Annotated in this window: 113 protein-coding genes and 3 pseudogenes (2 of these 116 cut by a window edge); 58 read left to right on the plus strand and 58 right to left on the minus strand. The window is 64.3% G+C overall.

What is annotated here, in order from left to right; genetic code table 11:
• Positions 1-226: the beginning of a pyrroline-5-carboxylate reductase family protein gene (locus AC4FWB_RS13725; protein ID WP_491026622.1), read on the minus strand. 566 nt of this gene lie to the left of the window's left edge; 226 of the gene's 792 nt are visible here — the first part of the coding sequence; the start codon lies at positions 224-226; the stop codon falls past the left edge of the window.
• Between the two features lie 125 nt (positions 227-351).
• Positions 352-855, minus strand: a complete 504-nt coding sequence (locus tag AC4FWB_RS13730) for a hypothetical protein (protein WP_491026623.1) — start codon at positions 853-855, stop codon at positions 352-354.
• Positions 856-1139: 284 nt separating this feature from the next.
• On the opposite strand from AC4FWB_RS13730, the gene AC4FWB_RS13735 reads away from it, so the two are divergent.
• Both AC4FWB_RS13735 and AC4FWB_RS13740 read left to right on the plus strand, forming a co-directional pair.
• Positions 1140-1577, plus strand: coding sequence for a hypothetical protein (locus tag AC4FWB_RS13735; RefSeq protein WP_491026625.1), 438 nt, complete (start codon positions 1140-1142; stop codon positions 1575-1577).
• Between the two features lie 186 nt (positions 1578-1763).
• Complete coding sequence (locus tag AC4FWB_RS13740) at positions 1764-1916, plus strand: hypothetical protein (RefSeq protein ID WP_491026626.1); 153 nt, start codon at positions 1764-1766, stop codon at positions 1914-1916.
• A 90-nt stretch (positions 1917-2006) separates the two neighbouring features.
• Here the strand turns inward: AC4FWB_RS13740 and AC4FWB_RS13745 are convergent, their stop codons facing one another.
• The 3 genes from AC4FWB_RS13745 to AC4FWB_RS13755 form a co-directional block, all read right to left on the minus strand.
• Positions 2007-2708, minus strand: coding sequence for an SDR family oxidoreductase (locus AC4FWB_RS13745; protein WP_491026627.1), 702 nt, complete (start codon positions 2706-2708; stop codon positions 2007-2009).
• 272 nt (positions 2709-2980) lie between these two features.
• The gene (locus AC4FWB_RS13750; RefSeq protein WP_491026629.1) at positions 2981-4204 is read right to left on the minus strand and encodes a patatin-like phospholipase family protein; all 1224 of its coding nucleotides are present in this window, start codon (positions 4202-4204) and stop codon (positions 2981-2983) included.
• 180 nt (positions 4205-4384) lie between these two features.
• Positions 4385-4678: a DUF1330 domain-containing protein gene (locus AC4FWB_RS13755; RefSeq protein WP_491026630.1), complete on the minus strand. Its 294-nt coding sequence runs from the start codon at positions 4676-4678 to the stop codon at positions 4385-4387.
• Between the two features lie 199 nt (positions 4679-4877).
• Here AC4FWB_RS13755 and AC4FWB_RS13760 point away from each other — a divergent pair, with 199 nt between their 5' ends.
• Positions 4878-5081, plus strand: a complete 204-nt coding sequence (locus AC4FWB_RS13760; protein ID WP_491026631.1) for a hypothetical protein — start codon at positions 4878-4880, stop codon at positions 5079-5081.
• Between the two features lie 216 nt (positions 5082-5297).
• Here the strand turns inward: AC4FWB_RS13760 and AC4FWB_RS13765 are convergent, their stop codons facing one another.
• On the minus strand, positions 5298-5741 hold the full coding sequence (locus AC4FWB_RS13765; protein WP_491026632.1) for an SRPBCC family protein: 444 nt from the start codon (positions 5739-5741) through the stop codon (positions 5298-5300).
• 163 nt (positions 5742-5904) lie between these two features.
• On the opposite strand from AC4FWB_RS13765, the gene AC4FWB_RS13770 reads away from it, so the two are divergent.
• The gene (locus AC4FWB_RS13770) at positions 5905-6768 is read left to right on the plus strand and encodes an aldose 1-epimerase (RefSeq protein WP_491026633.1); all 864 of its coding nucleotides are present in this window, start codon (positions 5905-5907) and stop codon (positions 6766-6768) included.
• A gap of 172 nt (positions 6769-6940) precedes the next feature.
• Here AC4FWB_RS13770 and dinB read toward each other — a convergent pair whose 3' ends face one another.
• The gene (gene dinB, locus AC4FWB_RS13775) at positions 6941-8203 is read right to left on the minus strand and encodes a DNA polymerase IV (protein ID WP_491026634.1); all 1263 of its coding nucleotides are present in this window, start codon (positions 8201-8203) and stop codon (positions 6941-6943) included.
• Between the two features lie 209 nt (positions 8204-8412).
• Positions 8413-8793 carry a cupin domain-containing protein gene (locus tag AC4FWB_RS13780; RefSeq protein WP_491026635.1) on the minus strand — a complete coding sequence of 127 codons (381 nt, stop codon included), beginning with the start codon at positions 8791-8793 and terminating at the stop codon, positions 8413-8415.
• Between the two features lie 409 nt (positions 8794-9202).
• Here AC4FWB_RS13780 and AC4FWB_RS13785 point away from each other — a divergent pair, with 409 nt between their 5' ends.
• The 3 genes from AC4FWB_RS13785 to AC4FWB_RS13795 all read left to right on the plus strand — a co-directional run bounded on the left by AC4FWB_RS13785 (position 9203) and on the right by AC4FWB_RS13795 (position 10329).
• Entirely contained in the window at positions 9203-9394 is a 192-nt protein-coding gene (locus AC4FWB_RS13785; RefSeq protein ID WP_491026637.1) for a hypothetical protein, read from the plus strand.
• A 382-nt stretch (positions 9395-9776) separates the two neighbouring features.
• Positions 9777-10028: a polymerase gene (locus tag AC4FWB_RS13790; RefSeq protein ID WP_491026639.1), complete on the plus strand. Its 252-nt coding sequence runs from the start codon at positions 9777-9779 to the stop codon at positions 10026-10028.
• A gap of 64 nt (positions 10029-10092) precedes the next feature.
• Entirely contained in the window at positions 10093-10329 is a 237-nt protein-coding gene (locus tag AC4FWB_RS13795; RefSeq protein ID WP_491026640.1) for a hypothetical protein, read from the plus strand.
• A gap of 162 nt (positions 10330-10491) precedes the next feature.
• Here the strand turns inward: AC4FWB_RS13795 and AC4FWB_RS13800 are convergent, their stop codons facing one another.
• Entirely contained in the window at positions 10492-11709 is a 1218-nt protein-coding gene (locus tag AC4FWB_RS13800) for a TadE/TadG family type IV pilus assembly protein (RefSeq protein WP_491026642.1), read from the minus strand.
• Between the two features lie 280 nt (positions 11710-11989).
• Between AC4FWB_RS13800 and AC4FWB_RS13805 the strand changes: the two genes are divergently transcribed.
• The 8 genes from AC4FWB_RS13805 to AC4FWB_RS13840 all read left to right on the plus strand — a co-directional run bounded on the left by AC4FWB_RS13805 (position 11990) and on the right by AC4FWB_RS13840 (position 19055).
• Positions 11990-13216 carry a pilus assembly protein TadG-related protein gene (locus AC4FWB_RS13805; protein ID WP_491026644.1) on the plus strand — a complete coding sequence of 409 codons (1227 nt, stop codon included), beginning with the start codon at positions 11990-11992 and terminating at the stop codon, positions 13214-13216.
• A 4-nt stretch (positions 13217-13220) separates the two neighbouring features.
• The gene (locus AC4FWB_RS13810) at positions 13221-13664 is read left to right on the plus strand and encodes a TadE/TadG family type IV pilus assembly protein (protein ID WP_491026645.1); all 444 of its coding nucleotides are present in this window, start codon (positions 13221-13223) and stop codon (positions 13662-13664) included.
• A complete protein-coding gene (locus tag AC4FWB_RS13815) occupies positions 13654-14085 on the plus strand; it encodes a TadE/TadG family type IV pilus assembly protein (protein ID WP_491026646.1) in 432 nt (143 codons plus the stop codon). Before AC4FWB_RS13810 ends, AC4FWB_RS13815 begins: the two co-directional genes overlap by 11 nt.
• 543 nt (positions 14086-14628) lie before the next feature.
• Entirely contained in the window at positions 14629-15369 is a 741-nt protein-coding gene (locus tag AC4FWB_RS13820) for a hypothetical protein (RefSeq protein WP_491026647.1), read from the plus strand.
• A 262-nt stretch (positions 15370-15631) separates the two neighbouring features.
• Complete coding sequence (locus AC4FWB_RS13825; protein ID WP_491026649.1) at positions 15632-16366, plus strand: class I SAM-dependent methyltransferase; 735 nt, start codon at positions 15632-15634, stop codon at positions 16364-16366.
• 84 nt (positions 16367-16450) lie between these two features.
• The gene (locus tag AC4FWB_RS13830; RefSeq protein WP_491026650.1) at positions 16451-17992 is read left to right on the plus strand and encodes a winged helix-turn-helix domain-containing protein; all 1542 of its coding nucleotides are present in this window, start codon (positions 16451-16453) and stop codon (positions 17990-17992) included.
• A gap of 153 nt (positions 17993-18145) precedes the next feature.
• Positions 18146-18439, plus strand: coding sequence for a hypothetical protein (locus tag AC4FWB_RS13835; RefSeq protein ID WP_491026652.1), 294 nt, complete (start codon positions 18146-18148; stop codon positions 18437-18439).
• A 208-nt stretch (positions 18440-18647) separates the two neighbouring features.
• Positions 18648-19055, plus strand: a complete 408-nt coding sequence (locus tag AC4FWB_RS13840) for a hypothetical protein (RefSeq protein WP_491026653.1) — start codon at positions 18648-18650, stop codon at positions 19053-19055.
• 618 nt (positions 19056-19673) lie between these two features.
• Here the strand turns inward: AC4FWB_RS13840 and AC4FWB_RS13845 are convergent.
• Complete coding sequence (locus AC4FWB_RS13845; RefSeq protein WP_491026654.1) at positions 19674-19940, minus strand: exopolysaccharide production repressor protein; 267 nt, start codon at positions 19938-19940, stop codon at positions 19674-19676.
• Between the two features lie 926 nt (positions 19941-20866).
• A complete protein-coding gene (locus AC4FWB_RS13850; protein ID WP_491026788.1) occupies positions 20867-21289 on the minus strand; it encodes a DUF1236 domain-containing protein in 423 nt (140 codons plus the stop codon).
• Positions 21290-21295: 6 nt separating this feature from the next.
• Between AC4FWB_RS13850 and AC4FWB_RS13855 the strand changes: the two are divergent.
• Positions 21296-21573: pseudogene (locus tag AC4FWB_RS13855) on the plus strand (DUF1236 domain-containing protein).
• 229 nt (positions 21574-21802) lie between these two features.
• Positions 21803-22024 carry a hypothetical protein gene (locus tag AC4FWB_RS13860; protein WP_491026655.1) on the plus strand — a complete coding sequence of 74 codons (222 nt, stop codon included), beginning with the start codon at positions 21803-21805 and terminating at the stop codon, positions 22022-22024.
• Positions 22025-22203: 179 nt separating this feature from the next.
• Here AC4FWB_RS13860 and AC4FWB_RS13865 read toward each other — a convergent pair whose 3' ends face one another.
• Entirely contained in the window at positions 22204-22542 is a 339-nt protein-coding gene (locus AC4FWB_RS13865; RefSeq protein WP_491026657.1) for a DUF982 domain-containing protein, read from the minus strand.
• 216 nt (positions 22543-22758) lie between these two features.
• Between AC4FWB_RS13865 and AC4FWB_RS13870 the strand changes: the two genes are divergently transcribed.
• From AC4FWB_RS13870 to AC4FWB_RS13890, 5 genes are all read left to right on the plus strand, one after another.
• The gene (locus tag AC4FWB_RS13870) at positions 22759-23058 is read left to right on the plus strand and encodes a DUF1236 domain-containing protein (RefSeq protein WP_491026658.1); all 300 of its coding nucleotides are present in this window, start codon (positions 22759-22761) and stop codon (positions 23056-23058) included.
• A gap of 77 nt (positions 23059-23135) precedes the next feature.
• Positions 23136-23345 carry a hypothetical protein gene (locus AC4FWB_RS13875; protein WP_491026660.1) on the plus strand — a complete coding sequence of 70 codons (210 nt, stop codon included), beginning with the start codon at positions 23136-23138 and terminating at the stop codon, positions 23343-23345.
• Positions 23346-23453: 108 nt separating this feature from the next.
• Positions 23454-23702, plus strand: a complete 249-nt coding sequence (locus AC4FWB_RS13880) for a DUF2934 domain-containing protein (protein ID WP_491026661.1) — start codon at positions 23454-23456, stop codon at positions 23700-23702.
• Between the two features lie 349 nt (positions 23703-24051).
• Positions 24052-24552: a porin gene (locus AC4FWB_RS13885; RefSeq protein ID WP_491026662.1), complete on the plus strand. Its 501-nt coding sequence runs from the start codon at positions 24052-24054 to the stop codon at positions 24550-24552.
• Between the two features lie 19 nt (positions 24553-24571).
• Positions 24572-25072, plus strand: coding sequence for a porin (locus tag AC4FWB_RS13890; RefSeq protein WP_491026663.1), 501 nt, complete (start codon positions 24572-24574; stop codon positions 25070-25072).
• A 47-nt stretch (positions 25073-25119) separates the two neighbouring features.
• Here the strand turns inward: AC4FWB_RS13890 and AC4FWB_RS13895 are convergent, their stop codons facing one another.
• The 5 genes from AC4FWB_RS13895 to AC4FWB_RS13915 form a co-directional block, all read right to left on the minus strand.
• Positions 25120-25329 carry a hypothetical protein gene (locus tag AC4FWB_RS13895; protein ID WP_491026664.1) on the minus strand — a complete coding sequence of 70 codons (210 nt, stop codon included), beginning with the start codon at positions 25327-25329 and terminating at the stop codon, positions 25120-25122.
• A gap of 259 nt (positions 25330-25588) precedes the next feature.
• A complete protein-coding gene (locus AC4FWB_RS13900; protein WP_491026665.1) occupies positions 25589-25933 on the minus strand; it encodes a hypothetical protein in 345 nt (114 codons plus the stop codon).
• 102 nt (positions 25934-26035) lie between these two features.
• A complete protein-coding gene (locus AC4FWB_RS13905; protein WP_491026666.1) occupies positions 26036-27124 on the minus strand; it encodes a nucleotidyltransferase family protein in 1089 nt (362 codons plus the stop codon).
• 140 nt (positions 27125-27264) lie between these two features.
• Positions 27265-28044 (minus strand): hypothetical protein, encoded by a 780-nt coding sequence (locus tag AC4FWB_RS13910; RefSeq protein ID WP_491026667.1) that lies wholly within the window; start codon positions 28042-28044, stop codon positions 27265-27267.
• Positions 28045-28066: 22 nt separating this feature from the next.
• A complete protein-coding gene (locus tag AC4FWB_RS13915; RefSeq protein ID WP_491026668.1) occupies positions 28067-32356 on the minus strand; it encodes a tetratricopeptide repeat protein in 4290 nt (1429 codons plus the stop codon).
• A gap of 192 nt (positions 32357-32548) precedes the next feature.
• Here AC4FWB_RS13915 and AC4FWB_RS13920 point away from each other — a divergent pair, with 192 nt between their 5' ends.
• Entirely contained in the window at positions 32549-33133 is a 585-nt protein-coding gene (locus AC4FWB_RS13920) for a hypothetical protein (protein WP_491026670.1), read from the plus strand.
• Positions 33134-33136: 3 nt separating this feature from the next.
• Here the strand turns inward: AC4FWB_RS13920 and AC4FWB_RS13925 are convergent, their stop codons facing one another.
• Positions 33137-33769, minus strand: a complete 633-nt coding sequence (locus tag AC4FWB_RS13925) for a LexA family protein (protein ID WP_491026671.1) — start codon at positions 33767-33769, stop codon at positions 33137-33139.
• A 155-nt stretch (positions 33770-33924) separates the two neighbouring features.
• On the opposite strand from AC4FWB_RS13925, the gene AC4FWB_RS13930 reads away from it, so the two are divergent.
• From AC4FWB_RS13930 to AC4FWB_RS13945, 4 genes are all read left to right on the plus strand, one after another.
• Positions 33925-34143: a hypothetical protein gene (locus AC4FWB_RS13930; protein WP_491026672.1), complete on the plus strand. Its 219-nt coding sequence runs from the start codon at positions 33925-33927 to the stop codon at positions 34141-34143.
• Positions 34140-34718, plus strand: a complete 579-nt coding sequence (locus tag AC4FWB_RS13935) for a hypothetical protein (RefSeq protein WP_491026673.1) — start codon at positions 34140-34142, stop codon at positions 34716-34718. The genes AC4FWB_RS13930 and AC4FWB_RS13935 overlap by 4 nt, the downstream gene beginning before the upstream one ends.
• Before the next feature lie 111 nt (positions 34719-34829).
• A complete protein-coding gene (locus tag AC4FWB_RS13940) occupies positions 34830-35639 on the plus strand; it encodes a GcrA cell cycle regulator (protein WP_491026674.1) in 810 nt (269 codons plus the stop codon).
• Between the two features lie 285 nt (positions 35640-35924).
• Entirely contained in the window at positions 35925-36524 is a 600-nt protein-coding gene (locus AC4FWB_RS13945) for a DUF6456 domain-containing protein (RefSeq protein ID WP_491026675.1), read from the plus strand.
• A gap of 137 nt (positions 36525-36661) precedes the next feature.
• Here the strand turns inward: AC4FWB_RS13945 and AC4FWB_RS13950 are convergent, their stop codons facing one another.
• The 7 genes from AC4FWB_RS13950 to AC4FWB_RS13980 all read right to left on the minus strand — a co-directional run bounded on the left by AC4FWB_RS13950 (position 36662) and on the right by AC4FWB_RS13980 (position 44569).
• Positions 36662-39520 carry a hypothetical protein gene (locus AC4FWB_RS13950; RefSeq protein WP_491026676.1) on the minus strand — a complete coding sequence of 953 codons (2859 nt, stop codon included), beginning with the start codon at positions 39518-39520 and terminating at the stop codon, positions 36662-36664.
• Entirely contained in the window at positions 39517-40977 is a 1461-nt protein-coding gene (locus AC4FWB_RS13955) for a patatin-like phospholipase family protein (RefSeq protein WP_491026677.1), read from the minus strand. Before AC4FWB_RS13955 ends, AC4FWB_RS13950 begins: the two co-directional genes overlap by 4 nt.
• 393 nt (positions 40978-41370) lie before the next feature.
• Positions 41371-42648 carry a DUF763 domain-containing protein gene (locus AC4FWB_RS13960; protein ID WP_491026678.1) on the minus strand — a complete coding sequence of 426 codons (1278 nt, stop codon included), beginning with the start codon at positions 42646-42648 and terminating at the stop codon, positions 41371-41373.
• A 124-nt stretch (positions 42649-42772) separates the two neighbouring features.
• Positions 42773-43117 carry a hypothetical protein gene (locus AC4FWB_RS13965; RefSeq protein WP_491026680.1) on the minus strand — a complete coding sequence of 115 codons (345 nt, stop codon included), beginning with the start codon at positions 43115-43117 and terminating at the stop codon, positions 42773-42775.
• A gap of 147 nt (positions 43118-43264) precedes the next feature.
• Positions 43265-43612 (minus strand): hypothetical protein, encoded by a 348-nt coding sequence (locus AC4FWB_RS13970; RefSeq protein ID WP_491026681.1) that lies wholly within the window; start codon positions 43610-43612, stop codon positions 43265-43267.
• A gap of 156 nt (positions 43613-43768) precedes the next feature.
• A complete protein-coding gene (locus AC4FWB_RS13975) occupies positions 43769-44101 on the minus strand; it encodes a hypothetical protein (RefSeq protein ID WP_491026682.1) in 333 nt (110 codons plus the stop codon).
• 153 nt (positions 44102-44254) lie between these two features.
• A complete protein-coding gene (locus tag AC4FWB_RS13980) occupies positions 44255-44569 on the minus strand; it encodes a hypothetical protein (RefSeq protein WP_491026683.1) in 315 nt (104 codons plus the stop codon).
• Between the two features lie 392 nt (positions 44570-44961).
• Between AC4FWB_RS13980 and AC4FWB_RS13985 the strand changes: the two genes are divergently transcribed.
• The 3 genes from AC4FWB_RS13985 (at position 44962) to AC4FWB_RS13995 (ending at position 47898) form a co-directional block, all read left to right on the plus strand.
• Entirely contained in the window at positions 44962-45315 is a 354-nt protein-coding gene (locus AC4FWB_RS13985) for a cupin domain-containing protein (RefSeq protein ID WP_491026684.1), read from the plus strand.
• 492 nt (positions 45316-45807) lie between these two features.
• Positions 45808-47208: a selenium-binding protein SBP56-related protein gene (locus AC4FWB_RS13990; protein ID WP_491026685.1), complete on the plus strand. Its 1401-nt coding sequence runs from the start codon at positions 45808-45810 to the stop codon at positions 47206-47208.
• 24 nt (positions 47209-47232) lie between these two features.
• Positions 47233-47898 (plus strand): hypothetical protein, encoded by a 666-nt coding sequence (locus AC4FWB_RS13995; protein WP_491026686.1) that lies wholly within the window; start codon positions 47233-47235, stop codon positions 47896-47898.
• 6 nt (positions 47899-47904) lie between these two features.
• On the opposite strand, the gene AC4FWB_RS14000 is transcribed toward AC4FWB_RS13995, so the two are convergent.
• From AC4FWB_RS14000 to AC4FWB_RS14015, 4 genes are all read right to left on the minus strand, one after another.
• Positions 47905-49863 carry an acyltransferase family protein gene (locus AC4FWB_RS14000; protein WP_491026687.1) on the minus strand — a complete coding sequence of 653 codons (1959 nt, stop codon included), beginning with the start codon at positions 49861-49863 and terminating at the stop codon, positions 47905-47907.
• Between the two features lie 342 nt (positions 49864-50205).
• Positions 50206-50427: an alkylphosphonate utilization protein gene (locus AC4FWB_RS14005; RefSeq protein WP_491026688.1), complete on the minus strand. Its 222-nt coding sequence runs from the start codon at positions 50425-50427 to the stop codon at positions 50206-50208.
• A 37-nt stretch (positions 50428-50464) separates the two neighbouring features.
• Positions 50465-50974: a RidA family protein gene (locus AC4FWB_RS14010; RefSeq protein WP_491026689.1), complete on the minus strand. Its 510-nt coding sequence runs from the start codon at positions 50972-50974 to the stop codon at positions 50465-50467.
• Positions 50975-51293: 319 nt separating this feature from the next.
• Positions 51294-51518: a hypothetical protein gene (locus AC4FWB_RS14015; protein ID WP_491026690.1), complete on the minus strand. Its 225-nt coding sequence runs from the start codon at positions 51516-51518 to the stop codon at positions 51294-51296.
• A gap of 239 nt (positions 51519-51757) precedes the next feature.
• Between AC4FWB_RS14015 and AC4FWB_RS14020 the strand changes: the two genes are divergently transcribed.
• From AC4FWB_RS14020 to AC4FWB_RS14030, 3 genes are all read left to right on the plus strand, one after another.
• Entirely contained in the window at positions 51758-52690 is a 933-nt protein-coding gene (locus AC4FWB_RS14020; RefSeq protein WP_491026691.1) for a hypothetical protein, read from the plus strand.
• 111 nt (positions 52691-52801) lie between these two features.
• A complete protein-coding gene (locus tag AC4FWB_RS14025; RefSeq protein WP_491026692.1) occupies positions 52802-52894 on the plus strand; it encodes a putative RiPP precursor in 93 nt (30 codons plus the stop codon).
• Between the two features lie 674 nt (positions 52895-53568).
• A complete protein-coding gene (locus tag AC4FWB_RS14030; RefSeq protein WP_491026693.1) occupies positions 53569-53853 on the plus strand; it encodes a hypothetical protein in 285 nt (94 codons plus the stop codon).
• 166 nt (positions 53854-54019) lie between these two features.
• On the opposite strand, the gene AC4FWB_RS14035 is transcribed toward AC4FWB_RS14030, so the two are convergent.
• The gene (locus tag AC4FWB_RS14035) at positions 54020-54946 is read right to left on the minus strand and encodes a LysR family transcriptional regulator (protein ID WP_491026694.1); all 927 of its coding nucleotides are present in this window, start codon (positions 54944-54946) and stop codon (positions 54020-54022) included.
• A gap of 134 nt (positions 54947-55080) precedes the next feature.
• Between AC4FWB_RS14035 and AC4FWB_RS14040 the strand changes: the two genes are divergently transcribed.
• The 4 genes from AC4FWB_RS14040 to AC4FWB_RS14055 all read left to right on the plus strand — a co-directional run bounded on the left by AC4FWB_RS14040 (position 55081) and on the right by AC4FWB_RS14055 (position 59576).
• Positions 55081-56565, plus strand: coding sequence for an MFS transporter (locus AC4FWB_RS14040; RefSeq protein WP_491026695.1), 1485 nt, complete (start codon positions 55081-55083; stop codon positions 56563-56565).
• Between the two features lie 286 nt (positions 56566-56851).
• Positions 56852-58423 (plus strand): bifunctional AfsR/SARP family transcriptional regulator/alpha/beta hydrolase, encoded by a 1572-nt coding sequence (locus AC4FWB_RS14045; RefSeq protein ID WP_491026696.1) that lies wholly within the window; start codon positions 56852-56854, stop codon positions 58421-58423.
• A 135-nt stretch (positions 58424-58558) separates the two neighbouring features.
• Positions 58559-59002 carry a helix-turn-helix domain-containing protein gene (locus AC4FWB_RS14050; protein ID WP_491026698.1) on the plus strand — a complete coding sequence of 148 codons (444 nt, stop codon included), beginning with the start codon at positions 58559-58561 and terminating at the stop codon, positions 59000-59002.
• Positions 59003-59147: 145 nt separating this feature from the next.
• Positions 59148-59576 (plus strand): VapC50 family PIN domain-containing toxin, encoded by a 429-nt coding sequence (locus AC4FWB_RS14055; RefSeq protein ID WP_491026699.1) that lies wholly within the window; start codon positions 59148-59150, stop codon positions 59574-59576.
• A 37-nt stretch (positions 59577-59613) separates the two neighbouring features.
• Here the strand turns inward: AC4FWB_RS14055 and AC4FWB_RS14060 are convergent, their stop codons facing one another.
• The 6 genes from AC4FWB_RS14060 to AC4FWB_RS14085 form a co-directional block, all read right to left on the minus strand.
• Positions 59614-59829 (minus strand): GDCCVxC domain-containing (seleno)protein, encoded by a 216-nt coding sequence (locus AC4FWB_RS14060; RefSeq protein WP_491026789.1) that lies wholly within the window; start codon positions 59827-59829, stop codon positions 59614-59616.
• Between the two features lie 68 nt (positions 59830-59897).
• Positions 59898-60284 carry a MaoC/PaaZ C-terminal domain-containing protein gene (locus AC4FWB_RS14065; protein ID WP_491026701.1) on the minus strand — a complete coding sequence of 129 codons (387 nt, stop codon included), beginning with the start codon at positions 60282-60284 and terminating at the stop codon, positions 59898-59900.
• Positions 60281-61576, minus strand: a complete 1296-nt coding sequence (locus AC4FWB_RS14070) for an NAD(P)/FAD-dependent oxidoreductase (protein WP_491026702.1) — start codon at positions 61574-61576, stop codon at positions 60281-60283. Before AC4FWB_RS14070 ends, AC4FWB_RS14065 begins: the two co-directional genes overlap by 4 nt.
• Before the next feature lie 26 nt (positions 61577-61602).
• Positions 61603-62847 carry a flavin-containing monooxygenase gene (locus AC4FWB_RS14075; protein WP_491026703.1) on the minus strand — a complete coding sequence of 415 codons (1245 nt, stop codon included), beginning with the start codon at positions 62845-62847 and terminating at the stop codon, positions 61603-61605.
• A gap of 65 nt (positions 62848-62912) precedes the next feature.
• Entirely contained in the window at positions 62913-63506 is a 594-nt protein-coding gene (locus AC4FWB_RS14080) for an OsmC family protein (RefSeq protein WP_491026704.1), read from the minus strand.
• Between the two features lie 288 nt (positions 63507-63794).
• Positions 63795-64031, minus strand: a complete 237-nt coding sequence (locus AC4FWB_RS14085) for a DUF1127 domain-containing protein (protein WP_491026705.1) — start codon at positions 64029-64031, stop codon at positions 63795-63797.
• A gap of 381 nt (positions 64032-64412) precedes the next feature.
• On the opposite strand from AC4FWB_RS14085, the gene AC4FWB_RS14090 reads away from it, so the two are divergent.
• Together AC4FWB_RS14090 and AC4FWB_RS14095 are read left to right on the plus strand one after the other, a co-directional pair.
• Positions 64413-65831, plus strand: coding sequence for an NfeD family protein (locus AC4FWB_RS14090; protein WP_491026706.1), 1419 nt, complete (start codon positions 64413-64415; stop codon positions 65829-65831).
• The gene (locus tag AC4FWB_RS14095; RefSeq protein ID WP_491026707.1) at positions 65828-66598 is read left to right on the plus strand and encodes a slipin family protein; all 771 of its coding nucleotides are present in this window, start codon (positions 65828-65830) and stop codon (positions 66596-66598) included. Before AC4FWB_RS14090 ends, AC4FWB_RS14095 begins: the two co-directional genes overlap by 4 nt.
• A 95-nt stretch (positions 66599-66693) precedes the next feature.
• Here the strand turns inward: AC4FWB_RS14095 and AC4FWB_RS14100 are convergent, their stop codons facing one another.
• Both AC4FWB_RS14100 and AC4FWB_RS14105 read right to left on the minus strand, forming a co-directional pair.
• Positions 66694-70869: an autotransporter outer membrane beta-barrel domain-containing protein gene (locus AC4FWB_RS14100; protein WP_491026708.1), complete on the minus strand. Its 4176-nt coding sequence runs from the start codon at positions 70867-70869 to the stop codon at positions 66694-66696.
• Between the two features lie 223 nt (positions 70870-71092).
• The gene (locus AC4FWB_RS14105) at positions 71093-72052 is read right to left on the minus strand and encodes an AraC family transcriptional regulator (RefSeq protein ID WP_491026710.1); all 960 of its coding nucleotides are present in this window, start codon (positions 72050-72052) and stop codon (positions 71093-71095) included.
• A 325-nt stretch (positions 72053-72377) separates the two neighbouring features.
• Between AC4FWB_RS14105 and AC4FWB_RS14110 the strand changes: the two genes are divergently transcribed.
• Together AC4FWB_RS14110 and AC4FWB_RS14115 are read left to right on the plus strand one after the other, a co-directional pair.
• A complete protein-coding gene (locus AC4FWB_RS14110; RefSeq protein WP_491026711.1) occupies positions 72378-73523 on the plus strand; it encodes a helix-turn-helix transcriptional regulator in 1146 nt (381 codons plus the stop codon).
• A 60-nt stretch (positions 73524-73583) separates the two neighbouring features.
• Positions 73584-73757 (plus strand): annotated as a pseudogene (locus AC4FWB_RS14115) (slipin family protein); the annotation flags it as partial.
• Between the two features lie 64 nt (positions 73758-73821).
• Here AC4FWB_RS14115 and AC4FWB_RS14120 read toward each other — a convergent pair.
• Positions 73822-74751 carry a LysR family transcriptional regulator gene (locus AC4FWB_RS14120; RefSeq protein WP_491026712.1) on the minus strand — a complete coding sequence of 310 codons (930 nt, stop codon included), beginning with the start codon at positions 74749-74751 and terminating at the stop codon, positions 73822-73824.
• Between the two features lie 99 nt (positions 74752-74850).
• Between AC4FWB_RS14120 and AC4FWB_RS14125 the strand changes: the two genes are divergently transcribed.
• On the plus strand, positions 74851-75861 hold the full coding sequence (locus tag AC4FWB_RS14125) for a zinc-dependent alcohol dehydrogenase family protein (RefSeq protein WP_491026713.1): 1011 nt from the start codon (positions 74851-74853) through the stop codon (positions 75859-75861).
• Between the two features lie 47 nt (positions 75862-75908).
• On the opposite strand, the gene AC4FWB_RS14130 is transcribed toward AC4FWB_RS14125, so the two are convergent.
• The 4 genes from AC4FWB_RS14130 to AC4FWB_RS14145 form a co-directional block, all read right to left on the minus strand.
• Positions 75909-76385: a hypothetical protein gene (locus AC4FWB_RS14130; RefSeq protein ID WP_491026714.1), complete on the minus strand. Its 477-nt coding sequence runs from the start codon at positions 76383-76385 to the stop codon at positions 75909-75911.
• A gap of 262 nt (positions 76386-76647) precedes the next feature.
• Complete coding sequence (locus AC4FWB_RS14135) at positions 76648-78942, minus strand: xanthine dehydrogenase family protein molybdopterin-binding subunit (protein WP_491026715.1); 2295 nt, start codon at positions 78940-78942, stop codon at positions 76648-76650.
• On the minus strand, positions 78939-79922 hold the full coding sequence (locus AC4FWB_RS14140; protein ID WP_491026716.1) for an FAD binding domain-containing protein: 984 nt from the start codon (positions 79920-79922) through the stop codon (positions 78939-78941). The genes AC4FWB_RS14135 and AC4FWB_RS14140 overlap by 4 nt, the downstream gene beginning before the upstream one ends.
• On the minus strand, positions 79919-80368 hold the full coding sequence (locus AC4FWB_RS14145) for a (2Fe-2S)-binding protein (protein ID WP_491026790.1): 450 nt from the start codon (positions 80366-80368) through the stop codon (positions 79919-79921). The genes AC4FWB_RS14140 and AC4FWB_RS14145 overlap by 4 nt, the downstream gene beginning before the upstream one ends.
• A gap of 491 nt (positions 80369-80859) precedes the next feature.
• On the opposite strand from AC4FWB_RS14145, the gene AC4FWB_RS14150 reads away from it, so the two are divergent.
• Positions 80860-81483, plus strand: coding sequence for a TetR/AcrR family transcriptional regulator (locus AC4FWB_RS14150; RefSeq protein WP_491026718.1), 624 nt, complete (start codon positions 80860-80862; stop codon positions 81481-81483).
• Between the two features lie 116 nt (positions 81484-81599).
• Entirely contained in the window at positions 81600-82430 is an 831-nt protein-coding gene (locus tag AC4FWB_RS14155; protein WP_491026720.1) for an aldo/keto reductase, read from the plus strand.
• A gap of 114 nt (positions 82431-82544) precedes the next feature.
• On the opposite strand, the pseudogene AC4FWB_RS14160 reads toward AC4FWB_RS14155, so the two are convergent.
• Positions 82545-82915: pseudogene (locus tag AC4FWB_RS14160) on the minus strand (endonuclease domain-containing protein).
• Positions 82916-83115: 200 nt separating this feature from the next.
• On the opposite strand from AC4FWB_RS14160, the gene AC4FWB_RS14165 reads away from it, so the two are divergent.
• From AC4FWB_RS14165 to AC4FWB_RS14185, 5 genes are all read left to right on the plus strand, one after another.
• Positions 83116-84120, plus strand: coding sequence for a LacI family DNA-binding transcriptional regulator (locus AC4FWB_RS14165; RefSeq protein ID WP_491026791.1), 1005 nt, complete (start codon positions 83116-83118; stop codon positions 84118-84120).
• A gap of 270 nt (positions 84121-84390) precedes the next feature.
• The gene (locus tag AC4FWB_RS14170) at positions 84391-85182 is read left to right on the plus strand and encodes a 3-methyl-2-oxobutanoate hydroxymethyltransferase (protein ID WP_491026722.1); all 792 of its coding nucleotides are present in this window, start codon (positions 84391-84393) and stop codon (positions 85180-85182) included.
• Positions 85183-85190: 8 nt separating this feature from the next.
• The gene (locus AC4FWB_RS14175) at positions 85191-86198 is read left to right on the plus strand and encodes a sterol desaturase family protein (RefSeq protein WP_491026723.1); all 1008 of its coding nucleotides are present in this window, start codon (positions 85191-85193) and stop codon (positions 86196-86198) included.
• Positions 86199-86327: 129 nt separating this feature from the next.
• Entirely contained in the window at positions 86328-87299 is a 972-nt protein-coding gene (locus tag AC4FWB_RS14180) for a substrate-binding domain-containing protein (protein WP_491026724.1), read from the plus strand.
• Between the two features lie 140 nt (positions 87300-87439).
• A complete protein-coding gene (locus AC4FWB_RS14185; RefSeq protein WP_491026726.1) occupies positions 87440-87754 on the plus strand; it encodes a MocE family 2Fe-2S type ferredoxin in 315 nt (104 codons plus the stop codon).
• Between the two features lie 144 nt (positions 87755-87898).
• Here AC4FWB_RS14185 and AC4FWB_RS14190 read toward each other — a convergent pair whose 3' ends face one another.
• Positions 87899-88270, minus strand: a complete 372-nt coding sequence (locus tag AC4FWB_RS14190) for an endonuclease domain-containing protein (protein ID WP_491026728.1) — start codon at positions 88268-88270, stop codon at positions 87899-87901.
• On the opposite strand from AC4FWB_RS14190, the gene AC4FWB_RS14195 reads away from it, so the two are divergent.
• Positions 88209-88409, plus strand: a complete 201-nt coding sequence (locus AC4FWB_RS14195; RefSeq protein ID WP_491026795.1) for a hypothetical protein — start codon at positions 88209-88211, stop codon at positions 88407-88409. The two genes, AC4FWB_RS14190 and AC4FWB_RS14195, sit on opposite strands and share 62 nt — an antisense overlap.
• Positions 88410-88425: 16 nt before the next feature.
• Here the strand turns inward: AC4FWB_RS14195 and AC4FWB_RS14200 are convergent, their stop codons facing one another.
• Positions 88426-88725 (minus strand): hypothetical protein, encoded by a 300-nt coding sequence (locus AC4FWB_RS14200; protein WP_491026729.1) that lies wholly within the window; start codon positions 88723-88725, stop codon positions 88426-88428.
• A 128-nt stretch (positions 88726-88853) separates the two neighbouring features.
• On the opposite strand from AC4FWB_RS14200, the gene AC4FWB_RS14205 reads away from it, so the two are divergent.
• The 3 genes from AC4FWB_RS14205 to AC4FWB_RS14215 all read left to right on the plus strand — a co-directional run bounded on the left by AC4FWB_RS14205 (position 88854) and on the right by AC4FWB_RS14215 (position 91882).
• A complete protein-coding gene (locus tag AC4FWB_RS14205; RefSeq protein WP_491026730.1) occupies positions 88854-89753 on the plus strand; it encodes a VOC family protein in 900 nt (299 codons plus the stop codon).
• A gap of 37 nt (positions 89754-89790) precedes the next feature.
• Positions 89791-90393 carry a sulfotransferase family protein gene (locus AC4FWB_RS14210; protein ID WP_491026731.1) on the plus strand — a complete coding sequence of 201 codons (603 nt, stop codon included), beginning with the start codon at positions 89791-89793 and terminating at the stop codon, positions 90391-90393.
• Between the two features lie 112 nt (positions 90394-90505).
• A complete protein-coding gene (locus tag AC4FWB_RS14215; protein ID WP_491026732.1) occupies positions 90506-91882 on the plus strand; it encodes an amidase in 1377 nt (458 codons plus the stop codon).
• A gap of 28 nt (positions 91883-91910) precedes the next feature.
• Here AC4FWB_RS14215 and AC4FWB_RS14220 read toward each other — a convergent pair whose 3' ends face one another.
• Both AC4FWB_RS14220 and AC4FWB_RS14225 read right to left on the minus strand, forming a co-directional pair.
• Entirely contained in the window at positions 91911-92642 is a 732-nt protein-coding gene (locus tag AC4FWB_RS14220; RefSeq protein WP_491026733.1) for a DUF2270 domain-containing protein, read from the minus strand.
• Between the two features lie 107 nt (positions 92643-92749).
• On the minus strand, positions 92750-92956 hold the full coding sequence (locus tag AC4FWB_RS14225) for a hypothetical protein (protein WP_491026734.1): 207 nt from the start codon (positions 92954-92956) through the stop codon (positions 92750-92752).
• Between the two features lie 430 nt (positions 92957-93386).
• On the opposite strand from AC4FWB_RS14225, the gene AC4FWB_RS14230 reads away from it, so the two are divergent.
• Both AC4FWB_RS14230 and AC4FWB_RS14235 read left to right on the plus strand, forming a co-directional pair.
• Positions 93387-95615 carry a cation:proton antiporter domain-containing protein gene (locus AC4FWB_RS14230; RefSeq protein ID WP_491026792.1) on the plus strand — a complete coding sequence of 743 codons (2229 nt, stop codon included), beginning with the start codon at positions 93387-93389 and terminating at the stop codon, positions 95613-95615.
• 236 nt (positions 95616-95851) lie between these two features.
• The gene (locus AC4FWB_RS14235; protein ID WP_491026735.1) at positions 95852-96418 is read left to right on the plus strand and encodes a hypothetical protein; all 567 of its coding nucleotides are present in this window, start codon (positions 95852-95854) and stop codon (positions 96416-96418) included.
• Positions 96419-96504: 86 nt separating this feature from the next.
• On the opposite strand, the gene AC4FWB_RS14240 is transcribed toward AC4FWB_RS14235, so the two are convergent.
• A complete protein-coding gene (locus AC4FWB_RS14240) occupies positions 96505-97629 on the minus strand; it encodes a helix-turn-helix transcriptional regulator (RefSeq protein WP_491026737.1) in 1125 nt (374 codons plus the stop codon).
• A gap of 185 nt (positions 97630-97814) precedes the next feature.
• Here AC4FWB_RS14240 and AC4FWB_RS14245 point away from each other — a divergent pair, with 185 nt between their 5' ends.
• The gene (locus AC4FWB_RS14245) at positions 97815-98258 is read left to right on the plus strand and encodes a cupin domain-containing protein (protein WP_491026738.1); all 444 of its coding nucleotides are present in this window, start codon (positions 97815-97817) and stop codon (positions 98256-98258) included.
• 125 nt (positions 98259-98383) lie between these two features.
• On the opposite strand, the gene AC4FWB_RS14250 is transcribed toward AC4FWB_RS14245, so the two are convergent.
• Entirely contained in the window at positions 98384-99019 is a 636-nt protein-coding gene (locus AC4FWB_RS14250) for an ankyrin repeat domain-containing protein (protein ID WP_491026739.1), read from the minus strand.
• 161 nt (positions 99020-99180) lie between these two features.
• Complete coding sequence (locus tag AC4FWB_RS14255; protein ID WP_491026740.1) at positions 99181-100392, minus strand: MFS transporter; 1212 nt, start codon at positions 100390-100392, stop codon at positions 99181-99183.
• Between the two features lie 443 nt (positions 100393-100835).
• Here AC4FWB_RS14255 and AC4FWB_RS14260 point away from each other — a divergent pair, with 443 nt between their 5' ends.
• Entirely contained in the window at positions 100836-101255 is a 420-nt protein-coding gene (locus AC4FWB_RS14260; RefSeq protein WP_491026742.1) for a VOC family protein, read from the plus strand.
• A gap of 15 nt (positions 101256-101270) precedes the next feature.
• Here AC4FWB_RS14260 and AC4FWB_RS14265 read toward each other — a convergent pair whose 3' ends face one another.
• The 7 genes from AC4FWB_RS14265 to AC4FWB_RS14295 form a co-directional block, all read right to left on the minus strand.
• Positions 101271-102788 carry a winged helix-turn-helix domain-containing protein gene (locus tag AC4FWB_RS14265; RefSeq protein WP_491026743.1) on the minus strand — a complete coding sequence of 506 codons (1518 nt, stop codon included), beginning with the start codon at positions 102786-102788 and terminating at the stop codon, positions 101271-101273.
• 63 nt (positions 102789-102851) lie between these two features.
• Positions 102852-103085: a hypothetical protein gene (locus tag AC4FWB_RS14270; protein ID WP_491026744.1), complete on the minus strand. Its 234-nt coding sequence runs from the start codon at positions 103083-103085 to the stop codon at positions 102852-102854.
• 282 nt (positions 103086-103367) lie between these two features.
• Positions 103368-104261, minus strand: a complete 894-nt coding sequence (locus AC4FWB_RS14275; RefSeq protein WP_292040664.1) for a carbohydrate ABC transporter permease — start codon at positions 104259-104261, stop codon at positions 103368-103370.
• Position 104262: 1 nt separating this feature from the next.
• Positions 104263-105201: a carbohydrate ABC transporter permease gene (locus AC4FWB_RS14280; RefSeq protein ID WP_491026745.1), complete on the minus strand. Its 939-nt coding sequence runs from the start codon at positions 105199-105201 to the stop codon at positions 104263-104265.
• An 81-nt stretch (positions 105202-105282) separates the two neighbouring features.
• Positions 105283-106608 (minus strand): ABC transporter substrate-binding protein, encoded by a 1326-nt coding sequence (locus AC4FWB_RS14285; RefSeq protein WP_491026746.1) that lies wholly within the window; start codon positions 106606-106608, stop codon positions 105283-105285.
• A gap of 35 nt (positions 106609-106643) precedes the next feature.
• Complete coding sequence (locus AC4FWB_RS14290; RefSeq protein WP_491026747.1) at positions 106644-107720, minus strand: ABC transporter ATP-binding protein; 1077 nt, start codon at positions 107718-107720, stop codon at positions 106644-106646.
• A gap of 476 nt (positions 107721-108196) precedes the next feature.
• Entirely contained in the window at positions 108197-108796 is a 600-nt protein-coding gene (locus AC4FWB_RS14295) for a DUF922 domain-containing Zn-dependent protease (protein ID WP_491026748.1), read from the minus strand.
• A 164-nt stretch (positions 108797-108960) separates the two neighbouring features.
• Between AC4FWB_RS14295 and AC4FWB_RS14300 the strand changes: the two genes are divergently transcribed.
• Positions 108961-109042: the 5' end (the start) of a hypothetical protein gene (locus AC4FWB_RS14300; protein ID WP_491026749.1), read on the plus strand. Its footprint extends 134 nt past the window's final position; only the first 82 of its 216 coding nucleotides appear in the window; it begins with the start codon at positions 108961-108963; its stop codon lies off the right edge, out of view.

The raw sequence follows: 109042 nt of genomic DNA on the forward strand, positions 1-109042 counted from the left end.
GCCAGTCCTGCGGCCGCACCGACAGCATGATGATGTCGGAGCGGTCGGCGAGCGCCTGGTTGTCGTCGGTCCAAAACGCGCCGCGGAAGCGGTCGGGCTTCGCCCTCCGATACGACAGCGCAAGGTCCTCCGCCCGCACCACGCCGGCCGAGAGCGCCGCACCCGCAATGGCGCCGCCCAGCCAGCCCGCGCCGCCGACAATGCCGAGCCTGAAAGATGCGCTCATTATCTGCCTCCTTTCCCAAAAATCTCAGGGTAACGGAGGCAAGGCTCTATTCAAGCGCTCAATAACCCCGCATCAGGCCGCCATCAACGCGGATGTTCCGGCCGCGTGAGGCCCAGGGCACCTTCTCAGTTGTCCCAGCCATCCCAGCTATCGTCATCCTGCCGCGGATAGCTGGGTATGATCCGGATAATCGGTCGCCGACTCTGGTAGCGCCAGTAATACTCGTCCGGCGGCTGTGGCTCGTAGGTGCGGTAGACCTGCCGGTAATGATGCCGGTATTTCCAATGCTGGTGCTTCTTGTGCGGCCGCACGCAGTAGCCGTCCTCGGTCAGATACGCGCATCTCACATCTGCCTCATGTATCAAGCTTTCCGTTGCCGGCGCGGCGAGCATCGGCGCGGCTCGGACTGCTGGCAGGGGCAACACCATGATACCGGCAAGGGCCAGAACGGGCAGCTTCATCGACTTCTCCATCAACTCGATTCGGGCCGCAACAAACCCGACGCCTTGCGCGATTTGAAGTCGGCCAAGGATCACTTTGTCTTTCGGCCGCAAACAATGCGGCGACGCTTGATGGCGAGGGAGGCCAAATGCGCGACGGCCGGTCTTGGCCGCGCGGGGTTCCATCAAGGCCTTATCGATAAAAATCCCAAGAATTCCAAACGCTTGGTTAAGGCGGCGTAAAGCTTTCGCCTGGGAATTGCGGCGGGTTCATCCAAAGCTGAGCCAGCCTCTGCGACCTTGGTCCCCAAACGGCGCAAAAAAGGTCCGGCAGCGCATCGCAGGGGTCGTGGGCCGCTTCCGGTCCGACGGCAAGATGCGGATTCTTCCACCGTCAACTGTCGGTTCCGCGTTGATTCAGAAGCGGACCTTCGGCCGAAACGAAGCGGCCGGAACCACGAGGAGAGGATTGGATGACTAAAGTTCCCTTCAACCGGATCGCCTGGCTTACGTTGCGCGCCTCGACGGCGTTGGTGCTCACCATCGCGCCCTATCATCTGACGCTGGACGGTTCGGCCAAGCTCGTTCCGGCCACGGCCCACGCCGAGTCCGAGGGCGGTGGTGGCGGCGAGGGTGGCGACGGCGGTCACGATGGCGGCGATGGCGGCGGTCACGACGGCGGCGATGGCGGCGACCACGACGGCGGCGACAATGACGGCGGCGATGGCCACAGCGGCGGCGGAACTGACGGCAGCCATGACGGCGAAAAGGAATCCGGTGACGACCAGGGCGACGACAACGACGATCAGGGTGAGGACAACGCAGACGCCACCGATACCGACACGACTGGCACGGGCTCCGACATCGAGATCGAGGAGACCGACGATTCGTCGGCGGAGACGGACGAGTAGAGCAGTTCAGCGTTTGATGGCGCATCCCGCATGAGCAGCGCCGTCGCCGGGGATATGCTGACTCGCCCTGCGAGCCTCGGCGGCGCTCGCGCTCACCCTTGCCCCGTGACGCCTTGCCTGTTGGCGTGATCGCGGAGCCTCTCGCCTTGTGATACGATGCGAGGCGCTCGCTGGTCGGAGGCCGCCGTGAAAAAGATCATTTTCGGGGTCGCCGCGTTGCTGTTCCTGGTGGCCGCCGGGGCCACCGTCTACTCTTTGCTTTTCGGTTGCCCGCATGGCGGTTCCTACCATTGCGTGCAGGGCTTCAACCGGGAAGTCTGCGGCTGCCCGCAATCGTAGCGCGGCGCTCCTTGCGCGACAGCTTCACGGTTGAAGCCGTCGCCTCAACGCCGCGACGGCTGAGCGACGGATGCTTCCCAGCGGTTCGGCTCACACGCTCCGCATCAGGCCGCCATCGACGCGGATATTCTGGCCGGTGATGTAGGCCGCACCCTCCGAAGCGAGGAAGGCAATCGTCGCGGCAATCTCTTCCGAGGTGCCGTAGCGCTTCATGGGTACGGCCTCGCGCCGCTCCTCTGTGGCCGGCAGGCTGTCGATCCACCCGGGCAGCACATTGTTCATGCGGATGTTGTCGCCCGCATAGGTGTTGGCGAAGATCTTGGTGAAGGCGGCAAGGCCGGCGCGCGCCACCGCCGAGGTCGGGAACATCGCGCTCGGCTCGGTCACCCATGCGGCCGAGATGTTGATGATCGCGCCCGACTTTTGTTTTTGCATGACCGGCGTCACCAGCCGGGTCGGACGCACCACGTTGAGGAAATAGGTGTCGATGCCCTTGTGCCAGTCCTCGTCGCTGACCTCGATGATCTGCGCGCGCGGGCCGTGGCCGGCGCTGTTGACCAAGACGTCGATGCGGCCCCAGCGTTCCAGGGCGCCGTCGGTGAGGCGCTTCAGGTCCTCGTTCGACTGGTTGGAGCCGGTGACGCCGAAGCCGCCGAGTTCCTTGCCCAGCGCCTCGCCCTTGCCGGAGGAGGAAAGCACGCCGACCTTGAAGCCGTCCGCCGCCAGCCGCTTCGCCGCCGCCGCGCCCATGCCGCTGCCGCCCGCCGTCACCAGAGCTACTTTGTTTGCCATGTCCTGATCCATTCGTTGCTGAAAGTGTTCTGTTAGCATGAAGCGGTGCAGGGCACGAACCGGATTGGATTGCGCCACGATGGTGGTTTGCGAAAGCGCCGGGGCGCATAATCTCCCCCCTCGAGGGGGAGATGCCCGGCAGGGCAGAGGGGGTCGTCTCACATAGAACGCCGACGCCCTGTGAACGCGCAGAACACGTTGGCGCTCCACGCGCGGCGACCCCCTCTGTCGCCTTTGGCGACATCTCCCCCTCAAGGGGGGAGATTACCCGCTCACACCTTGAAAGCGCTCATCAGCGTCTTCGACACAACCACGCAGCGCCCCGGCTTCACCGCGCCGGCCTGCAGCGGAACGCCTTTACCGGGCGGCACCGCCGGCTCGTACCAGGCGCGCAGCGCCTGGTCGCTGGCGCAGTAGCCCCAATTGACGAGGTCGATCGTTTCCTTGGCCCCCAGGAAATGCAGCGAGGTGCCGATATCGGCGGGCGCGGTGGCGGCACTCTGCACGAAGGTCGGCTCGGTCGCGTCCGGCTTGCTGGCGATCGACCAGTAGACGCCGTGGGTGGCGGCATAGTCGGGGCGGGGCGCGTCATTGGGCAGATGCTCGGCATCCTTGGCCGCCTGGAAGCGGGCGACGAGGTCGCGCCGCCTGAGCGACCGCACCTGGTTGTCGGTGGTGTCGAGCACGCGCGTCAATTGCGAGAACCAGTTCCAGTAGCCGGAGCCCGACGCCCGCCATGGCGCGCCGGCGTCGCTGACCAGCAGCCAGCGGCAGCGCTTCAGCGCCGGCTCGATGCCGTGGTTATCGTAGACGCCGCCATCGGTCAGCACGGCGCGGCCGGCCGGAATCGCAGGACCGACACTCGGGTCGAGCTTGTCGTTCCGCCACTCGAATTGCGTGAGGTCGAGCCTGAGCGGCGACAGGAACGGCGGGAAGGCAGAGGACGCCGCGACCGCTGTCGCAATCGGCAGGTCGGCGTGATAGGCGACGCCGATGCGATAATCGGCAATATAGCGGTTGGACATGCGAAACAGCGAGCCGGTGCTAAGATTGCTGGAGCAGAACACGAACCAGGGCCGCCTGGTCAGGCTCTTCAGCATCGGTCTCGATCCGTCGAACAGATGCCGCTCGTAGCAGGCCGCGACTTCCTTGGCCGCGCTCGAAAACGGATTGAGCAGGCCCTTGAGGATCGAGGGCGCGTCGAGGAAGACCTGCGAGAAGGCGAGGATTTTCGTGAGGTAAAGCTCGCGGAAATTGCTGGCGACGCCATTGGCGAAGGTCAGGCGCGGCCAGAGAACCGCGAGCAGTCCGGCGGCGATCGAGCCGCCCGAGACCGAGCTCACCATGTCGATTTTTTGAAGCAGGCCCGCCTCGTTCAGCCGGCAGAGCACGCCGGCATGGAACAGCATGGCGCGGTAGCCGCCACCCGACAGGCAGAGGCCGAGATCGTAGTGCTCGACCGTCTCGTCAGCCTGCGACGATGCCTGCAACTCCATCGCGGTCCCCTCCGCCTTTGTACCCGGTGCATTCAAGCTTGGCCCAATCCAGCCCAGCGCAGCCATTCTGGCAAGCGGGGGAAACGCGTAACTTCACAAGCTCGTTCTCGGCTCGCGGCACGCCTTCGGCGGGGCCTTCACCCCACCATGGGCAACCATTTGTTCGACAGACCTCGTCTCTTACCCGAGGTCCCCTTCGAAGATGACGAGCACGCGTTTTGACGCTTGGAGCGCAAACCGCATCGCTTCGCCGTAGGCCGGATCGCTGTAGCAGGCTTTGGCGATCTCCAATGAACGGAATTCGACAACGATCAAGCGCTGTGCATCACGCGCTTCCATCAGCAGGGGCGGTTCTTTCGATGGGTTGATGCGCGCCTGATATTTTTCGCCGATCGGCTTCCACAACCGGCCATATTCGACCTGCGCTTCCTGGTCCGAAATCTCGGTCCCGATGATTAGCCAATAGCCCTTCACCGATTTGCTCTCCCGCTGATTGGTGGCCGTACGGAGAGCTAAGTCAGCGACCAGGCACCTGTCCAGATCCAAGCGCTGTGATGCCTTGATCGGCCTGTCTGGTGGGATCGGGTGGAACAGGATCGGACCGACACAACCTGAGCCCGCTTGAATGCGCGGCTGAATTGGGCGATTGTCGCCCAATCAACATAGGTGAACGATGAAGCGTACGGACAAGGCGCGGCCTTTTGTGCCGACCGAAATCCACGTTGGCACGGTCACGGATGAAAAGGGCGCCATCGGCATCCTCTCGATCCGGACGACGGAAGGTCTATTGGATATCGCTCTGGACCGACATGCCGCTGAGGCCATCGTGAACGCCATCGGCACTATCCGGTCCAAGCTGGAAGCCGCTGAAGCCTAGAGCAGTTCGCCGTTTCACGGAAACGCCGAACTGCTCTAGCTATTTGTTTTTTACGCAATTCCGGACGGAAAACCGTCACACACTTTTCCTGGAATGCTCCAGAAAAAGAAAGCCCGGTCGCAAGCCGGGCGAGGAGCCGCCGAACGAAGAATCCTCGTTCGGCAAATCCCATCACCTACCAATTTGCATCATCATTGTGACAGACGGATGAAGCCTTTACTGATTGATCTCCGGCTCGACGAGCCTCGCCAGGTTCTTCAGCGACTCCTGCCAGCCGAGATAGCAGGCCTCGGCCGGAATGGCGTCCGGGATGCCGGCCTGGGTGATCTCCATCTCCGTGCCGACCGAGACCTTCTTCAAGGATACGGTCACCTGCATCTCGCCGGGCAGGTTGGGATCGTCGAACTTGTCCGTGTAGCGCACGAGCTCACCCGGAACGAGCTCGACATAGTCGCCGCCGAACGAATGGCTGTCGCCCGTGGTGAAGTTGCGGAAGGACATCTTGAAGGTGCCGCCGACCTTTGCTTCCAGGTGATGGACGGTGCAGGTGAAGCCGTTCGGCGGCAGCCACTTCGCCAGCGCGTCCGCCTCGATGAAGGCGCGATAGACTTTCTCGGGCTTGGTTGCGAGCACGCGGTGCAGGCGGACAGTGCTGGGCATATCTTTCTCCTTTGATTGCCGGTCTATGCTCCTATGACGAACGGCGTTTGGCCAGCCCGACATCGATGCACAACTTTTTTGAGCCGCGACCGCGGACTTCACATCTCCTTTCCGCCAATTCGCGTAAAGATGAACGGCAACATCGTCATCGTTGAGGGCCTGCATGGTGGAGCTTTGCGACGGCCGTGCTCGGCTCGTTTTGGCGCCGGAGCAGGGCGCGGCGATCGCCCGCTACGACGCGCTGGTGATCGGCAGCGCGCCGGTTCCGCTGCTGAAGCCGGGGGACGGCACCGGCACGTCCGGCTGCCAGCTCCTGGTGCCATGGTCGAACCGCATTTCCGGCGGCGGCTTCACCTTCGACGGCCGCTTTCATGCCGTCGCGCCGAATGTGCCGGGCCAGGCCTTTCCGATCCATGGCGACGGTTTCCAAAAACCGTGGCGACTTGTCGATCGCACCGATACCGAGGCCGAACTGGTGCTCGAGGACGGCGCCATCGGGCCTTACCGCTACGCGGCCTCCGTCACCTATTCGCTGGAGAACGGCGCGCTGGAGGCGCACCTCGCGGTGGAGAACCGCACCGGCATGCGCCTGCCTTACGGCCTTGGTTTCCACCCCTGGTTCCCGCGCGGCGACACGACCCTGCTGAAGGCGAGGGCGAAGCGCGTCTGGCTGGAGGACGAGCGCCATTTGCCGGTCGGCGTCGTGCCGGTGAGCGAGTGTCCGGGTTGGGACTTCGAGCGTCCCATCCCGCTGCCGCTAGAGTGGGTGAACAACGCCTTCGACGGCTGGAACGGCCGCGCCTCGATCACGCAGCTCGAGGATGGGATCAAGATCGCGCTGAGCGCCTCGACGGAGCTCGACGTCTACATCCTCTATTCGCCGTCGCCCGATGCCGGCTTCTTCTGCTTCGAGCCGGTCTCGCACTTGGTCGATGCGCATCACGGCGAGGGGCTGACGCCGCTGGAAGACGGGGAAACGATGAGCGCCGAAATGCGGCTGGATTGGGAGATTGCGGACGCGGGTTGAGGATGCGCGAACGGCGGAGCGCGTGAGATGGCCGGCAGGCCAGAGGGGTCGTCTCACGTAGAACGCCGATGCTAGTTCTTGTCGCAGACAGCGCCGGCGCTTCACGCGCAACGACCCCCTCTGTCGCCTCCGGCGACATCTCCCCCGCAAGGGGGAGATTGGCAGCTCCAGCCTACAACTCCTTCTCCGCCAGCTCCCTGAATTCATCCGGCACCGAGCGCGCCGCTTCCAGCGCCACCGTGCCGTAGCCCACCGCCTCTTTGCCGAACCGCTGGCGGATCTTGTCCACCGCCCGGTCGGCGCCGAAGCGGGCCAGCCCCCGGCGGCTGCCGGGCTTCAGCTTCTCGTCCGCAAGGCCGAGCGGCAGTTCGAGCTGCAGCTCGGCATGCTCCTCAAGATGCGAGACCGAAATCGCCAGCAGCGAAATTTCCCGCTCGCCCGGATGGGCGGTGAGCACGCCGCGCACCAGCTCCCGGGCGATCTCGGCCAGCATCGTGGTGGCCGAGATCGGCTGCTCCAGCGTCACCGAGCGGGTGACGGCGCGCATGTCGGCGAAACGCACGCGCACCGTCACGGTGCGGCCGGGCCGGTCCTTGGCGCGCAGGCGGCTGGCGACGCGGTCGGCCAGGTGCAGAAGCGTGGGCACGAAGACGCGCGGCAGCGCGGGCTTGCGGCCGAGCGCCGACTGCGCGCCGGCGGAAATCGCGCGGCGATGCGTCTGGAGTTTTCGCGGGTCGCGGTTCCAGGCAAGGGCGGCCAGCTTCTGACCGGCGGCGTGGCCGATCAGCCGCTCCAGCGCGCCGCTATGCGTGCGCGCCAATTGCCCGATGGTCTCGACGCCGATCTCGGCGAGCCTAGCCTTGGTCGCCGGACCGACGCCCCACATCAGCGATACCGGCAGGTCGTGCAGGAAGGCGAGCTCGGTGTCGGGCTCGACCACCACCAGCCCGTCGGGCTTGGCCACCTGCGAGGCGATCTTGGCGAGATGCTTTGTCCGCGCCACCCCGATCGAGATCGGCAGGCCAAGTTCCGTCTTGACGCGGTGGCGGATGGTTTTGGCGATCTCCTCCGGCGGCCCGAACAGATGCGTGCAGCCGGCGACATCGGCGAAGGCCTCGTCGATCGAGATGCGCTCGACCAGCGGCGTGAAATCGTCGAGCACCTTGATCGCGGCGTCGCCGAGGCGCTGGTATTCGCTGAAGCGTCCGCCGACAAAGATCAGCTGCGGGCAGATCTCGCGCGCCTTGCGGCCAGGCATGCCGCCGCGCACGCCGAAGACCTTGGCCTCATAGGAGGCGGCAAGCACCACGCCGCCGCCAACCGCGATCGGCTTGCCGCGCAGCGATGGGTCGAGAAGCTGCTCGACGGACGCATAGAAAGCGTCGAGATCGGCATGCAGGATGGTGGCGACTGAAGCGGTGTTCGTGGCGAGCATCGCGCTCCCGGCTCCATCCCGTCCGCTATGCGGCGTCGCAGCATTAGCAGCGACTGTTGTAGTGGTGTTTTACCGGAACATAAGAAGAACAAAACAGGTTTGGTGTCAAGCCCCTGCGCCGCACAAGAGAACGTTTGCAGCCTGATGCAACCAAGACGTTCGGAGCTGGTTGCGCGGATAATCTCCCCCTCGAGGGGAGATTCACTGCCTTACGCCGGCTTGGCGTATTGCTCGGCGCTGAGCACCTCGATGCATTGGAACGGCTGATTGCCTACCACCCAGGCGTCATGGCCGGGCGGGATCGTATAAGACGTGCCCTCGGTGAAGGTTTTCTCGGTCCCGTCGTTCATGCGCACAGTGATCGTCCCGGACACGACATAGCCGACATGCGAGACCTGGCAGCTGTCGGTCTTGACCACAGGCTTCACGCATTCGGACCATTTCCAGCCCGGCTCCATGTTGAGCCGCCCAAGCGTGTAGCCCGGCAGCCGAACGATTTCGACACGTGTCTTGGCGGGCGAGCGGACTTCGTCGGGGTCGTTGTGCGACTTGGATTCGAGCTTGGTGACGTTCATTGCAGCTTCGGCCATGGCATCCTCCCATATTCCATGAGTCCAAGCGGAGCCTGACGCCGCGATCGCCGGTGACCGCTGCCCGATTCATATGCCTTTCAATGAGTGATTGCTAATGTAATTGCGGATGCCGATTCTTTACCTCCCATGTCGAAAGTTAATGCGCGCTCTTTTGAACCGTGCTTTGCTACAGCCAGCGTCGGCACGACGATGGTTGAGGGACCATCCGTTCTCACCCCAAAGGGAGAATTCGATGACCCTTGGCAACCAATCCGGACGATCCCGTCGTTGCTGTCGCAATCCCAGACCAGGACAATCTCGATCCGGGCCGAGCACGCTGCCTGCTCGCCGGGCGGCAGGGATATAGCCGTGGTGGGGAGGACCATCGAGCGGAGGCAATCAAACTAAAAAAACAGGGAGGAAACCGATGCTTCATCAGGCTCCGAAAACGCAAACCCATCCGCGGGTCCTCGGCACCCGTCGTGACCCGCCGGCGCTCCGCCAGTGTTGTGACAGCTACATCTGTCCGGTCTGCGACCAGGTTGTCGAACTGACGGATTTCCGTCAGGTCGTCTGGCATCAAAGGCCCGGGCATGCGCCGATGGAAATGGACGGCTAAAAAAGGCCCGCGTCTACCGGAGGGAATGCGCGGGCCAGAGCTGGAGTAGCCATTCGATCAACGCGCTCCCGGCCAACTGGTTGCGCCTGGCCGGAGCGGTTGGCCGCCGCTGGCGGGCAGCGCCGGCAAGCGAATGTCTGGACACCGGGGCTACGGTCCGCAATCCCGGTGCGACTGAAGTCTCACCTTCCACTGCAGAGGCCCGAGTGGCCGGATTTTTGGAAACAAGTGCGCCGGCAATTCATTGCCTGACAGGTCGTCGAACAAAGTCCCTTCATCGGCGGCTCAGAGTGGAGTGCCCGCCATTTCCTGCGATGTGGCGGGCAGCTCCTAAAAGCAAATGGTTGGAGCGGTTCACCGAACTGCTCCAGGGAGATGTCCCATGCAGCCGGGCGAGTTTATCGCGAACCTGTTCGCCGCCCTTTTGCTGGCAACTGTGATCACCGGCATCTTCCTGGTCTTCGGCAAACCGCTCTGGCCGGAACGGCGGGCGCAGATGGTCATTCTGCTTCCGGTCGATCCGGCCACGACCGGATCCGCGCGCAAGGTCTGCTTCGAGCCTTGCCTGCCGCCGCGCTTCGATCTCAAGCTCGCGCCCCAGAGGCCGGCATCGAGGCCGCCGTCCAATTCGTGAGTGGAACCTCGCCGCATACCGCGCCGTTGACTCCCGCGAAGGGATGCTGTCGGCGGAGGCCGCCATGGATAGCTTCGAACTCATCGATCTTCTCTGCGTCGTCGATGCCTGCGCGAGCGATCGCACGGCCGGGCGCTTCATCTCAATGTCGAAAGCCGTCGAGGAACTGCGCGTCCTGACCGGCGACTTCGTCTCGTCGGACGAGGCGGCGGCGAATGCCTTGAGCCAGGTTGCGTTGGAACGCGGCTGCGCGGTGCTGTTCGACGAGCAGCCGGGCGCTGATATCGTGGGCGAGTTGTGATCTCCCCCCTTGAGGGGGAGACGTCGCCGAAGGCCACAGAGGGGGTCGCCGCGCGTGGAGCGCCAACGTCTTCTTCGTTTCGAGAGGGCGCTGCAGCTCTATGCGAGACGACCCCCTCTGACCGCTTCGCGGCCGTCTCCCCCCTCGAGGGGGAGACTGGCGCTACTTCACCAGCGTGATCGTCCTGCCGGCATACATCTCGCGGTTGCCGAGCTCGGTCGTGCAGTCCGACTTCACCGCCGAGTTCCCCGTCATGGCGACGGTTTTGCCGACCAGTCGCAGGCAACTGCCTTCAGCACTCATGTCCGAATTGCCGGCATAGGTGATCGCCGCGTCGGGGGCGTAGATGAAGCCGCTCACCACCGAGCCGGATCCGCCGTTGATCGTCAGCGCTTGCGTGTTGCCGTGGGCCTGGAAGATGGTGATACCGGCGTAGGGACCGCTCGTCATCGGCGAGAGGTCCACCGTCTCGTTGGCGTTGATGGTGATCTGCGATCCTTCCATCAGGAAAATCGTCACGCCGTGCCCCGTCAGGCTGCCATTGCCGCCGGGCTTTATGGCGACGTTTCGCAGGATGTAGACGCCCGGATTGAGCGTGATCTGTCCCGACCAGGTCTTGTCGCAATAGGTGCCGGGCGAGAGAGTGATCGTCTTGCCGTTGGGCATCGTGGTGCAGAGCCCGTAGGGGGGAGGCATGACATTGGCCAGCGGATCGAAGGACGCATACTGGTTTTCCAGCGGCGCGCCGCAGGAAAGGGTGGCGTTAGGCGGCGTCAGGCCGGAGGTCGTGCCGACCGTCGAGACGCATCCGGCGCTGACGATCGCCGAGCCGCCCCGGCTGACGGCGCCCGCCGCGTCCGAGTTGGCGGCGATCACGCAGCCGTTCATCGCGACATTGGTCGAGCCCTGCAGACTTACGGCGGAACTCACATGCGGATCGAGCGCCAGCACACATGCCTGCGCTCCGGGCTTGACCTCGACGGCAGCCGAGCGCGTCGCCTGCCAGGCGGGCGCGCCGCTGACGAAGGCCGGCCGGCTGATGCTCGACGACAGAGAAATATAGTAGGCGCTCGGATCGCCGCTGGCGGTCGCCTGGAAGGCGTCCACGCTGCCCGAATATTCCCCGGCGTCGGCGGCGCTCATATTGGCGGCGAAGAAAGTCTGGCCGAGCTGCCGTACATCGTTCGCCGACATGCTCGGCTGGTATTTCGTGCCCACCGCGAGCCCGGCCGCGTCCAGCGAGTTCTGCAGTTGCGCAGCGTCGTCGCTGGTTCCCACCAGGTCGACGGCGCCGGCCACGACCAGCATCAGCGGCACCATGGCGATCGCGGTCGCCAGCGCGAAATTGCCGCGCTTCGAAGCCCAGAACTGTCCAATCATCGGAGCCGCCCTCGCCGGATATGGAAGAGCGATACGCCATCCTGTCTCTACGAGGGATTTCCGAAAAAGATAAAATGCAGAAAATGCTAAAATAGCAGCCTTTTCTAATAGTTACACCTTAGTCTGATGCAGACTGGGACCTAAGTCCGATGTCCTGCGACGTAAGGTGGCAAATACGCCCTCAGGGGTCCAAAAGCCGCAAGTCGAGGAAAAAAATTATCCATTCGTTTATCGGCGAATGCTGAACGTGTTAGCCGGGATAGCTTGGGTGAGCTCGGCCATGGCCTCATTGAGTCGAATTTTTAAACAGTTCGTCTCCCGTCGCCTGCGCGGCGGCGAGGGCGGCAATGTTGCAACCATCTTCGCGCTTGCCTTGCCGGTCGTGGTCGGCGGGGCGGGGCTCGGCGTCGAGACGTCCTACTGGTACTATTCGAGCCTGAAGCTGCAGGCGACGGCGGACGCCGCCGCCTATGCGGGCGCGCTGGAAAAGGTCGCGGGATCCGACACCGCGGCGATCACGGCGGCCGCCACGCAGTCGGCGACCGACAACGGTCTCGGCACCGGCACCATTGTCGTCCACACGCCACCCACCTCGGGGCCGAATACGGCCAAGAAGGCAGTCGAGGTGATCCTCAACCAGAACCTCGACCGGATGTTCACCGCCATCTTTACCCAGAGCAAGGTATCGGAGAAGGCGAGGGCGGTGGCGCTGATCACCGATGGCGCCTATGCCTGCAACATAGCGACGAGCCCGTCGGCCTCGCAGGCGGTGCTCTTTTCCGGCAACACCAGCCCCAAGCAGACCGGCTGCGTTACCATGGCGAATTCGATCGCCGCCGATGCCATCAAGCTTCAGGGCTCGGCGACCCTCCAGACCGACTGCCTGATAGCGGTTGGCGGCGTTTCGCTCAGCAGCACACCCACGATGGTCTGCAAGGCCCCGATCACCCACGCCCTGCCGGCCGCCGATCCGTTCTCAAGCCTGCCGGCGCCGTCGGCCTCGAACCAATGCCAGAACGACAACAAAACGACGCTGAGCCCCGGGACCTATTGCAACGGCATGAACCTCAAGGGCACCGTCACGCTCTCTCCCGGCGTCTATGTCGTCCAGGGCGATTTCAAGATCAACGCCAATGCCGTCATCGCCGGCGCCGGCGTGACTATCTACATGGCCGGCAGCAGCACCGTCAGCATGAACGGCAACGCCACGGTGATGCTCAGCGCGCCGACCTCGGGCACCTATTCCGGCGTGCTGTTCTACGGCGACAGGGCCGGGACCGCGGCGCAGAGCACCTTCAACGGCACCGCGAACTCGCTTTTGACCGGGGCTATCTACTTCCCCAGGCAGCAGGTCAACTATCTCGGCAATTTCTCGGGCATTAATGGTTGTACTCAGGTGGTTGCGGACACGATCCAGTGGTCCGGCAATACGACCATCAAGCAGGACTGCACGAGCCTCGGCATGAAGAATCTACCGGCGGCGCAGTCGGTCGCGATCGTCGAGTAGCGGTATGGGGCAGGCTGCAATCCGCTTCCGCAAGAACCGCTCCGGCGCGGCCGCGGTGGAATTCGCGCTCGTGCTGCCGGTGCTGTGCGCCGCGCTCTTCGGCATCGCCGACGGCTGGTCCTATGTCACCAGCTCGCTGGCGATGCGATCCGGCGTGAAGACAGCGGCGAACCTGCTGTTGGCTGGCGCTACCGATGACAACGCCATCCAGGCCGCCGCGCTCGCTAGCTGGCAAAAGAAGCCCGACGATGCGGCGGTCGCGATTACCCGAACCTACAAATGCGGAACGATCGTGGTCGCGTCGGAATCGACAATCTGCGCGGGATCCAAGCTTCCCTCGATCTACGTCCAGATCCAGGCGTCGGGCACCTGGGTGCCGCCTTTCAGCTTCGGCGTTTTCCCGCATAACACGGCGCTCTCCCACCTGCAGGTGGTCCGTGTCCGCTGACAAAAGAGCAAAGGCGTTTGCCGGCGACAGCTCCGGCGGAGCCGCGATTGAATTCGCGCTTGTCGTGCCCTTCTTGATCATGCTCTTGTTCGGCATCTTCGCCTTCGGCTGGTCCATGAACAACGCCTCCAGCGTGCGTTACGCACTGGAGGCCTCCGCGCGCTCCCTGCAGCTCAACAACACGCTGACCCAGTCCCAGATCCAGGCCATCGCGACGCAGAAGCTGCAGGCGCTTGGCTTGCAGAACGTCAACGTCACGATCACTACCGACCCGCCGAGCGGCGGCTTCTGCATAGCGCATGTGAACGCCAGCTATGCCTTCGTCATCGATTTCCCGCTTTTCAGCGCCTTCCCGATCAGCCAATCGACCACGGTGAACGTGCCGTTGCTCAACAGCGTGAAAGGAGCGTGCCCGTCATAGCCGGAACTGAAACGGTCGATATCGAGCTGATCAGCGGCTGAGGTACGTCCAGGAAAGTGCGCAGCGGTTTCCGCCCGGAATGCGCCAAGCAAGATCGCAATTCCAGGAAAACTATATAAAAGTATATGTCGATATTCATCCGGGATCGCGTAAGACAAACCGCCGACGCGCTTGAGCGGCCAAATGCCGACGGCTCCCATGCGCGGCGCCCATGGCTGGCGCGGCGTTTTTTTGCGAAAACCTATACATAAACAAGGACCTGGAACCCTTCCGCCGACCCCGGCCGCATGACCTTGGGCCCATGGTCCCATGCCGCATGGGCCTTCATTGTTCCAGAGGGCGGATACGAGCTTGGGCCATTTATTTATGAAATGATTTCAATAGGTTAATATAGGAATGTGGTTGGTTCGAGGGGCGCTTCCCCGGCTTGCTCTCTTGTCGCGACGGTATTTGCCTAAAAGTTACTCCAAGCCATTAGGAAATTCTCATAAGACGCAGCCTAGCGGTTGGGCAGTGGTGGCGATTCACCTGCGGAGAAACACGATGACGATCCGAAAGACACTTCTGGCTTCACTGGCCATCCTCGCGCTCGCGGCTGCTCCGGCGCTTGCCGGGGCCGGCGGCAATGGCGGCGGCCACGGCAATAGCGGCGACCATGGCGGCGGCAACGGCAACGGCGGCGGCAACGGCAACGGCGGCGGCAAGGGCAACAGCGGCACGCATGGCAAGGCGTCGGCTCCCGGGCAGGTGGCGAAGTCGCAGGACGACACCACGGATGACACGGCCACGGCCGCGACGCCCAAGGAAAAGAACATCCACGCCAAGCTCGGCCGGCTGAACTCGCTGCAGCGCAACATCAACGCCTATTTGAACTCTAAGAGCCCGAAATTCGCGGCCATCCAGTCCTACGTGACGCAGGCGGCCGCAGCCCAGAAGGCGCAGGCCGCGGTAACGGCGGCGGAGCAGGGCGTAGTTGATGCCCAGGCCGCGCTCGACGCGCTCAACGAGAAAATGACCGCGCTGCAGAGCGCGAATCCGCCGGCCACGCAAGAAGAGATCGACGCTTTGCAGGCGCAGATCGATGACGCGACCACCGCGCTGAATGACGCCAATCAGGCGCTCACCGACGCCCAGACCGAGGCTGCCAATACGCCCGCCCCCGACGACGCAACGTTGGACGCGGCCCTACAGGACATGGCCAACAAGCCGGTCGACCAGGAGGTGACGGACTGGGCCAAGGGCGTGCTGGCCGACAAGATCGACGAGGCAGCGGCGTTGCCGTAAGGCGCGATCGCGGCGAACCTGCCAGAGGGTGGACTGCCATGCCGCCGGGCCTCGCCCGGCGGCATCTTAGTTTTGTGAGTGCGCACCCGCGGGCATTATGGCGTTCCTTCGCGTCCTCTGTCCCGCCGGCTTCGTCCCGCCGCACCGGCCGCGAGGGTTGGCGGTCCCTTCCTCACGCCGATTTCAGCCGAATTTCAGCCGCGCATCACGACGGCCGGCCGAGCCTCGGGCAGGGTCAGGCGAAAATGGAAGGGCATGCATCATGGTGGACATGCAAGGCGCGCAGCACTGGAACGAGAACAATTCCCGCAGCTTTCTCGACTACGGGCGCTACTTCGTCCCCGAGCGCGAACGCCAGATCGACATGATCACCGATCTGATCTCTGCCGCGTCGGATAGCCTGCTGGTCGAGCTTTGCTCAGGCGAGGGGTTGCTCAGCCGCGCCTTGCTAGAGCGATTTCCGGACTGCCGGGTGCTGGCGCTCGACGGTTCGGAGCCGATGCTAGAGCAGACGCAAAAGACCTGCCGCGATCATGCCGGCCGCCTGACCACGGCCGCCTTTGAGCTGGCGGATCGCAATTGGCGACGCTTTTCCGAGCCGCCGCACGCGATCGTCTCCTCTTTAGCCATCCACCATCTCGACGGCCGGCAGAAGCAGACGCTGTTCGCGGACGTGGCGGCCGCGCTCCGCCCCGGCGGCGTCTTCGTGGTGGCCGACATCGTGCGTCCGCCGAGCGCGGGCGCTCTCGCCATCGCCGCGCGCCAATGGGACGAGGCCGTGCGTTCGCGGGCGTTGGCCATCGACGGCGACCTGGCGGCCTTCGCCGAGTTCAATCGGCTCGGCTGGAACTATTTCCGCAATCCCGACGGCGAGCCGATCGACAAGCCGTCCTCGCTGGCCGAACAGTTGTGCTGGCTGTCCGAAGCCGGCTTCACCGCGGTCGACTGCGTCTGGCTCTTCGCCGGCCATGCAATCTTCAGCGGGCGGAAGCCTTGATGTCGAAGCACAGTCGTGATGTCTTCGAGCGAGCGAGGATGTTGATCAAGGCCGAATTTGTTTGACGTCTCCTCGAGGGGCGACATGACGACGTTCGAATTCTCAGGCCACAGGCTCGATCTGCGCAGGGGCAGGCTGCAGAGGGGCGGGCACGACGTCGACCTGCGCGCCAAATCGCTGTCGCTGCTGACCTATCTGCTGGAGAACGCCGGCCGCGTCATCGGCAAGGACGAGCTGGTCAACGCCGTCTGGCCCAACATCGCCGTCTCCGACGATTCCCTCACCCAATGCATGAAGGATATCCGCAAGGCGCTTGGGCCGGATGCCGACGGCCTGATCCGCACGGTGCTGCGGCGCGGCTATGTGATCGACGAGGATCGTGTCCGTCGCGTCGAGGATCGCGCGGCGACCGACGCCGGGGCCGCGCAGGGCGCCGGCGACGCGCCGTCGATCGCGGTGCTGCCCTTCGAGAATCTCAGCAGCGACCCTGCTCAGGACTATTTCGCCGACGGCATGGTCGGCGAGATCACCACGGCGCTGTCGCGCATGCGCTGGCTGTTCGTCATCGCCCGCAATTCGAGCTTCGCCTACAAGGGGCAGGCCGACGGTGTAAGGCGGGCAGGAGCCGAGCTCGGCGTTCGCTACGTGCTGACCGGCAGCGTTCGCAAGGCCGGCGACCACATCCGCCTCACCGGGCAGCTCATCGACCAGTCTTCCGGCAAGACCATCTGGGCCGACCGCTACGACGGAACCATGGCCGACGTCTTCGACCTGCAGGATCGGTTTGCGGAGAGTGTCGTCGGCGCCATCCAGCCCTCCATCCTGTCGGCCGAGATCGAGCGGTCGCGGCGCAAGCGGCCGGAAAGCCTCGCCGCGTATGACTACGTGCTGCGCGCCTTTCCGCTCACCTGGTCGCTCGAGCGGGCGCAGAACGACGAGGCCCGGACGCTGCTCGATCGAGCGATCGCGATCGAGCCGGATTATCCGCTGGCGCTTTCGCTGCTCGCCTGGTGCCATCTGCAGCGCGTCGCCTACCACTGGACCGAAACGCCGGCGGCTTCCCGGGAGGAGGGCCTGCGCCTGGCGCAAAAAGGGGCGGCGCTCTCCGGCGACGACCCGATGGTGCTTGCCGTGCTCGGCGCCGCGCATTCCTTTGCCCGCGACTACGATGTCGCCGACATGCATCTGGCGCGGGCGCGCGCGCTCGATCCGAATTCCGCATGGGCCTGGCTGCGCAGCGCCTGGCTGGATGTCTATCGCGAGCGGCCCGAGGCTGCGATCGAAAAATTCGCGCATTTCGAACGGCTCAGTCCGGTCGACCCGATGGGCTATATTGCCGAGGTCGGCATCGGCGCTGCCCATTTCCTCGCCTCGCGCTACGAAGAAGCGTTGGTCATGACGCAGCGCGGCCTCAGCCGGCAGCCCGCCGCGACCTGGGGGCTGCGCCAACTGGCCACGACGCTGGTCTATGCCGGCCGCAAGGACGAAGCGCAGAGCGTTTGCGGCAAGATGCTGGAAATTCATCCCGGGCTGACGATCGCCAAGATCTGCGACCAGCTGCCTTTCGAGGCGGCCACGCGAGAGCGCATCGCCTCCGGCCTGCGCGAGGCCGGCCTGCCGGACTGACCTGATTGCCGGCCGACCCGGCCCCAGTGTCCGCCTGCCGGTTTCATCGCAATTTCCTCGCAGTTTCGCTGGGGCATCACGATCTCCGGCCGGCCGCCGACTACCCTCATCCTTGCTGTCGCTCAATGACAGTTCGAGGATGGAGACAACGCCATGACAACGATGGTTCCTTTCATCGGTCTCGCTGCCGATCGCGCGTCGCATGCTTCCCCCTCCCGGCCTTTCCGGCTGCTGGCCGGCGCGACGTCGGCGCTGCTGTGGCTGCCGCGCTTCTGGAAGGCACGCGGCGACCTCGCAGCCCTTGCCGCCATGAACGAATGCGAGCGCCGCGACATCGGCGTCACCGCCTTCGACATCGAAAACGCGCTCGCGATGCCCGTCGACCGTGACCCGACCGAGGTGCTCGCGCGCATCGTTGACGACCGCCGTCACCGCCGCGAATGCTGAGCGCCGAGGCTGCCAACGCAAGGTCGCGTACCTTCGCGCCCCCGCTGTCCCGCCAGGGTCTGAAACATTGTAGAGTTTCTTGCCTCGCTTCCACCCTACAATCCACACCAAAACGCGCCGCCGCTCTCAGTGCGTCGTGGCTAATATGCTTTGCAGTGTGTAGACTTGGGGCGCTGAGGGTTTCACAGGGCATTGGGAGGACAACAAAATGCCGCGGGTTTCGGAGCTTTTCTTTAAAACTGCCATCGTCTTTCTCATCCTGGGCGTAGCCGCCGGGCTGCAGATGGCGATTTCGGGCGATCACGGCGCCTTCCCGGCGCATGCCCACATCAACCTTCTCGGCTGGGTCACCAGCGCCATCTTCGGCGGCTACTACGCGCTCAACCCGGCCAAGGCCGAGCGCCGTATCGCCGTGATCCATTACGGCCTCTATACGGTCGGCCTCGTCATCATGCTGCCGGCGCTCTACTGGATGCTGGCTGCGGGCCATCCGGAGGTCGAGCCGGTCGTGGCGATCGGCTCGCTGATCGTCGCCGCCGCGGTTCTGGTCTTTGCCTTCGTGGTCTTCTCGTCTTCGGAAACGGTGCGCTCGGCCACTGCCGCCACCGCGCGCTGACGCCGCACCGGCAAAGCGCGTCGCTTGAACCCGCTTCAATGCGACGTGCTTTGGTTCGTCGGCACGGTTGCCATCGCCGTGTACGCTGTTGGCCGCAGCGACGCGAAGCGGAGCCTAGACCCAAGGATGGTGCGGGAAGGCCTCGGCTAATCTCCAAGGCTACGCCGAGTTGCTCAGGCAGCAGCTTCGGGAACAGCCGCGAAATTAGTGCATGTCGCGCAAAAGTGTGCAGCGGTTTTGCGAAAACGACATGCATAAAACAAAGACCTAAAGCGCGTCGCCTGGATCCGTTTCAGCGCGACGCGCTTTAGCGCGTGGACGATGCCGTCCCACTCGAACGGGCCAGGCATCTCGGTGGCTGCAATCTCGCCGACCTGTTCCGCACCCGCACGGCGAGCTACCCCCGCTCTTCTCCTTATGGATGCATTTCGATCATATTAGCAATGGCATATATTCCTTTACCAGCCGGTGCGCCCAACTAGAGAAGTCCCGTAAGCGGTCCCCGCCGGTCAGGCCCGGTGCTCTTGCTCCGTGAGACTAAGGGTGCCGGGCCGCTCCCGGGAGTCCAAGACGAGTGTCGGGGAGCTCCGCGCCTTCCGCAGGCGCCGAACCGCCAAATTACGGCAGCAGCCTTGGGAACAGCCGCGAGATCAGCGCGTGGATGATGCCGTCCCGCTCGAACGGGCCGGGCAGCTTGGCGGCGCTGGCGTCGGTCGCCTTGGTCTCGTCCATCACCCGGCTTTCGGCATGCACGAGCCACAGCACGGCCACGAAGTAGCCTGCCTGCAGCACAACGCCCGCCAGGAACGTCCAGCCCAGCGATGCCCAGATCGATCCCGTGGATGTGTACGTCCAACCCAGGACCACCAGGAGCGTTGCCGTCATTCCCACAAGAAACTGCGGAAAATACATTTGCCCAACCGAGCGCCGTAACCGCTTCCGGTTCCGTCGATCTCGCCCATTTTCTACCCGTCCCGACCCTTGCACCTTTTCCGGCAGGATCGCAAGACTTCAGGCAGCCTCCGCACCATAGGTCTTAGGGCCGATGCTGTCAGGACCTGCGGTCCGGGACTTCTGCTTCAGGAACCAAGCCAGGACCGATCCGTTCCCTTCATCACATGGATCAGGAGGAACTAAAGCATGTCTCCCGAAAGTGGGGCCGGTTTCGGGACAAAGACATGCTTAAAATCAAAAACTTAAAGCAGGTCGCGTGAATCCTTTTTCACGCGACCTGCTTTAATGGATCGCAGCGTCTATGAGGCGCGCGGGCTTCTAGCGCTACTGCTTGGCTTGTGCGTCGCCTTCGCGACCGCCGCAATCCTGTTCAGCTAGAACCTGCCCCTACGATTCCGCACCCCCCCCCCTACGACCGCCGAGAACGTCCCTTCATCGGCGGAAGGGCCGACCCCGCTGCTTTCATGCTAAGGCGGCGGGGGCCGGTTGTCTGCTTCTCAGGATGCCGCCGGTGCTTCTCAGGATGCCGGCCGGCGATATGGGGTCACCATTGCAAGGCAGACCAGATTTCAGCCTCTCGCATACCGTGAGTTGCGTATCCGGCTTCACAAATGCACAATCTTCATGCCTGGCATTCAACTGTCGGACACGGCCCGGCCTGCGAAGTCCTGTGTCATCACGATAAGCAGGCCGGGCTGTCAGGGTTCCCGCTTCCCGAATATGACCTTGCCTCGGCCTCGCCGGGATCGATGATGTGCCGGGAGGCAGCGTGGTTTCGAAAGCGTGCTGGCATAGGTACAAAAAGACCCGCCATGCCTTGAGGCGCGGCGGGTTCGTTTGTCGCGATGACGTCCGGATCAAGCCTCGAGGATCGCGACGATCGTGTAGGTGTTCGGATCGACGATGACGATGCGTCCGTCGGCCAGCAGGAAGTACTCGAAGTCCTCGTAAGCCGGGATGATATTGACGATGCGGGCGGGCACATGGTGCAGGCGGATCTTGTGCCGCGGGATCTCGACGCCGACCGAGATGTCGAAGCTGACATCGCGAACCGGCTGGACATTGGTCTCGTGGATGATCTGCGTGATCTGCGTCTTCTGTTCGACGGTCACATTGGTGATCGAGGCCGTCTTGTTCTGGTCGGTCTGGACGTTGGTGCCCTGTGCGTTCCGTTCAGTGGTTGTACCGGCGTTGCCCTGAGCGTTCTGCTCAGTGGTCTTCATCTTGGTCTTGCCCTGAGCCTGTTCGTTCGTCTTCGAGCCCTTCGGGCAGTTGGCCATGCCGGTCTGGCACTTGGCCGTACCTTGAGCCTGCTCCTCGGTGCTGGTGCCGCTCAGGACGTTATCATCGCGCCTGAGCCGGAGACGGTCATCCGCGAATATGTGCACAAGCAGCCGTTGGCCTCGGTGAAGGTCCTCGGCGTCGAGCTCAGTATCCGCAGCACGCTTCCCGGTACGGTCGAACTGCACGAAGTGCCGACGTCAAATACCGCTATGTCGTTGTCGATGACCAGACCGTCATCGTCGACCCCGGCACCCGCAAGATCGTCAAGGTGCTGCAGTAGGCGGCCGTTGATACAGGCCAACAGACCGAATGACCCGTCGCCCATTGCGGTCGGCGGGCCGTTTACCCGGTATTATTTTGTTACCATCCGCTAATGGAACCTTCCGCGCGAGAGAGCGTTGCCGCCTCTGGTTCGCCTTGTCTCATAGACAACACAAAGCACGGGCAGGATGCGGACTCGGGCGGCGGCGAAAACAGGCACGGGCTGGGGGCGAGGAGGACTAGTCAACATGTCGAAACGAGAAATCGGAACATCCCGCTCGCTCGGGATGCGCGTCGCCGATCTGAAAGCCCGGATGCAGGACGCCAGGATCACCGAACACGAGATGAAGACCTTCCAGAAGGTCGCGGCCATCATGGGGGGCGGCGAGGGCTCCCTACGCATCGATGCGGATGACCTGATCGCCGCATCCTTCGTCACCGAGGCGCTCAGCGAATCGTCGCCGAACTGACGCCGCCTTCCCCCGCCATCCGATGTCGACCGACTGCCGTCCGGAACGGGCGGCAGTGCGCAGTGTTGCGCGTGCGCCACATAGCGTCACCAGGCGTAGGACTGATCCCTAAGGCGGACTGTCCGCCGCGGGCGATCGAAAGCCCTTCGCGACGCGAAGGGCTTTTTTCTTCCCAGAATTCAATGGCGCGCCTCGTTCTCGCGCCTGGCCCTGACGCGCCTGATCTTGGCTTCACGCAACGCCGTCACCGGATCGACGCCCGTCCACAGGATGCCGGCCTTCTCAGCGAATGAGAGAAAGGCCCGCCGTGCCTGTTCGAGTTTCACGTCTCCGGACCGCGTCGCCTCGCAGGCCTGCATCGCCGCGCAATAGCAGTCGCCGCGCATCGTCGGCGGCCATTCCTTGAGGAAATTCTGCATCGCTGCCAGCGAAGCGATCTCGCGCTTGAAGCCGGCGCCGACGGCGATCGCCACCGGGCGGCGAAACGGCATGTCGCTTCTGACGAAAGCTTCCTTCATGGCGGGCCTTCAGCATGTCAAATCATCCAATGCAAACAATGCGAAAGCCGCCGCGTCGGTTCCCGTCGACCGCCGCGGAGAAAACCAATTAGCCGCCGCTGACGGAACAAGAGCCTTCCGCAGGCGTTTGCTCCGCGAGCTCCCATGTTCGATCTGCCGATGTTTCCGCTCAGGCGGAGGCATCGCGGAGCTCGCCAACGCAACAGGAGATTTATGATGAAAACCACCCTCATTCCTGCTGTCGCCGGCCTGGCTCTGATAGCCGGCATCGGCTTTGCGGCTGCGGACGAGGTGATCGTCACCCCTGAGCAGCAGACCGTCGTCAAGGAATATGTCCACAAGCACCCTGTCGCCTCGGTCAATATTCTGGGCCTCGAGCTCGGCATAGGCTCGACGGTGCCGGATACCGTTGAATTGCAGACGGTGCCGGACGTTCAGTATAGGTATACAGTCGTCAACGATCACATGGTTCTGGTTGATCCGAGCACGCGCAGGGTTGTGGAGGTCATTCAGTAACCTTTAGTGCTCAACGAGCCCCGATCCTCCCGCCATGCCGGCGGGGGGATGCCGGCTCCTAGAAAGGAGTCGCAGCCATGCACCATCCCCACGTCGAATCCCCCGACATTGCCAGGAACGTCGACAAGCTTCTGGCTGAACACTGCACGGGCCTGCTGTCGATGAAGGACGCAATCGAAATTCTGCGCAAGCGCACCGGGACCGAGCGTTCTGATGCTGATCTGGCCGGATTGATTACAAAAAAGGCAGCCTATCTGGGCGTCGCCGTCATCTCCGACGCGCACTGAAGAAAATCGCCGCCGAAGCTCAGGCATCCATGCGTCGAGTGCAAGACGCCACCGGAAAATTCGGCTAATGTTTCCGTCGGGGAACGGCCCCAGCTAAAGGAGGCGACAGTGACGGACGACAGGCAGGAACGCATTCGCCGGCGGGCGCACGAGATCTGGGAGCAGGCCGGCCGGCCGGAAGGCGCGCATATGGAGCACTGGGACCAGGCGACCGCCGAGATCGACGGAGCCGCGAAGCCGAAAGCCAAGGTCGCGCCGAAGAAAGCCGCCGCCAAGCCAAAGGTGGTGAAGGCCGAAAAGCCTGCCAAGGCCCCAGCCACGGCAAAGGCTCCCGCCAAGCCGAAAGCCAAGGCCTGATTTCCGGCGGCCGAGCCGCCACTGGCCCCTCTCACAACTGGTGGATGAAGGCCCGGGGAGCACGCGCCCCGAAGGTCGAGGCGCGCGTGGATACGCGGAATACTCGCGCTTGCAGACGAAGATTAGATAAGTTTAAATTAGCTATCTTTAATAAGTAAGCTTCGCACGATCGCGGGTTGCTGAGCGGATCGAGCAATCCACTGTGACCTTGCGGCAACAGTCGCGCTTTCAGTGAAATACTCCCAGTAAAAGTCAGGTATTGAGTCCGAGGCTCCCATTGACGCGGTTCGCGCCCAAATGGTGCCTTTCGCGCGAGGGCGTTTCTCAATCCAACTTCGGGGACCAGGGTATGCGGGGCATCAACCGTCTTATTTCATGTGCGTTTCTATCCGCGGCAAGCGGCTTTTCGGCATCGGCGCTGGCGGCACCGGTCGAGTACGTCAAGGTATGCTCGCTCTATGGCGCGCAATACTATTACAGCCCCGGCACCGACACCTGCATCAACGCTAACACCGGCGAGACGCGTCGCCTGACCGAAGACGGCGTGGTTATCGGCAAGACCGCGCTGGCGAGCAAGGTCGACGACATCGACGCCCGAGTCCAGCGCGCCTTCGAGGGGGCCTCGGTGGCCTCGGCGCTGACCAGCCCGGATCTGGTGCAGGGCGAACATTTCGGCGTGCGCGTCAACTGGGGTAATGCCGGCCAGTCCAACGCTATGGGCGTCACCGGCGCTGCCGTGCTGGGCGAGGGTCTCTTCTCCGGCGGCAATGGACGGCTGACCGGCGCTGCCGGTGTCGCCTTCTCCGGCAAGACCGTCGGCGGCAATGCCGGCCTGCAGCTCACCTGGTAAGAGCGGCCGGGGGGCGATCATGGTCAGATATTTTCTTGCGCCGGCGATCCTCGGTGCGGCAACGCTCCTTGCGGCGCCGTCCCAGGCCGCGGTCCAATATGTCAGGTACTGCCAGGCCTATGGTATCAACTACTATTACAGCCCGGGCACCAATACCTGCATCAATGCCCAGACCGGCGAGACCAGGATGGAAATCGATGACGGGGAGGGTGGCACCACCACCGCCACCGGCAAGACGGCGCTGGCCAGCCAGGTCGACGACATCGACAACCGCGTCACCCGCGCCTTCGAGAACGCCTCGATCTCGGCGGCTCTTGCAGCACCGGATCTCGTCCAGGGCGAGCATTTCGGCCTGCGCCTCAACTGGGGCAATGCCGGCGACGCCAATGCCTTCGGCATCACCGGCGCCGCTGTGCTGAGCGAAGGCTTCGCCCATGGCGGCCGGCTGACCGGCACGCTCGGCATAGCCTTCTCTGGCAATGTCGTCGGCGGCAATGCGGGGCTGCAGTTCAGCTGGTAGGGAGAGGCGCTTCTCCTTCTCCCACAAGGGGATAGGGGGCAGAGCCGCTAGCGCGCTCCCTGCTTCCTGGCATATTGCGCGACCGCGCAGAGGAAGGCCAGCGCGGCTGTATCGCAGGCAGCCCGCGACGGTGACGGGCCCTTGGCGAAAAGCACTGCGTCCGCGACCGGGATCGTCAGGCCATGCTTCCTGGCAAATGAGGTGACTTCGTAGGGCTGATCGTCGAGCTTTATGCCGATATCGATTTGGTGGTCCATCAAACGAATTCCTCCCTGGTGTACGGCTTTACCCTCCTGCGCCTGAGAAGAATTAACTACCCGCCACTCGCCGGCGTCCACCAATCGGCAATTGTGTGAAACGATGCATTTTTTGAGGCGGAGAGCCGAAGGTTGCAGCGGCCGCTTTTTTCTCGCTCTACGTGAGGCGGATCGGCGCGGCGCTGTCTTCGCAGCGTTCCTCCGCCCCCTGTATCCTGCCGGCGCTCGGCCTTCCCCCTTGTGGGAGAAGGCAGCCGCCTCACCAGGCATCGCTCGACCTTGCAAACCGCACGCCGGCCGCAAGCATCGCGCATTCGCATTCGCTGATCAGCCTGAGGTTTCTCAAATACCGCGCCACCGTTTCCGGCAGCCAGGCGGCGCAGGCCTCGATATAGGCGCGGCCATGCACCAGCGTGCCGGTCGAAAGCCGCTCGTCCTTCTCGGCGATCACCTTCAGATATTGCCGGATGAAGCGGATGTCGTCGGCGACGTCCTGGCTGGCCATGCGCCAGGCGCCGGCCAGGCGCTCGCGCTCGGCGAACGGCAATGGCGACAACAATGGACGGGAGAGATCGGCGAAAGCGGCATGGTTCGCGGTATTCAAGCAAATCCCCCTCAAAGAAGGGAATTATCGTACTTTATGTACGAAATGCGGTCAAGCTGGATTCGTACAATTTGAACGACACACTCTGCCCTAAAGGGGAGATCACCTCAGTCGCATCGTAAAGCCTTCGAGGTCGATGTGAGCTTCGTCGAGTGCCTTGCTCAGAACCAATTCCACCATCTCGCTCTTGGCGGGCGCGAGCAGGTTCAAGCCTTTCAGCAGCGTCTCACGCCAGCTCTCACCGCGCTCCCAGGCTTCCGAGAAGGCGAAAGCGAGATCGTCCTGCCGACGCGTGGCCTCCAGTGCCTCGACCAGCAGGTTGGCCTGGGCGAGATCCTTCTCCCGCTTGGCGGCGGCACTCCGCTCGCGGCGCGCCGCCACGATCAGCTTGTGAACGGCGAACCGCTCGGGCGAGGGCACCAGCACCGGCACGCCGGAGCGATGCAGCAGCACCGTCCTGACCGGATCGCGGATCAGGAAATCGAGGAAACGCAACGGTTGTGCGGACGCGCCGCCGAGCGAAGGCATCGGGCTCGCACGGTCGGCATGGTCGTCGCTGCCGCGGTTCGGCGTGAGGAACTCGATCCGGTAGTGCGACGCGTTTTCATATTGCGTCGTGCGCCCGGCATCTGTCCGGTGCGGGATCTCGCGAAACGTCGGATCGACCGCCTTCAGCACATCGATGACCGGCGGCAGGCTGTCGCCGATCTCGGCCGAAAGCGCATGGAACTGGGCGAAGTCGGCATCGCCCGTCTGCAGCGCGGCGCCCGGCAACCGCACGCCGAGATGCCCGGCATAGGTCTGGAAGGCGACGGTGCCGACAAGCACGGCGCGCAATTGGAAGAGCCCTGCTTTTTCCAGTGCCTCGACCACGTCGCCGGTGAACGGGTCGGGCGCCGTCAGGCCAGCGTCGCGCACCAGCGTTGAAACCAGCTTGCGGCGGCTCCTGAGATCGCCCTTGATCTCCTTGAAGGCCGCAACCCGCTTGGCGATCTCGGGATCCTCGGCCGGGCCGACATAACGTCTGGACTTTTGCGGGCGGGTCTCCTCGAAATACCAGTAATCCCGGCCCTTGACCGGCACGCGCACGAAATTGCCTGCCGTCGAGAAATCGGTCTCGAAGGAAGCATCCAGGCTGCGCTGCACCAGTTCGGCATAGAGCGTGCGGTAGGCGAGATCGATGGTCTTCATGGCCTGCTCCCAGCGTTAAGGTTGACGTTATAAGAATTTTTCAATTTTCTTATAATTGCACCTTACTAGATTGAATTGCAGGGGTGTTATAAGAAATTGGTGAAAGTCTTATAACGCTTCTTCCCCGGGAGATCCGCCGCCTAGTTCTTCGCGACCGCGTAGAGCAGGGCGGTTTTGATATGCCGTCCTGGCTCGCCCTCCAGCGATAGGGCGGCTGTGTAGAGTTTCGCGACAGCGGGGCAGAGGCCCTCGAAGTCCTGGTTCGCGCTCGCGATCGCATCCATCTCGGCCGGCGTGCCTCCAGCCTTTGTGAAGGCTTCGGCGACCAGCGACCAGTCCTGGTCGCCAGGTACGATCGCAGGCAGGCCACTGCTTTTGGCGGCGCCGAAGGCGTGGAACAGCGTTGCGCCGATCCTGTCCAGATCCACCACGGTGTCGTGATTGGGCGCGCTGATCGCGTCCGGCCCGCTGCGCAGGTAATTGTTGCAGGTGGCCGGGGTTTCGCGCGCTATGACGTGATTGAGCATGGTGAGCTGGGCGCTCAAAGCTTCCGAGGCCTTGCTGTCCGGAGCCGAAGGCAGCAGGGACGCATATTTGCGCCTCAGATCGGCGACCGCCACCCTGCTCGTGTTGCGCACCATTTGCTCGTTTCCCGAGCTGGCCACGGCCGTGATCTTGCGGACGAACTCATTGTAGTCGTCCGGAAATTCCTCGGCGATCGCCTTGAAGATCTGGACGTCCTGCTTCTGAAGCTCGGCGTTGACGTCGGCGCTGGTCAATGCCTTGGGCGCGGGCGATCCAACCACAGTCTGATAGAGATACTTGCCGCCGGCAAAGCCGAGCGCCCAGGGCAGCACCTTCACCGCCACGAAAGCCAAAGCGGCGACCGCCGCCACGCCAAACCCCTTCCAACGCGACATCCGCCGGCCCTTCCGATCCTGTTCAATTCGCCCCGAGGCTCAGCGCGTTCTTGCGATCGGCTTCGGCGCGCTTGTGGTTGCCTTTGGCCTCCCAGGCCCGGCTTCGCGCTTGATAGGCGGCAGCGAAATCTGGCCTTATCCTTATCGCCTGATTGAGATCGGCGATGGCTCCGTCATAGTTTGCTTGGCCCGCGCGGATTGCGCCTCGGCCGAAATAACCGAAAACATTATTGCGATCCAAACTGAGCACCGTCTCGAAATCGCTGAGTGCTGCTGCATCTTCACGACGGCCCATGCGGAACATGCCTCGGCCAGCATAGGCCGTTGCGTCTTTTGGATCGAGATGGACGGCTTTGTCGTAATCCGCCAACGCCCCGTCATAGTCTCCCTGATAATTGAGGTTGCGACCGCGATCGCTGTACGTCTCACCAATTTCGGGATTGATTATGATCGCCTGGCTGAAATCGGCGATGGCACGAGCGTAGTCGCCCTTCGTCTCCCAAACGAAGGCGCGAGCCACATATGCGTCCCGGAATGCGGGAAACAGGGCAATCGCTTTGCCATACTGCGCGATAGCGCCGTCATAGTCATCTTTGTTATCCAGCACCTGTCCCTTCTCGAAAGCCGCTTTGGCTGCCGGTGGAATGCTGCCCGCCGAGGTCTTCGCTTGGCCCGTCATCTCGCCTGACGTCTTTGCCTTGGCTGCCAATGCCAGCTTGCGGCCCTTGCGGGCGAGGCGCATCTTCGGATCGAGCTTCAGCGCCTGATCGTAGTCTGCGATCGCCTTGTCGAAATCGCCCTTTGCGAACCAGGCGCTGCCACGCCCGAAATAGGTCGGCGCGTAGCCGGCGTCGATTTCGATCGCGCGACTGAAATCGGCAATGGCGCGATCAGGCTCCTTCTTTTTGGTCCAAGCGACGGCGCGGCCGAAATAGGCGTCGTGATTGGTCGGATAAAGCGCGATAACCTTGCTGTAGTCGTCGATCGCCGCGTCGTATTTGCCTTTGTCGGCAAGCGATATGCCGCGCCCGACATAGGCGGACGCCCTCTTCGGATCGAGAGCGATCGCACGGCTGTATTCAGCGATGGCGCGATCATATTTCCCCTTTTTGTAAAAGGCATCGCCACGATCGATGACGGCCTGGACGTTCTTCGGATCCGAGCCAACGGCGTCGGGCGTTGCGTCGCCCTTCTTCAACGCGGCCACCGCCGCCTTGCGGGCAGTCGCGTAGTCTGGATTGTCGGGATTCAGTATGATCGCCTGGTCGAAGTCTGCAACGGCGCCTTCATAGTCTTTGCTGTCGGCCCGCTCTATGCCACGCCCATAATAGTTGAGGGCATCTTTCGGATCGATTTCGATCGCCGCCGAATAGGCCGTGATCGCTTGGCCGGCATCGCCCTTCGCGTGCCAGGCCATGCCCATGCAGAAATGGGCATCCATGACCTTCGGGTCGAGCTCCGCGGCTAGGCCACAATCGACGAGAGCGCCTTCGGCGTCGCCTGATGTTGCCCTGGCCATGCCACGGCGAATACGGGCCGAGACCAGATTCGGCAGGAACCGGATGACGTTGTCATAGTCGGCAATCGCCCGATCATAGACTTTCTTGGAGTCCCAAACCTTGCCACGGCCGAAATACGCGAGGGGACTGCTGGGATCGAGTGCGATCGCCTTGCCATAGGTGTCGATTGCCTGATCGTATTGGCCCGCCTCCGACAAGCTGTCACCGTTGCGCACCGCAGCCAAAACGCGCGGGTCGGTCGCCTGAATGAGCACTGCCATCTCAGCGGTGGACAGCTTGCTGTTGGGGTGGGCTTGGTGTGGGTCGCCGTGCGAGGTAGCAGGTTCGGTGCCCTCCACGGCGTCCGCCATATCCGCCGCTGCCTTGCGGGCAACGAGATAGTCACCATTGTTCGGATCGAACTTTATCGCCTGGTCGAAGTCGGCGATGGCCCCGTCATAGTCTTTCAGGTCGGCCCGCGCTATGCCGCGCGCGTAATAGCTGGCATCGTCCTTTGCGTCGATGCCAATCGCCACCGAATAGGCGCCGATCGCGCGCCCCGCGTCGCCCTTGGCATGCCAGGCCATGCCCTTGCAATAGAAGGCGCCGTGCGCCTTCGGGTCGAGGGCCGCCGCATGGTCGCAGTCGCGGAGAGCACCCTCGACGTCGCCGGACGTCACCTTGGCGAGCCCGCGGCGAAAATACGCCGCGGCAAAATTGGGGGCGAGCTGGATGACCCTGTCGAAGTCGGTAATCGCTTGGCCGTAGTCGCGTTTGGCGGCCCTGGCCTGGCCGCGGCCGAAATAGCCGAAGCGGTTGTTGGGGTCGAGCGCGATCACCTGGTCATAGGCGCCGGTTGCCTCGTCGTATTTGCCCATGTCCAGCCAGGCATCGCCGCCGAGGATAGCTTGCAGGGCGCGCGGGTCTTTTGTCTCCAGCACCTTTGCAGCCAGCGTGTCGTCGGTGGCCGTCAAGTTCGGAAGAACGGTTTGCGACTTTGGAGCGGCGGCCATCGGCTTCGGCTGCTGCAAGTCATGCGCCGGCGCAGCGCTACCCTCATCGCCCGCGACCTGCTCGCCGCAGCTTCCCGCGCGCTTCAGGTCGAGTTCGACGGCGCGCCGGCAATCCGCTGCCGCGCCGGCCTGATCGCCCTTGAGCATCCTGGCGCGGCTGCGGCCGAGATAGGCGTCGGCATTGTCGGGATCGAGGCTGATGGCCTTGTCGAAATCGAGCAGCGCGCCGTCCACGCCATATTTTGCAAGGCGCGTCCCGGCGCGTTCGATCAATAGCTTTGCGACGGCCTGATTCTGCGCCTCGGCAGCCGGAACGTCTTGCTGGCCGGGCAGTAGCGCGGCGCACGCGTCGGCGCGTTGCGGAGCGAGCTCGACGGCGCGCCGGCAGTCGGTGGCGGCGAGGGTGTCATCCCCGTTCGAGGCCGCTGCCACCGCCCTGTCGTAAATTGCGTCGGCGTTATCAGGGTCAAGTCCGATAGCCATGCTGAAGGAATTGATCGCGCCTGCAACATCGCCCTGTATCTGCTGCTCCAGCCCTTGTTTGATGTATCGGGCAACAAGTTTTGAACGAACTTCGTTGGCGGTTGCCCGCAGCATCGCGTTTGAAGGGAACTGGCCGAGCTCGGCGGCCTGGGTCGCGGTCGGCGCTTCGGCGCTGGCGTCTCCCGCTTCGCAGCCGCCTGCCTTCTTCGGGTCGAGCGCGATGGCTTTTCGGCAATCGGTGGCCGCGCCGGCCGTGTCGCCCTTGCGCGCCCGCGTGAGCGAACGGGCGAACCAGGCCCTGGGTTCGGCCGCATCGAGTTCAATGGCTTTGTCGAAATCGGCGAGGGCGCGATCGATGTTGCCTTTGTTCGCCCAGGCGACGCCCCGGGAGTAGTAACCGTCGGCGATCCCCGCATCGAGCGCGATCGCCTTGTTGGCGTCGGCGATCGCGCGCGCCCAGTCGTTCTTGCCGATCCAGGCGGCGCTGCGATTGACATAGGCATCGGCGCTTTGCGGATCGGCCCCTATCGCGGCGTCGTAGTCGGAAATGGCGCTGTCGAACTCGCCATTGGCGGCGCGGGCTATGCCGCGATTGGCCAAGGCAATCAGGTCGGTCGGGTCCAGGCGGATTGCCTCGCCATATTCGGCGATCGCTTTTTCCCGCTCGCCTTTCTTGGCCCAGGCCGCGCCGAGGCCGGTATGACCCCTGTTGCCTCGCGGCTCGGCCTCGATCGCCTGCTGGAAATCGAGGATGGCCGCATCGACCTTGCCTCTGCGTAAAAACGCCCAGCCGCGGCTGGCATAGGCGTCGCCGGCTGACGGCTCCAGGCTGATGGCGATGTTGAAATCTGTGATCGCGCGCTCGTCGTCACCCTTGTTGTACCAGTCGGAGCCACGGTTGAAATATACAGAAGCCCGCTTGGGGTCGAGTGCGATCGCCTGGTTATAATCGGCGATCGCACCGTCCAAGTCCTCCAGGTCGTCCCGAGCGACGCCCCGGTAGAAATAGGCCGAGACGCGCAGGCGCGACGCCTCCGTATCGTCCTCGGCAATCACTGTGCAGGCAGCGATGCGCTGCTCGGCAGCGCCTTTGTCGACGCCGGCTTCCTTTTTGTAGGTCGGGCCACTGAGGCCGCCCAAGCCTTGGTCGTCACTCGGGCCTTTGTCGTCACCGAAGCAAAGGGCATAGTCCCTGACGGCGGCGAGCGTCGGACTGGCCAGCCCGCCAAGCATCGCCATCCCCGCCAGCGCCAGCAGCGGCCCGCGCGAAAGCCAAGCGACGAATGCGCGCGCGAACGCGCCGGTGCGGCGTGACATGATGGATCCTCCCCCCGGAGTTGCCGCGGATTGCGGCTGCGGTCGCCTATATAGTTCTGTTTTTGTTCTGGAATGCAAGCAGAAATTGCGGTGTGCGTCCGGCCTAGCCAAGCGGACGCCCAATTCCAGGACCTTGATCTATCCCTCCATCATCCAAATATTGTTCGGGGTGGTTGGGGGCAAATCTCTGAAATGGAAATGACGCTCAGTGATGGGGTTCTCGCCTCATACTCATGTGGCGCGCGACTCTGGATTTCCTATCTGACGGCCGTTTTCTTTTTGGGAATGTTCGTCACAATAGTCCTTTCCATGTGGGAAATAAGTGCTCTAAGGAAAGCTGTTGGGAACCCCCGTTCGCCTTACGGCTGGCGCCCCGGGAACCCTACTTTTCTTTTCGATCCAAAGCCCAAGACGATAAGCAGGACGCTGGTTATCTTTGTTGCGGCAGGCGTTCTTTGGGCCTCCCTCATCGCATTGCTGTTCCCTTCAAGAACGCGGTTGTTTGCAACCGAGACGTCGATCGTTGAAACGGGCTGCCACATCCTTACGCCCTATCGGGAAATTTTGGACCGCAAGTTTGTGGAGTTTCACTATCGGTATGGCCGAGGCAAAGGCGGCTTCGATGAGCTTGAGATCGCCCAGAACGGCAAAAGCCCGTTGGGCATCGGGCTGCGAGGCAACCCCTACCTCAAGAACTTGTTTGCGTTGGCGCCTGAGGCAATGGACCAGTATTTCGCGCAGCTGAAAGCCGAAGGCAAAGCGCTCCCCCAGCTCTAACCCTCACATATCGATCATCGACCTTTTCACCCGCCCGATGATCGTGATCGCGCCCTCGAGCTCCGGTGGCGGAATGTCGAGATAGGACGCCGGTTGGAAGGGCGGGGTGTCATTCGGGCGGTAGCGCTTGTAGGTGGCGCGTCCGGTCTCGTCGGCGATCACGTAGCAGCCATTGGTCACCAGCCGCTTGTCGCGCAGATTGACGAAGATGATCGAATCCGGCGGCGAGATCTTGTTCATCGACGGCCCGTCGACGCGCAGCGCAATCCACTCGCCTTCCTCGAGGTCGGCGGTCGGGATCGTCGGATAGTCGGAAAGGTTGACGACGCTGTCCTGGCTGCCGAGCTCACCGGCGCTGATCCAGGACACGATCGGCACGTCGACGGTGACGGGCAAGGGGGCAAGGTGCACCGGCGCCGCCTCGGCGCCGTCAGCATTGAACAGCAGCCAGCCGGGGTCGACGTTGAACAGCCGGCCGTATTTCTCCGCCGCCTTGCGCGACAGCGGCCGGTTGCCGTTTTCGTGGCTGATGAGGGTGTTCTTGTTGATGTCGCGCAGCGCCCGCGCCGCATCGCTGGGCGAGGCATAGCCCGCCTGGGCGCGCGCCTGCTGCAATCTGTGCCGAGAATCCATCATCGTACAAAATGCCTGAAAATTATCGTCCAAAGTGTACGATTTCGCTTGCACGCTTTTCGTACATAACGTACGCTTAGCGCATGAATGAGCATCCCGCAAGCATTTCCGCATTGTCCGTGATTCCGGCGCGGCCCACGAGCATCTCGGGGCCGCTCATGAATATCTCGGGGCTTATCGAGCGCTGGCAGAGCATCGGCGCCTTCGCCGCCGATGTCGGCTGCAGCTACGAGGCCGCGCGCCAGATGCGCCGTCGCGGCCGCATCGCGCCACAGCATTGGCCGCATGTGGTGGCCGCGAGCCGCAGGCTGGGCATTGCCGGCATCAGCTACGAATGGCTGGCCGGCCACAGCGCCTCGCTGGGGGAGGCGGCATGAACGCGCCTTTCGAATTCCAATCGTCCGGACCGTCCTCCTCCCCGGTCCGGACGCACTCCGGGGCGTTTGCCCCGGATCCGGCTGGACCGCCCGCACCCCGGTTCACCGGAACGGCCGGAGCCGCTCCTCCCCCGGCTCCGGCCGCCAATTCGGGCACCTCCTGCATCCGCACCGAGGACGGCACCGTCATCCTGCTCGACCGCGCGTCGGGCCGGGCGGTGTCGGGGCTGACGCGCGCTGCCGCCGAGGCGGCACTTCTTCGACTGCTTGGTGCGGCGCCAGAGCAATTCCAGGAAAAGTGCGAAGCGGTTTTCCGTCCGGAATTGCGTCAAAATGACGAGATGCAATTCCAGGAAAAGTGCGAAGCGGTTTTCCGTCCGGAATTGCGTCAAAATGACGAGATGCAATTCCAGGAAAAGTGCGAAGCTGTTTTCCGTCCGGAATTGCGTCAAAACGACGAGATGCAATTCCAGGAAAAGTGCGAAGCTGTTTTCCGTCCGGAATTGCGTCAAAACAACGAGATGGAGCGCTTCGCCGTTTCCGCAAAACGGCGAAGCGCTCCAGGCGCCGCCTGAACCCCAACCCCTTTCCCTGACCTGAGATGCGGCCTCGCGGCCGAACCCTGGCGCTTGGCCAGAGCCCAACTCTTCGCAAGTCCAAGCCCTTTGCAATCGATGGAATGACACATGGCAGCCGCCTACACCGAAAAGGAAATCGACGAGATCGCCGCCTGGCTGAAGGAGGGGCTTTCGGCCTCGCGCATCGCCGGCCGCTTCAGCGCGCTGCGCGGCCGCCCGGTCTCGCGCAACGCCATCATCGGCATCGTCCACCGCAATGCCGGCCTCCGCGCCATCGGCTTCGCCAACCCGAAAGGCGGCCGTGCCGGCGGCCGTCCGAGGAAGCACGCCCGGCTGCAGGCGCAAGGCAGGGCCGGCAGGCGGGGCAGGGCGGCCGCAGGAGGGGTGACGCTGTCCGAGCCCGCGGTGCTTTCACGCTATGCCGAGTTGGTGGAAGGCGCCGGCGCCGAAACTGCCAATCTCCCCCCTTGTGGGGGAGATGGCCGGCAGGCCAGAGGGGGGCGCTGTCCCGCCGACCTCTCCGTCTATGAGGTTTCAGCGAAAGCGGATGCAGTTGTCACCCGCACCAAACCCCAAAAACCCAGGCCGCGAAAACCCGCGCGCACGCTGCCGCCAGCCTGGCTCGCCCCCGGCGAGCGAGAAAAATCCGAAGCTCAGCTCTACAAGCTCCCGGCGCCGCCACCCCCTGTAGCGCCCGGCCGCCAGCCGCATGTCGCGGCGATGCGCTTCCTCGATTGCCTGTTCGGCCGCTGCCGCGCGCCGATCGACCTCGCGCTGCGCGAGGATGCTGATGACGACCCGCCCGGCGCGCGGCCGGGACCGGACATGCTGTGCTGCGGCCTGCGGACCACGGGGGCGCGCTCCTACTGTGCGCATCATCATGCCAGGTTTCACGGGCATCGCGGGAGGGGGATGTGATTGGCAAGGCGCTGAAGCTGCCGATCGCCCCCCACGAGAGGGAGCTCGGGATCGTCTCCGCGGCGCCGTTCCTGCCCCCGCCGCGCAGCCCCCCCACCCCCCCCCCCGCGCGGCCGCCCCCCCGCTTCTCCGCCGCGCCTTTCCTGCAACGTTTGCGATTGGCGAAACCCGCGAAGAGATTGATCTCCCCTCAGGTGGGGGAGATGCCCGGCAGGGCAGAGGGGGAGCGCGAAGGAATGCAGTCTCTCCCGTTAGCCCCACCCACCCACAACCCAAGGATCCCCCATGCCCCGCAAATCCTCCAAAAAACCCCAGCCGCCGAAACTCCCCAAAGGCGAGGCCGAGCAGGTGCGCATCCGCCGCGAGATCGGCCATGACTTCGCGCTGAAGGCCGACGCCTTCGGTCGCCAGCGCCTCACCCCCGGCACGGCCGAGGCGAGCCGCGTCTACGAAGTCTCGAACGGCGGCTACACCTCGACCGGCGGCATCGTGCGCCTGCGCAATGTCGATCCGCTGGTGGGCATCACCTCGCTCAGCCGCCAGCAGCGCGAGGCCGGCCAGCGCTTTCGCGACGATTTCGAGCGCGCGGAGCGTCAGGGCCTGCAGCCGCAATCCTGGAGCGAGCGCGTCGACAGCCGCCGGGTAGGCGGCGGCATCCCCGACCGTGTGCTGTCAGCCGGCCGGGCGCATACCCACGCCGCCGCAGCACTTGCCCACTGGGAGGTGGCGGAAGTGGTGCGCAAAATCTGCCTCGAAGGCCAGTCGGTGAAGGCGCTCGCCGAACGCACGGGCGAGGGGCGGGACGTGGTGGTGAAGCTGCTGAAGGTGGGGCTGGATCTGCTGGCGGTGCATTATGGGATGATGATGGGGAGGCGGGCGGGCTGAGGGAATTCGATGTAGATCGACGGCCTGTCAAGACAGGACTCCATCGCGGACGGCCGCGCCATTTGCGGAGCGCCTGCGTGGTCCTGAGGGCTGGCGCTCCGCTTTGGTCAGACACCGATTGCAATCGCTGGGGGGCCTCAACCCGATTTGGCCAGGGGTCTGCAAAGTTCGGGCACCTCGCCGTCGGCGGTGATCGCTACAGCATGCGCAAGCGCTTCGATCTGCGCTGTCTTGTCTTCACCCAGCCGCGGCAGCCGGCTTGCCAAGCCGTCAGTCATCATCTTGTAGTCATTGAACAAGAAGCTCTTATGCACCTCGTCGGAGCGTACCTGTCTCCAATTGTTGATGGTGAGCACGGCCGGGTCAGGCTTGCTTACGATGTCGATCAGAGGATCGTCGATGCCGAGCGCCTTGATGGCGGCGATGCGCCGGCCTTCGGCGAGATAGAGGTTCAAATTCGGCTTGAGATCTTCCTTGAGGGTGCCCTCCCATTTTTCACTGGCATAGCCTTCGACTCGTAGCGTCAGCCTGGGAGTTCCTGCCGAATTCCCTGCCTTATCAAAGGCAGCCTTTGTCCGCTTCATGCAGTCGATGTAGCCCGCGGCATACTCATGCAGCAATTTCCGCTTGTTCGCGTTGTCAGGCGAGCCTGAATTGTCCAGGCTTGTGAGGCCGAAATAAAACGCCTTCTCCACCGTGTCGATGCCATACGGTCCCCAGCGGCCGTCCTTGCCGGCGGTTACCGGATCTTGAAAGATCGGAAGCACCATGACGCCGCCGCTAAAATCATGGACCTTGCCGTCGGCGGTGACGAAGTAGGTGATGATACTTGGGCCGGATGTTCCTGTGGCCGGTGCGACCGGTGTCGGCGGCGCCTGAATGATAATAGGCACGACGATCGGGGTCGCCGGCCCAGAGCCGGGTGTGCCCGACGACCCAGCGGCTTTCGCCACGTCCTGCAGCCCGGTCTTGACAGTGTCCGTCAGGATTTGGGCGGCGCCGGCGAGCGTGGACACCGGAACGACCTGCTCTGTGTCTGAGCCAAGCTTGCCAGCGACCGCGTCGAGCCCGTTCTTGACGTTCTCGGCCAGAGTGTTCGTCGCGGCTGCCAGGCCATCCTGCGAGACGTTGCTGCCGGTGTCGCTGTTTGTCCCAAGCTTGCCGGCAACAGCGCCGAGCCCATCCTTGACGTTGCCGGCCAGTGTGTTGGCGGCGCCCACCAGGGCAGCCGTCTGGTCCGCAACCACCGGCCGAGATTTGTCGCAGCGGTCCAGTTTGTTTGCATCGTCTTGCGGCAATTGATCGATAGGCTCGATACGCAACACCCGCGACTTGGCGATCTCGGTGACGGGGGTGCTATCATCGGTTTCGATGAAGTAACTTCCACCGATTGCCAGCAGAAGGCGGCCTTGCCCGATCACGCATGAGCCAAGGTCGTCGGTTTGTGAAATGAAAGCAAAGCTCCTGTCTCGACCCAGTGTATTTGAAAAATAAGAAAGGGTTGTTGGAATAAAAATTATTACAAATAGCAAGGCGCAGTTCTTCAAAAATGTTCTGCTTTCCATCATTGGAAATCTAATTTTGTTTATCTCAGTGAAGTTTTTCGCAAGTGATGTTTGGCTATTTGTGAATTCATCAATTTTGTTCTCAAATAGTTTCCACTCAATCCTTTCGAATTTGAAATAGTTTTCCAGAACACCTCCTATCATCAGATAATCTTTTGAAAGCAGGAAGGTTCTTCGGATTGTTCCGAGTAACCATTCGACGAAGTTCCAATTCCGGATCCGTGCCGCAATCCCCTGGACGACCGGCACGGGGGGCGAAGCCCGTGGTTGCTCAGACGTCTTCTCCAGCAAGCTGTCGTAAAGCGTGCCACGCAGTTCGCTCATGATGCGGTCGCGCGCCGTTTGTCCGAATTTCACAGACATGAAATACGCTATTGCGGCAGCCAGGGCCGCCACCGCGATCGTCCAATTCTTCAGAACTGCATTGTTGTCGTAGAAGATTAGAACTGCGGCGACGGCAAGACCGGCTGCAACGCCCATGGCGATTGTCCAGAAGCTGGCGAACAGGCCCTGTTTCTCGATACGTAGCGCGTGCGGACGTGTGGCTTCTTTGTAGGCGTCGATGGAAGCCTCCGTGTAGAATTCACGTCCAACCCTCGTTGCATAGCGCTTGGCGTAATTCAGGAATTCATCGTAACGAGCGAGAAAACGTCTGGCGTCGACAATCAGATCGACAGCGCCGCCTTGCGATGGGGGCGGTGTTCCCTTATCGCTCGACCCTGGGTACGTCGCGCCGACGGGTGCTGGCAACAGTGCTTCGGCTGGTACTGCTGGACCCGAATCGTCGGGACGCGGGGGCTTCGACATCAAATCGAACATCTCGGTCAAGGCCAACATATCCTTGGCGAACTTCTGGTCCCCGTCGAACCGCTTTAATGTGTCGGTGAACTCGGTCTTGATCCGAATGAACAGGCGCGCCGCGTTCGAGTGATAGGTAACGATGTCCATCTCCTCGGCAATGCGTTTGGCGCTGGTGTGGTCGAGAAGGCGGTTTATTTCCTTTACGGTATCGCCACTGGAGATCCCGACTTGGTTGATGGCTTTGAGAGCGCGTTGCTCTTCCCCGACATCGTAGCCGCCAGACATCTTTGGCGACGCTAACGAATTCGATTGATTGTCGTAGAATATCGCTGGATTTTCCTGGCGAGCGGCCAGCACGTAGACGAGATGAAAGAACTCGTTGACCAAATCCTCAAATATCTTCTTTTTACCCGAAGCGGTTGCGGCCGGTTCGGAGATTTCGACCTTCGGCGCCCTGCGACCAAGGTCGGCAACTGGTTGCTCGTCGCCACGCTGGGGAGGGGCTGATTGACGGCCTTTCCCTATCTTCGTATCTCGATCTTCGCCTGCCCCGACTAGCTCATTTACCTCACGACGTAGGCTATCCAGGCGCGCCTTAAGCTCGGTATCCGTAGTGGTCTTCCCGTTCATTGCCGTCCTCCGCCGGTATAGAGATCATCTCTCAGGAAGTTCCGGGCTCGTTCGAGGCCCATCACAAACAGGTCCGTTTGGTCCTTCTGGTCCATGACGAAGTTAAGCCAGTTGGCGTCTTTGACGTCGATTGCCGCGAGCCGAAACGGAAACGTCGGCGGCATGGAATCGCCGGCCTGATCCCGCCGCCTTTCGAATGTCTGCTTGCTTCGTTCAAGGAGCGCGATGGCATCACGGTCGCGCTGGTCGCGAACCATGTAGGCAACCGTTCCAATGTCATGTGCGAGACTGCTCAGGCGGGCGCGCCGGCGATAGGGCTTAGCGGGTGAGGCGCTCATCAGCGGTACGGCAATCGTTGGTACATCCGGAAGGATCGCGCCGAACGCATCGACCGGAAGGTTCGAAAACATGCCGCCATCGAGAAACGCTACCTCATCGATGGCGCAGAGTTCGTGCAACGTGTTTTCCTCGGCGAGATCTCCAAATTTGGCGACGATGAACGGTTCCCAGTTCTCCTTGTTGACGCTGAAGACGACGGGCTCGAAAAAGAACGGGATCGACATCGAGGCTCGCACGAGTGTCGCCGGCGAGTTTGTGCCGGTCTCGGCCGACAGGTATATGACGTCGTCGGGGAACTGGAATTTCACGCCGATCGGCGTGCAGGCCGCCATGACCTTGAGCAATTGTCGCCCCGCGTCCTCGACAGGCACCAGGGACGACAGTGGCGGTTCTCTCTGCTGCCTGGCAGCTCCTATGGCTGCATTCAGCTGACACGATATCGAATTCAGTCGGGCAAACAGCTCATCGACGGTTCGCAGGTCGTGCTCGGCCAAAACGCCACGAACCCAGTCCTCGAAGGCGTCGCCCGGGTTGAGTCCGCGTGTGCGCAGAATCTGACGGATCGCGCCCAACCAAGCCAGCCACGCCGAAGGTAGGTAGGATAGCCTGTTGAGCAGGAACTGCTTGATCAGCCGGCGCGTCCGGTACGGCCCGTCGATGAAGGTGCTCATCGGCATGGCGCTGACGATCTCGACCACCTTCTTGTGGGTTTCGTTGAGCAGATCGTCGCCACGCACCGCCGCCATGCCCATCGCCATGATGGCGCCCGCGGAAGCGCCGGCAATGCCTGCGAAACGGACTCCGGCTGTTTCCAAGCCAGTGACGAATCCGGCATGGGCAATCCCCAGCACGCCACCGCCCTGGAGGACGATGTTGGCAACCCTGTAAGTCTTCTTCTTGTCGGTGGGAGGTTCGCGATTGCTCGGTGACGTCTCGCCCCGAGATGGCTTGGCAGCATTGAAAAGCTTAAGCTTGCGAGAGGCGGTGCCCGCTGCCCCGTCTTCGATCGCGGCAGCTTTTAGCCAAAAGAACTGGTCGACATGCTCCTGCTCAGCGAGCACCTCGATCTCGCCAAGCAATTCCGTGACGCCCGGATCGTTCCAGACATCCAAGGCCATTGCACGTCGCCCCCGAAAGCCTCACGACACGTCACGTGTTGTAGCAGCAGGCAGAAATCCGCAAACCGCAGCCGCTACATCAGGTTTGTGTCGTCAGAACTCGCCTTCCCGCCTTCCTATTCGGACTTTGTACGCTATTGTTTAGTCTGGGCTTTATTAGGGGCGCATAGTTCTTGCCCGTCAAGTTGTTTTTCTGGTTCACATTGATGATAGCTGTGAGTCCAGTCACAAGTGAGAGTGCTTCGCCCCTCAAAAGCCTATCACGAATGTATGCTGGAAGAGGCTGTTTCCGACAGTATTGTTCAACCAGAAAGTCAAGCAATTTCCGTGATCCGCGCAGGCGACTGGCACGCCGCATTTCACTCGGTCCTGACGGCTGATAGGTGAGCTGCGCTAGGCGCCTTTGGTCGCGGCCTCCGGTTCTTCGGTGTCGTCTTTCCCCGGCGCCTTCTCCCACCCAAACACACTCCGCCCGCCCAGCAGATGCGACTGGTCCATCTCGCCGGCCACGATCTCCTTCAGGCTCTGCCCCGTCACGTACCTCTCCATCCGGCGTGACTCCCCGTCCAGCCGCTTGAGCGCCTGCAACTCCTCGTCCCGCCCGAGCTTCGCCTTGCTCACCGCCGATTTCAGCACCGCGATCGTCTCGTCATAGACTTTCAGCGGCACGGGGAAGGGGTGGCGGTCCTTGCCGCCGTGGGCGAGCGAGAAGCGCGCAGGGTCGGAGAAGCGGTAGGGCGCGCCGTGCACCACTTCCGAGACCATGGCGAGCGCCCGCACCGTGCGCGGGCCGACGCCCGGCACCAAAAGCAACTCGGGGAAATCCTTCGGGCCGCTTTCGATCGCGGCGGAAATGTTGCCGTGCAAGCGGCGCATCACGATGTCACTCTCGCGCACGTCGTGATGCGCGGGCATGACGAGGTTGGGCAACAGCGGCTGCGCGGCCGGCTCGGGCTGAGGTTGCGGCTCCAGCACGGCGAGCTCGGTCAGGATCTTTTCCGGGCTCATAGTCTTCAAAAGCGCGATCTGGCTCCCACGCGCTTTCTCCGCGCGATGGTCGGTTAGGTTGACGATCTCGCCCTGGGTCTCGCCCTCGATCGCCGCATGCGGCTGGTCGACGAAACTCGTCAGCCCCTCCGACAGCCAGTGGTAGCGGCGCGCCTGGCGGGCGTCGCCGTTCATGCCCTGCTGCACCACCACCCAGCGCCCGTCATCGGTGACGATGAAGCCGTGCAGATAGAGGTCGTAGCCGTCCTGCACGGCGGCGCTGTCCACCTTGGCGACGAGGCGGCTGGCGGTAGCGAGGGCATCGCCGTTCAGGCCAACGCGGTCGCCGATGGCGGTGAGCTCGCCCGGCGTCTTGCGCGAATGGGCGCCGCGCCCGCCGCAGACATGGATGCCGAGCTCGCCGGAGAGCGGGTTCAAGCCGCGTTTCAGCGCGCCGATGACGGAAGTGGTGATGCCGGAGGAATGCCAGTCCATGCCCATCACGGCGCCGAAGGACTGGAACCAGAAGGGATGCGCGAGACGCCTGAGCAGCTCGTCGCGGCCGTAATGGTGGATGATGGCTTCGCACAGCACAGCACCCAGGCGCGTCATGCGCTCGCCCAGCCATTTCGGGACCCGCCCGCCATGCAGCGGCAGGTCGGCGCTGCCGCTTCGCTGCGTCACCTGGTGTTCTCCGTGGATGCCGGCGACTTAGATGGCATTTTGGCCGGGGTTTGCAAGGCGGGGGGGCCTGATCTACCCCACAAGGGGGAGATCAGCTAATCGCCAGCGCCGGCGCCGGTGCTACCTAGTACCTGTAGTACATGTGATGGTACCGGTGGTGGTGCCTGTAATGGTGGTGCCTGTGGTGGTAATACAGGTAGTAGTGGTGCCTATGGTGGTGCCTATAATAATGGTACCTGTAGTAGTACCTGTGGTACCGGTAGTAGTGCGGGTAGCGGACGACATAGCCTGGGTAATAGTCGTCGTAGTAGTCGCGGTAGCCGCCATAATAAGGGCCGTAGTACGGATAGGGCTCATAGCCGCCAAAAGGGCCGAAGCCGAGGCCGAAGAACACGCGCGCATCCGCCGGCGCAATCGCAGCCGCCGCCGTGGCGGTGGCGATCACCGAGGCAAGTAAAAGCTTTCTCATGGTAACCTCCTCCTGAAGGTTCACCATGACAACGCTTGACATGCCGAAAAGCTGCCCGGACGCCTGGCGCTTGCGCGAAAATCGGCGGGATTGAAGCGGCCGCGCCCGTTTTGCCAACCGTCAATGCAGCCCGCATGGCGGCCCGGTTCAGTAGCCGCAGACGCGTACTTCCCGCCTGACCCAGTGGTGATGGCTCCGGTGCCTCACCATTTCGATCCGGCAGTGGCGGTATTTATGGTACGCGTGATAGCTATCCGGGTAGCGGAGCACATAGCCGCCGCCATACTCACCGTAGGAGCGGGGGCCATAGTCGTAGTAGGGGCCGCCCCAATACGGGCCGTAGGACGGATAGGGGCCGTAGCTGTCGTAAAAGTCGCCGAAGGGGCCGAAACCGAAATAGCCGCCGGTGCCGAAGAACACCCGCGCATCCGCCGGCATGGCCAAGGCCGCCGCCGAGGCGATGGCGATCACCGAGGCAAGTAGAAGCTTTCTCATGGCAACCTCCTCCTGAAGGTTCACCATGGATAACGCTTGGCCCGCCGAATGGCTTCCGGCGCCGCCGCGCTCGCGCGAAAATCAACCGCCTGCCGGGAGGGTGAAGCTGCCGATCTCCCTCCACTTGGGGGAGATTAGGTAATCGCGGTCGCCTGCTCAGTACCTGCAGATGCGGATTGCCTCGTAGACCCGGTGGTGGTGACGCCAGTGCCTCACATATTCGACATAGCAGCGCCTGTAGTGTTGATAGTAGTAGTGCTGCCGGTAGTGGTAGTGAGGCCTGTAGCTATAATATTCGCCGTAATACGGGTGGTACATGTAGCGATCGCTGTAATAGTCGCCGTAGTATGGCCCGTAGTCATTGTAGTAGTCATCGTAATAGCTATCGCCGATGCCGATCCCGAACTCGAGGCGGCCGGCATTGGCCGGGCCAATCATGGTGGCCGCCGACGCAATGGCTATGACGGAGGCGAGCAGGAGCTTTTTCATGGCTACCTCCTCCTGAGGCTGATCACCCCATAAACGCGCCGGAGGCAGCCTATGTTCCCGCAATCGCTATTATTCGCCCGCCCATCGCCAAAGATGGGCGGGCGGCGAAGCGTATAATCTCCCCTCAAGAGGGGGATATCGGCCAGTCGCCGGTTACTCGCAAACGCGCACTTCTTCCACCACGCGGTGGTGATGGCGCCAGTGTCTCACGAGCTCGACGCGGCAATTATCGCGATAATACCGGTGATGATAGCGCACAACATAACGGTCGCTCGGACCGTAGTAGTCGTCATCATAAACGTGCCGGTAATAGCGGTGAGGGTAATACCCGCCATAATAGTCACCATAGTAATCGTCATCATAGCTAGGGCCGATGCCGATACCGAACTGAACGCTGCCGGCGCTGGCCGGCGCGATCGCAAACGCCGAGGCGATGGCGATCATCGAAGCAAGCAGAAGCTTTTTCATCGCTGCCTCCTGAGGTTCGATTATGCCCCTTCGAGGGGTAAACGGTTTCGGGACCGGCGGTGTTCCAGAGAAAATTGTGGGGCGGCACCCTGGGCGCAGCGGGGCACGGCGCTGGAGCTGCCGATCTCCCCTTGTGGGTCCCTTGTGGGGGAGATGCCCGGCAGGGCAGAGGGGGGCGCGACGGATCGCGACTTATCGTCTGGGCTCGCGCACCGTACACTGCGCTGCGAGAAGGTCAGAAGACCCCCTCTGGCCTGCCGGCCATCTCCCCCACAAGGGAGGAGATTGGGTAATCGCCATCCCGTCGCGCCATGTCGCAGCATCGCGCGCAAAGGCGAGCGTAATCCACTATTCAACCGCCCAGCCAATCCCGGCCATGACAGGAGCCCTCCATGACCAAGCCCACCATTCTCAAATTCGGCGCCGTCGAGCATGCCGAGGCCGGTGACCTGCCGGGCTGGGTCGTTGTCGAGGGCAGGCCGACCATGCAGACCGCCGTCCAGCACACCACCGAGGACGGCAAGGTGATGTCCGGCACCTGGCGCGCCACGCCCGGCACTTACCACGCCACCTACACCGACTATGAATTCGTGCACATGATCGCCGGCCGCATCGTCATCACGCCGGATGGCGGCGAGCCGGTCGAGGTCGGCCCCGGCGACGCCTTCGTGGTCGAGGCGGATTTCAAGGGCACCTGGAAGATCCTCGAGCCGGTGACCAAGCATTTTGTGGTTGTGGTGGGGTAGAGCGCCATCGCCGACGCTGCCGATCTCCCCCCTTGCGGGGGAGATGCCCGGCAGGGCAGAGGGGGTGTGAAGGATCGCCGGCGCTTCCGCTAGTGGCTTCAATTGTCGCAAGTCGCGGCTCTCTGGATTGACACGCCGGCGGGACAGCACCCCTCTGGCCTGCCGGCTTTCGTCGCTCGGAAAGCCAAGCAATTGGCTTCCCGTACGCTACGCGGACCGCTCCTGAACCCCAGCAACGGGGGAGATCACGTGCGCCGGGCATGCTCGTCACGATGTCGCGCTCCACCGCGGGTGCAACGCGCTTGTCGCTCACCGAGGCCACGCGCTGGAACGAGATTGCAGTCCTTCAAAATCCGTGAGAGTCTTCAAAAAGCCGCACGAAAACAGCGTGCGAAAAACAAAGCTCCCCGACGATTTCGGCGGGCATCCAAGCGCATCACAGGTCTGCCCCTGATTGTCGGACGGGTCGCTTAATCCGCCAGGGAGGAAGACATGACTCTACGGCCAGATCCGACCTTTCACGCGACTGCAAAGCTCGCAATGCAGGCGCCGGTCGAAAGCTTTGCCTACACCTTGATGTTGAGTGCCGACTTCTCTCAGCCTGATGGACTAGCCATAGTCGACGTAAACCCGAAGTCGAAGGACTACGGCAAGGTCGTCCATAGCGTGATCATGCCGAACAAGGGCGACGAGTTTCACCATTTCGGCTGGAACGCCTGCTCTTCGGCCCTTTCGCCGCTGAACGCTCACCCGTTTCTCGAGCGCCGCTTTCTGATCATTCCCGGTATGCGATCTTCGCGCATCTACGTCGTAGACACCAAGGGCGGACCGACCAAGGCCAAGATCCATAAGATCATCGAGCCGGAAGAAGTGTTTGCCAAGACGGGTTATTCCAGGCCGCATACGATCCACTGCGGCCCGGAAGGTATCTACGTCTCGACGCTCGGGGGCGGTGGCCCCGACGGCACCGACGGACCTCCCGGCATCTTTGTCATGGATTGCCAGACGTTCGATGTCATCGGGCGCTACGAGATCGATCGCGGGCCACAGGACAAGCAGTACGATTTCTGGTGGAACCTGCCACGCGACTACATGGTGTCGAGCGAGTGGGCCCTTCCGCCCCAGTTCGAGAGGGGCATCGTTCCGGAAGACCTGCTGTCGAACAAATACGGACACCGGGTGCATTTCTGGAATTTGCGTGAACGCAGGAACGTGCAGACCATTGATCTGGGAGCCAATCACCAGATGGCCCTGGAAGTCCGCCCCGCCCACGACCCGGTAAAGGAATACGGTTTCGTTGGAGTGGTCGTCGACACGACAAACCTCGAGGGATCGATCTGGACATGGTGGCGCGAGGGCGGCAAATTCCATTGCCAAAAGACGGCGACGATCCCGCCCGAGGCAGCCGCGAAAGAAGACCTTCCCCCGCTTCTCCAAGGCTTCGAGGCGGTCCCGCCGCTGGTAAGCGACATCGACCTGTCGCTCGATGACCGCTTTCTCTACGTATCCTGCTGGGGCATCGGCGAGATGCGCCAATATGATGTGACCGATCCGATGAAGCCCAAGCTTGCGGGGTCCGTTCATATCGGCGGCATCACGCGCAAGACCGGGCATCCCGGCGGCGGCGACTACAGGGGCGGACCGCAGATGGTCGAGATCAGCCGCGATGGCAAACGCGTTTACTGGACCAACTCGCTCTATTCGACCTGGGACGGCCAGTTCTATCCCGATGGCATCCCGGCGGCCATGGTCAAGGCCGATGTCGGCGAGAACGGTGGGATCACCCTGGACAAGGACTTTTATGTCAAGTTCCCTGAGGGGTATCGCTCGCACCAGATTCGTCTGGAAGGCGGCGATTGCTCGACGGATTCGTTCTGCTATCCGTCGGTGTAATCGACTGGTCAGGCCAATGAAGCCATGAGCGAGTGGACGACGGCTGGTCTCTGGCTGGCCGTCATCGCCAGCGGCATCTATCACGGCGTCAGTCCCGGCATGGGCTGGCCGTTGGCCGTGTCGGCCGGGCTGTTTGCCAGACGTGCCGGCGACTTGTTCCGGGCGCTTGGCCTTTTGGCGATGGGACACTTTGTGGCGATGATCGCTGTCCTTTTGCCCTTCGGCGCGATGCTGACGCTGATGGTCTGGCAACGGCAGATCCGCCTCGCTGCGGGGTTGATCGTGATCGCAGCCGGGATCTATCTCCTGGTCAACAGGCGTCACCCGCGTGTTCTTGCCCGGATCCCGCCGGCGCAACTGGCTTTGTGGTCCTTCGCGGCCGCCACAGCGCATGGCGCTGGGCTGATGCTGGTGCCGATTTATCTGGGCCTGTGCCAGGCAGGCGACCTCGATGCTGGACACCAGGCGGCTGCCGCGCTCGTGACCGGCAATCTGATCACCGCCGCCGCCGTCTCCGTGATCCATACGGCCGCCATGATTGCCAGCGGCGGTGTTATCGCCATTGCCGTCTATCGATGGCTCGGACCCAAGTTCATCTCACAAAGCTGGTTCAATCTCGACATTGTGTGGGCGCTAAGCCTGATCCTGGTGGGCGGAATTGGGATCGCGAGTATCGGATACGCCCGGTGAGTTCCTCTACCGCCCCACCTTCGAAATCACCCTCTTTTCCACCTCCGGCTCCAGCGATTCCGCGAACGGCGTCGCCAGATGGTGCTGGTCGCGGAAGGCGAGCTTGCCGTCGATGAAGACGTGGCAGGTGGTGGCGTTGCAGAAGCGGTCGGTGAGGTCGACGTAGGAGGCGTTGGGCACGCTGGTGACGATCTCGCGCTCGACCGCGGCCATGGCGTCGTTGGCGGCATAGCTGCGCGTCTGGTCGCAGAGCGAGGGCGTCTTGTCGCGCCACAGCGCTCTAGCCACGCAGGTGTCGATATTCTCGTCGTTGAACGGCACGTCGCGGATGAAGGCGATCTTCAGCCCGGCCTTGCTCAAGCTCACCAGCGTCGAGCGCAGGCCGGCCCGCCACACGGCGTCCGGCGTATCCGGCTCGCCCTTGCCCGCCGCCATCTTGCGCGAGGAGGTCAGCGACAGCTCCGAGATCACCACCAGCGAAGGCTTCGCGGCGATGATCTCCTTGATCGCCTGCTCGCGCCACTGGTCGCATTCGCGGTAGTTGCGGTTGAGCTTGGCGACAAAGAAGGAGAAGCGCGAGGGCCGGCACGAGCTCTTCAGCCAGGTTTCGACGCGGTAGCCGTTCTTCTTTCCCGCCTCGACCAGCGGCGTCGACCAGTGATCGGCGTGGGAATCGCCGAACAGCGCGATCATGCGCCGGCCATCGCCGAACACGCATGGCTTCGGCGTCACCGTGTCGTAGCCCTCGACGCAGGCCTTGGCGCGCGCGGTGGCGGGCTCTGCCGCACTTGCCGCGATCTCGCGCTGCTCGGGGTCCTGGTGGCGCACCGCAAGCGCTGCATTGCCGTAAGCGGCTGCGACGCCGGTGCCGGTCAGGAGGAGGGCCGGCACCAGCGCCCGCGCCGCATTGGCCATAAGCCAGCCGTTGCGACGGATCGGATTCTCGATGAGATGATAGCTCAGCGCCGAAAGCGCCAGCGTCAGCCCGAGGCAGGCGAGGCGTTGGACGAGTGTCAAATCCTCCACCAGCATGCCAGCATAGACGATGACCGGCCAGTGCCACAGATAGAGCGAATAGGAAAGTTTTCCGACCCACTGCAAGGGCGGCAGCGCCAGGGCGGCATTCACGCCGTCCCTGACGCCGGCCGCTCCCGCCAGCAGCAGAAGGACAGTGCCGGCCACCGGCACCAATGCCCGGAAGCCGGGGAAGGGAGCCTCCTCGCTGAAGGTGAGGTATGCGAAAGCAATCAGCGCCAGCCCGCAGAGGCTGAACACCAGGGCGAGCCGCGAGCGCTTGCCAAGCAGCCACGCTGGCGCCATCGAGGCCAGTCCGCCGGCGGCGAATTCCCAGGCGCGCAGCGGCGAGAAATAGAACGCCCAGGGCTGCGATATGTCGGTCAACCACGCGCAGACCGCGAAGGAGACGAGGCCGGCAATGCCGATGGCAAGCACGATCGTCCGCTTGCCGGGTTTCAGCCAGGCCGCCAGCATCAACAGCGCCGGCCAGGTGAGATAGAACTGCTCCTCTACCGACAGCGACCAGTAATGGATGAAGGGGTTGTTGGCGGCGTCATTGGCGAAATAGTCGAACGACCAGCGGATCAGCCACAGGTTGATCATATAGGCCGAGGCCCACATCGCGCCCTTGGAATAGAGCGCCTGCTCCTCCGGCGACAGGATGATGGCGCCCGCGGCGAGCGTCGCGGCGATGACGAACAGTGCCGCCGGCAGCAGCCTGCGCGCCCGCCGGGCATAGAAGCGCAGAAGATCGAGCCGGCCGGTCTGCGAAATCTCGGTGACCAAGTGCAGGGTGATCAGATAGCCGGAGATGACAAAGAAGATGTCGACGCCGGCAAACCCGCCGGGCAGCGCGGTGAGGCCGAAATGGAAGGCGACCACGCCCGCCACGGCGAGCGCTCGCAACCCCTCAATGTCTGGCCGGAAGTCCGGCGATGGTGCTGACACGAAGACGGACCTCGCAACGGTCGTTCGTATCCCGCCTGGGGTCAAGACTTGCGCCTACGGGTTCATACCGCAATGCAACAAATCTAACGCAGTGCAACATAAGCGGAGGCGCTGATAATCTCCCCCTCTGAGGGGGAGATGGCCGCGAAGCGGTCAGAGGGGGGCGTCTCACGTAGAGCGCCGACGCCTTGCAGAAGCGAAGAGGAAGCTGGCGCTCCACGCGCGGCGACCCCCTCTGGCCTGCCGCCCATCTCCCCCACAAGGAGGGAGATTACGCGCCTCGTCCACGGCGCTCCTCCTGCAACGTTGGCGATTGGCTCCTGCAAGCAGCGCCCCCGCCAATCACGCCTTCTTCAAAAACTCCGTCTTCAGCACCAGGCCCTTCACCTGCTTGGTGTTGCATTCGATCTCGCCGGGATTGCCGGTGAGGCGGATGTTCTTGACCAGCGTGCCGCGCTTGATCGTCTCGGACGTGCCTTTGACCTTGAGGTCCTTGATCAGGGTCACGGAGTCGCCATCCTTGAGCGGCGTGCCGTTGCTGTCTCTTACGATGGCGTCTGTCATGGCGGGTCTTTCATCGGTTGGATGGCGATGTGCGCGCCTATCGCACCGACGACGGCCCGGTCAAGCCGGCAATCATCACCTCGGCCTCTATCTCGACCGGGAGATCGAACGGCAGGGCGGCGACGCCGATGGCGGTGCGGGCGTGGCGGCCGATTTCCGACCCGAAGACTTCGAGGATGAGGTCGGAAAAGCCGTTCATCACCGCCGGGGTCTGGGTGAAACCCGGCGCCGTGTTGACCATGCCGTGCACGCGGCACCAGCCGGTGATCCGGTCGAGGCTGCCGAGCTCGCGCTTGAGGCTGCCGAGCATCGACAGCCCGACCTTGCGGGCCGATGCCCGAGCCTCTTCCAGCGACACGCTCTCGCCGACGGCGCCGAACGGCCCGGCGAGCGAGCCGTCCGGCTCCTGCGGCCCATGGCCGGAGATATAGGCGCGGTCGCCGCGCACATTGACCCAGGGAAAAGGCAGCACCATGCCCGGTGGCAGTTTCAGCGGCGGCGGCAAGACGATGCCGAGCTTGGCAAGCTTTTTGTCGGCACCCGGCATGGCGCGGTCTCCCTCGAAGCACCGTCGCGTGGCGCCATTCCAGCGCCATGCCCGCGACCTCATGCCGAGCTTTCCGGTTTGCCGTCCTTTCGTCAAGCAGCCAAGGGATGGCGGGTCGAGGGACGGCGGCCCGAGCATGGCCCGCACGGACCGCGTCGTTCCGCGGTCCGTGCGGACGGGCGCCTGCCCCCGCGGCGGCGCCAAGCCTCCCAAACCCTCAGGCTGGCCGGGTGGCTCGAGCGGTTCGGGCCTGCTGCTCGGCCGCTCTGGTCTCACGCGTCCCCAGGAGGATCGCCGCCACGGTCCTTCTGGAACGGCGCTAGAAATGCAGGTCCAGCGCCGGCGGATAGGCCTGGCCGGAGTCGGCGTGCGGCGTTGCGGTCATGCCGTCGACGGACGCTATCCCACCGGTGGCTGCTTCATCCAGCGGTGGCCGGTTTTTCTCGATGCTGGTCTTTGCCTCGATCACTACGATTTTCGTCTTGGCCTCGGCGGCTTGCGACAGCGTAAGCGCGAGGATAAGCGCGGATAGAACGGCTTTCATGATAGCTCCCCAGCACCTGCCCCGAGGCGACCCTAGCGCCGGCCGTCCCGCTGCAAAGGTCGTGCACGCGGAAGGCCGTGGAATTCTCTGGAATTCTTGGAATATTAGACGGTGGAAAATCGGCGCGGTCGGGAATAGAGACTGAATGCAGGCGTGCTAAGCAGATAGTTGGACAGCTCAACGATTCCTGCCGAACGCCGGATTGCTCCGGCGGCGCAAAGCATTGAGGGACTTGTGGCATGGCGCAGCATATCGCGCAAAAACTAAGGCTGACGTCGGCCTTGCTGGGGACGGTCACCCGCAAGGATCTGGCGGCGGCGTTCCGCGCCGTCAACCCGAAGACGGCGTTCGATCTCGGTCGCGCCGACAAATGGCTGCAGGGCCGCGCCCGGCCGCGCCAGATGAGCGTCTACGACGACTGGGCGAGGCTGCTCGAGCTGGAGCAGCCCGGCGCCTGGATCGCCGAGAGCGAGCTCGCGGCCTTCACCACCGCGATCGCGACCCGCCACGGCATCGACAGCGCGGAGCTGGAGCGCCGCGCCGGCATGCAGTTTGAGGCCGCCGCGCATGACGAGCGCGGCCTCGGCTCCGGGCTTGCCGGGACCTATGCCTGCTATTCGCGTGCCTGGTCGCCCTATTATCGCGGCCAGCTCATCAAGGGCCGCCTGGCGATCGAGGCCGGACCCGGCGCGCATGGGCTGACCGCCACCTACCGCGAGACATTGCCGACCGGCCAGTTGCAGCTCGGCGGCCCGGTCAACCCGGCAAAGCGCGGCCTCTACGTGCATCTGAAGGAGGTTGGCGGCGACGCCCAGTTCTTCCTCTGCCTGTTCCCGCACACGCAGCCGGTCAGCGTGCTCGGCGGCTATATGTGCGGCGCCGCCATCATCGGGCCGGAGGCGCAGCCGTCGATCACCAGGATCCTGCTGGTGCGCCTGCGCGAGGCAGCGTTCGGCGCCGAAGCATGGGGTGGCTACCTGCCGGCCGGCGGCTCGATCGCCGCCGACCTGGCCGGCCTCGGCATCACGATGGAGCATCCGGAAACGGTCGACCCGCAACTCGATCAATTCCTCGGCGCCGACAGCGGCGGCGGCGCCAACCAGATCCCGCCGGCCGATTTCCGCGCCATCCTCGACGTGTTCGACCGCCACTGGCTGCAGCGCGCGGGCTGAATGAGTCCGCATTGAACCGCGCGCCCCGTAAGGGTAGCGGGACGCAAACTTGACAGGGCCGCCGCATCGCGCTCACCTGCACCGGTCGTTGACCTGCGCAAGGACCGGACGATGAAGAAGACCTATGAGAAGCCCAGACTGCAAAAGCGCGGCAAGCTCTCCGCGGCGGCCGCCGCCGCGCCGCCTTCCGGCTTCACGTTCTGAGGTCCGCCGGACCGGCGACGGTGCCGCCGCAATCGGAGACGCCGGCGTTCCTTTTGCGCAAAGCCGGCGATTGGCGAAAGCCGGCGCGACGGGGAATCTGGCGCTGTCCCGCCAGCGTATCCGCACCGGGTTCTTTGCTCGACCTGGATGATGTGAGGGTGCCGCTCCTGGCCAGGAGCGGGCGGTACACTGCGAAGGTGCCCGCCCGTCCGGCGCCGCCGCCAAGCTGCTGAAACCCCGTCCGTCCCCAACAGCAACGGTCATGGCGTGACCAGTCGCTGCGGAGTGCCATTGGCCGGCCTTGCTGTCAACGCCGGCCGGGGCGCCCTGCCGAAGGCGTTTTTCCCGTTGTGCAGAGCCGAAACCGCACTGCCCCGATCGCGCCATTGCGGTTGGCGGAAGCCCGGAAATGGCGGATTTCCGGGCTTTTCGGCCCTCCCGCGAGCCGGCGTGGGCCTGTATGCCTATCCGCTTGAATAAGCTCGTTTTTCGCCGGCTGAGGTGTTTTGGGGTCCGGTTCTCAACCTGACTTTTTTTGGGTGTATTTCTGCAGCGCAACATTGACGCCAAATCTCCCCCTCGAGGGGGGAGATATCACCAGCCCCTCTGTGAACTGCTTCATGATGCGGTCGCTCCGGCGTGCTACGATATGGGGCAGCAAGCGGGAGGCGGCGATGGACGATCGGTTGCTCGAAGTGCTTGCCAGGCGCAAATCCTGGCTGGACAGGGTGGCGCTGGGGCTGCTTATCTTTCTCGCAACGCTGATCGCCGGTCTCATGGGCGGCGCCAGCGCGCAGGGGGTGGAGAAGGTGCGCGTCGCCTATCTGCTGTCGCCGATCTTCAAATGCGCCAACCCGAATTTCCCCGATTGCCAGGCGCAGATCCACGGGCCGGACCGAGAAGCAGGCCGGGCACCTCACCGGCGTGCGCGAGTTTCGACGACGCCGGCTGAACTATGAGATCACGATGCGCAAGAACAAGCCAGTGACGGCAGCGCCGTGAAGGTGGCAGCGAAACGGGCGGAGAGGGGGCCTTCGTAGCGCGTTCCCTCTCTCCGCCTCGACTTTGCTGAGCCACCTCTCCTCATTCTGGGAGGTGGAGGAATTCCGGTAGCCTGCCAACGCCTCAGTTCGCGCCGCTGAGTTGCTTCGTCGGCTGTTTCTGCCCCCCACACACCTCGCGCACCACGCTCCGCAGCCAGCGATGCGCTGGGTCGGCGTCGAGGCGGGGGTGCCATAGCAGCGAGATGGTGAGCGGGGCGAGCTTCACCGGCAGCGCGAAGGTGAACAGGCCTTCGCGCAGCTTGCCCGTGTAGCGCTCGGGCACGGTGGCGATAAGGTCGGAGCCGCGCGCCAGCGCCAGCGCTTCCGAAAAACCGCCGACCACAGTCGCGATCGTCCGCGTCAGCCCGGCGAGGTCCAGCGCGTCGTCCACCGGCCCGCGGTCGAGGCCGCGGCGCGAGATCAGTATGTGCCGGCCCGCGGCGAAGCGGGCGGCGCTGATCTTGCCTTCGCTTAAAGGATGGCCCATGCGGACCACGCCGACGAAACGGTCGCGGAACAGCGCCTGCGCCCGCACCTCCGGGCCGGTCGAGCCGCCGACCACGCCGGTCTCAAGGTCGACGCTGCCCTCGCGCATCGGCGCGCTGTCCTTGTCGGGCTTCGGCACGAAGCGCAACTGCACGCCGGGCGCCTCCTCGGCGACGCGCGCAAGCAGGGCAGGGCCGAAATTCTCGACGAAACCGTCGCTGTTGCGCAGCGTGAAGCTGCGCGCGAGGCGTTTCAGATCGAGCCGCTCGGCGGGTCTGAGCACGGCCTCGACTTCCTTCACCAGCCGGCCGACGTCCGCGCCGAGCTCGATGGCGCGCGGCGTCGGCACCAAGCCACGCCCGGCACGCACCAGCAGCGGATCGCCGGTTGCCTCGCGCAGCCGCGCCAGGGCACGGCTCATCGCCGAAGGGCTGAGCTTCAGCCGCCGGGCAGCCTTGGCGACGCTGCCTTCGGCAAGCAGCACATCCAGCGTGACGAGCAGGTTGAGATCGGGTCGCGACATGGCGCGACCATAGCACGGTTGCGGCAAAGTGACATGGCGTTTAATGCACGAATAGAATGCAAATGCTGCGTGTTCCGCCACGTCACAAACGCACTTATCTTCCCGGCAAATTTTACACCAGCCGGAGAAGAACCATGGCCGACATCGCCAGTCCATACGCCGCCCCAGTAAGCCGCTCCGCAACCGGCGCGCTGGCCAGCCTGTCGCTGGCCATGCTGTTGTCGTCGCTCAGCACCAGCATCGCCAATGTCGCGCTGCCGACGCTCAGCACTGCCTTCGCGGCGTCCTTCCCGGCGGTGCAATGGGTGGTGCTCGCTTATCTGCTTGCCATCACCGCGCTCATCGTCAGCGTCGGTCGACTGGGCGATCTCGTCGGCCGCCGGCTGCTGCTCACCGCCGGCCTCGCGCTGTTCAGCGCCGCCTCGCTGGCTGCCGCGCTCGCGCCGACCCTGCCGCTGCTGATCGCGGCACGCGCCGCGCAAGGCCTGGGCGCGGCAGTGATGATGGCGCTGACGATTGCCTTCGTCGGCGAGACGGTGCCGAAGGACCGCACCGGCAGCGCGATGGGCCTGCTCGGCACCATGTCGGCTATCGGCACGGCACTTGGGCCGTCGCTCGGGGGCGTGCTGATTGCCTCGCTGGGCTGGCGTTCGATCTTCCTCGTCAATGCCGCGCTCGGCCTCATGGCGGTACTGGCCGCGTACCGTTTCCTGCCCGCCAATCAAGCGGCGAAACTCGTCCGCCCAGCGGCGAAATTCGTCCGCCCAGCGGCGAGCATCGTCCACGAAGCGAAGCGCGGTGGCGAGGCGGGGGGAGCTGTACGCTTCGACATGCCGGGCACGATCCTGCTGGCGCTGACGCTCGCTGCCTACGCGCTGACGATGACGACGGGACGCGGCCATTTCGGCGCTATGAACGCCGCGCTGCTGGGCATGGCCGTTCTCGGCGCCGGTCTGTTCCTCTACGCCGAGGGCAGGGCTGCATCGCCGCTGGTCAAGCTGGCGCTGTTCCGCGACCCGATGCTGGCGCCGAGCCTCGCCATGAACGGGCTGGTCTCGACCGTGATGATGGCCACGCTTGTCGTCGGCCCGTTCTTCCTGTCACGCGCGCTCGGCTTGAGCGAAGCGCTGACCGGCGCCGTGCTGTCGATCGGTCCGGTCGTCTCGGCGCTGTGCGGCGTCGTCGCCGGCCGCGTCGTCGACCGGTTGGGTGCATCGGCGATGGTCGTCGCCGGATTGGCAATGATGGCCGCCGGCTGCGCTGCGCTCTCTCTGCTGCCGGCGCTGTTCGGCGTCGCCGGCTATGCGGCGGCGATCGTGCTGCTGACCCCCGGCTACCAGCTCTTCCAGGCGGCGAACAACACCGCCGTCATGGCGGATGTCGACAGCAACGAGCGCGGCGTGGTGTCGGGCATGCTCAGCCTCTCGCGCAATCTCGGCCTGATCACCGGCACCGCGGTGATGGGCGCGGTGTTTGCGTTCGCGGTGGGGGCGGGGAATATCGCAGGCGCCGCGCCGGAGGCGGTGGCAGGCGGGATGCGGGCTACATTTGCGGTGGCGGCTGGGCTGGTGCTGGTGGCGGTTGGAATCGCGGTGGTCGGAGGTTGGCGAACGCGCTGACGCGCTTAATCTCCCCCCTCGAGGGGGAGATGTCGCCGAAGGCGACAGAGGGGGTCGCTTCGCGTGGAGCGCCAACGCCTTGCGTGACGACAGACGGCGCCGGCGATCTACGTGAGACGACCCCCTCTGGCCTGCCGGCCATCTCCCCCTCGAGGGGGGAGATTAAGCGCTCCCCCAATGTAACCCATCACACATTCCTCGCAGCCATCTTGCCGTATCCGGCTTTCCTCGCCGCGTCGGTGAGGAACCGAAGGGGGTATATGGCAACCGAAGGGTGCCCGGGCGCATGATCGACAGTCCGCAAGCCGGGCTGCTGGATTTGTGCGTGCTCGGTGATTTCCAGGTGGCCCGTGGTGGCGAACTCATCGACCTGCCGCCGTCGCGCAAGACGAGAGCCTTGCTCGCCTATCTCGCCGTCACCGGCAAGGCGCACCAGCGCGAGCGGCTCTGCGAAATCTTCTGGGACATTCCCGACGACCCGCGCGGCGCCTTGCGCTGGAGCCTGTCCAAGATCCGCCAGGTGTTGGGCGACGACGAATCAGCTTTGGTCGCCGACCGCAACAGCGTCTCGCTCAAGGTCGGAACCGACTATGCCCGGCTGCTGCCGTTGGTGAAGGGCGACCTTTCCTTGTGGCCGACGGAAGAGCTGGAGGCCGTTGCCGGTTCGATCCGCGGCGATTTCCTCGCCGATCTCTCGCTCGAGCGCTGCTTCGAATACGAGGCCTGGCGCACGGGCGTCGCCAGCGAGGTCGAGATCGTCGAGCTCGGCATATTGCGCGAGCTGGTCGAGCGTCTGGCCGGCGAGCCGAGGCGGGCGCTGCCGCTTGCCCGGCGCTTGGCGCGCCTGCTGCCCGAGGATGTCGGCCTGGCGGAAGAGATCGAGGCGTTAGAGGAGAAGGTCAGGCTTGCTGCCGCCCAGCCGACGACACGCTCTGCGCCACCCGGCGCGACCGGCGTGGTGCAGGTGCAATTGCCGTCGCCCGGAAAGAGCCCGACGGCCGCGCAGGACCCTGGCCGCGCCGTCCATTTCTGTCGCGCTCTCGACGGCACGAGGCTTGCTTTCGCCAAGACCGGCAGCGGCCCGCCCATCCTTCGCGCCGCGCATTGGATGTCGCATCTCACCTTCGACTGGGACAGCCCGATCTGGCGGCACTGGATGTCGGAACTGTCGCGCGAGAACCAGCTGGTGCGCTACGACGAGCGATGCAACGGACTATCGCAGCGCCATGTGGTCGACGTCTCGTTCGACACGATGGTGTCGGACCTCGAATGCGTGGTCGAGGCGGCAGGGCTCGATCGCTTCACCCTGCTCGGCCTCTCGCAGAGCTGCGCGGTTTCGATCGCCTATGCCATACGCCATCCCGAGAAGGTCTCGGGCATGATCCTCTATGGCGGCTACGTCAAAGGCTGGCGCGCGCGCGGCGACGCCGGCGAGATCGCGACGCGCGAGGCCGTGGCGACGCTGATGCGCGAGAGCTGGGGCAAGTCGAATCCGATGTTCCGCCAGGCCTTCTGCTCGATGTTCATCCCCGGCGCCACCCACGAACATTTCGCCTGGATGGACGATCTGATGCTGCGCACCGTGTCGCCGGACGACGCCTGGCGCCTGCAAAGCGCCTTCTCCGTGATCGATGTCAGCGATCTGCTTGAAAAGGTGCGGGTGCCGACCCTGGTGCTGCATGCGCGGGAAGACAATGTGGCCCCGGTCGAATCCGGCCGCACCATGGCGGCCGGCATTCCTGGCGCGCGCTTCTTCGAGCTGGAAAGCCAAAACCACATCCTGCTCGAGGGCGAGCCGGCCTTCGACGAGTTTATCGCCCATGTCCGGGCCTTCGTCGCCGAGACCGCGGGATCGTAGGGCCTGCGGGCGATTGTCCGGCCGTCGATCATGGAGCCATGTCGGTCAGATCGCATTCACTTATTGCGTTTATTTCGGATATTGCGGATAATGGCGCAAACCTCCATATCCGATGCCAATCAGGGACATGGACCAATGACCAAGCTGCTCGGACGACCGGTGGTGCCATCGGTGGACGATGCCGAACTCGCCGCTCAGGCCAGTCGGGTGCTTTCACGCACCAAGCGCGACGGTGCCGAATTGAAGGTTCAGGTGGGCAAGGAAACCCTGCGCCTGCCGAAGAGCGTTGGCGACCTGCTTTACCGTCTCCTGACCGAAATGGGCCAGGGAAATGCGGTGACGGTGATCCCGATCCATGCCGAGCTTACGACGCAGGAGGCGGCGGACTACCTCAATGTATCGCGCCCCTATCTCATCCGACTGCTGGAGGAGGGCAGGTTGCCTTTCAACATGGTCGGAACGCATCGGCGGGTGAAGTTTTCCGATCTGACAGCATACCGAAACAGCGAGGAGGAAGAACGCAAAAAGGTCATGGAAGAACTGGCCGCCCAAGCCCAGGAGCTGGGGATGGGCTATTAAGACCTCGTCCTACACCGCCGTCCTGGACGCTTGCGTTCTTTATCCAGCCCCGCTGCGGGATCTCCTCGTCGAGCTTGCCGCGGGAGGTGGCCTCTATCGGGCCAAACGGACAGAACAGATCCATTACGAGTGGATACGCAACCTCTTGCAGGACCGTCCGGATCTCAAGCCGGAGCAGATTTACCGAACACGCGACCTGATGAACCGCGCCGTCCCGGATTGTCTGGTTGATGGCTATCAGGATTTGCTGCCGAGTTTGGCGCTTCCCGACGAAAATGACCGCCATGTTTTGGCTGCGGCCATCGTCTCGGCGTCCGATGCGATCGTCACCTTCAATTTCAAGGATTTTCCCAAGCCCGTTCTCGATAAATACCAGTTGGATCTGATCCATCCCGACGATTTCATTTTCCGGCAGTTCGGCATCGACAATGCTGCCGTATTGGTCTCGGTTCAAAGATATCGCACACGTCTGAGGAACCCTCCCAGAAGTGCTGCCGAGTACCTCGATACGCTGGAGAGGCAAGGCCTACCCAAAACGGTCGGCCATCTGCGCGCTTATGCTGGAGTGATCTAGGGGAGGCCTGCTTGCCGCCCGTCATCGCTTCTGACCTTCAGGCCCGGCGGCTTGCACCCATCTGCTGAACTGGTGGACAAGGGTGATCGGCGTAGGAGCAGAACACGCAGCAATCACCCGCGCGAGGCTTCAGGAGCGTTCCACAGCCACGGCATTCGTAGAAATGAACGCAGGCATCCGTGGGCATCGTCTCCTTTTCGCGATGTCCACACTCGGGGCAGGTGATGGTCGCTTCAAGCATTGCCGCTTCCATGCTTCCGGTAAGCATATGCTCCAAAGCATGCGGCATCAAACCGATAGGCAATCGGAGGCCCGGCGCATTCAGTCCCTGGCCAGCGGCACGGTGAACACCGTCGCGGTGCCGGTCAGGCAAATCTCGCCGGCTTCGTTGCGCACCGATGTCTCCAACTTCGTGATCGGCTTGTCGGCACGCACCTCCTTGACCTCGACCCGCCCGGTGATCAATTCGCCGACGCCTACCGCCTTGAGGATGCCCGAGGTGACGCCGCCCTGCACGATCAGCTTGCCGAACACCGAAGCCTCGGCGAGCCGCTTGTCGTAATGCAGCGGGTTGCGGTCGCCGGTCATGTCCGCGAACGCGTCGATATCCTGCGGCTGCGTGCGCCGCGAGCGCTCGGCGACGGCGCCCACTTGCGGCCGTCCCTTGATGACGCCGATCCATCCATCCTTCATCAAATGCACAGTCATGGTCTTGCTCCCGTTCGGTTGCGATAAAGGTTCGAGGCGCCGGCTGGGGCCTGCGGCTCATCCTGGTTGGCCGGCGCCCGATAAGTCGTCGGCGGGCCTTCGGGCGAGGCACGGCGGACCGGCATCGGCTGCCCGGCGAGCGCCTGCACCTCGGCCTTCATGACGGCGCTAAAGCGACGATGCCGCTCGCCGATGTCGGCGAGCGTCCAGTCGAAACCGGCAATGGCGTCCGTGGTGTCGAGGACCTGGTTGGCGAAAAGGTCGCGCTCCTGCTGCCAGGCCGCGAAGGCCGCCTTGGAGCCGTCGAGGACGGCGTGCGCCAGGCTCGCCGCATCGCGCAGCGCATCGGAAATGCCGTGCGAGGTGATCGGGTCGCGGAAGAAGCCGGCATCGCCGACCAGCGCCCAGCCCGGCCCATAGGCCTGGCGGATGTATCCCGGCACGCCGCGGAACGCTTGCAGGCGGGCGTCCTTCGGCGCGCGGCTTGCCTGTTCGGCAAGCGCCGGAGAAAGCGCCTCCAGCACCTCCATGCGAGCGCGCGCATGGCCGAGGCGGAAGCGCTGGTCGAACAGTTTTGTCGGCACCGAAGCGACGATGCAGGCAAGCCCGTCATTGGTGGGAATGAGGGAGCCGGCGATGCCGTCGCGAAAATACCAGTGGTAGCCGGCGCCGGGATCGACGGGCGCGTAGCCATAGACATGAGCGGCCGAGACCGCCCCGCTTCGCAATACCTGCGCGTCGCAGCATTTCGCCACCAGCGAGCCGATGCCGTCGGCGCCGACGACGATGTCGGCGCTCACCCGCAAGGCGGCGCGGCCGGCGCCGCGGATATCGACGCCGCGCACGCGCCCGCGTGTGTCGGCAAAGAGGTCGCCGACCGCCGTGTCGTGCAGGAATTCTGCGCCGGCCTTGCGCGCGGCGTCGACGAGCGTGCGGTCGAGCACGGTGCGCCGCGGCGCGATCAGGCCGGGAAGATCGGGCCCTGCGCTGAGTGGAATGGTGATCTCCTCGTCGCCATAGTGGAACGTCGTCGCCTCGATCAGCGGCGTGCCGGCCTCGAGCAGCGGCTCGAGCAGGCCCCATCGCGAAAGCTGCAGCACGGCGGGCCGCATCAGCGCATGCGTCGACAGCGTATCCGAGCCATAGGGTCTGCGGTCGATCGAAAGCACCTTCAGGCCGGCGCGGGCGAGCAGCAGCGCCGTGGAAGCGCCGGCGCATCGCGCGCCGACGATGATGGTGTCGTAGTGGGCCCGCTTGGGCGTAGGCGGCAGGGAAATCGCGGTTGTCGGCATCGTCATTGTCCTCAGGCGGCCCCTCTTCAGGCGGCTTGCCGGCCCTTTCGGTCGAGATAGCGGGAGATTTCGGCGGCGATCGCTTGCGCGTCCGCGCCGACGCCGCCGATGAAATTGGAATCGCGCTTGCGCAGGAAGCGGAAGCCGAGCGCGTAGAGGCCGGGAACACTGGTGACGCCGCCCTGATGCGCAAGCTCGCCGTCGGCGCCGAGCGCCAGCGGCTCCAGCCAGCCGAACGACCGCCGATAGCCGGTCGCCCAGATGATCGTGCGGATCGATCCGTCCGTCAGCGAGAGTTGCCGGCGGCGGACCGAAGGCACCGCCACCGGTTCGGGCCGGCCTGGTCGCGCGTCGCCGGCGAAGCGATCGATCTCGGCGAGCAGTCGCGTTTGCTTCATTTCTGCCGCCGCGATCTGCGCCGCAAGATCGTCGGCGAAGGCGATCTCGCGATCGGCAATGCCGTGGACGCGCCCGGTCAGCTCGACGCCCAGCGCCTGCAGCGTGGCGAGGTCGACATCGGCCTTGTCCGGCCGCCCGGCGAGCTGCAGCGAAGGCTGGCGCCTGGCGCTTTCGGGATTGGCGAGGTCTTGCGCACGCTGCGCCATGAAGCCCATCCGGCAGAGCCAGAAGAAGATGTCCTTGCCGCGCCACAGCCTCGGCAGGCGCGTATGCTTGCCGACCGACAGCGTCACGCGCCGGCCGGCCCGCGCCAGCTCGTCGGCGATCTGCACGCCGGAGGAGGAGGCGCCGACGATCAGCACCCCGCCGGGGGGCAGTTCGCCGGGGGAACGATATTGCGAGGCATGGATGCCCAGCGGCGCGCCCATCGTCTCGGACGCCCCCATGATCTTGGACCTAAAGGGGATCGCCGGCCGGTCGCAATGGCCGGTGGCCACAACGACGGCCTTGGCCGACCAGACGCCGGCGCCGGTGTCGAGCACGAAGCCGTTGCCGGTTCGCCTTGAGGAAAGAACCTCGACGCCGCATTCGACCGGCGCCTGCCAGCGCCCCGCATAGGCCTCCAGGGTCTCGACAAAGGCGGCCTTGCTCATGAAGTCGTCGGGATCGTCGCCTGCATAGGGCGAGCCGGGCAGCGCGTTCAGCCAGTTCGGCGTCAAGAGCCGGAGCGAGTGCCAGCTCTGCGACCGCCAGCGCTCGCCGATGCGGCCGCGCTCCAGCACGACATGGTCGATGCCGGCTTGGCCGAGGCAATGGCTGAGCGCAAGGCCGGCCTGGCCCGCGCCGACGATGACGACGTCAGCCCGTCTCATGGTTCTTGTCCGTTGGATTTGCTAGACGGTCCGGACTTTTGTCCGGACCGTCTTTCCGCCCTCCATCACTGGATGGTCTTGATCCCGACCGTGACCGGCACGCCCTTGGTCAGCACGTCGAACACCGCCGAGCGGGCGCGGGCCTGTTCGACCAGCTGGGTGAGCTTCTCGGCCGGCGCGTCGCCTTCGACCTCGAACGACACCTGGATGTTCTGGAAGCCGTTGCGGACCTCGTCGGAAATGCCGAGGATGCCGCGCAGGTCGATGTCGCCGTCGACCGAGCACTTGACCCGAGTGAGCTTGATGCCGCGCGCCGCCGCGATGTTGGCAAGGCCCGCCATCAGGCAGCTCGCCAGCCCATGCAGCAGCCATTCGACCGGGGTCGGCGCGTTGTCGGCGCCGCATAGAATGGCCGGATGGTCGCTGTCGGCATAGTACGGCTTCTCGTGCTTCTGCTCCTGGCCGGCGCCGAAGAAGCCATGCATGACGCTCTTGCTGTGCGTGCCCTCGATCCATTCATTGTGGGCGCGGAACTGGAACTTCGCCAGCTCCGGCTGGCCCGCCACGAAATTGATCGTCGCGATCAGGTTCGGCGTGTCGACGCCGTTGAGCGGAAGTCTTGCAGGCTTGGTGTTGGCAGGCTTGGTGCTGGGTTGCATTTTTGTCTCCTCCAAAAGGTGGGTTTGCGGCTTGGTTGCCGTGACGCTTTCCTTTGGCGGAAGAGCGTTTGAACGAGAGTGGGTGCGAGCGTGGAATTTTTGATACGCCCACCGTGGAAATTGCATCGTCCGTTTCATTTGGGCCCGTTTCATTCAGGGCGGACATTCGGCGCCGGAATCCGACGCCGGGAGGCAGGTCAGCGGGTAGGCCAGACGCGAAAACCCCGGCGATGCCGGGCTTTTCGATAGGCCTTCGAGCCGTCTCGGCCGCCGGGGCGGCCGAACGCTTCAGCTGTCCATCCCGTCCGTCTCGGAGGGCATGAGGCGCACCGAAGTATAGTGCTCGATCTGCGAGCGGCTGATGCCGAGATCCTTGAGCAGATAGTCTGGCATCGCCTGTAGCGCGGCGCGTTCGCTGCGCATCTTCATGGCGCGATAGGCTAGGCCGAGCGCGCGGCCGACGAAGCCGAACAGGCTGAAGCCGGCGTTGCGAGTTTCATTGGTTGTTCGAGCCAAAGTCGTCATTGTCGTCTCCATTGGTTGAGGACGCGTTCGTTCGCGCCGTCGACGAAGACAATGCCGGATGGGCGAGGGAGCCAGCGTTGGAGCTCGCGTCGAAACCGGCGTGGAATCGTGGGGAGGGCGAAAGCGCCGGAGCGCTCAATCTCCCCCCTTGTGGGGGAGATGGCCGGCAGGCCAGAGGGGGGCGCTGTCCCGCCGGCGTCTCAGTCGATAGCCACGTGCATCGCTTGGAAGATTGATGACGAAGGGAAGGTATGCCGGAAAGGTCGAGTTCCTTCGCGCCCCCCTCTGTCCTGCCGGACATCTCCCCCACAAGGGGGGAGATCAGCAGCTCATTGGACTTCGCCCGACACAACCCCATATTGAATCCAAGGAGCTTTGAGCGTGAGACTCGCGCGGGTGGCCCTTCTGGCAGCGGCCTTGGTGGCCGCCTTTCTCTTCCACTTCTCCTCGGCCGGAACGGCGGCGGAGAGGGTTGCTCTCAGCATCGCGATCGACGGCGCCATCGGTCCGGCGAGCTCGCGCCAGTTGAAGGAGGCGCTCAAGACCGCCGCCGAGCGCGACGCCGAGGTCCTCATCCTGCAGCTCGACACGCCGGGCGGCCTGGTCACCTCGATGCGCGAGATGATCGCCGACATCCTGGCCTCTCCGGTTCCCGTCATCGGCTATGTCGCGCCGGCCGGCGGCCATGCGGCAAGCGCCGGAACCTATATCCTCTATGCCACCCATGTCGCGGCGATGGCACCCGGCACCAATCTGGGCGCGGCGACGCCGGTCGAGATCGGCGGGCTGCCCTCGCTTCCCGGCGGCGAGAAGGACAAGGACGGGAAGGACGCCAGTGGGCGGCCGCCCGGCGACGCGATGATGGCCAAGGTGACTAATGACGCGGTGGCGCTCATCCGCTCGCTCGCCGAAATGCGTGGGCGCAATGGCGACTGGGGCGAGAAGGCCGTGCGCGAGGCGGCGAGCCTTTCGGCAAGTGCGGCGCTGCAACAACATGTCATCGACTTTGTCGCCCGCGACACCGCTGAGCTGCTGCAGCTGGCCGATGGCCGCACCGTCGACGTGGCCGGCAAGAAGGAGGTGCTGGCGACAAAGGGCCTGACCGTCGAGACGCTGGACCCCGGCTGGTTCATCCGCCTTCTCGCGGTCATCACCGATCCGAACGTCGCCGTCCTCCTGATGCTGGTCGGCTTCTACGGCATCGTCTTCGAGGTCACGAGCCCCGGCGCGGTGGCGCCGGGCGTCATTGGGGGTATCTGCCTCGTGCTCGCCCTCTATGCGCTCGATCTGCTGCCGATCAACTATACCGGGCTCGCTTTGATGCTGCTCGGCGTCACCTTCCTCATCGTCGAGGCCTTCAATCCGACGGTCGTGCTGGGGCTCGGCGGCGTGGCCGCTTTCCTGCTCGGCGCAGCCATGCTGCTTAAAGTGGAGGGGCCGGGCTTCGCCATATCGTGGGCGATCATCGGCCCCGCCGCCGCGCTGACTCTGGGGCTTGCGCTGCTTGCCGGCAGCTACCTCTGGGCGGCGCGGCGCAATCCGCCGCGCGTCGGCGGCGATGCCATGCGCGGCCTGCCCGTGGAGATCCTCGACTGGCAAGGCGGCGAGGGCCATGTGCTGGCGCTCGGCGAACGCTGGCGGGCGAAGGCCGATGAACCGATCGCACCGGGAGATCGCGCCGAGGTGACCGCCGTCAGCGACCTCGTGCTGACGGTGCGGCGGCGCGGTGCTGGAAACCAAGGGGCCGGAAACGAAGGGGCCAGACACGACGGGGCCGGAAACGACGGAGCAAAGCAATGACAGTCGCTTATGTCGCCTATCTGATCCTTGCGCTTGTGGTGATCATGTTCCTGTCGGCGGCCATCCGCATCCTGAGGGAATATGAGCGCGGCGTGGTCTTCACACTTGGCCGCTTCACCGGGGTCAAGGGGCCGGGCCTCATCCTCCTGGTGCCCTTCATCCAGCAGATGGTGCGGGTGGACCTGCGCGTGGTGGTGCAGGACGTGCCGCCGCAGGACGTCATCTCGCGCGACAACGTCTCGGTGAAGGTCAATGCCGTGCTCTATTTCCGCATCGTCGACGCCGAGCGCGCGATCATCCAGGTCGAGGATTTCATGACCGCCACCAACCAGCTGGCGCAGACCACGCTGCGTTCGGTGCTCGGCAAGCACGAGCTCGACGAGATGCTGGCCGAGCGCGACAGGCTTAACAGCGACATCCAGGAGATTCTGGACCAGCGCACCGATGCCTGGGGCATCAAGGTCTCCAATGTCGAGATCAAGCATGTCGACCTCAACGAGAGCATGGTCCGCGCCATCGCCAAGCAGGCCGAGGCGGAGCGGCTGCGGCGCGCCAAGGTCATCAACGCCGACGGCGAGCAGCAGGCGGCGGCCAAGCTCGTCGAGGCCGGCCGCATGCTGGCGGCCGAGCCGCAGGCCATGCAGCTGCGCTATTTCGAGGCCCTGCACGACATCGCCGGCGAGCGCTCTTCGACGGTGGTGTTCCCGCTGCCGATGGATCTGCTGCGGCAGTTTTTGAGGCCGGAGGGCGGGGGCGCGGGCGGTTGAGGCGAAGGCCGAGGTGACGGCCCATCTCCCCCGCAAGGGGGGAGATTACACGCTTCGCCGTCTTTGCGGGGGCGGCGGCCTTCCCACTCCTCGTATCAGAACTTGACGTTGAGGTTTGCCTTGGCGCCGTTGTCGGCGCTGTGGGCGCCGAACTGGCCGGCATAGAACAGGCCGAGCGTGGCATTGGCCGACATCTGCAGGTCGAACCCGGCCTCGATCACCGCGCTATCCGTGGCGATCGGCACGCCGGCGATGGTGAAGGCATCGCCGCCGGCGAAGGCGAAGGTCGAGGTTGGCGTGACATCGCCAACGGCGTGGCGCCAGCCGAGCGTGCCGCGCGCGGTTGTCTTGATCCCGCCGAGCTCCAGGTCGGTCGAGGCGCGCAGCCCGAGCGTGGTGAAGGTCGCATTGGTGGTCGAGCTGGCGCTGGTCAGCGCCGCGCCGCCGCCTTGCTCGGTGAAGCCGTCCGTATGCACGCTGACATAGGCGAGATTGGCGAACGGCTCGAACTTGAAGCGCCCGGCATCCACCTTGTAGGCGAGTTCGCCGAACACCTGCGCCGTGCCGGCATCGTAGTCAGCCGACAGGGCGTCGGTAAAACCGTTGAAGGCGATCGCGCGTTTCGTCGAAAGGCTGTTCCAGCTATAGGCTGCGCCGGTGCGGAAGGCGATGGCGTCCCAGTTGGTGCCGCCATAGAGACCGACATGGTAGCTGTCGGCGTCGCCGGAGGAGTTGCGGTCGTCGGCGTCGAAGGAGGAATGGCTGTAGCCGCCGATCAGGCCGACGCGCCAGTCGCCGACCAGGCCGTCCGCGCCAGCCAGCAACCCGCCGGTCGAGCGGCCGAAGGTGGCAGCATTGCCATCACTGTCGGTGTTGCCCCACGAGCCGAAGGCCTGGCCCCAGACGGCGAAGCGACCGGTGTCGGCGGTCACCATTTCCGGTCCGCCCTCGCCATAGGCCATGACCGGCAGTGGCGCCGCGCCGACATCGCCGAAGGCAGCAGCGATGCGTTTGGTGGCGGCGTCGCGGAGGAAGCGGCTGTCTTCCAGCAGCATCCCCTTGGCCGAGGCATGGATCTCGCCCGACAGCTGATCGAAGGCGCCCTGGGCAGCCGCCTCGGTGGGCAACGCCATGATGGCATCATGAAGCGGATTGCCGCTGCCCAGGCTTTCAGCGCCGCCGCCGGTGGCGATCTGGTTGGGCGTCAGACCGACCGAGGCGAAGGACTTTGCCTGCACTACGTCGAGATACACATGCGTCGCGTCGTAATTGGCGAGAAGGCCGATGAACGGGCCGGCCCCGCTGAGCGTGTAGGTGCCGGTGACGCCCGCATCGGCCTGCAGCACCGTGTAATGCGTGCCCAGCACATAAGGCGCGGCATCCGTCTTGATCACGTCGAGGACCGCGCCGGCGGCGATCGTCGCCGTGCCCGTTGCCTGGAAGAGATCGGATTGGCCGGTCGAGGTCAGTTCGACCTGGTAGATCGAGCCCGCCGCCTGGTCGATATTGCCCGCAACATTGAGCGTGCCGATCGAATTGCCCGGCGCGATGATGCCGCCCGACTGCGCCACGATGCCGCCCACCGTGCCGTTGCCGCCCAATATGCCGCCTGAGATCGTCACCAGCGAGTTGGCCAGGGAACCGTTCACGGCCAGCCGTCCGCCGGTCACGTTGGTGGCGCCGGTGAAGCCGCTGGAATCGGCCGTCAGGTTCGTCATGCCGGCGATCTGGTTGACCGTGCCAGCGCCGCTGATCGCCGAAGCGAAGGTATAGTTCGTGCTCGTATGATTGAAATTGATTGCGCCGGTGCCGGCGCCGAACTGGACGGCCGAAGCGTTGAGTATGCCGGGCGCCAATGCCGCCGCTCCGGCTGCGCCACCGATGTTGAGCGTGCCGATGGAACCCGCATGGCTGGCAATGGTGACGGTGCCACCGACCGAAACCGCGCCGCCGTTCGAGATTGTCAGCGTACCCGTGCCGTCGACGCCGACATCGAGGCCCGCGCTGGTCCAGATCGAGCCGATGCCGTCCACCGTCGCAGTGCCGGTCGAGCCTGGATTGTAACCGATGTAGCCCCAGGCATTGCTGACCGCGCCGCTGTTCAAGACCTTCAATGCGCCGGTTCCGAGGCTGCCGACATAGAGGTCGCCGCTGTTGACCCAGGCGGAATTCGCACCGTCCACCGTCGCAGTACCTGTTCCTGTAGCAGTGCCGCCAATTGTGCCGCCTGCGCTCGTGACGGTTCCCCCGCCCGAGATCGTCAGTGTGCCGGTGCCCCAGTTGCCGACAAGCAGGCTTGAGCTGTTGAGCCAGCTGGAGCCGGCGCCATCGACGGTCACCGTGCCGGTGGAGCCTCCCGAGTAACCCACCTGGCCGACAGTGTTCTTGACGGTTCCGCCGTTCAGGATTGTCAGCGTGCCAGTACCGCCTCCGCTGACGCCGACATAGAGGGCCGAACTGCTATTCCATGTCGAGCCGGCGCCGTCGACCGTCGCGGTGCCGAGAGAATAGTTCCCGACATAGCTCAAAACGCTGTCGACGGTGCCGCCGTTCGAAATGGTCAGCGTGCCTGTACCGGAGTTGCCGACAACGAGAAGGCTCCCGCTATTGGTCCATTTCGAGCCCACGCCGTCGACCGTCACCGCCCCCTTGGAACCGGAAGACTTGCCCACATAACCCATGGCATTGCTGACCGCGCCGCCGTTCAGGATGTTCAGCGTGCCCGTGCCCAGAGCGCCGACAAACAGGTCGGAACTGTTTGTCCAGGTCGAGCCCGCGCCGGTGACGGTGGCTATGCCGCTGGAGCCAGCCTGCGCGCCAATCGCGCCGATGGTGTTGCCGACCACGCCACCGTTCGAGACTGTCAGCGTGCCCGTGCCGGAGCCGCCGACACTCAATTTTGCGCTGTTTTTCCAGGCCGAACCCGCGCCGTCGACCGTTGCGGTTCCCACGCCTGATCCATCACCGACAATACCCTCGACATTGCTGACCATGCCGCCGTTGGAGATTGTCAGCGTGCCGGTGCCAAAGCTGCCGATCGAAAGGGACCAGCTATCGGTCAAGGCCGACCCGGCGCCATCGACTGTAATCGATCCGGTGGAACCGGCGGCGTATCCGACAAAACCGGCGCTGGTGCTCACGACACCGCCGTTCGTGATCGCCAGCGCGCCAGCACCATTTTGACCAATGACGAGGTTCCCGTTATTGGTCCAGGTCGAGCCGGCACCGTCGACAAAAACCTTGCCGTTCGAGCCTGCCTTCGTGCCAGCGACCCCCGAGTAATTGCTGACGGCGCCACCGTTGGTGATCGCCAGATTGCCCGTGCCGAAGTTGGCGACATAGAGATCGGAGGCGTTGGTCCAGGTCGAGCCGGCACCGTTGACGAACACCAAGCCGGTCGAGCCTGCCTGGTTGCCGACATAGGCCTTGTCATTGCTGACGGCGCCACCGTTGGTGATCGCCAGATTGCCGGTGCCGTTGTCACCAACGGTCAGCGACCCGCTGTTGGCCCAGGTCGAGCCGGCCCCGTCGATCGAGACTGTGCCGTTCGAAGTGGTGCCTTTGCCGATCGACCCATCGGTGTCGCCGACTGTGCCGCCGTTGGTAATATTTAGTATGCCGGGGCCGTTCTGCCCCACCGCCAAGGTTGAGCTGTTGGTCCAAGTCGAACCAGCGCCGTCAACGGACATGACCGCAAAGGCGTCGTCGCCATCCCCCAGGATGCCCCTGACATTGCTGATCAGGCCACCATTGAGGATGGAGACCGTCCCCGTGCCTTGCGCCCCGACATAGAAATCGTCGGCGTGCAGCCACGCCGATCCCACGCCGTCCACGGTGACCGTACCGATGGAGCCCGCGAATCTGCCAACGGAGCCTTGCGAATCGCTCAGAGTCCCGCCGTTGATGATTTTCAGCGAACCGACATCGCCGGCATTCCTGCCCACGAAAACCACGAGCCCATTGGCGCCAGCGCCGCTAATCACCGTTGGGTTCGGGGTGAGCGTGTTGATGTTGACGAAATTGGTGGCGTCGGGCACCGCGCCCGGGGTCCAGTTGCCAGGATCGAACCAATTGGTCGAAATCGCACCGTTCCAGGTCACGTCGGCGGCGGTCGCCGGCAAGGTCGTTCCGACAAGGCCGGCCGCGCCGAGCATCAGCGCGAGCGAACTGACGCTGGTCATGTGGCGAGGGTTGCGCAAGGGGTTGAGGCAGTTCGCCGGCGCGGTCGAAGTCAGCGTCACCTTGCGGTGTCCAGATATGGTCTGCGGCATTCAATCCCCTGATATGACAGTCGTTTCACCCTGTGGCTGACATGTCATTGGAGCCAGGCGTTGTCTTGGGCAGGGCCGCACTGGAATTGGACTGGAAAGAGGTGCCGTGTCTTTTCCGCGCGCTGTGATGGTTTTGCATCATTGGTCAGGCGCGGGGCATCAGTTCTCATTGAGAGGGAATCGGAGAGGAAAATCGAGTCGCCTGGCCGGTTTGGGCCCGGCTCTATCTGGCACTGCTTGGCGTATGGCCGAAGCGACGGCGGAAGCAGCGATTGAAGTACGACACGTCGCTGAATCCGCTTATCATGGCAATTTCGCTGACCCGCATGTCGTCATTGTGCCTCTGCGAGAGCATCTTGTGTGCTCTCTGCAGGCGCAGTTCGAGAACACGCTCGGAAAAGCTGACACCCGTCTCTTGAAGCAGATCGTGAACATAGCGCGGCGACAGGCCGAGTTCTTTTGCGACACCTTGCGCGGAGATGCCGGGGTTGGCGAAATTATCTGCGATCTTCGCCAGGACTGCCTGCAACCTGGCCGCTCGCAGGCCCCGCAGGCCGGCCAATTCGGCAGCCTCGCCTTTCGCGCCGGTCACTGCGGCGGTGATCAAATCGGCGATGTGATCAGCCGCGAATTGCTTGATGGACGAAGGGCTGGGGTGCTGCTGTCCTGCCAGCACTTTGACATAGGCCCGCACCAAATCGATTGCGCTCGATCGCTGGGGCACCGCCGCCATAAAGCGATCTCCGAGATCGACGCATCGTTGTCGAACACGCGCTCGTTCCACCTGCACCGCTATCAGGCCGCATTTGCCGTCGGCCAATTTGATCCAGGATGGCTCGCGCTGTTCTATCAGCACGAAAGCTCCGACAGCGAGTTCGACACTGCGGCCGGATTGTTCGACGCACATCGACGAACTGTCGGCATTGCATAGCAGCACCACGTTGTCGGTATTCTCGGTGGCAATATCGTTGGCTGTTCGCGAAATCGATTTCACGGTGCCACGTATCGATCCGACGGAAACCTCACTGGTTCGTGCTATTCTCAACTCGCCTTCGAAGGACATTTCAGCCGCAGGGTCGGCATGCAAATGCGCATATCCGGACGAGAGCGAGGCAATCCATTGGTCTTTTCGTAGCGCCTCATCGCCGGCCAGGTCGCCGGAGCTGTAAACTATCCTCTGCATGGTTCCCCTTATGCTGGCAATTGAGCCGATGAAAACACCGTCTTTCGCGACAAGGAAGCGCCCCCGACAAACCCGAGGCTTAAAAAATCGAACTCGGCGCTTTCCATCCCAGGAATAACCAGCAACACTGATCGCTTGGCGTTCAACCGATTGAACCCTTAATTGAACTCGACGGCACCTGGCGTCACCCGAAAGTATGATGCCAGCGAGAACCTCCAAGCGGGATCGGCGTCTTTGCGCCGAGCCGCTGTCAAAATGTTGCTGGTTTCATCTTTGCCCGCCATCCGTCATGCGAGGTTGGGCATGCTAGGGGTTAGGAGAAGCGGTGGAGAGCCTGGGCAGCGAACTGCTGTGTTCGATTATCGGTGATATCTATGATTGCGTCGTGAATCCGGGAGGCTGGGCCGGAGTAATGACCCGGATCACCGAAGCCATCGACGCGGCCTACACCACCGTCACTCTTGCCAGCACCGCTGACAATAATGGCCGGTTCACGGCTCAATCGCCCTGGGATCCCGTGCAGATGCGCGTGCTCCAGGAAGACTATGACTTCGATGGGATTCCCGGACTGAAGGCGGCAGTCCTTGGCGACATCGACACGCCTGTCACGACGCTGTCGCGGATGAGCGAGACCGAACTCCAGCGAACGCCATTTTTTCAGAACTGGGCCAAGCCGCAGGGATTGCGCGAGGCCTGCATCACCAAATTCGTTCATACGCCGGATCGGATCGGGCTGATGGGCTGCACCACGCGTGCCGACAGGGGCATCATAACCGTTGAGGAGCAGCGTTTCCTGGCATTGCTCTCGCCGCACCTGCGCCGTGCTTCGCTGATTGGAGATCTGCTCGATCAGGCCCGCATAACCGCTAATCTTTATCGCCAGGCGCTCGATCATCTCGCAGTGCCTGTTGTTCTTACCGGCGCCAACGGAGCAATCCTCCATGCGAATGGGGCTGCCGAGCAGATGTTTTCCGGGCAAGGCGCTATTTTGTCCAAGAACGGTCTGCTGCAGCCGCAGAACCCGGTGATGACCCGTGCCCTGCTGGAAGCAATCGCCACGGCGGCGAGCACGGATGCCTTGCTTGGCTGCCGCGGCATAGGGCTGCCCGTTTCAGCCCCTGGTCAACCGCCCGCCGTAGCCTATGTGTTGCCGCTGAGCGAAGGAACCGCGCGCGCAGCGTTCCGACCCGCTCGTGTCGCCGTTTTCGTGTCGACCACGACCTCCGCTTCGCCACTCCCCGAGGCCGTTCTCACCACGCTGTTCGACCTTACCCCCGCGGAGGCACGGGTCCTCCTGCTGATCGGTGGCGGATTGTCCGCGTCCAAGAGCGCGTTATCGCTCGGTATCGGTGAAAACACGTTGAAGACCCATCTCAACCGAATCTTCGCCAAAACCAACACCAAGCGCCAAGCTGATCTTGTCAAACTCGTTTCGGACATAGGCGCGCCCCTCGCGTCCCATCGGCGCTGAAGCCTGGCCTTCCTCTGTGGACGAGGCGCCGGTATTCTGGTGGCTCCAGTCTGCGTCGCGGCCGCGGCGAAACTGGTCGAAGCCGCCCGCATGCTGGCCGCCGAGCCTATTTTCGAGGCCCTGCGCGACATAGCCGGCGAGCGCTCTTCCACGGTGGTGTTCCCGCTGCCGGTGGATTTGTTGCGGCAGTTCCCGAGGCAGCCGGAGGCAGGGGGTGGAGGCGCAAGCGGCTGAGAGCGCAGGCAACTGCGGTGGCGTCGCCGGAACTGCCAATCTTCCCTTTGTGGGATCGGCAGCTTCACGTCCTCCAGGGCGGCACGGGCGAAAAGCGTTTTCCGATCCAGTCGGCGAAGGCGCGGGTCTTGGCGGCCTGGCCCTTGGCCGAGGGCATGACGACATAGACGGCGCCCTCGTCGGCCAGCGTCCAGTTCTCCAGGATCGGCACAAGCCGCCCGTCGGCGAGCTCGCGGCCGACCAGCCAGTCGGTGCTCATCATCAGGCCGACGCCTTGCACGGCGGCCTCGACCAGCACCTCGGCATCGTCGGTGACCAGCGGCCCGGAAACCTCGACGCGCACGCGCCGGCCTTCGCTGTCGGTCATCTCCCAGGCCGGAAAGGTCTGGAAGCCGGAGAAACCGAGGCAGCTGTGCTGGAGCAGCGCCTGCGGTGTTTCCGGCCGACCCCGCCGGGCGAGATAGGAGGGAGCCGCGCAGAGCAGCCGGCGCCGTGTCGCTACCTTGCGCGCTACCAGGCGCGAATCCTCCAGCGCTCCGAGCCGCACCGCGACGTCGAAATTCTCGGCGACCAGGTCGGCGAAACGGTTGGAGAATTCGGCCTCGATGCGGATATCGGGAAATTCGGCGAGAAACCGAGGCAATAATGGCCCGATCCACATGCGCCCGAATGTGCCGGGCAATGCCAGCCTGAGCAGGCCGCGCGGCCCGCCGGCTGCATGCGCCGACGCGGCCGCCTCGGCCTCGTCGACCGAGGCGAGGATGGCGCGCACGCGCGGCAGGAATTCCGCTCCGGCCTCGGTCAGCGAGACGCTGCGCGTCGTGCGATGGAGCAGCCTGACACCCAGCCGCTCCTCCAGCGATTGGAGGCGGCGCGACAGGATGGTGGCGTCGCGCCCGACCCGTGCAGCTGCCCTGGTGAAGGAACGCGCTTCGGCGATGGCCGCGAAGGCCGCCATTTCCGCAAGCGCGGTAGGTTGATGGGATTGCTGCATATTTCGCAATACTAAAATGTGAAAGTCGAGAATTATCCAGAAATAGCGCAGCAGCTAGTTTCACTCAACCCATCCATCATCCAGTCCCGGAGTGAAACCATGAAAGCCATTGAACTCAGCCAACCCAGGCTCGACGCTTTCCGCGCCGCCACCGTCGCCACGCCGGAACCGCAGCGCGGGGAGGTCCTGATCCGCCAGCGCGCGGCGAGCCTCAATTTTGTCGATGTCGCGGTGGCCAGCGGCAACTATCCCGGACCGAGCTTCCCGCTCATCCCGGTCGCCGACGGCGCCGGCGAGATCGTCGCGCTCGGCGAGGGCGTGACCCGCTTCGCTGTCGGCGACCGCGTCGTCGCCCATGCCAAGCCGCGCTGGATCGGCGGCCGCCCGCGGCCTTACGAGATGACGCAGATGCGCGGCATTTCGCTCCCCGGATCGCTCGCCGAATGTGTGGCGCTGCCGGCCAACTCGGTCGTGCCGATCCCCGCGCATCTCTCCTTCGAGGCGGCGGCGACGCTGCCAATCGCCGGCACCACTGCCTGGAACGCGATCCGCGCCGCCGATGTCGGGCCCGGCTCGGTGGTCGTGCTGCTCGGCACCGGCGGCGTGTCGATCTTCACGCTGCAACTCGCCAAGGCAGCCGGGGCCACCGTCATCATCACCTCGTCATCGGACGAGAAGCTGGAGAGGGCCAAGGCGCTCGGCGCCGATCACCTCATCAACTACCGCGCGACGCCCGATTGGGACGGCAAGGTGCTGGAGCTGACCGACGGCCTCGGCGCCGACCTCGTCGTCGAGACCGGCGGCTCCGCCACCTTCGCCCGCGCCGTCAACGCCACCGCGCCCGGCGGAACGCTCTTCACCATCGGCTTCGTCACCGGCGCCGAGGCCACGGTCAACCTGCTGCCGATCATCATCAAGGCGCTGAAGGTGGTCGGCAACAACACCGGATCGGTGTCCGACCTGCGCGACGCCGCCCGCGCCATCGGCGCGGCCAGGATCGAGCCTGTCGTCGACAAGGTCTTTTCACAGGACGAGGCGGCCGAGGCCTACACGCACATGGCTGCCGGCGGCCTGCATTTCGGCAAGCTGGTATTTGGCTTGGAGTGGTAGGCTGGCCTTCGCCGGCATCTCCCCCCAAGTGGGCGAGATCGGCGGCTTCAATCCGCCTCGCCGCCCGAAGTTTTCCAGCACTCGGCCAGCACCTTGCCGATCGCGGCGCCGGAGCCTTTCAGCGGGAAACTCGCCTGGCCGTACTTATCGGCGGAAACCGTCACCTCGCCCTTGCCGCGCAGCAACGCAAGCAGCGGGTCGTTCTTGCTCAGCTCGATGGTGAAATAATTGTACATCGCCTCAAGCCGGAGCGTCCTGGTCACGCTCTTGCTGCCGGCCTTGAAGGTGAAGGACCCGCTGATCCCGGGCTCGAGCTGTCCGCCGGCCGCGCCCAGATCGTAGCTCAGCACCGGCTTGCCGAAGCAGGCCAGCATCAGATGCGCGTCGCCCTTCGGCCCGCCGCAGACCGAAGCCATCAGCACGCTGCCGCCTTCGTCCATCTTGGCGGACCAGGAACAGGAGGCGGCTTGGGCGGGAAGGGTGGTGAGCAGGGTCAGGACAATTGCGGCCAATGCGCTTTTCATGATGTTCCCCCGCTGTGGTAGGGGGATCATACAGAGATTGGCGAAAGCCGGCGAGCTGCCAATCTCCCCCCAAGTGGGGGAGATGTCCGGTAGGACAGAGGGGGGCGCTGTCCCGCCGGTGTCTCAGTTGATCGCTGCGCTACGCTCGGAAGCGATTGGGTAGGCTGAAGTCGGGAGAGAAGCCGAGTTCCTTCGCGCCCCCCTCTGCCTTGCCAGGCATCTCCCCCACAAGGGGGGAGATTGGCAGCTTCAGCGCCGGCGCCTAAATCAACTTCTCCAGCGTGATCGGCAGATCCCTGACCCTTTTCCCCGTGGCATGGAACACCGCATTGGCGATCGCCGGGGCGACGCCGACGATGCCGAGCTCGCCCACGCCCTTGCCGCCGAGCGCGGAGGAGTGCGGGTCGGGGATGCCGACCGAGATCGTCTGGATATCCGGGATGTCGGCATTGGTCGGCAGCATGTAGTCGGCGAGATTGCCGTTGACGATGCGGCCGTGCCGGCGGTCGACGATGCCTTCCTCCAAGAGCGCCTGGCCGATGCCCATGATGATGCCGCCCTTCCACTGGCTTTCGGCCAGCTTCGGGTTGTAGAGCCGGCCGGAATCCAGCGCCGACACCACGCGTGAGACGCGCACCGTGCCGAAGTCCTCGTCGACCCGCACCTCGACGAAATGCGCGCACCAGGAATGGCGCGAATAGTCGCCCTCGGTGTGCGGGATCGCCACGGCGATGGTGGTGTAGTTGTTGTAGCGCTGCTCCGGCGTGAAGCTGGCCGGAACGGTGTCGCCCTTGGCTTCGATCCGTTCGCGGCCAAGCGTGCTCATCAGCTCGGCGATCGATAGCTCCGGCCCTTCGCCGCGCGGCGAGGCGATGCGGCCGTCTCTCACTTGCAGTGTGTTCGCCTGCAGCTTCTGGAAGGGCGAGCGCGGATCGGAGAGCGCCAGCCCGACCAGTTCGTCGAGCGCCTGGCCGGCCGCCTTGTAGACGGCGCCGGTCATGACGCCGGCAAGCCGCGAGCCGCCGGTGACGCCGGCGCGAGCGAAGCGGGAATCCCCCAGTTTCACCGAAACCTGGTCGACCGGCACACCGAGCGTCTCGGCGGCAGTCTGGGCGAGGATCGTGTAAGTGCCCTGGCCCATGTCGATGGAGGAGCTTTCGACCTCGACCGAACCGTCGGCGAGGATTCTTACAACCGCCTCGCCATAGGCGCGACGCACCGGATAGGTGCCGGCAGCCACGCCCCAGCCGACGAGCTGATGGCCGTCGCGCATCGAGCGCGGCGCGGCCGAGCGCTTCGCCCAGCCGAAGGCCTCGGCGCCGGCAGCGAAGGCCTCGCGCAACTGGCGTGTCGACCACGGCTTTTTCGCTTCCGGATCCTGTTCGGCATAGTTGATCAGCCGCATTTCCAGCGGATCCAGCCCAAGCTCATAGGCGAGCTCATCGATAGCGCTCTCGATGCCGAAGGCGCTGGGGTTCTCGCCCGGCGCGCGTTTTGCGCCCGGCACCACCGTGTTCACCCGCACCACATTCTGCTTCGAGGAGAAGTTGGGTGTTGCGTACATGATCGAGGTGACGGAACCCAGCGGCTCGACCCATATGCCGTCGACCGCCGTCTCGTTGACGCCGCGATGCACGATCGACTGGATCTTGCCGTCCCGGTCGGCGCCGATCGCAACCGTCTGGCGTGTCGCCGCGCGGCCGCCATAGGAGGTGAAATTCTGCGGGCGGTTGAGCACCAGCTTCACCGGCCGCCCGAGCATCTTCGCCGCTGCCGCCGCCACCGCGCTGTGCGCGAGGGCGAGGGCCTTCGAGCCGAAGCCGCCGCCGATATAGGGCGACACCAGCCGCACATTCTCGAACGGCACGCCGAACCATTCGGCATAGGTGCGCGCCATGCCGTCCAGCCACTGGCTGGGCTCCCAGATGGTGAGCGCGTCGCCTTGCCAGCGCGCGATCAACCCATGCGGCTCCATCGCCGCCTGGAACTCGCGCGGCGTGTTGTAGGCCACGCAGACGCGCACCGGCGCTTCGGCGAAGGCGGCTTCGGCGTCACCCCATTCCTTGGTCATGGCGTCGATCGGGATGCCGTCGCCGGCCTTGCCGTCGCTCAAATCGACGATGGCCGGCGTCTCGTCATAGCTGACCTTGACCAGCGCTGCCGCCGCCACCGCCTGCTCGAAAGTCTCGGCTACCACCGCCGCGACGTGCTGGCCGGAATAGGTGACCTCGCGGGCCAAAGGGCAATAGGTTTCAGCGGATGGCGGTCTGCCGAACCAGTCCGATGCACCCTTCAGCTCCATGATTGTGTCGGGGGTCAGCGCCGCCAGCACACCGGGCGCGGTCTCGGCCGCGCGTGTGTCGATCGCCGTCACCTTGCCGGCGGCGATGGTCGCGCCGACCAGCACCGCATGCGCCAGCCCTTCGAGCTGCTGCTCGACGGCGTAATGCGCGGCACCGGTGATCTTGGCCGGACCGTCGACGCGCGACAGCCGCCCGCCGACCGCTTCGAGGCGCACGCTATCCGACGCTGCGTGTTTCATGTCGTGAACGGTCATGCCGTCTCTCCCAATTTGAGGATGGCGCGCGCGACAACGCGCGGCGCCAATGCGATCTTGTAGTGGTTGGCGCCATGGTCGACGGCACCCTCCATGGCGAGCTCGCTCGCCTTGCGGACTATGTCTTCGTCGAGCGCCTGGCCTTTGAGCGCCTCTTCGACCTCGCGCGCCCGCCACGGTTTTGTGGCAACACCGCCGAGCGCGACGCGGATGTCGCGGATGGTGCGGCCGTCGCTTTCAAGCTCCAGCCCGACTGCCGCGCTCGCCGCCGCGAATTCATAGGACTGGCGGTCGCGCACCTTGAGGTAGGTCGAGCGTCTGGCTGCGGCCGAGCCGGGGATCTCGATTGCCGTGATCACCTCGCCGGGGCGGATGTCGTGCTCCTGTTCGGCTGTGGCGCCGGGGGCGAGGAAGAAGTCCTCGACCTTCAACTTACGCTCGCCGAGATCGACCTCGGCGTCGAAGGCGACGAGCGCGATGGCGAGATCGCCCGGATAGGTGGCGATGCAGGCCTCGCTGATGCCAAGTACGGCATGGCCGCGCGTCACGCCGCCGATCGCCGAGCAGCCGCTGCCGGCCAAGCGCTTGTTGCAGGCCGGGAAGTTGGCGGGATCGCGGAAATACGGGCAGCGCGTGCGCTGCATCAGGTTGCCGCCGATGGTCGCCATGTTGCGGAGCTGCGCCGAGGCGGCCTGCCACAGCGCCTCCGACACGGCCGGGAAATGGCTCTTCACCCCGGCATGGTCGGCGACATGGCTCATCTTCGCCAGCGCGCCGATCACGGCGCGGTCGGCGGTAACGTCGATGGCGTTGAGGCCCTCGATATGGCTGATGTCGATGACGGTCGAGGGTTCGGCGACGCCGCATTTGGCGAGGTCGACCAGCGTCGTGCCGCCGGCAAGCAGCATGGCGCCGGGAAGGACGGCCGCATTGCGCGCAGCCTCGACGCTGTCGGCGCGAAGATAGGAAAAGTCTCTCATGAGCGGAGCTCCCTGGCTGCCTGGCGGACGGCGGCGACGATGTGCGGATAGGCGCCGCAGCGGCACAGATTGCCGGCCATGTATTCGCGGATCTCCTCGTCGGAGCCGGCATGGCCTTCGCGGATGCAGGCCACCGCCGACATGATCTGGCCCGGCGTGCAATAGCCGCATTGGAAGGCGTCCTGTTCGAGGAAGGCGGCCTGCACGGCGTGGAGCGTGCCGTCCTCGTCGGCCAGCCCCTCGATGGTGGTGATCGAGCGGCCCTCGACCTGTGTCGCGAGCGTCAGGCAGGCCAGCACCCGCTCCCCGTCGACATGGACGGTGCAGGCGCCGCACTGGCCCTGGTCGCAGCCTTTCTTGGTGCCGGTGAGGTGGAGCCGCTCGCGCAGCGCGTCGAGCAGCGTCACACGCGGCTCGACATCGAGCGCATGAGTCTCGCCGTTGATGGTGAGGTGGAGGGAGAGGGTGGTCGGGCTGGGCTGAGTTGTTGCGCTGTTCTCGGCGAGGCCGTTCCTGAAATGGCCGTCTTCGGGAGGATCGATGATGGTCTGGCTGCTTTGGCTGGTCATGGGGCGTCGGGCTCCGATTGCTGGACGCTAGGGGGATGGAAATGGGGCTTGGGAGGAGAGGGGCAAGGGAAGGCGCAGCCTAATCTCCCCCCTCGAGGGGGGAGATGGCCGCGAAGCGGTCAGAGGGGGTCGTCTCACGTAGAACGCCAACGCCGTCTGGCGTCGCGGAGGGCGCCGGCGCTTCACGCGCAGCGACCCCCTCTGTCGCCTTCGGCGACATCTCGCCCTCGAGGGGGGAGATTCCGCGCTGAGCACGTGACATACCGCTTCCCCTGATTATATGATAAAGGTGCTCCACTAAAACGGAGGCACCTCCGTTTAACTACGTGGGGGCTGACCCGCGTTGGTTCAAGCCCCATATTGCGAGAGTGGAGAAAAAACTGTCCGACGAGCCGCCAGAGACTGCCGAAAAGCCGGAAGTGCCGGCTCAGAAGCCGCTGCGCGCCGATGCGCAGCGCAACCGCGACAAGCTCGTCGAGGTGGCGGCGCAGGCTTTCGCGGCCGACGGCGTCGATGCCTCGCTGGAGGAGATCGCGAAACGGGCAGGGGTCGGCATCGGCACGCTCTACCGGCATTTCCCGACGCGCGAGCATCTGGTCGAGGTGGTCTACCGCCGCGAGGTGGAAGGGCTCTGCCAGGCGGCGGAGGAGCTTGCCCGCGATCATCCGGCCGACGTCGCGCTGGAACTCTGGATGCAGCGCTTCGTCGACTACATCGCCACCAAGCGCGGCCTCGCCACAAGTCTTCGCATCCTGCTCACCACCAACTCGACGCTGTTCTCCGACACCTCCGGCCGGGTCTCGCAGGCCATGCGGCGCCTGATCGAAGCGGCTGCCGCCTCGGGAAAAATCCGCGCCGACGTCGACGCCTCCGATGTAATGCATGCGCTGGGCGGCATCTACTCCGCTCCCAACACGCCCGATTGGCGCGAGCGCTCGGGACGGCTGGTGAAGCTCTTGATGGATGGGCTGCGGTTCGGGGCGAGGGGGTGAAACTGCCAATCTCCCCACGAAGGGGGAGATTGGCAGTTTCGGCGTCATCGACTGGCATTCAGGGGAGCGCGGCCTACATAGGCGGGGCCAACCCACCGTGCAGAAGGAACCGCCGCATGCCTGAACAGCTCACCTTGAACGACGGCTCGAAAATCCCCCAGATCGGCCTAGGCGTGTGGCAGGTCGATCCGGATATCACGTCACAAGTCGTGCGCTGGGGGATCGAGGCCGGCTACCGCCTGATCGACACAGCCGAGGGCTACCGCAACGAGGAGGGCGTGGGCGAGGCGATCCGCGCCGCAGGCCTGCCGAGGGCTGAGCTGTTCATCACCTCGAAGCTGCGCAATGGCGGCCACCAGCGCGATGCGGCGCTTCGCTCCTTCGACGACACGATGCAAAAGCTCGGCATCGACCAGATCGATCTGTTCCTCATCCATTGGCCGGTGCCCAGCCAGAACAAATATCTTGAAGCCTGGAAGACGCTGGTCGAGCTCAAGCAAGCCGGTCGCATTAAGTCGGTCGGCGTCTCGAACTTCAATCAGGATCATCTGGAGCGCATCATCGGCGAGACCGGCGTGACGCCGGTCGTCAACCAGATCGAATTGCACCCGCGCTTCCAGCAGCGCGACAGTAGAGAGTTCCACAAGAAGCACGACATCAGAATAGAAAGCTGGAGCCCGCTGGGCAGCGGCCGGCTGCTCGCCGACCCGACGCTGGAAGGCATTGCCAAGAAGCACGGCAAGTCAGTGGCGCAAGTCATCATCCGCTGGCACTTGCAGCAAGGGCTGATCGTCATTCCGAAATCGATCCACCAGGAGCGCATCGCCGGCAATTTCGCCGTCTTCGATTTCGAACTGGATGGCGAGGACATGCAGACCATCCGGGGGATGGACTCCGCCGACGGCCGCACCGGGCCCGATCCGGCGACGGCGGCGTTTTTGTTCTGAGGATTAGCGTCTCTCCTTGTGGAGCCTCGTGGAGCCGGCGGTGAAGCTGCCAATCTCCCCCCTCGTGGGGGAGATGTCCGGCAGGACAGAGGGGGGCGCTGTCCCGCCAACCTCTCAGGTCGGTCCAGCCAATCCGGCCGCAATAACAATATGATGACAGACATTGTCGATGTCACGGATCACATCGTAGTTCCAGAAACGCAGGACGATCCAGCCATCCTCTTCTAGACGCTTGGTTCTCGAAGTATCTGCCTCGGCAACGCCCGCGTTCCCGTGTTGTGAGCCATCGACCTCCACGATCAGCTTCTTCTTTGGGCAAGCGAAGTCGACAATGTAACCCGCTATCGGAACTGTCTGCGGAAGCCGAGGCCCATCAGTCGGTGGGCACGAAGTTCGTTCCAGAGTTTCAGTTCGGCATCTGTCATGACCTTGCGCATCGATCTTGCGTTGGCGCGATGTCGGGGCGGCAAGGGCGTATGTGGCATGGTGGAGCTACGGAACTGAGTTGTCTCGCCAACGCTTCTACTCTACGGCGCCCCCCTCTGTCCTGCCGGACATCTCCCCCACGAGGGGGGAGATCAGCAGTTCCGCCGACGGCGCTTTCCGGCAACGTCCGCGGTTGCTCACCTTGGAAATCGCGAAACCTCTGGCTACGCTTGCACCCCTGTAGCTCAGGAGCCCACCCATTCCAAAGCCAACCTTCCTCGAAATAGCCCGCCGCGCCGGCGTCGGTACGGCGACCGTCGAGCGCGTGCTGAATGGCAGGGGCGGGGTCCGCCCAGAGACCGTCGAGAAGGTGGTTGCGGCGGCGCGCTCGCTCGATTATCCGCGCCGGCTGCCTGAGGCGCATCGCGGCGTCATCCGCATCGAGGTGATCCTGGTCAGGCCTGACGCCACTTTCTTCGCCCGCCTTTCCCGCGCCTTCGAACGCATCGCGGCCACCCTCGACCGCACCATTGCCGTCCACCGCACCTTCCTTGATGAAGCGAACCCCGCCGCGATCGCCAGGCGCATCCTCGAGCCGGATCTCCGCCGCGCGGCGCTTATCCTCGCCGTGCCCGACCATCCGCTGGTGAGCGCGGCGCTCGCGAAACTCGAAGCCGAAAACATCCCGACGGTGCAGATCGTCACCCAGATCTCCGGCACGAAGAGTACCTATGTCGGCATCGACAACTACGCCGCCGGCCGCATGGCCGGGCTGCTGATGGCGCGCATGCAAAGGCGGCCGGGCAAGGTGGTCGCGATCTGCCATAGCCAAATCTACCGCGTCCATCGCGACCGTGTGCGCGGCTTCTTCGATTACCTGATCGAAGAGGGCCGCGACTTCGAGCCGGTCGCGGCGCTCTTCGGTTTCGACGACGGCGACCGCAACGCCGAGCAACTGCACGAGGCGCTGAAGCGCTGGCCCGATCTTGCCGGCCTCTACAATGCCGGCGGCGCCAACACCGCGCTGAACGAGGTGCTGCGAAAGTACCCTAGAGGCCGCGGCATCTTCTTCGTCGGCCACGAGTTGACCGAACGCAGCACGCGGGCCTTGCGCGACGGCACGATGGACGTCGTGCTCGACCAGGCGCCGGAGGCCCAGGCGCGCCGCGCCATCGACCTTGTGCTTGCGGCACTCAACCTGCACGACCTGCCGGTCGACAACCCGCCGATCCGCTTCATCACCTTCACCGCCGAGAACCTTTGATCTGATTTGATCAAGGAACCGCGAGCCTTAGCGCGTGTCCCGGTGCTAACTCGCCCGTGAACGGGAGACGATCGGACTCTCCCCCTCATCCGGCCGCCGCGCGGCCACCTTCTCCCCGAGGGGAGAAGAGGCCGGCACCGACGCAGCGCGGCTCCTCCCCCTTTGGGGAGAGGTCGGATTGCCCCGAATTGCCCTTCGCAATTCGGTTGGCAATCCGGGTGAGGGGGACTTTCCGCCACCGATCGTCCTTCGCGAACGGGAGGATCACCAGTGACCAGACGCCTGACGGCCTACGATCTGCAGAGCGCCAAGGGCAGCAAGAAATGGCTGCAGCTGCATGTCGACACGCCGGCCGAGGCTGCTGCCGCCGTCGCCTGCGACATCGTCATCTTATCCTGCGAACCCGACCATAATCTCGAAGCCATCCGCCAGGCGGCACCCTTCGCCTTCCTCTCCGTCGGCATGCCGCATGGCGCGGTCGCTTCGCCCGAGGAGGCGGTGCGGCTCGGCTTCGCCATGATGAAGCGCGGCGCCGATGCGGTTTATTCATCGCATTCGCCGCGCTTCATCGAGGCCATGGCGGCCGAAGGCATTCCCGTCACCAGCCATGTCGGCCTGGTGCCGAACCGCGCCACCTGGACGAATTTCCGCGCTGTCGGCCGCACGGCCGAGGAAGCCTTCAAGGTGCTTCGCGCGGCGAAGGACCTTGAGAATGCGGGCGCCGCCTGCATCGAGGTCGAGGTGGTGCCGGTGCGCCTCGCCGAACACATCACCCGCTCGACGCCGCTGATCACCATGGGCATGGGCTGCGGCACGGCCTGCGACACGCAGTATCTGTTTTCCTGCGATGTGCTGGGCACCCACACCGGCCACTATCCGCGCCACGCCAAGCGCTATGCCGACCTCGTTACGCTGGAGGCCGAGCTGCAGGAAAAGCGCATCAATGCCTTCCGCGCCTTCGGCCGCGACGTCGCCGCCGGCGCCTATCCCGAAGCGAAGCACCAGGTGGATATGGACGATGCCGCCTATGACCGCTTCCTCACACTTTCCCAGTCTTTGTGAGACCAGCCATGGACGACCTTAAATACGGCACGCGCAACAAAAGGGGCGACTGGGCGCCGAACGAGCCTGCCGGCACCGCGCCGCTCTTCGCCTTCCCGCCGCGCCCGCTGGCGGTGCTCAAATGGCTGCCGCATTATTTCCTGCCGTACAACCTGCTGTTCGCCCTCTCGGCGGCGGCGTGGTGGCGGTTCGTACTGCCCGACGTCGAAGTGATGAAGACGCTCGCTGTCGGCTGGATCCTGCGCCTCTTCATCGTCAACTGCGCGGCGCTGCTGGTCTTCTTCGGTGCCTTCGAGCTTCGACTCTACATATTGAGGGCCCAGGGCAACCGCTTCAAATACAACGGCAAATGGCCCTCGGAACAGAAGAGCAAGGCCTTCTTCTTCGAGAGCCAGAACCTCGACAACATGCTGCGCACCTTCGGCACCGGCATGCCGGTCTGGACGGCGATCGAGGTGACGATCCTCTATCTCTACGCCAACGGCTACGTGCCGTGGCTGACCGTCGCCGAGCACCCGGTCTACCTGTTCCTGCTGGCGTTGGTGGTGCCGATTATCCACGAGACGCATTTCTTCCTGCTGCACCGCGCGATCCACTGGGGGCCGCTCTACAAACGGGTGCATTCGGTGCACCACAATTCGGTCAACCCGTCGCCCTGGTCGTCGCTGTCGATGCATCCGGTGGAGCAGCTCGGCTATCTCGGCGTCGCCTTCTGGCACCTGATCATCCCGTCGAACCCGCTGCTGGCGCTCTACCAGCTCCACTATGCCGGCTTCGGCGCCATTCCCGGCCATGTCGGCTTCGACAAGGTGGAGCTGACCGACAACACCAGCGTCGATAGCCACGCCTACATCCACTACCTGCATCACAAATATTTCGAGGTGAACTACGGCGACGGCCTGATCCCGTTCGACCGCTGGTTCGGCACCTTCCACGACGGCAGCAAGGACGGCGAGGCCCGCATGCAGGCCCGCTACGAGAAGAAGAAGGCGCGCGCCAACGCCGCTGCGAAATGACGACAGCCACGTGGTCGGTCTGAGCCGCCCGCTGGTGAGATGGCCTTCGGCCATCCACCCAAACCATCCCGAAAGGGCCGGAGACAAAAGCGGGGTGAACCGGCACCCATCCGCAAAGGGAGGAAACCCGTGAAGAAACTGCTCATCTCGACGGCTTTAGCCGCTTTGTGGTTGACGGCATTTGCCGCGACTTTGTCGATGCCGGCAACAGCCTTCGCCGCCAAGCTCGGCGTCTCGATCGTCAACTTCGACAACAATTTCCAGACGCTTTTGATGCACGGCATGCAGGACCGCGCCAAGGAGGAGGGCGCCGACATCCAGGTCGAGGATGCCCAGAACGACGTCGCCAAGCAGCTCGACCAGGTGAAGAACTTCATCGCCAGCGGCGTCGACGCCATCATCGTCACGCTGGTCGACACCAATGCCTCCAAGACCATCAGCGAGGAAGCGGCCAAGGCCGGCATCCCGCTGGTCTTCGTCAATCTCGAGCCGGTCGACATGGCCAAGCTTCCGGAAAAACAGGTCTATGTCGGCTCGAACGAGGTCGAGTCCGGCACGCTGGAAGCCTTTGAGGTCTGCAAAATGCTGCGCGCCAAGGGCAAGTCGGCCGGCGCGACGGCCTACATCGTCATGGGCAGCCTGGTGCACCAGGCCGCGCTCCAGCGCACCAAGGATGTCGAGCAGATCTTTGCCACCGACATGTGCAGCTTCATCAAGGTCACCGACAAGCAGTCGTCGGAATGGTCGCGCGACAACGCGCAGAATCTGATGACCAACTGGCTGACCGCAGGCCCGGCGCCCGACGCCGTCATCGCCAACAACGACGAATCCGCCATCGGCGCGATCCTGGCGCTGAAGGCCAATGGCGTCGACATGAAGAACGTCGTCGTCGGTGGCATCGACGCCACCCAGGACGGGCTGCAGTCGATGAAGGCCGGCGAGCTTTCGGTGACGGTGTTCCAGAACGCCAAGGGGCAGGGTGGCGGCGGTGTCGACGCGGCCCTCGCGCTCGCCAAGGGCGAGAAGGTCGACCGCGTCGTCTACGTGCCGTTCGAACTGGTGACGTCGGCGAATGCGGCGGAATACTTGGGCAAGAACTAGGGGACGGAGCGCGTCTCCCTCATCCGGCCGCTGCGCGGCCACCTCTCCCCTTGGGGAGAGGTCGGATTGCCCCGAATTGCCCTTCGCTATTCGGCTGGCAATCCGGGTGAGGGGACTTTCGCCACGCAAAAGGAAAAGCAATGTCCAACTGGATCAGGGCCTGCGGCCTCGACGACATCGAACAGGAAGGCGCTCGCCGCTTCGACCATGGCGGCAAGACATACGCCGTCTTCCGCTCACCCGATGACGAGGTGTTTTGCACCGACGGGCTGTGCACGCATGAGGCCGTGCACATCGCCGACGGGCTGGTCATGGACTACGAGGTCGAATGCCCGAAGCACGCCGGCGCCTTCGACTACCGCACGGGAGCGGCCAAGCGCCTGCCGCCGTGCATCAATTTGCGCACCTATCCGGCGAAGGTGGAGGCGGGAGAGGTGCTGGTGGCGGTGGGATGAGGCGCTGCGCCACCTTCTGCTTACATTGGCGATTGGCGAAAGCGGCCGCGACGGCCAATCTCCCCCCAAGTGGGGGAGATGTCCGGCAGGACAGAGGGGGGCGCTGTCCCGCCAGCTTGGCGGACATCGGACATCGCCGACCTCTCAGGCCGGATCGGCCAATCCGGCCGTGATGACAATGTGCTGGCAGACATTATCGAGGTCGCGGATCACATCGTCGTTCCAGAACCGCAGCACGGTCCAGCCATCCTGCTCCAGCCGCTTCGTCCGATATACGTCAGCCTCGGCAAGACCCGCGTTGCCATGTTGTGACCCATCGACCTCGACGACGAGCCTCTTCTCGGGGCAGGCGAAGTCGACGATGTAGCTAGCGATCGGAAATTGCCTGCGAAAGCCGAGCCCCATCAGCCGATGCGCACGAAGCTCGTTCCAGAGTTTCAGCTCGGCGTCGGTCATGACCCTGCGCATCGATTTCGCGTTGGCGCGGTGTCTTGGCGGCAAAGGCGCGTGGGTCATCGTCGAAGGTTTTGGCCGAGGTCTAGGTCGTCGACGTTTTTACTCTACGGCGCCCCCCTCTGTCCTGCCGGACATCTCCCCCACTTGGGGGGAGATTGGCAGCTTCGGCGCCTTCGCCAATCTCCTGGGGAGAGAATAAGGAGAGGGCGCCCCGCCTAAATCCCCTCGCCATCCACCAGCGGCACGTCATCCCCTTCCCATGGGCTCGGCATCGATCCCCGCCCTGCCGTGGGCAGCGGCATCCAGCACCTCAGTTCCGGCTCGGCATATTCGACGACGCGGCCCGGCGAGGAATCGGAGGCCCGCCAGCCTTCCACGCCGAACTGGTCGGCGCGCGACCAGTAGGCCATGTCGACCTCGGCCGGTCCCTGTTCGGACGAGCGCACCGTCACCAGGATGCGGCTGCCGTCCCGCGGCGCGCTCGCCATGTTGCGCCAGTGGTCGGTCTCGTCCATGTGAATTCCTCCTCAGTCTATCGCCGCAATAGTCGCCGCCCGCCGGGGAGGGGTCAACCCGAACTTGGCGCAAGACAGAAATATCGTTCAGAGCTAATATGTTGCCGACCGCAATCGGATAGACGACGATGGACGAAGGATTGCTGTCTCAAGCCACTCGTCTCGGGCCGGTCCATCTCAAGGTGACCGATATCCCGGCGGCCCTGACCGTGTGGCGCGATACCCTTGGACTCGAACCGATAGAGGAGAACGACGCCACGGCGGAGCTCGGCGCCGGCGGCAGGACGCTGATCGTGCTCCATGCCGGTGCGAGCGTGCCCCTGCCGCAGAAATCGCGCGATCTCTTCCATGTCGCCATCCACGTGACGACCCGCCGCGATCTCGCCCATGCCGCCGCCCGCCTCAAGGCGTCGGGCCTGAGATACAGCGCCCAGGACCATCTGGTTTCGGAATCGCTCTACGTCTCCGACCCGTCCGGCAACGGCATCGAGATCTGTTTCGACACGCCGGAGCGCTTCCTGCGCCGGGCAGTGTCGGCCGAGGGCCGAGTGGCGCTGATCGCCACCGACGGCAGCGCGCATTCCGGGCTCGAGCCATTGGACGTCCCGGGCCTGCTGCGCGACCTCGGCAATTCCGGCCATGTCGAGCAGAGAATGGCGCGAGACGCCTTCATCGGCCACATCCACATGCGTGCCCGTACGCCGGAGGCGCTGATGCAATTCTATGTCGGCGTGCTCGGCTTCAAGCCGCATATCCAGTCCAGGACCTTCGGCATGTTCGACTGTGGCACCGAACGTCGCGCCCATATGATCGCCTTCAACATCTGGGCGCGCGACGAACTGCGCGAACCGCCGCCGAATGCTGCCGGCCTCGATCATTTCACGGTCGCGCTTGTGTCGGCCGAACAGCTTGATGCGGTGGCTTCCAGGCTCAATGTCGCCGACGTGTCGGTGAAAAAGATCGAGGGTGCGATCGAGGCCGCAGATCCGGAGGGCAATCGCTTGCGGCTCGTTGTCCAGGCAGAGTGATTTTCGCGGGCTGACTTGCTTCAGGGAGGAGGGGAAAATGTCGATCGGGGTGATTGGAACCGGCTTTGGCCGGACCGGCACGGATTCGATGCGCGAGGCGCTGACGATGCTCGGCTTCGGTCCGTGCCACCACATGTCTGATGTCTCGGCGCATGAGGAGCAGAAGCGGCTCTGGCGCGCCTTGGCCAAGGGCGCTGCGCCGGACTGGAACAGGCTCTTTGCCGGCTATAAATCATGCGTCGACTGGCCGTCGGCGCATTACTGGCGCGAGCTGATCGAAGCCTACCCGCAGGCGCGCGTCATCCTCACCTGGCGCTCGCCCGAACGCTGGTGGGAGAGTTTTCAAAAGACGATCTTGCCGGCCATCGCCGGCAGCCAGGATCAGGAGTCGCTGGGCATTTCGCTGGTCGCGAAACAGGTCTTCGGTGGCCGCCCCGATGACCACGCGCATGCGATCGCCGTCTACGAGGCCAATGTCGAGGCGGTGCTGAAGACAGTGCCGGCCGAGCGCCTGCTGATCCACAAGCTCGGCGACGGCTGGGAGCCGCTCTGCGCCCATCTCGGCGTCCCGGTGCCGCCCGAGCCCTATCCTAACCGCAACACCGCGCAGGAGTTTCGTGCAACGCTTTCGTTGAATTGAGGGAGTAGGGGAATAAGGGAATGGGAGTCAAAATACGCGTCCCCGCAATCTGTTCTTCCCTACTCCCTTACTCCCCCACTCCCCTACTTCCTTCCGAAGGGAGGACACGACCATGACCCACCCCGACACCACTTTCCTCACCGCCAGACAACTGGCGGCGGCGATCCGCGAAAGGAAAGTCAGCGCCGTTGAGGCGATGGAGGCGCAGCTTGCCCGGATTGCGCTGGTCAATCCGCTCCTCAACGCCATCGTCACCCTCGACGAGGCGGCGGCCCGCGCCGGAGCGAAGGCTGCCGACCTGGCGATCGCGCGCGGCGATGTCGTCGGCCCGCTGCATGGCGTGCCGATCACGCTCAAGGACGGGCACGCTACCGCCGGCATGCGCACCACGGTCGGCCTGGAGGCCTTTGCCGACCATGTTCCGACCGCCGACAGCACGATCGCCGCGCGGCTGCGCAAGGCGGGCGCCATCATCATCGGCAAGACCAATGTGCCGCCAAGGCTGCGCGACCTGCAGACCTCCAACCCAATCTTCGGCCGCACCGTCAACCCTTGGGATGTCACGCGCACGCCCGGCGGCTCCAGCGGCGGCGCGGCGGCGGCGGTTGCCGCCGGGCTGGTGCCGCTGGAGATCGGCAGCGACGCAGGCGGCTCGATCCGTATGCCGGCGCATCTCACCGGCATCTATGGCTTCAAGCCGACGCAGGCGACCGTGCCGATTACCGGCAGCTATGCCGATCCGCCCGACATGCCGCGCTCTTTCCGCCTGCTGTTCGACATTGGGCCTATAGCCCGCGACGTCGACGATCTCATCCTCGCCCACCGTCTCATCGCCGGCGCCGACGGCCTCGACACCGAAGTGCCGCCGGTGGCGACCGACGAGGCACCGGAGCCGCCGCTCGGAGAGCTCAAAGTGGCCTTCGCGCCCGAATTCCCGGGCGTGCCGACCGCGTTCGACATCGCCGAGGCGATTACAGGCTTCGCAGGCGCGATCGAGGTCGGCGGAGCGCGGGTAGGGGAGGCCTTGCCGCATCATGATTTTGCGGCTGAGCGGGCGCTGTTTTCCGATCTCATCACCTGGTACTCGCAGGTCTTCTGGCAGCCGCGCGAAGCCTCGCCCTCGCTGGCGGCCTATCTCGAGGCGCTCAACCGGCGCGACGAATTCATCTTCGCCTGGGAGCGCTTCTTCGACGACTGGGACGCGCTCGTCTGCCCGGTTATGATGTGCACCGCCTTCCGCCATCGCGAGATGGGGGCGCCGATCCCCGTCGACGGCGTCGAGACGCCTTACTGGAGCGCGCTCAGCCATGCCTGCCGCTTCAACCTGACCGGACATCCGGCCGCCGTCATTCCGATCGGCCTCGACCGGGAGGGCCTGCCGATCGGCGCCCAGCTCGTCGGCCGCCGCCATTCGGACATGAAGCTGCTCGCCGCCGCCAAGGCGCTGGCGCGCTTGACCGACGGCTTCGTCAGGCCGCCGGGATTGTGAGGCGGCGCTTTATACGACGTTGGACCGCTCACACATGCACGTCGCCGAACGACAGTTCGCCGTCATCGGCGCTGATCAGGAAAGCCGCGGCGAGCATGCCGATATAGAACACCGCCACGCCGCACACCACCACGACGCCGGGGATAGGACCGAGCGTCGCCACCCGGAACGTGTCGAGCAGCGAGGCGCCGAAGCCGAGCGGCGAGCCTTCGCGCGACAGGCTCGGTGTGGTGATCTTGAGCACCCAGGCGAGCAGCAGGATCGTGTACATGGAGATGTAGTTGCGGCGCAGCCGCCTGATCAGCGCCGAACGCTGCGAGATGAGGAAACGCGGCGAGCGCAGGCCTTCGCCCAGGATGGCCAGCCAGTTGGAGGCGTAGTCCGGCTGCGGCGAGAAGATTTGCGCGAAGTAGTAGCGCTCGAACTGGCGCACCCTCGCGCGGTAGACGTCGAAGAAGCGGTAGCGACGCGCCTCGATCCACAAAAGCAGCGTGATCAAAAGCATGGCGAAGAGCAGCACGCCATGATGCGCGCTCGCCGTCGACAGCGACACCGAGAGCATCGCGGCAACGACCGTGATCGACCAGTTGCTGGTGCGGTCGAGCCGGTCGCGCCAGCCGGCCATGCGCGCGATCTCGGCGCGGTGGAAATGCGACATGGTGGTTGCGAATTCGGACGAGGTCAGCTTCAGCGCGAACGCGTCGGATCCTCGCGGCGCGGCGGCCGCCTCGGCTGGTTTTATGGTCTGGACCTGCGACATCCCCGTGCCACGTGCCTCCCGCCGTGGCCGGCCGAATAAGCCGGCCACACCCCATATAACACAATGTGCGGCCGGCTGAAATGTTCCCGCCCTTTCAGGCGGATAGGTCAGGATGCGATGGGGGGCATTGCCCGCTTTGAAGCCGCCGGAAACGGCACCACCTCGGCCTCGGGCCGGGCATATTGGGCGGTAGCGACCGCCTCGATCACGAGGTCTAGCGCCGCGAGTGCGGCGCGGCTGGTTTCGTCGTCGCCGCGCAGATAGTGACAGGCCCTGTCGAGGTGCAGGTGGGCGGCGGCAAAGTCGCTTTTCATTAGCTTCTCCTTATTGCCCGCCGTGTCTCGACCATGAGCGAGTCGCTTTACCCAAACGCAAACATCCACAACCGCATTTGAATTGAATTGTCAGGGTCGCCGAAGCTGCCAATCTCCCCCCTCGTGGGGGAGATGCCCGGCAGGGCAGAGGGGGGCGCTGTCCCGCCAGCATTTCAGTCGCTTTCGTCCACGCGTTCAGATTAAGAATGGGGTATGCCGCAGATGGATTGGATCGAAGAAGGCGCTCTACGGCGCCCATGTGTCCTTCCGAACATCTCCCCCTTAAGGGGAGATTGGCAGTTCTGGTTCCCCGTGCAACCGATGCAGTGGCCAAACCGTTATCGCCAGGCATAACTGAGGGGTGCAGAAATTGTCCTTCCTAACCAATCGGAGCTGGACGATCGCGCTCGCTGCGGCGGCGCTGCCTTTGATGCCGGCTGTCGCCTGGGCTGCCGAGAAGAGCGGCATGTCCAGCGAAGGCATCTTCGTTCTCGAAGTCATCCTTTTGCTGCTCGTCGGCCGCGGCATCGGCGAGTTGCTGGAGCGCCTCGGCCAGCCGGCGGTGATGGGACAATTGATAGGCGGCATCCTGCTCGGGCCTTCGCTGCTCGGCTGGCTGTGGCCCGCGGCCGAGCGCGTGGTCTTTGCCGGCGATGCCGCGCAAAAGTCGATGATCAATGCCATCGCCCAGCTCGGCGTGCTGATGCTTCTGCTGCTGACCGGCATGGAGACGGATCTGCGGCTGGTGCGCAGGGTCGGCCGCGCCTGTTTTTCCATCTCCGCTGCCGGCGTCGCAGTGCCTTTCGTGCTCGGCTTCGTGGCGGCGCAGTTCATGCCGGCCTCGCTGCTCGCCACCGGCAGTGAGCGGATCGTCGCCGGCCTCTTCCTCGGCACCGCGCTGTCGATCTCATCGGTCAAGATCGTCGCCATGGTGGTGCGCGAGATGAACTTCATGCGCCGCGACCTCGGCCAGATCATCGTTTCCTCGGCCATCATCGAGGACACGATCGGCTGGGTGATCATCGCCATCACCATCGGCATCGCCACGCATGGCCGCATCGAGCTCGGCAGCCTCGCCTTCACGCTCGCCGCAGTCGCCGCCTTCATGGTCTTTTCCTTCACGATCGGCCGCCGCATCGTCTTCGACGCCATCCGTTGGACCAACGACACCTTCCGCATCGAATATGCCGTCGTCACCGTCATCCTCGCCATCATGGGCGCCATGGCGCTGATCACCGACCTGATCGGCGTCCACACCGTGCTCGGCGCCTTCGTCGCCGGCATACTGGTCGGCGAGTCGCCGATCCTGTCGCGCCACATCGAGGGTCAGCTGCGCGGCGTCATCACCGCGCTGTTCATGCCTGTGTTCTTCGGCGTTGCCGGTCTCTCGGCCGACCTCACCGTGCTTGTCGATCCCGAGCTTCTCCTGCTCACCGTGGCGCTGGTGGCGATCGCCAGCATCGGCAAGTTCGGCGGCGCCTTCATCGGCGCGGAGTTTGCCGGCATGAGCCGCGCCGAGGGGATCGCAGTCGGCTGCGGCATGAACGCGCGCGGCTCGACCGAGGTCATCGTCGCCTCGATCGGCCTGTCGATCGGCGTGCTCTCGCACACGCTTTTCACCATGATCGTCACCATGGCCGTCATCACCACTTTGGCGATGCCGCCGACGCTGCGCTGGGCGCTCGGCCGGCTGTCGATCGGCGAGGCGGAGAAGAAAAGGCTGGAGCGCGAGGAGGTCGACCAGCGCGGCTTCATCGCCAATCTGGAGCGGCTCTTGGTGGTGGTCGACGAGGGCGTGGTCGGCCGCTTCGCCGCCTACCTTGCCGGCGTGATCGGCGCCGGCAAGCCGATGACGGCGCTGCACGCCAGCGGCGAAAGCGAAGCCGATCCCGGCGAAGCGGGGCATCCGGACGAGATCGAGAGGGGCGCCGAGGAGGGCCGCGAGGCTGCGAAGGAAGCCGACGAGGAGCCCGCGCGTGACGTCCCCGTCATGCGCCGCCGGCACGATGCCGCGCTCTCGGCCGAGGCGGTCGCCAAGGAAGCGCGCAAGGGCTATGGCTTGCTGCTCATCGGCCTCGGCCGCGCGGTGACCGCGAAGGGCGGCTTCTCGCGCCGGCTGAGCGAGGTTGCCGGCGCCTTCGATGGACCGCTCTGCCTGGTGCTGAAGCCGGCCGGTGCCGGCCGCCAGATGCCGCGGCTCGGTCCGGGATCCGGCAAGATCCTGGTGCCGGTCAACGGCACCGCGGTCGCTCGCCGTGGCGCCGAGCTGGCGCTTGCCATTGCCACCGTCACCGGCGCGCCGGTCAAGATGCTCTATGTTGCGCGGATCGGCCGCGACGAGCCGCGCGACACCGTCTCGCATCGCCGCAGGGAGGCTGTGCTGAAGGACATCGTCGCGCTTGCCGACCGCTATGGCGTCGAGATCGAGACTGCCATCCGCAGCAGGGCCGCCGCTTCTGATGCCATTGCCCGCCAGGCGGGCAGGCAGGTGGCGTTGATCGTCATGGGCGTGGCGCGGCGGCCGGGCCACGAGCTCATCTTCGGCGAGACGACGAGCGGCGTGCTGCAGCACTGCCCGTGCCCGGTGGTGCTGATCTCCGACGCGCGCCTGCGCCGCGACGACGAGGGCAGGGAGGCGCTGAGGTCGGGGACGGGGTAGGGAGCTGCCGATCTCCCCCCTTGAGGGGGAGATGCCCGGCAGGGCAGAGGGGGTCGTCTAACCTCGAGCGCCGGCGCGCCTTTGTCGAAACGAAGAAGAAGTTGGCGCTCCACGCGCGGCGACCCCCTCTGTCGCCTCCGGCGACATCTCCCCCTCGAGGGGGAGATCGGCAGCTCTGGCCACCCCGCTTCAAAACCGGGCTGGATCTATTATCCTTGCCGCTGAGGAGGTCGGCGATGAGCTTCAGCACAAAACCTCTCGACATGACCACCTGGCCGCATTTTGCCGCGCTGGTCGAGCGGCACAATGGCGTGTGGGGCGGCTGCTGGTGCATGGCCTTCCACGCCAAGGGCGTGGGCGCCGCCGGCAACCGCGTCGCCAAGGAGGTCTTGGTGCGCGAAGGCCGCGCCCATGCCGCGCTCGTCTTCGACGGTCCGGACTGCGTCGGCTGGTGCCAGTTCGGACCGACCGCCGAACTGCCGCGCATAAAACACCAGCGCGCCTATCGCGAGGGGCTGACGGCGCTGCCGGACTGGCGCATCACCTGCTTCTTCTCCGACAAGGCCCGGCGCGGCAAAGGCGTGGCCGCGGCGGCGCTTGCCGGCGCGCTGACCGAGATCGGCCGCCTCGGCGGCGGCATGGTGGAAAGCTATCCGGAGGACGCTGAAGGGCGCTCGGTTGCCGGCGCCTTCCTGCATAACGGCACGCTGGCGATGTTCGAGGCGCAGGGTTTTAGCCGCAATCGCCGGATCGGCAAGTATCGCTGGGTGGTCGAGAAGATGGTGGCGGCGGAAGGCGGTTAGCGATCTCCCGCCCCCGGCGAGAGGGAGCGTTGGAGCAGTACGCGTGGAAAGCAGCGCAGGGGTTGCCCGCCCGCGAAAAGGTCCGGCTATTGTCGGTCGTAAAGCCCAGTCGCCGCGATGAGGCGCACCAGCTCCGCCTGTCGCCGCGTCTCCGTCTTTTCGAATACGTGCTGCAGGTGGGTGCGCGCCGTGGTGACGCTGATCTTGAGCTCATCCGCGGCTGCCTGCAGTCCTTCGCCACGTGCGATCGCCATGGCCACGGCCGCCTCGGCCGGGGTCAGCCGATAGAGACTGTGCAACTGGTGCTGCGCGGTTCTTGGCGCGCTGTCCGGATCGGCCACGAACACGATCGCGGCGGGGCGGCCGGCCACGAACCATGTCGACTGGGTAATCAGCGGCGCCACCAGCACGCTCAGCGGCCGGCGCGGCGCCGGCCGCGCGAGCGCCATCACGCCGCCTGCGGCGTCCGATCGCTCCGCGGCCGCGGCGATCAACCGCTGAAATTGCGCCGCTTCCGCCGGCCTAGTTGCACGCAGCGCCGATTTTTCGGTCCTGATCCCGTCGGCCTCGGCAAGCAGCGCCTCGGCCGTCCGGTTGGCGAACAGGATCTCGCCGGTCGCCGCCACGATCAGCACGCCCTGGGCGATCCGGTCGAGCGCCTCGGCATTGGCATCCCTGGCGAGCTCGGAGCGCGAGAGCCGCAGCCTCACGCCCGCCGCGCGGACCAGGTGTGGCCCGATGCGGCGCAGCCGTTCGAGATGCTCGGGCTCGAACTCGCCGGCCGCCTTGGCGCGTCCGCACGTGAACACGACGCGCACGTCGGGCTCGTTGGCGAGCACGACCCCGATCGGGTGGCACATGTCGCCGGGCCGGCAAAAGTCGTTATAGAACTCGGAGCGCTGGTAGGCCTCGCGCGGCAGGAGGTTCCACACCGGAATCAAAGTGCCGGCGGGCAGCCTGGCGATACGTGGCAGGAACACATTGGTCTTGTAGTAGTACTGCGCATAGGTGCGGTCCGCCTCCGGCGGCATGCGCACCGAACTCGCTTCGCTGTGCAATGTCCTCGCGTTCTGGAACGTCAGCTTGGTGGCGGCGCCCTCGAGAAAATCCGACAGCAGCTCGAGAACCTGCGGCCAGCGGCCGGGCTCAACCGCCGCATCGTAGATCTGCCCGACCAGTCGATCGAAGTCGTGGACGCGCGCTTCTGACATCTGCCCTGGCCGGAATTTACCGCTCCTCACCCGACGGGACCTGCAGTTTGCCGGAAGCCGGTTTCACTGACAACCATTTCCCCGCTGGTCCGCGCCGCATCTCATATGTTCATACGAGGCGACCGCCCGACATTACGTGTAACTATCGTGCCGATGCAAAGCCATTTCTATCGCGGGACACTCGGATGCAAACGCGGGTAGCAGCTGGTACTCAAACCGATTGGAATGGCACCCACTACGAAGCGCTTCTGACGCCGCGCGAGACGGGCGGAAAGTTTGGAGCATTTGCATCCCATGCTGGTCCGGGCGATGGACCGCCGCGCCACCGCCATCCCAAGTCCGACGAAGTCTTCGTCATTCTGCAAGGGCGGCTACGCTTCTGGCGTGCCGGGGAAGTCTCCGAACGCACCGCCGGCGAAGTATTCTACATTCCCGCTGGCGTTGAGCACGCGTTCGTCGTCGTTGAAGATGCACGATGGATCGCCATTCTGTCCCCGGGCGGTCTCGAAAGTTTTTTCTCGACGGTTGCCGCACGGGGGTTGGAGATTCCGCGCGATCTCGCAGAAATCAAGGCGATCGCGGCCCAATTCGATATGGAGATTACCGGGCCGCCCTTGGCCGTCGCTTGACCATAGGCGCCGGCACGCGCCGCACCTTGCAATCGGTGGCGCCACGCGCCTGTTCAACCGGGGAGCCGCCGTCTGCATGGGTGGCGCCGCGGCGACGATCGCACTGAGGAACTGAGAGCTATCGTTCACTTGCCTTCGAAGAAGGCGTGGATCGCCGCGTCCAGCTTCTCGATGAGTTCCGCGTTGCGCGTGCTGCCGGCCCAGATCAGGGCGTTCAGCCGCATGTCCTTGTTGAGGAAACTCACCTTCCGGGACGCCAGCAGATAGTCCGCGACCTCGTAGTGCCGCCCCTTGATGGCCTCGATGAGCGCGCTGTTGCGTCCCGTCTTGTCGGCCAGGTTGACGTCCGCGCCATGCTCGACGAGCAGCGTGACGACGTCCAGATGCCCGTTCCTTGCGGCTTCTATCAGCGGCGTCCTGCCGTAATAGTCGGCGCGGGCATCGATTTCGATCTGCGGGTGTTTCACCAGCGCCAGCATGCAGGCGTAGTGACCCTTGGCAGCAGCCAGGCTCAAGGGCGTGCTCTTCCATTTGTTCCTGGAATTCACGTCGATCGCCGGGTGGCCGATCAAGGTTTCGAGCACCGCGATGCGGCCGTTGTGGGCCGCAAGATGCAACGCCGACCAGCCGCCTTCGTCGGTCTGGTTGATGTCCGGGCCCGCCGCCAGTTCCGAGCCGACGGCCTCGGCATCGCCCTTCTCCGCCGCGACCAGCAGGCTTGACCAATTCCTGGCTTCTGCGGCTTCCGTGCCTGCGGCCACTGCAATATCCCCCGGATGATGGATCGCGCCGGCCTGGCCGGCATCTCAGATGCAGCGTCTTGGCGCAGAGTTTCATACTCGCCGCCATCCGGCAAATGGATTTCGAAGCGCGGGCCGGCGGTTCCATGAAGATCGGAACCGCCGAATGTTTATTGCGATGTCTACGCCATCTGCAGCCGCTGCCGGCTTGGCTGCGGCGGGAAGGCAATTGCAATGCCGGCAGCACCGAGACCCACCAGCGCCGAGCCGATGAACAGCCAGGAATAGCTGGCATAGGCGTCATAGATCATGCCCCCGGCCAGCGGCCCGAAAGACATGCCGAGGCTGGAGAGCATGGTGGCAGCGCCGAGCACGGTGCCGATGATGCGTCCGCCGAAATATTCCCGCGCCAGCACCGCGTAGAGCGGCATCACGCCGCCATAGGTGGCGCCGAAGATCACGGCCAGAACGTAGAAATGCTCCAGACGGCCGGCGCCGAGATAAGCGGCGATCACCAGGCCCTGGATCGCGAGCCCGGTGACCAGCACCGGCTTGACGCCCAGCCTGTCGGCGAGCACGCCGTAGAGCAGACGGCCGCCGAGGCCAGCGAGGCCCTCGACGCTGTAGATCGAGACGGCCGCCATTGGCGCCACGCCGCAGGCCATCGCATAGCTGACCATGTGGAAGATCGGGCCCGAATGCGCGGCGCAGCAGGCGAAGAAGGTCATGCCCAGCACCAGAAACTGCGGCGAACGCAGCGCCTGGCCGACACTCATGCCGGGGTCGTCGGTGGCAGGCGAGGGCATGCTGCCGTCGCTTGCCGCGACCGCCGCCGGCGGCTGGCGCACCAGCAAGACCACGGGGAGCAGAAGCACCCAGGCCATGACGCCGATGTCGAACATGGCGGTGCGCCAGTCATAGGCCGAGATCAACCAGCGCGCGAAGGGCGAGATGGTCATCGGCGCCACCCCCATGCCGGCCGAGACCAGCGACACTGCAAGGCTGCGGTTGGTGTCGAACCAAGTGGTGGTGAGCGCGATCATCGGCGCGAAGAAGGCGCTGGCCGCAAGGCCGACGATCACGCCGTAGCTGAGCTGGAACACCAGAAGCGAGCCGGCGCGGCTCGCCACCACCAATGCCAGGCCAAGCAGCACCGCGCCGGCCAGCACGACGGGGCGGGCGCCGACGCGGTCATAGATCGAGCCCCAGGCAAAGCCGCCGAGCCCCATCACGAGGAAGTTCAGGGTCATGGCGCTGGAAATGCCGGCGCGCGACCAGCCGGTATCGAGCGACATCGGCTCGAGAAAGATCGCCAGCGAGAACATCGCGCCGAGCGCCACACAGGTCATCAGAGCGCCAGCCGCGACGATGACCCAACGATAGGAATGGTTCATGGTTTTCTCCCATGCCGTAAGGCATCCTGTTTGATGCAGCACGGTTTTTCCAGGCTCATCGTGCCGCTTGCGTCCGAAGGACGCCGGGGGCGACACCGATCCTACAATCTGGTTGCATTTTTTATCCGGATTTTTTTGGGGATGGAGATTTGGTTGCCGCCTGCAAGGTCGCGATCCTTCGCGCCCCCCTCTGTCCTGCCGGACATCTCCCCCACGAGGGGGGAGATTGGCAGCTTCGGCGCAGGCGCTTCTTCCTGCGACGTTGGAGATTGGCCAAAGCCGGTGTGACATCTGATCTCCCCCCAAGTGGGGGAGATGGCCGGCAGGCCAGAGGGGGGCGCTGTCCCGCCGACGTCTCAAAGTGTCAGCAGCCTGCAGCCCCCACATTGACCGCACACCGGTCCCTTCTAAATTGACCCCCTCACCAATCAGGAGGCACCCCCATGGAACTCTATCGCGGCCGGCTCATCGACCACCTCCATCTGGTGGTGCGCGACATCAAGGCGAGCCGGCGTTTCTATGGCGCGGTGCTCGAGGTGCTGGGCATCCCGATCGGCGGCGAGGCGGAGGATTATTTCTGGGCGGACGAGCTGTTTGTCTCCAGCGCCGACGGCCGCGCGGCCCAAGGTGTGCTCACCGGCCGCCATCATCTGGCCTTCCAGGCCAAGGACCGCGCCATGGTCGATGCCTTCTACCATGCGGGGCTTGCCGCCGGCGGCAAGGACAACGGCGCGCCGGGCGAGCGCCCCTATCACCCCGGCTACTACGCCTGCTTCCTGCTCGACCCCGACGGCAACAACATCGAGGCTGTGTTCCATGGCGAGGCGAAGAGGAGTGCTGAGGCGGTGGGGATCAGTTTCTAGCGGAGGATAGCTGGCTCACATTGCGGTATCCCACCCGGCGAGCTCGAGCCCCCGGCGTATTCGCTCACGGTCCTCGGCGCGTTCCAAGCGCGTTTCTCCGACGATTTGCGCGATGGTAAGATCGGGCCGCAGCGTGCGACCTTTCTTCGCGCAAGCCCGCGCCTTCTCGGTGTCGCCGGCGAGCGCGTGGCATATGGCCAGCCGTGCCCACTGCCAGGCGCCCTTGTGGGACAGGCACGAGAAGGACGCTGCCGCTTCCCGGTAGCGGTCGAGAGTCAGCAGGGCTTCGCCCCGGTCGTAATAATACCACGCCGGATGCATGGGGTTGAGCTGGATGGCCTTGTCGAGCAGGGCCAGTCCGGCCTCGCCATCGCCGCGCAACCCTTTGAAATGGCCGATCTGAGCCAGCGTGTCGGCGTCATAGGGGTTGAGATCGAGCGCGCGAGTGAAATGCCTTTCGGCGGCGTCGTACTCATCGTGGCCCCGGTAGAGCAGGGTCAGCGCCAGGATGCGGTGGCATCGGGCTTCGTCGGGGCTGAGCGCAATGGCATGCAGCGCCCGGTCGCGCGCCTGATCGAGCACAGCTCGCGGCGCATCGGCATAACCGCCGATGATCACCTCAGCGAGGGCAAGGTAGGCATGCGCCAGCCCCGAATCCGGATCACGCTCGATGGCCTTCAGGAAATGCGCGCGCGCCTCCTCGTTTACGCCCTCGCCATAGCTGCGCAGCAGCGCCATGCCGCGCAGCAGGTGGAGATAGGCATCGAGATTGGCGGCGGGCGCCGGCTGCCCGCGCCGCATGACCGCGCTTTCGATGTTGGCGACCAGCGCCATCACGATCCGTTGCGCCACGGTTCTCTGGAAGGCGAAGATATCGCCTCTGGCGAAGGTGAAGTCCTGCGCCCAGACGCGCTGGCCGGACGCGATCTCGGTGAGCACGACGCGAGCGCCGTAGTCGTCTCCGGCGGCCTCGATCCTGCCTTCGGCGACGTAGTCGGCGCCCAGGCGCCTGGCGGTCGCGCGAATGTCTTCGCTCGAATACCCAGCCAAAGCGAACGCTGAATGACGCGCCAGCACCGCGACGGTCTTGAAATATGAGAGCGCGGTGGTGATTTCCTCGACGGCGCCGTCGAACAATGCCTTGGCCGTCGCGTCTGCCGCGTCGACATGGAACGGCAGGACTGCCACCATCGGCTCCGCCCGGGCAGCGGTGGCGGCCGGCGGCGGCGCGGCCTCGATCTCGGGCGCCTGGAACAGATAGCCCCGGCGCTGCACCGTGCGGATCAGCGCCTGCGCCTCGTCGCCGATCGCCTTGCGGGCATCGCGGATGCACTGGGTGAGCGAATCCTCGCTAACGATGATACCCGGCCAGACGGCCGCCAGGAGCTCGTCCTTGCTCAGCACACGGCCGGGATTGCGTGCCAGGAAGGCCAGCAACTCGAAGGTCTTCGGCCGCACTGCAACGATCTCGCCGTCACGCCGCAGCGTGCCCAGGTCGAGATCGAGAACCGCGCAGCCGATCCGTAGCGCCAAACTCTTGCCCCATCGCCGCGCCTCATTGCGCGACGATTATCGGAGCGTCATATGCCGGCAAGGTCAAGCCGGAAACAAGTGCAAGCCTGAAAGGATGCCGCGAAGGCGAAGCCATGGCTTGGGCGGTGCGGCGACCGGGGCCTCCGCTTTCTCGCAGGACGCCAGCCCTTCGAGATAGGCGAGCATCTCATTGCTTTCGCCACAGCAAGGGCCGGCAAAGCCGGTCGAGAAGAAGCGAAGCAATTCCTCTCGTGCCAGGTCGGCGGGCGGGAATGGCGCATCGGCCTTCGTGTGCATGATCGACCTCCAGGGTTGGCGGCGGTGCTCGTCGTGGGCTGCTCGTCGCTGTCTGCGCAAGCATCGTCCTGACGGGCGCTCTTCGTCCTGAACGGCTGCTGATATTTTGCTGAATTTGTTCTGGCCTACCGCCGCCAGAACGGCTTTGCGAGTTCCTCCCGCACGTCGTCCATGGTCAGGCCGATGTCGCCGATCAGATGCGGCGCGTCCCAACTGGTGCCGTTCCGCTAATATCTACCGACTGGCGCATTGCTCCCGTGCAATGACCGGCGCGAGGTGCGGCTATTCCTTCACCGCGCCCGTCATCGAGGACACATAGTGCTCGACGAAGAACGAATAGAGCACGACCACCGGCAGCGAGCCGATCAGGGCGCCTGCCATCAACGCTCCCCATTCATAGACGTCGGAGCGGACAAGTTCGGTGAGCACGCCGACCGGCACCGTCTTCTTCTCTGACGATTGGATGAAGGTCAGTGCGTAGATGAACTCGTTCCAGGACAGCGTGAAGGCGAAAATGCCGGCCGAGATCAGGCCCGGCACCGACAGCGGCAGCACGATCTTGGTGAGGATCTGCCAGCGGGTTGCGCCGTCGATGAGCGCGCATTCCTCCAGCTCAAAGGGGATCGAACGGAAATAGCCCATCAGGAGCCACGTGCAGAACGGGATCAGGAAGGTCGGATAGGTGAGGATCAGCGCGAACGGCGTGTCGTAGAGGCCGAGGTTGAACACCATCACCGACAGCGGAATGAACAGGATCGAGGGTGGCACCAGATAGGCGAGGAAGACGGCGAGGCCGACCTGGCGCGCGCCCGAGAACCTCAGCCTTTCGATCGCATAAGCCGCAAGCACCGCGGCCGCCAGCGACAGGAATGTGGCGGCGGTGGATATGATGACGGTGTTGAGCAGCCAGCCCGGATAGGAGGTCTCGAAGAGCAGGTAGCGTATGTGCTCCAGTGTCGGATGCACGACCCAGAACGGATTGTAGTTCACATAGTCGGTCATCTCGACATTGGGCTTAACCGCCGTGATCGTCATCCAGTAGAACGGAAACAACAGCACGATCAGAAACACCAGCAGCGGCAGATAGACCGTCACCACGCGGCGCGGCAGGCTCTGCAGGTAGCCCATGCCGCCTTCGTCGGTGTCCAGGCGCTCGACTTCCTTGATCGCCGCCATGTCAGTCTCCGCCGCCTTGCTGCCACCTGCGCCGTTGCAGGCCGAAATAGCTGAACAGGATCGCCGCCAGCAGGAAGGGGATCATGGCGACGGCAATTGCCGCGCCCTCGCCAAGCTGGCCTCCTGAGATGCCGCGCTGGAAGGACAATGTCGCCATCAGATGGGTGGCGTTCACCGGCCCGCCGCGGGTCAGCACATAGATCAGCTGGAAGTCGGTGAAGGTGAACAGCACCGAGAAGGTCATGGTGATGGCGATGATCGGCGTCAAAAGCGGCAGCGTCACATGGCGGAACAGCTGCCAGCGGCTGGCGCCGTCGAGCGTGGCCGCTTCATAGAGCGACTGCGGGATCGTCTGCAGGCCGGCAAGCAGCGTGATGGCGACGAATGGAATGCCGCGCCAGACATTGGCCGCGATGACGGAGGCGCGCGCATTGGTCGGGTCGCCGAGGAAGTTGATGCGATGATCGATCAGGCCCATCTGCTGCAGCGCCCAGGAAAGGATCGAGAATTGCGAATCGTAGATCCACCAGAAGGCGATGGCCGACAGCACCGTCGGCACCACCCAGGGCAGCAGCACCACCGCGCGGAAGAACGACTTGAAGGGCAGCTTCTCGTTGAGGATGAGAGCCAGCCACAGGCCGAGCACGAATTTCAGGATCGAGGCGCTGACCGTGTAGAGCAGCGTGTTGAAGACCGACAGCCAGAAGACGCTGTCGCTCCAGAGATATTCGTAGTTCTCGGCGCCGATATAGATGCCGGGGCGGCCGATGCGGGCATCGGTAAAGCCGAGCCAGACCCCGAGCCCCAGCGGATAGGTGAGAAAAACCAGGAGCAGCGCCGCCGCCGGCAGCATGAAGCCGAGGCCGAGCACGTTGCGGCTCTCGGCAAGCCGCGACAGGATCGACGGGCGCCGCTGAACGGCAACGGACGGCACGGCCATGGCGCGGGCTCCTTGCGAGATGCGGTGGAACGGTGGGTGACCACGCTGTCGCGGCCACCCGTCTTAAGCTGTCCGACGCGATCAGACGCGGTAGTAGCGGTTGGCCCGTTTTTCCGCCTCTTCCATCGCCTCTTGCGGCGTGGCCTGGCCGGTCACCGCCTTGGCGAACATATCCACCAGCACATAGTCGGCCATGGTCGCGGCCGATGCATAGCCGAGCGGCCCGGCATAGCCGTTGGGGCGCAGCGTCGCCGAGGCTTTCGCGTAAGCCGCATTGTTCGGGTCGGCCTTCCACACCGGATTGTTGTCGAAGGCCTTCAGCGTCTGGCAGCAATAGCCGGCCGAAGACGTGATCCAGTCCGTCATCTGCGGGTCCTCGAACATGAATTGCAGGTAGGCTTTGGCGGCGTTGGGGTAGGGCGTGTAGTTGAAGATGACGGCGGTGGTCACCTGGTACAGCTCGACGGATTTCCCGACTGGACCGATCGGCATGTTGGTTGTGCGCATGTCCTTGGCGATCTCGGTCAGTTTCGGATCCTTGTCCTTGTTGACCTTGGCTGTGTTGTAGACGGAAATGCCGTTGGCGATGACGCTCACTTCGCCGGCCAGGAAGGCGCGGTTGTTGTTGACGTCGAGCCAGCTTTCAGTGCCGGGAATGAAGGTCTTGTAGAGTTCCTGCGCATACTCGATCGCCTTGAGCGTCTCGGGGCTGTTGATCGTCACTTTGCCGCTTTCGTCGACCATCTGGCCGCCATGGCTCCACAGCAGCCAATGCGCGTAATTGTTGCCGTCGCCGACGCCATGGCCATGCGTGAAGCCAGCCGGATGGCCCTTCGCCTTCAGCGCCTTGCAGAGTTCGAGGAAGCCGGCAGTGTCCTTCGGGAATTCCGCGAAGCCGGCCTCCTTCACCCAGCTCTCGCGATAGACGATGGCGTTGCCGATGGTGGCGAGCGGCAGGCCGAGGAACTTGCCCTCGCGCGTCGCATATTGTTTCGGCCCATCGTGCCAGCCGCCATATTTCTTGCCGAGATAGTCGCCCAGCTCCGTCACGTCGAGCAGCTTGTCGGGATATTGGTGCGGGTCGTCGAACCAGACGAACATCAGGTCGGGTCCCGAGCCGACATTGGCGGCGACCGCGGCCTTCGGACGGATGTCTTCCCAGCTCTCCTTGTCGACGCGGACCTCCACGCCCGTCGCTTCGGTGAACCGCTTCGTATTTTTGAGCCACTGGTCCTCGTCGCCCTGCACGAAAGGCGACCAGCGCAGCAGCCGGAGCTTGGCGCCTTCCTCCGGCTTGTAGGTCAGGCCCTCTTGCGCGAAGGCGCTCGAGCCGACGAAACGGCTGCCCAAGGCTCCGGCGGCCGCGCCGGCGGTCGTGCGGATCACGTCGCGTCTGGTGAACTTCATGCTCGTCTCCTCCTGTTGTTTCCTCGTTGCTTGGTCTATCGCGCCGCTTCGATCCGCTGGCCTGTTTCGCCGTGGAACAGATGGATAGGGCCAGGCTCGACCGACAGCCGAATGGTTTCTCCCGGCGCGAAGGAATGGCGCTCGCGGAAATTGGCGACGATATCCTCGCCGCCGGCTGTCCGGCCGATGATCTGCACTTCCGAGCCGGTCGGCTCGATCACCACCACCGTGACCGGAATGCCGTCCTCGGCCAGCCGCAGATGCTCTGGCCGCACGCCAAGGACGATGGCTTCGCCGCTGCCGATCGAGGGTGGTTTCGGCAAAGGCATGGAAACGCCTCCCGCGCCCCGGAAGGACGGCGCGCCATCGTTGGCGAATGTGCCCTTGAGCAAGTTCATGGCGGGCGAGCCGATGAAGCTCGCGACGAAAAGGTTGTTCGGCCGGTCGTAGAGCTCGAGCGGCGGTCCGATCTGCTCGACGACGCCGTCATGCATGACGACGATCTTGTCGGCCATGGTCATGGCCTCGATCTGGTCGTGGGTGACATAGACCGTCGTGGTCTTCAGCCGCTGGTGCAGTTCCTTGATCTCGGCGCGCATCTGAACCCTGAGTTTGGCGTCGAGATTTGAGAGCGGCTCGTCGAACAGGAACACCGCGGGATTGCGCACGATCGCGCGGCCCATGGCGACGCGCTGGCGCTGGCCGCCGGAAAGCTGGCGCGGATAGCGCGACAAAAGCGGCACCAGCCCGAGAATCTCGGCCGCCCGCTTGACGCCGGCATCGCTTTCCGCTTTCGGGACACCCTTGAGCATGAGCGAGAACGCCATGTTCTCGGCAACGGTCATGTGCGGGTAGAGCGCGTAGTTCTGGAAGACCATGGCCACGTCGCGCTCCTTTGGCGCAACGTCGTTGACGATCCGGCTGCCGATCGAGATATGGCCGCGCGAGATTTTTTCCAGCCCGGCGATCATCCGAAGAAGCGTCGACTTCCCGCAGCCCGAGGGCCCGACCAGCGTGACGAACTCGCCGTCTTCTATGTCGACGCTGACGCCATGCAGGATCTGGGTGGCTCCGAACGATTTGTAGACATCGCCAATCGCGACAGACGCCATCGAATTCCTCCCGATGGTCCCTGCGAAGTCTCGCTGGGAGCCGTTTCTACTCAGGCGTGGTTGAAACGGATGCCGGCAAGCATCCACCACTGGCGTCGGCGACGTCTGCCCCAGCTCCCCCCCGGGTCACGCGACTGTGAAACGGTAGCGCTACCAAATCCGCCTGTAAAGCGGTCCTCATGCGGTTCTTCTCTGCTCATCAGGACAGATGATCGAAGCTCGCGCGGACGCGAAGTCGAACCGGCCGAAGCGGGGCTTTTGCCAGTGAATGGTTCAAGTAGCTGACGACATTATATTAGTTATTACTAATGTAGAAGTCTTCAACCTAGCCGGGAAAGTCTGACTGCTGCTCGTTCCGGCAGCGGCGGGATTGACGCCGCCCATCGAGGGTGTCGCCATCGCTGGGCTGGTGCTTCCACTATGGCTCGCTCGCCGCAGCGGGCAGGGGGGCCTGCAAGGCTTACTGCCTGGCCGTCTCACCCGCCGATCAAAAACGCCGCGATCAGCTTCTGCAGATTGCCGCCCGGCCCGAACTCGACCTTGTCGAAGTCGCGGCTGGCTAGGCGCTGGGCCTTGGAAAGCTGGTCGAGATAGTTCGTCAGCTCCGCTCTGACCTTCGTGCAGCCGGGGTCGTCGGCGATGGTGAGGCCGACGCTGAAGGCGACGATCTTGTCCACCATGTCGACGATGCCGGCGCCATGCACCTTCTCATGCGCGGCGAGCCCAGCGGCAAACGCATCCCAGCGCGCCTGCACGGCGGGGGCAAGTTTTGCAGCGGGTTTTGGCAAAGTATAGGTGATGATGAGCTTTGGCCGCGCCGTCTTCAGCACGCAGGCGCCGCCCTGCGGTTGATAATCCCGCTGCCAGGTCAGCTTGAAGTTGGTGTGCGCGATGGCCCGCCGCTCATTGCCGGCCGAGTCCTTGCCGATCACCGGACCCTTTTCGCCGATCGAGATATAGAGCGCCTCCACCGTCTGGCCGGTGATGACATAGGTCGCAATTTTCTCGACCGGCTTCCAGTCGGCGAGAGCGGGTGTGGTGAGGAGCAGGGCGGTGAGGAGGAGGGCGAGCTTCATGGGGACTCGGTGGATTCCGGGCGAGGCCTCGTGCATAGCGGCTAACTGCGGTGGGCGCAAAGAGGGGTGCTGTCCCGCCAGCGCCCGACTTCGGTGCCCGCCCGGAACCCGCCCGGCCCGCTATCCGTTTCTATGCCATCGTCCCGACCCATGGGGAGGACAAGATGACCCGCAACGAGATCATTTCCGTGCTTGGTCCTGTCGACGAGGCCGTGATCGCCGACATCGCGCTCACCGGCGCCAGCC

The sequence above is a fragment of the Mesorhizobium sp. LEGMi-168a genome, assembly GCF_058312955.1.

What these genes read in the sequence shown, in the direction of transcription:
- AC4FWB_RS14065 (WP_491026701.1), bottom strand. Translation starts at nt 60,284, where the DNA reads ATGACTGTGCATTTGATGAAGGATGGATGGATCGGCGTCATCAAGGGA.
- AC4FWB_RS13945 (WP_491026675.1), top strand. Translation starts at nt 35,925, where the DNA reads ATGCCCCGCAAATCCTCCAAAAAACCCCAGCCGCCGAAACTCCCCAAA.
- AC4FWB_RS14045 (WP_491026696.1), top strand. Translation starts at nt 56,852, where the DNA reads ATGATCGACAGTCCGCAAGCCGGGCTGCTGGATTTGTGCGTGCTCGGT.
- AC4FWB_RS13925 (WP_491026671.1), bottom strand. Translation starts at nt 33,769, where the DNA reads ATGATGGATTCTCGGCACAGATTGCAGCAGGCGCGCGCCCAGGCGGGC.
- AC4FWB_RS13770 (WP_491026633.1), top strand. Translation starts at nt 5,905, where the DNA reads ATGGTGGAGCTTTGCGACGGCCGTGCTCGGCTCGTTTTGGCGCCGGAG.
- AC4FWB_RS13785 (WP_491026637.1), top strand. Translation starts at nt 9,203, where the DNA reads ATGCTTCATCAGGCTCCGAAAACGCAAACCCATCCGCGGGTCCTCGGC.
- AC4FWB_RS13920 (WP_491026670.1), top strand. Translation starts at nt 32,549, where the DNA reads ATGGAAATGACGCTCAGTGATGGGGTTCTCGCCTCATACTCATGTGGC.
- AC4FWB_RS14080 (WP_491026704.1), bottom strand. Translation starts at nt 63,506, where the DNA reads ATGCAACCCAGCACCAAGCCTGCCAACACCAAGCCTGCAAGACTTCCG.
- AC4FWB_RS13885 (WP_491026662.1), top strand. Translation starts at nt 24,052, where the DNA reads ATGCGGGGCATCAACCGTCTTATTTCATGTGCGTTTCTATCCGCGGCA.
- AC4FWB_RS13955 (WP_491026677.1), bottom strand. Translation starts at nt 40,977, where the DNA reads ATGGCCTTGGATGTCTGGAACGATCCGGGCGTCACGGAATTGCTTGGC.
- AC4FWB_RS14255 (WP_491026740.1), bottom strand. Translation starts at nt 100,392, where the DNA reads ATGAACCATTCCTATCGTTGGGTCATCGTCGCGGCTGGCGCTCTGATG.
- AC4FWB_RS13985 (WP_491026684.1), top strand. Translation starts at nt 44,962, where the DNA reads ATGACCAAGCCCACCATTCTCAAATTCGGCGCCGTCGAGCATGCCGAG.
- AC4FWB_RS13890 (WP_491026663.1), top strand. Translation starts at nt 24,572, where the DNA reads ATGGTCAGATATTTTCTTGCGCCGGCGATCCTCGGTGCGGCAACGCTC.
- AC4FWB_RS13870 (WP_491026658.1), top strand. Translation starts at nt 22,759, where the DNA reads ATGAAAACCACCCTCATTCCTGCTGTCGCCGGCCTGGCTCTGATAGCC.
- AC4FWB_RS14070 (WP_491026702.1), bottom strand. Translation starts at nt 61,576, where the DNA reads ATGCCGACAACCGCGATTTCCCTGCCGCCTACGCCCAAGCGGGCCCAC.
- AC4FWB_RS14050 (WP_491026698.1), top strand. Translation starts at nt 58,559, where the DNA reads ATGACCAAGCTGCTCGGACGACCGGTGGTGCCATCGGTGGACGATGCC.
- AC4FWB_RS14105 (WP_491026710.1), bottom strand. Translation starts at nt 72,052, where the DNA reads ATGCAGAGGATAGTTTACAGCTCCGGCGACCTGGCCGGCGATGAGGCG.
- AC4FWB_RS13760 (WP_491026631.1), top strand. Translation starts at nt 4,878, where the DNA reads ATGAAGCGTACGGACAAGGCGCGGCCTTTTGTGCCGACCGAAATCCAC.
- AC4FWB_RS14245 (WP_491026738.1), top strand. Translation starts at nt 97,815, where the DNA reads ATGCAAACGCGGGTAGCAGCTGGTACTCAAACCGATTGGAATGGCACC.
- AC4FWB_RS14200 (WP_491026729.1), bottom strand. Translation starts at nt 88,725, where the DNA reads ATGGACGAGACCGACCACTGGCGCAACATGGCGAGCGCGCCGCGGGAC.
- AC4FWB_RS13795 (WP_491026640.1), top strand. Translation starts at nt 10,093, where the DNA reads ATGGATAGCTTCGAACTCATCGATCTTCTCTGCGTCGTCGATGCCTGC.
- AC4FWB_RS14040 (WP_491026695.1), top strand. Translation starts at nt 55,081, where the DNA reads ATGGCCGACATCGCCAGTCCATACGCCGCCCCAGTAAGCCGCTCCGCA.
- AC4FWB_RS13980 (WP_491026683.1), bottom strand. Translation starts at nt 44,569, where the DNA reads ATGAAAAAGCTTCTGCTTGCTTCGATGATCGCCATCGCCTCGGCGTTT.
- AC4FWB_RS14295 (WP_491026748.1), bottom strand. Translation starts at nt 108,796, where the DNA reads ATGAAGCTCGCCCTCCTCCTCACCGCCCTGCTCCTCACCACACCCGCT.
- AC4FWB_RS13860 (WP_491026655.1), top strand. Translation starts at nt 21,803, where the DNA reads ATGTCGAAACGAGAAATCGGAACATCCCGCTCGCTCGGGATGCGCGTC.
- AC4FWB_RS14230 (WP_491026792.1), top strand. Translation starts at nt 93,387, where the DNA reads ATGCCGGCTGTCGCCTGGGCTGCCGAGAAGAGCGGCATGTCCAGCGAA.
- AC4FWB_RS14240 (WP_491026737.1), bottom strand. Translation starts at nt 97,629, where the DNA reads ATGTCAGAAGCGCGCGTCCACGACTTCGATCGACTGGTCGGGCAGATC.
- AC4FWB_RS13765 (WP_491026632.1), bottom strand. Translation starts at nt 5,741, where the DNA reads ATGCCCAGCACTGTCCGCCTGCACCGCGTGCTCGCAACCAAGCCCGAG.
- AC4FWB_RS13840 (WP_491026653.1), top strand. Translation starts at nt 18,648, where the DNA reads ATGCCGCGGGTTTCGGAGCTTTTCTTTAAAACTGCCATCGTCTTTCTC.
- AC4FWB_RS14035 (WP_491026694.1), bottom strand. Translation starts at nt 54,946, where the DNA reads ATGTCGCGACCCGATCTCAACCTGCTCGTCACGCTGGATGTGCTGCTT.
- AC4FWB_RS14215 (WP_491026732.1), top strand. Translation starts at nt 90,506, where the DNA reads ATGACCCACCCCGACACCACTTTCCTCACCGCCAGACAACTGGCGGCG.
- AC4FWB_RS13995 (WP_491026686.1), top strand. Translation starts at nt 47,233, where the DNA reads ATGAGCGAGTGGACGACGGCTGGTCTCTGGCTGGCCGTCATCGCCAGC.
- AC4FWB_RS13735 (WP_491026625.1), top strand. Translation starts at nt 1,140, where the DNA reads ATGACTAAAGTTCCCTTCAACCGGATCGCCTGGCTTACGTTGCGCGCC.
- AC4FWB_RS14260 (WP_491026742.1), top strand. Translation starts at nt 100,836, where the DNA reads ATGGAACTCTATCGCGGCCGGCTCATCGACCACCTCCATCTGGTGGTG.
- AC4FWB_RS13965 (WP_491026680.1), bottom strand. Translation starts at nt 43,117, where the DNA reads ATGAGAAAGCTTTTACTTGCCTCGGTGATCGCCACCGCCACGGCGGCG.
- AC4FWB_RS13830 (WP_491026650.1), top strand. Translation starts at nt 16,451, where the DNA reads ATGACGACGTTCGAATTCTCAGGCCACAGGCTCGATCTGCGCAGGGGC.
- AC4FWB_RS13915 (WP_491026668.1), bottom strand. Translation starts at nt 32,356, where the DNA reads ATGTCACGCCGCACCGGCGCGTTCGCGCGCGCATTCGTCGCTTGGCTT.
- AC4FWB_RS14225 (WP_491026734.1), bottom strand. Translation starts at nt 92,956, where the DNA reads ATGAAAAGCGACTTTGCCGCCGCCCACCTGCACCTCGACAGGGCCTGT.
- AC4FWB_RS14290 (WP_491026747.1), bottom strand. Translation starts at nt 107,720, where the DNA reads ATGGCGTCTGTCGCGATTGGCGATGTCTACAAATCGTTCGGAGCCACC.
- AC4FWB_RS14120 (WP_491026712.1), bottom strand. Translation starts at nt 74,751, where the DNA reads ATGCAGCAATCCCATCAACCTACCGCGCTTGCGGAAATGGCGGCCTTC.
- AC4FWB_RS13820 (WP_491026647.1), top strand. Translation starts at nt 14,629, where the DNA reads ATGACGATCCGAAAGACACTTCTGGCTTCACTGGCCATCCTCGCGCTC.
- AC4FWB_RS13800 (WP_491026642.1), bottom strand. Translation starts at nt 11,709, where the DNA reads ATGATTGGACAGTTCTGGGCTTCGAAGCGCGGCAATTTCGCGCTGGCG.
- AC4FWB_RS14175 (WP_491026723.1), top strand. Translation starts at nt 85,191, where the DNA reads ATGGACGACCTTAAATACGGCACGCGCAACAAAAGGGGCGACTGGGCG.
- AC4FWB_RS13970 (WP_491026681.1), bottom strand. Translation starts at nt 43,612, where the DNA reads ATGAGAAAGCTTCTACTTGCCTCGGTGATCGCCATCGCCTCGGCGGCG.
- AC4FWB_RS14030 (WP_491026693.1), top strand. Translation starts at nt 53,569, where the DNA reads ATGGACGATCGGTTGCTCGAAGTGCTTGCCAGGCGCAAATCCTGGCTG.
- AC4FWB_RS14155 (WP_491026720.1), top strand. Translation starts at nt 81,600, where the DNA reads ATGCCTGAACAGCTCACCTTGAACGACGGCTCGAAAATCCCCCAGATC.
- AC4FWB_RS14095 (WP_491026707.1), top strand. Translation starts at nt 65,828, where the DNA reads ATGACAGTCGCTTATGTCGCCTATCTGATCCTTGCGCTTGTGGTGATC.
- AC4FWB_RS14005 (WP_491026688.1), bottom strand. Translation starts at nt 50,427, where the DNA reads ATGACAGACGCCATCGTAAGAGACAGCAACGGCACGCCGCTCAAGGAT.
- AC4FWB_RS13790 (WP_491026639.1), top strand. Translation starts at nt 9,777, where the DNA reads ATGCAGCCGGGCGAGTTTATCGCGAACCTGTTCGCCGCCCTTTTGCTG.
- AC4FWB_RS13805 (WP_491026644.1), top strand. Translation starts at nt 11,990, where the DNA reads ATGGCCTCATTGAGTCGAATTTTTAAACAGTTCGTCTCCCGTCGCCTG.
- AC4FWB_RS14100 (WP_491026708.1), bottom strand. Translation starts at nt 70,869, where the DNA reads ATGCCGCAGACCATATCTGGACACCGCAAGGTGACGCTGACTTCGACC.
- AC4FWB_RS14220 (WP_491026733.1), bottom strand. Translation starts at nt 92,642, where the DNA reads ATGTCGCAGGTCCAGACCATAAAACCAGCCGAGGCGGCCGCCGCGCCG.
- AC4FWB_RS14025 (WP_491026692.1), top strand. Translation starts at nt 52,802, where the DNA reads ATGAAGAAGACCTATGAGAAGCCCAGACTGCAAAAGCGCGGCAAGCTC.
- AC4FWB_RS14060 (WP_491026789.1), bottom strand. Translation starts at nt 59,829, where the DNA reads ATGGAAGCGGCAATGCTTGAAGCGACCATCACCTGCCCCGAGTGTGGA.
- AC4FWB_RS13750 (WP_491026629.1), bottom strand. Translation starts at nt 4,204, where the DNA reads ATGGAGTTGCAGGCATCGTCGCAGGCTGACGAGACGGTCGAGCACTAC.
- AC4FWB_RS13975 (WP_491026682.1), bottom strand. Translation starts at nt 44,101, where the DNA reads ATGAAAAAGCTCCTGCTCGCCTCCGTCATAGCCATTGCGTCGGCGGCC.
- AC4FWB_RS13935 (WP_491026673.1), top strand. Translation starts at nt 34,140, where the DNA reads ATGAACGCGCCTTTCGAATTCCAATCGTCCGGACCGTCCTCCTCCCCG.
- AC4FWB_RS14125 (WP_491026713.1), top strand. Translation starts at nt 74,851, where the DNA reads ATGAAAGCCATTGAACTCAGCCAACCCAGGCTCGACGCTTTCCGCGCC.
- AC4FWB_RS14235 (WP_491026735.1), top strand. Translation starts at nt 95,852, where the DNA reads ATGAGCTTCAGCACAAAACCTCTCGACATGACCACCTGGCCGCATTTT.
- AC4FWB_RS14015 (WP_491026690.1), bottom strand. Translation starts at nt 51,518, where the DNA reads ATGAAAGCCGTTCTATCCGCGCTTATCCTCGCGCTTACGCTGTCGCAA.
- AC4FWB_RS13895 (WP_491026664.1), bottom strand. Translation starts at nt 25,329, where the DNA reads ATGGACCACCAAATCGATATCGGCATAAAGCTCGACGATCAGCCCTAC.
- AC4FWB_RS13940 (WP_491026674.1), top strand. Translation starts at nt 34,830, where the DNA reads ATGGCAGCCGCCTACACCGAAAAGGAAATCGACGAGATCGCCGCCTGG.
- AC4FWB_RS14275 (WP_292040664.1), bottom strand. Translation starts at nt 104,261, where the DNA reads ATGGCGGCGATCAAGGAAGTCGAGCGCCTGGACACCGACGAAGGCGGC.
- AC4FWB_RS14195 (WP_491026795.1), top strand. Translation starts at nt 88,209, where the DNA reads ATGACCCTGCGCATCGATTTCGCGTTGGCGCGGTGTCTTGGCGGCAAA.
- AC4FWB_RS14210 (WP_491026731.1), top strand. Translation starts at nt 89,791, where the DNA reads ATGTCGATCGGGGTGATTGGAACCGGCTTTGGCCGGACCGGCACGGAT.
- AC4FWB_RS14010 (WP_491026689.1), bottom strand. Translation starts at nt 50,974, where the DNA reads ATGCCGGGTGCCGACAAAAAGCTTGCCAAGCTCGGCATCGTCTTGCCG.
- AC4FWB_RS13905 (WP_491026666.1), bottom strand. Translation starts at nt 27,124, where the DNA reads ATGAAGACCATCGATCTCGCCTACCGCACGCTCTATGCCGAACTGGTG.
- AC4FWB_RS13745 (WP_491026627.1), bottom strand. Translation starts at nt 2,708, where the DNA reads ATGGCAAACAAAGTAGCTCTGGTGACGGCGGGCGGCAGCGGCATGGGC.
- AC4FWB_RS14020 (WP_491026691.1), top strand. Translation starts at nt 51,758, where the DNA reads ATGGCGCAGCATATCGCGCAAAAACTAAGGCTGACGTCGGCCTTGCTG.
- AC4FWB_RS14185 (WP_491026726.1), top strand. Translation starts at nt 87,440, where the DNA reads ATGTCCAACTGGATCAGGGCCTGCGGCCTCGACGACATCGAACAGGAA.
- AC4FWB_RS14205 (WP_491026730.1), top strand. Translation starts at nt 88,854, where the DNA reads ATGGACGAAGGATTGCTGTCTCAAGCCACTCGTCTCGGGCCGGTCCAT.
- AC4FWB_RS14085 (WP_491026705.1), bottom strand. Translation starts at nt 64,031, where the DNA reads ATGACGACTTTGGCTCGAACAACCAATGAAACTCGCAACGCCGGCTTC.
- dinB (WP_491026634.1), bottom strand. Translation starts at nt 8,203, where the DNA reads ATGCTCGCCACGAACACCGCTTCAGTCGCCACCATCCTGCATGCCGAT.
- AC4FWB_RS14285 (WP_491026746.1), bottom strand. Translation starts at nt 106,608, where the DNA reads ATGAAGTTCACCAGACGCGACGTGATCCGCACGACCGCCGGCGCGGCC.
- AC4FWB_RS13835 (WP_491026652.1), top strand. Translation starts at nt 18,146, where the DNA reads ATGACAACGATGGTTCCTTTCATCGGTCTCGCTGCCGATCGCGCGTCG.
- AC4FWB_RS13875 (WP_491026660.1), top strand. Translation starts at nt 23,136, where the DNA reads ATGCACCATCCCCACGTCGAATCCCCCGACATTGCCAGGAACGTCGAC.
- AC4FWB_RS14140 (WP_491026716.1), bottom strand. Translation starts at nt 79,922, where the DNA reads ATGAGAGACTTTTCCTATCTTCGCGCCGACAGCGTCGAGGCTGCGCGC.
- AC4FWB_RS14130 (WP_491026714.1), bottom strand. Translation starts at nt 76,385, where the DNA reads ATGAAAAGCGCATTGGCCGCAATTGTCCTGACCCTGCTCACCACCCTT.
- AC4FWB_RS13990 (WP_491026685.1), top strand. Translation starts at nt 45,808, where the DNA reads ATGACTCTACGGCCAGATCCGACCTTTCACGCGACTGCAAAGCTCGCA.
- AC4FWB_RS13850 (WP_491026788.1), bottom strand. Translation starts at nt 21,289, where the DNA reads ATGGCCAACTGCCCGAAGGGCTCGAAGACGAACGAACAGGCTCAGGGC.
- AC4FWB_RS13810 (WP_491026645.1), top strand. Translation starts at nt 13,221, where the DNA reads ATGGGGCAGGCTGCAATCCGCTTCCGCAAGAACCGCTCCGGCGCGGCC.
- AC4FWB_RS13930 (WP_491026672.1), top strand. Translation starts at nt 33,925, where the DNA reads ATGAATATCTCGGGGCTTATCGAGCGCTGGCAGAGCATCGGCGCCTTC.
- AC4FWB_RS13910 (WP_491026667.1), bottom strand. Translation starts at nt 28,044, where the DNA reads ATGTCGCGTTGGAAGGGGTTTGGCGTGGCGGCGGTCGCCGCTTTGGCT.
- AC4FWB_RS14075 (WP_491026703.1), bottom strand. Translation starts at nt 62,847, where the DNA reads ATGAGACGGGCTGACGTCGTCATCGTCGGCGCGGGCCAGGCCGGCCTT.
- AC4FWB_RS13780 (WP_491026635.1), bottom strand. Translation starts at nt 8,793, where the DNA reads ATGGCCGAAGCTGCAATGAACGTCACCAAGCTCGAATCCAAGTCGCAC.
- AC4FWB_RS14280 (WP_491026745.1), bottom strand. Translation starts at nt 105,201, where the DNA reads ATGGCCGTGCCGTCCGTTGCCGTTCAGCGGCGCCCGTCGATCCTGTCG.
- AC4FWB_RS14190 (WP_491026728.1), bottom strand. Translation starts at nt 88,270, where the DNA reads ATGACCCACGCGCCTTTGCCGCCAAGACACCGCGCCAACGCGAAATCG.
- AC4FWB_RS13825 (WP_491026649.1), top strand. Translation starts at nt 15,632, where the DNA reads ATGGTGGACATGCAAGGCGCGCAGCACTGGAACGAGAACAATTCCCGC.
- AC4FWB_RS14270 (WP_491026744.1), bottom strand. Translation starts at nt 103,085, where the DNA reads ATGCACACGAAGGCCGATGCGCCATTCCCGCCCGCCGACCTGGCACGA.
- AC4FWB_RS13950 (WP_491026676.1), bottom strand. Translation starts at nt 39,520, where the DNA reads ATGAACGGGAAGACCACTACGGATACCGAGCTTAAGGCGCGCCTGGAT.
- AC4FWB_RS13865 (WP_491026657.1), bottom strand. Translation starts at nt 22,542, where the DNA reads ATGAAGGAAGCTTTCGTCAGAAGCGACATGCCGTTTCGCCGCCCGGTG.
- AC4FWB_RS13845 (WP_491026654.1), bottom strand. Translation starts at nt 19,940, where the DNA reads ATGACGGCAACGCTCCTGGTGGTCCTGGGTTGGACGTACACATCCACG.
- AC4FWB_RS14135 (WP_491026715.1), bottom strand. Translation starts at nt 78,942, where the DNA reads ATGACCGTTCACGACATGAAACACGCAGCGTCGGATAGCGTGCGCCTC.